Origin of the sequence: Streptomyces sp. NPDC006368, assembly GCF_040612535.1 — a bacterium.
Taxonomy (GTDB): domain Bacteria; phylum Actinomycetota; class Actinomycetes; order Streptomycetales; family Streptomycetaceae; genus Streptomyces.
Genome location: NZ_JBEXQK010000008.1, coordinates 1 through 115,343, shown reverse-complemented (window position 1 = coordinate 115,343; position 115,343 = coordinate 1). Strand labels below are relative to the sequence as shown.

At 72.3% G+C, this 115,343-nt stretch carries 88 protein-coding genes, 4 pseudogenes and 2 riboswitches (1 of these 94 running past the window's edge); of the genes and pseudogenes, 47 read left to right on the top strand and 45 right to left on the bottom strand.

All coding sequences use genetic code 11. The annotated features are described in order from the left end of the window. Both ABZZ38_RS09470 and ABZZ38_RS09465 read right to left on the bottom strand, forming a co-directional pair. On the bottom strand, positions 1-427 hold the 5' end (the start) of the coding sequence (locus ABZZ38_RS09470; RefSeq protein WP_356737456.1) for a polyprenyl synthetase family protein. It extends 641 nt beyond the left edge of the window; 427 of the gene's 1,068 nt are visible here — the first part of the coding sequence; the start codon lies at positions 425-427; its stop codon lies off the left edge, out of view. Further along, complete coding sequence (locus ABZZ38_RS09465) at positions 424-1,470, bottom strand: tetratricopeptide repeat protein (RefSeq protein WP_356737454.1); 1,047 nt, start codon at positions 1,468-1,470, stop codon at positions 424-426. Before ABZZ38_RS09465 ends, ABZZ38_RS09470 begins: the two co-directional genes overlap by 4 nt. A gap of 200 nt (positions 1,471-1,670) precedes the next feature. Between ABZZ38_RS09465 and ABZZ38_RS09460 the strand changes: the two genes are divergently transcribed. Together ABZZ38_RS09460 and ABZZ38_RS09455 are read left to right on the top strand one after the other, a co-directional pair. Further along, positions 1,671-2,993, top strand: a complete 1,323-nt coding sequence (locus ABZZ38_RS09460; protein WP_356737452.1) for an MFS transporter — start codon at positions 1,671-1,673, stop codon at positions 2,991-2,993. A gap of 16 nt (positions 2,994-3,009) precedes the next feature. Beyond that, a complete protein-coding gene (locus tag ABZZ38_RS09455; protein WP_356737450.1) occupies positions 3,010-4,185 on the top strand; it encodes an anhydro-N-acetylmuramic acid kinase in 1,176 nt (391 codons plus the stop codon). Positions 4,186-4,337: 152 nt separating this feature from the next. On the opposite strand, the gene ABZZ38_RS09450 is transcribed toward ABZZ38_RS09455, so the two are convergent. Continuing rightward, entirely contained in the window at positions 4,338-5,423 is a 1,086-nt protein-coding gene (locus tag ABZZ38_RS09450; RefSeq protein ID WP_356737448.1) for a S1 family peptidase, read from the bottom strand. Positions 5,424-5,663: 240 nt separating this feature from the next. Between ABZZ38_RS09450 and ABZZ38_RS09445 the strand changes: the two genes are divergently transcribed. From ABZZ38_RS09445 to ABZZ38_RS09400, 10 genes are all read left to right on the top strand, one after another. Further along, on the top strand, positions 5,664-6,368 hold the full coding sequence (locus ABZZ38_RS09445) for an ester cyclase (RefSeq protein ID WP_356737446.1): 705 nt from the start codon (positions 5,664-5,666) through the stop codon (positions 6,366-6,368). Positions 6,369-7,433: 1,065 nt separating this feature from the next. Then, positions 7,434-8,954 carry an ATP-binding protein gene (locus ABZZ38_RS09440; RefSeq protein ID WP_356737444.1) on the top strand — a complete coding sequence of 507 codons (1,521 nt, stop codon included), beginning with the start codon at positions 7,434-7,436 and terminating at the stop codon, positions 8,952-8,954. Beyond that, complete coding sequence (locus ABZZ38_RS09435) at positions 8,951-9,352, top strand: roadblock/LC7 domain-containing protein (protein WP_356737442.1); 402 nt, start codon at positions 8,951-8,953, stop codon at positions 9,350-9,352. Before ABZZ38_RS09440 ends, ABZZ38_RS09435 begins: the two co-directional genes overlap by 4 nt. Then, positions 9,349-9,729 carry a DUF742 domain-containing protein gene (locus ABZZ38_RS09430; protein WP_356737440.1) on the top strand — a complete coding sequence of 127 codons (381 nt, stop codon included), beginning with the start codon at positions 9,349-9,351 and terminating at the stop codon, positions 9,727-9,729. The genes ABZZ38_RS09435 and ABZZ38_RS09430 overlap by 4 nt, the downstream gene beginning before the upstream one ends. Next, on the top strand, positions 9,710-10,357 hold the full coding sequence (locus ABZZ38_RS09425; protein WP_356737438.1) for an ATP/GTP-binding protein: 648 nt from the start codon (positions 9,710-9,712) through the stop codon (positions 10,355-10,357). Before ABZZ38_RS09430 ends, ABZZ38_RS09425 begins: the two co-directional genes overlap by 20 nt. Continuing rightward, a complete protein-coding gene (locus ABZZ38_RS09420) occupies positions 10,354-11,775 on the top strand; it encodes a cytochrome P450 (protein WP_356737436.1) in 1,422 nt (473 codons plus the stop codon). Before ABZZ38_RS09425 ends, ABZZ38_RS09420 begins: the two co-directional genes overlap by 4 nt. Before the next feature lie 168 nt (positions 11,776-11,943). Further along, positions 11,944-13,044 carry a selina-4(15),7(11)-diene synthase gene (locus tag ABZZ38_RS09415; protein ID WP_356737434.1) on the top strand — a complete coding sequence of 367 codons (1,101 nt, stop codon included), beginning with the start codon at positions 11,944-11,946 and terminating at the stop codon, positions 13,042-13,044. Between the two features lie 16 nt (positions 13,045-13,060). Continuing rightward, positions 13,061-14,404 (top strand): cytochrome P450, encoded by a 1,344-nt coding sequence (locus ABZZ38_RS09410; RefSeq protein ID WP_356737433.1) that lies wholly within the window; start codon positions 13,061-13,063, stop codon positions 14,402-14,404. A gap of 130 nt (positions 14,405-14,534) precedes the next feature. After that, positions 14,535-15,764 carry a PHB depolymerase family esterase gene (locus ABZZ38_RS09405; RefSeq protein WP_356737431.1) on the top strand — a complete coding sequence of 410 codons (1,230 nt, stop codon included), beginning with the start codon at positions 14,535-14,537 and terminating at the stop codon, positions 15,762-15,764. A gap of 199 nt (positions 15,765-15,963) precedes the next feature. Beyond that, complete coding sequence (locus ABZZ38_RS09400; RefSeq protein WP_356737595.1) at positions 15,964-17,442, top strand: MFS transporter; 1,479 nt, start codon at positions 15,964-15,966, stop codon at positions 17,440-17,442. A 170-nt stretch (positions 17,443-17,612) separates the two neighbouring features. On the opposite strand, the gene ABZZ38_RS09395 is transcribed toward ABZZ38_RS09400, so the two are convergent. The 4 genes and pseudogenes from ABZZ38_RS09395 to ABZZ38_RS09380 form a co-directional block, all read right to left on the bottom strand. Next, positions 17,613-18,227 carry a Type-2Aa cytolytic delta-endotoxin gene (locus ABZZ38_RS09395; RefSeq protein ID WP_356737429.1) on the bottom strand — a complete coding sequence of 205 codons (615 nt, stop codon included), beginning with the start codon at positions 18,225-18,227 and terminating at the stop codon, positions 17,613-17,615. 101 nt (positions 18,228-18,328) lie between these two features. Further along, positions 18,329-18,739, bottom strand: a pseudogene (locus ABZZ38_RS09390) (potassium-transporting ATPase subunit C); the annotation flags it as partial. A 265-nt stretch (positions 18,740-19,004) separates the two neighbouring features. Then, on the bottom strand, positions 19,005-21,224 hold the full coding sequence (locus ABZZ38_RS09385; protein ID WP_356737427.1) for an NADP-dependent isocitrate dehydrogenase: 2,220 nt from the start codon (positions 21,222-21,224) through the stop codon (positions 19,005-19,007). Positions 21,225-21,313: 89 nt separating this feature from the next. Continuing rightward, on the bottom strand, positions 21,314-21,904 hold the full coding sequence (locus ABZZ38_RS09380; protein WP_356737425.1) for a dihydrofolate reductase family protein: 591 nt from the start codon (positions 21,902-21,904) through the stop codon (positions 21,314-21,316). Positions 21,905-22,313: 409 nt separating this feature from the next. Here ABZZ38_RS09380 and ABZZ38_RS09375 point away from each other — a divergent pair, with 409 nt between their 5' ends. The 4 genes from ABZZ38_RS09375 to ABZZ38_RS09360 are packed head-to-tail and all read left to right on the top strand — an operon-like array spanning position 22,314 to position 26,062. Further along, complete coding sequence (locus tag ABZZ38_RS09375) at positions 22,314-24,713, top strand: sensor histidine kinase (protein ID WP_356737423.1); 2,400 nt, start codon at positions 22,314-22,316, stop codon at positions 24,711-24,713. Further along, positions 24,710-25,114 carry a roadblock/LC7 domain-containing protein gene (locus tag ABZZ38_RS09370; protein ID WP_356737421.1) on the top strand — a complete coding sequence of 135 codons (405 nt, stop codon included), beginning with the start codon at positions 24,710-24,712 and terminating at the stop codon, positions 25,112-25,114. Before ABZZ38_RS09375 ends, ABZZ38_RS09370 begins: the two co-directional genes overlap by 4 nt. Further along, positions 25,114-25,479 (top strand): DUF742 domain-containing protein, encoded by a 366-nt coding sequence (locus ABZZ38_RS09365; RefSeq protein WP_356737419.1) that lies wholly within the window; start codon positions 25,114-25,116, stop codon positions 25,477-25,479. Before ABZZ38_RS09370 ends, ABZZ38_RS09365 begins: the two co-directional genes overlap by 1 nt. Further along, entirely contained in the window at positions 25,466-26,062 is a 597-nt protein-coding gene (locus tag ABZZ38_RS09360) for an ATP/GTP-binding protein (RefSeq protein ID WP_356737417.1), read from the top strand. The genes ABZZ38_RS09365 and ABZZ38_RS09360 overlap by 14 nt, the downstream gene beginning before the upstream one ends. A 98-nt stretch (positions 26,063-26,160) precedes the next feature. Here the strand turns inward: ABZZ38_RS09360 and ABZZ38_RS09355 are convergent, their stop codons facing one another. Further along, positions 26,161-27,423, bottom strand: a complete 1,263-nt coding sequence (locus ABZZ38_RS09355) for a Tm-1-like ATP-binding domain-containing protein (RefSeq protein WP_356737415.1) — start codon at positions 27,421-27,423, stop codon at positions 26,161-26,163. Positions 27,424-27,871: 448 nt separating this feature from the next. Next, a riboswitch (cyclic di-AMP (ydaO/yuaA leader) is annotated at positions 27,872-28,029 on the top strand. Positions 28,030-28,033: 4 nt separating this feature from the next. Here ABZZ38_RS09355 and ABZZ38_RS09350 point away from each other — a divergent pair. The 4 genes from ABZZ38_RS09350 to ABZZ38_RS09335 all read left to right on the top strand — a co-directional run bounded on the left by ABZZ38_RS09350 (position 28,034) and on the right by ABZZ38_RS09335 (position 34,299). Then, positions 28,034-28,726 carry a LysM peptidoglycan-binding domain-containing protein gene (locus tag ABZZ38_RS09350; protein WP_356737413.1) on the top strand — a complete coding sequence of 231 codons (693 nt, stop codon included), beginning with the start codon at positions 28,034-28,036 and terminating at the stop codon, positions 28,724-28,726. A 53-nt stretch (positions 28,727-28,779) separates the two neighbouring features. Further along, positions 28,780-29,211, top strand: coding sequence for a protein phosphatase (locus ABZZ38_RS09345; protein WP_356737411.1), 432 nt, complete (start codon positions 28,780-28,782; stop codon positions 29,209-29,211). A 465-nt stretch (positions 29,212-29,676) separates the two neighbouring features. Next, entirely contained in the window at positions 29,677-32,517 is a 2,841-nt protein-coding gene (locus ABZZ38_RS09340) for a PQQ-dependent sugar dehydrogenase (RefSeq protein WP_356737409.1), read from the top strand. A gap of 21 nt (positions 32,518-32,538) precedes the next feature. Then, complete coding sequence (locus ABZZ38_RS09335) at positions 32,539-34,299, top strand: ThuA domain-containing protein (RefSeq protein ID WP_356737407.1); 1,761 nt, start codon at positions 32,539-32,541, stop codon at positions 34,297-34,299. A gap of 66 nt (positions 34,300-34,365) precedes the next feature. Here the strand turns inward: ABZZ38_RS09335 and ABZZ38_RS09330 are convergent, their stop codons facing one another. After that, positions 34,366-35,664 carry a phytase gene (locus ABZZ38_RS09330; protein WP_356737405.1) on the bottom strand — a complete coding sequence of 433 codons (1,299 nt, stop codon included), beginning with the start codon at positions 35,662-35,664 and terminating at the stop codon, positions 34,366-34,368. A gap of 540 nt (positions 35,665-36,204) precedes the next feature. Here ABZZ38_RS09330 and ABZZ38_RS09325 point away from each other — a divergent pair. Then, positions 36,205-37,230, top strand: coding sequence for a LacI family DNA-binding transcriptional regulator (locus ABZZ38_RS09325; RefSeq protein ID WP_356737403.1), 1,026 nt, complete (start codon positions 36,205-36,207; stop codon positions 37,228-37,230). A 59-nt stretch (positions 37,231-37,289) separates the two neighbouring features. Here ABZZ38_RS09325 and ABZZ38_RS09320 read toward each other — a convergent pair whose 3' ends face one another. The 5 genes from ABZZ38_RS09320 to ABZZ38_RS09300 all read right to left on the bottom strand — a co-directional run bounded on the left by ABZZ38_RS09320 (position 37,290) and on the right by ABZZ38_RS09300 (position 45,557). Next, positions 37,290-39,302, bottom strand: a complete 2,013-nt coding sequence (locus ABZZ38_RS09320) for a beta-galactosidase (protein ID WP_356737401.1) — start codon at positions 39,300-39,302, stop codon at positions 37,290-37,292. A 39-nt stretch (positions 39,303-39,341) separates the two neighbouring features. Then, positions 39,342-41,555, bottom strand: a complete 2,214-nt coding sequence (locus ABZZ38_RS09315; protein ID WP_356737593.1) for a 1,4-beta-glucanase — start codon at positions 41,553-41,555, stop codon at positions 39,342-39,344. A gap of 167 nt (positions 41,556-41,722) precedes the next feature. Next, positions 41,723-42,652, bottom strand: coding sequence for a carbohydrate ABC transporter permease (locus ABZZ38_RS09310; protein ID WP_356737399.1), 930 nt, complete (start codon positions 42,650-42,652; stop codon positions 41,723-41,725). Further along, positions 42,649-43,617, bottom strand: a complete 969-nt coding sequence (locus tag ABZZ38_RS09305; RefSeq protein WP_356737591.1) for an ABC transporter permease subunit — start codon at positions 43,615-43,617, stop codon at positions 42,649-42,651. Before ABZZ38_RS09305 ends, ABZZ38_RS09310 begins: the two co-directional genes overlap by 4 nt. 275 nt (positions 43,618-43,892) lie before the next feature. Further along, positions 43,893-45,557, bottom strand: coding sequence for an extracellular solute-binding protein (locus tag ABZZ38_RS09300; protein ID WP_356737397.1), 1,665 nt, complete (start codon positions 45,555-45,557; stop codon positions 43,893-43,895). Between the two features lie 487 nt (positions 45,558-46,044). Between ABZZ38_RS09300 and ABZZ38_RS09295 the strand changes: the two genes are divergently transcribed. The 5 genes from ABZZ38_RS09295 (at position 46,045) to ABZZ38_RS09275 (ending at position 54,390) form a co-directional block, all read left to right on the top strand. Continuing rightward, a complete protein-coding gene (locus ABZZ38_RS09295; protein WP_356737395.1) occupies positions 46,045-48,903 on the top strand; it encodes a glycoside hydrolase family 3 C-terminal domain-containing protein in 2,859 nt (952 codons plus the stop codon). A 138-nt stretch (positions 48,904-49,041) separates the two neighbouring features. Next, positions 49,042-49,518: a MarR family transcriptional regulator gene (locus tag ABZZ38_RS09290; protein WP_356737393.1), complete on the top strand. Its 477-nt coding sequence runs from the start codon at positions 49,042-49,044 to the stop codon at positions 49,516-49,518. A 185-nt stretch (positions 49,519-49,703) separates the two neighbouring features. Next, positions 49,704-51,314, top strand: a complete 1,611-nt coding sequence (locus ABZZ38_RS09285) for an MFS transporter (protein WP_356737391.1) — start codon at positions 49,704-49,706, stop codon at positions 51,312-51,314. Between the two features lie 110 nt (positions 51,315-51,424). Further along, a complete protein-coding gene (locus tag ABZZ38_RS09280; protein ID WP_356737389.1) occupies positions 51,425-53,104 on the top strand; it encodes a RecQ family ATP-dependent DNA helicase in 1,680 nt (559 codons plus the stop codon). Positions 53,105-53,227: 123 nt separating this feature from the next. Beyond that, positions 53,228-53,361: riboswitch (TPP riboswitch) on the top strand. A gap of 147 nt (positions 53,362-53,508) precedes the next feature. Then, on the top strand, positions 53,509-54,390 hold the full coding sequence (locus ABZZ38_RS09275; RefSeq protein WP_356737387.1) for an oxygenase MpaB family protein: 882 nt from the start codon (positions 53,509-53,511) through the stop codon (positions 54,388-54,390). A 794-nt stretch (positions 54,391-55,184) separates the two neighbouring features. On the opposite strand, the gene ABZZ38_RS09270 is transcribed toward ABZZ38_RS09275, so the two are convergent. From ABZZ38_RS09270 to ABZZ38_RS09260, 3 genes are all read right to left on the bottom strand, one after another. Further along, the gene (locus tag ABZZ38_RS09270; protein ID WP_356737385.1) at positions 55,185-55,790 is read right to left on the bottom strand and encodes a hypothetical protein; all 606 of its coding nucleotides are present in this window, start codon (positions 55,788-55,790) and stop codon (positions 55,185-55,187) included. A gap of 418 nt (positions 55,791-56,208) precedes the next feature. Continuing rightward, a complete protein-coding gene (locus ABZZ38_RS09265) occupies positions 56,209-56,604 on the bottom strand; it encodes a hypothetical protein (RefSeq protein ID WP_356737383.1) in 396 nt (131 codons plus the stop codon). Continuing rightward, on the bottom strand, positions 56,591-58,381 hold the full coding sequence (locus tag ABZZ38_RS09260; RefSeq protein WP_356737381.1) for a hypothetical protein: 1,791 nt from the start codon (positions 58,379-58,381) through the stop codon (positions 56,591-56,593). Before ABZZ38_RS09260 ends, ABZZ38_RS09265 begins: the two co-directional genes overlap by 14 nt. 171 nt (positions 58,382-58,552) lie before the next feature. Here ABZZ38_RS09260 and ABZZ38_RS09255 point away from each other — a divergent pair, with 171 nt between their 5' ends. Further along, entirely contained in the window at positions 58,553-59,740 is a 1,188-nt protein-coding gene (locus ABZZ38_RS09255; protein WP_356737379.1) for a spore photoproduct lyase family protein, read from the top strand. On the opposite strand, the gene ABZZ38_RS09250 is transcribed toward ABZZ38_RS09255, so the two are convergent. Next, the gene (locus ABZZ38_RS09250) at positions 59,741-60,244 is read right to left on the bottom strand and encodes an MSMEG_6728 family protein (protein WP_356737589.1); all 504 of its coding nucleotides are present in this window, start codon (positions 60,242-60,244) and stop codon (positions 59,741-59,743) included. It abuts the gene before it with no gap. A 470-nt stretch (positions 60,245-60,714) separates the two neighbouring features. On the opposite strand from ABZZ38_RS09250, the gene ABZZ38_RS09245 reads away from it, so the two are divergent. Further along, positions 60,715-61,398 carry a HemK2/MTQ2 family protein methyltransferase gene (locus ABZZ38_RS09245; protein WP_356737377.1) on the top strand — a complete coding sequence of 228 codons (684 nt, stop codon included), beginning with the start codon at positions 60,715-60,717 and terminating at the stop codon, positions 61,396-61,398. Between the two features lie 78 nt (positions 61,399-61,476). On the opposite strand, the gene ABZZ38_RS09240 is transcribed toward ABZZ38_RS09245, so the two are convergent. Next, the gene (locus ABZZ38_RS09240; protein WP_356737375.1) at positions 61,477-61,929 is read right to left on the bottom strand and encodes a DUF4383 domain-containing protein; all 453 of its coding nucleotides are present in this window, start codon (positions 61,927-61,929) and stop codon (positions 61,477-61,479) included. A 703-nt stretch (positions 61,930-62,632) separates the two neighbouring features. Here ABZZ38_RS09240 and ABZZ38_RS09235 point away from each other — a divergent pair. Beyond that, on the top strand, positions 62,633-63,388 hold the full coding sequence (locus ABZZ38_RS09235) for a phosphodiesterase (protein ID WP_356737373.1): 756 nt from the start codon (positions 62,633-62,635) through the stop codon (positions 63,386-63,388). Here ABZZ38_RS09235 and ABZZ38_RS09230 read toward each other — a convergent pair. After that, positions 63,370-63,828, bottom strand: a complete 459-nt coding sequence (locus tag ABZZ38_RS09230; protein ID WP_356737371.1) for a hypothetical protein — start codon at positions 63,826-63,828, stop codon at positions 63,370-63,372. The two genes, ABZZ38_RS09235 and ABZZ38_RS09230, sit on opposite strands and share 19 nt — an antisense overlap. Before the next feature lie 152 nt (positions 63,829-63,980). On the opposite strand from ABZZ38_RS09230, the gene ABZZ38_RS09225 reads away from it, so the two are divergent. Further along, a complete protein-coding gene (locus ABZZ38_RS09225) occupies positions 63,981-64,202 on the top strand; it encodes a DUF5133 domain-containing protein (RefSeq protein ID WP_356737369.1) in 222 nt (73 codons plus the stop codon). A gap of 74 nt (positions 64,203-64,276) precedes the next feature. Here the strand turns inward: ABZZ38_RS09225 and ABZZ38_RS09220 are convergent, their stop codons facing one another. The 4 genes from ABZZ38_RS09220 to ABZZ38_RS09205 are packed head-to-tail and all read right to left on the bottom strand — an operon-like array spanning position 64,277 to position 69,828. After that, positions 64,277-66,685, bottom strand: a complete 2,409-nt coding sequence (locus ABZZ38_RS09220; RefSeq protein ID WP_356737367.1) for a glycoside hydrolase family 3 N-terminal domain-containing protein — start codon at positions 66,683-66,685, stop codon at positions 64,277-64,279. Continuing rightward, positions 66,682-67,500 (bottom strand): carbohydrate ABC transporter permease, encoded by an 819-nt coding sequence (locus ABZZ38_RS09215; protein ID WP_356737365.1) that lies wholly within the window; start codon positions 67,498-67,500, stop codon positions 66,682-66,684. Before ABZZ38_RS09215 ends, ABZZ38_RS09220 begins: the two co-directional genes overlap by 4 nt. Further along, positions 67,500-68,516, bottom strand: a complete 1,017-nt coding sequence (locus tag ABZZ38_RS09210; RefSeq protein WP_356737363.1) for a sugar ABC transporter permease — start codon at positions 68,514-68,516, stop codon at positions 67,500-67,502. Before ABZZ38_RS09210 ends, ABZZ38_RS09215 begins: the two co-directional genes overlap by 1 nt. Positions 68,517-68,523: 7 nt before the next feature. Further along, complete coding sequence (locus tag ABZZ38_RS09205; protein ID WP_356737587.1) at positions 68,524-69,828, bottom strand: extracellular solute-binding protein; 1,305 nt, start codon at positions 69,826-69,828, stop codon at positions 68,524-68,526. Positions 69,829-69,967: 139 nt separating this feature from the next. Between ABZZ38_RS09205 and ABZZ38_RS09200 the strand changes: the two genes are divergently transcribed. The 4 genes from ABZZ38_RS09200 (at position 69,968) to ABZZ38_RS09185 (ending at position 75,673) form a co-directional block, all read left to right on the top strand. Continuing rightward, complete coding sequence (locus tag ABZZ38_RS09200) at positions 69,968-70,993, top strand: LacI family DNA-binding transcriptional regulator (RefSeq protein ID WP_356737361.1); 1,026 nt, start codon at positions 69,968-69,970, stop codon at positions 70,991-70,993. A 518-nt stretch (positions 70,994-71,511) separates the two neighbouring features. Continuing rightward, on the top strand, positions 71,512-72,819 hold the full coding sequence (locus tag ABZZ38_RS09195) for an endo-1,4-beta-xylanase (RefSeq protein ID WP_356737585.1): 1,308 nt from the start codon (positions 71,512-71,514) through the stop codon (positions 72,817-72,819). A gap of 161 nt (positions 72,820-72,980) precedes the next feature. Further along, the gene (locus tag ABZZ38_RS09190; protein ID WP_356737359.1) at positions 72,981-73,541 is read left to right on the top strand and encodes a GNAT family protein; all 561 of its coding nucleotides are present in this window, start codon (positions 72,981-72,983) and stop codon (positions 73,539-73,541) included. A gap of 518 nt (positions 73,542-74,059) precedes the next feature. Continuing rightward, on the top strand, positions 74,060-75,673 hold the full coding sequence (locus tag ABZZ38_RS09185; RefSeq protein ID WP_356737357.1) for a hypothetical protein: 1,614 nt from the start codon (positions 74,060-74,062) through the stop codon (positions 75,671-75,673). Between the two features lie 55 nt (positions 75,674-75,728). Here the strand turns inward: ABZZ38_RS09185 and ABZZ38_RS09180 are convergent, their stop codons facing one another. Genes ABZZ38_RS09180 through ABZZ38_RS09160 form a run of 5 tightly spaced genes read right to left on the bottom strand, consistent with a single transcriptional unit; the run spans position 75,729 to position 82,804 of the window. Then, entirely contained in the window at positions 75,729-77,060 is a 1,332-nt protein-coding gene (locus ABZZ38_RS09180) for a SidA/IucD/PvdA family monooxygenase (RefSeq protein WP_356737355.1), read from the bottom strand. Then, positions 77,057-77,656 carry a GNAT family N-acetyltransferase gene (locus ABZZ38_RS09175; RefSeq protein WP_356737353.1) on the bottom strand — a complete coding sequence of 200 codons (600 nt, stop codon included), beginning with the start codon at positions 77,654-77,656 and terminating at the stop codon, positions 77,057-77,059. The genes ABZZ38_RS09180 and ABZZ38_RS09175 overlap by 4 nt, the downstream gene beginning before the upstream one ends. Continuing rightward, positions 77,653-79,446, bottom strand: coding sequence for an IucA/IucC family protein (locus ABZZ38_RS09170; protein ID WP_356737351.1), 1,794 nt, complete (start codon positions 79,444-79,446; stop codon positions 77,653-77,655). The genes ABZZ38_RS09175 and ABZZ38_RS09170 overlap by 4 nt, the downstream gene beginning before the upstream one ends. After that, positions 79,443-80,981 carry an aminotransferase class V-fold PLP-dependent enzyme gene (locus ABZZ38_RS09165; RefSeq protein WP_356737349.1) on the bottom strand — a complete coding sequence of 513 codons (1,539 nt, stop codon included), beginning with the start codon at positions 80,979-80,981 and terminating at the stop codon, positions 79,443-79,445. Before ABZZ38_RS09165 ends, ABZZ38_RS09170 begins: the two co-directional genes overlap by 4 nt. Continuing rightward, positions 80,978-82,804: an IucA/IucC family siderophore biosynthesis protein gene (locus ABZZ38_RS09160; protein ID WP_356737347.1), complete on the bottom strand. Its 1,827-nt coding sequence runs from the start codon at positions 82,802-82,804 to the stop codon at positions 80,978-80,980. The genes ABZZ38_RS09165 and ABZZ38_RS09160 overlap by 4 nt, the downstream gene beginning before the upstream one ends. Before the next feature lie 155 nt (positions 82,805-82,959). On the opposite strand from ABZZ38_RS09160, the gene ABZZ38_RS09155 reads away from it, so the two are divergent. Next, entirely contained in the window at positions 82,960-84,552 is a 1,593-nt protein-coding gene (locus ABZZ38_RS09155; protein ID WP_356737345.1) for an MFS transporter, read from the top strand. A 16-nt stretch (positions 84,553-84,568) separates the two neighbouring features. Here the strand turns inward: ABZZ38_RS09155 and ABZZ38_RS09150 are convergent, their stop codons facing one another. The 3 genes from ABZZ38_RS09150 to ABZZ38_RS09140 all read right to left on the bottom strand — a co-directional run bounded on the left by ABZZ38_RS09150 (position 84,569) and on the right by ABZZ38_RS09140 (position 88,524). Beyond that, positions 84,569-86,551, bottom strand: a complete 1,983-nt coding sequence (locus tag ABZZ38_RS09150) for an iron ABC transporter permease (protein ID WP_356737583.1) — start codon at positions 86,549-86,551, stop codon at positions 84,569-84,571. A 100-nt stretch (positions 86,552-86,651) separates the two neighbouring features. After that, positions 86,652-87,647, bottom strand: coding sequence for an iron-siderophore ABC transporter substrate-binding protein (locus ABZZ38_RS09145; RefSeq protein ID WP_356737343.1), 996 nt, complete (start codon positions 87,645-87,647; stop codon positions 86,652-86,654). Positions 87,648-87,708: 61 nt separating this feature from the next. Further along, positions 87,709-88,524 carry an ABC transporter ATP-binding protein gene (locus tag ABZZ38_RS09140; RefSeq protein WP_356737341.1) on the bottom strand — a complete coding sequence of 272 codons (816 nt, stop codon included), beginning with the start codon at positions 88,522-88,524 and terminating at the stop codon, positions 87,709-87,711. Between the two features lie 299 nt (positions 88,525-88,823). On the opposite strand from ABZZ38_RS09140, the gene ABZZ38_RS09135 reads away from it, so the two are divergent. Further along, positions 88,824-89,240, top strand: a complete 417-nt coding sequence (locus tag ABZZ38_RS09135) for a hypothetical protein (protein WP_356737339.1) — start codon at positions 88,824-88,826, stop codon at positions 89,238-89,240. Between the two features lie 63 nt (positions 89,241-89,303). Here ABZZ38_RS09135 and ABZZ38_RS09130 read toward each other — a convergent pair whose 3' ends face one another. From ABZZ38_RS09130 to ABZZ38_RS09115, 4 genes are all read right to left on the bottom strand, one after another. After that, complete coding sequence (locus ABZZ38_RS09130; protein WP_356737337.1) at positions 89,304-89,618, bottom strand: hypothetical protein; 315 nt, start codon at positions 89,616-89,618, stop codon at positions 89,304-89,306. Between the two features lie 142 nt (positions 89,619-89,760). After that, a complete protein-coding gene (locus ABZZ38_RS09125; protein WP_356737336.1) occupies positions 89,761-91,380 on the bottom strand; it encodes a cation acetate symporter in 1,620 nt (539 codons plus the stop codon). Further along, positions 91,377-91,892, bottom strand: a complete 516-nt coding sequence (locus tag ABZZ38_RS09120) for a DUF485 domain-containing protein (protein WP_356737334.1) — start codon at positions 91,890-91,892, stop codon at positions 91,377-91,379. Before ABZZ38_RS09120 ends, ABZZ38_RS09125 begins: the two co-directional genes overlap by 4 nt. Before the next feature lie 1,151 nt (positions 91,893-93,043). Continuing rightward, entirely contained in the window at positions 93,044-93,397 is a 354-nt protein-coding gene (locus ABZZ38_RS09115) for a VOC family protein (RefSeq protein ID WP_356737332.1), read from the bottom strand. Positions 93,398-93,761: 364 nt separating this feature from the next. Between ABZZ38_RS09115 and ABZZ38_RS09110 the strand changes: the two are divergent. Beyond that, positions 93,762-93,878 (top strand): annotated as a pseudogene (locus ABZZ38_RS09110) (family 1 glycosylhydrolase); the annotation flags it as partial. Positions 93,879-94,011: 133 nt separating this feature from the next. Here ABZZ38_RS09110 and ABZZ38_RS09105 read toward each other — a convergent pair. Further along, positions 94,012-95,430, bottom strand: a complete 1,419-nt coding sequence (locus tag ABZZ38_RS09105; protein ID WP_356737331.1) for a DEAD/DEAH box helicase — start codon at positions 95,428-95,430, stop codon at positions 94,012-94,014. Between the two features lie 731 nt (positions 95,431-96,161). Between ABZZ38_RS09105 and ABZZ38_RS09100 the strand changes: the two genes are divergently transcribed. Continuing rightward, positions 96,162-96,905: a VOC family protein gene (locus ABZZ38_RS09100; protein WP_356737330.1), complete on the top strand. Its 744-nt coding sequence runs from the start codon at positions 96,162-96,164 to the stop codon at positions 96,903-96,905. Positions 96,906-97,554: 649 nt separating this feature from the next. Next, on the top strand, positions 97,555-98,403 hold the full coding sequence (locus ABZZ38_RS09095; RefSeq protein WP_356737329.1) for a rhomboid family intramembrane serine protease: 849 nt from the start codon (positions 97,555-97,557) through the stop codon (positions 98,401-98,403). A gap of 118 nt (positions 98,404-98,521) precedes the next feature. Here ABZZ38_RS09095 and ABZZ38_RS09090 read toward each other — a convergent pair. The 3 genes and pseudogenes from ABZZ38_RS09090 to ABZZ38_RS09080 all read right to left on the bottom strand — a co-directional run. Continuing rightward, positions 98,522-98,783 (bottom strand): annotated as a pseudogene (locus ABZZ38_RS09090) (protein translocase subunit SecD); the annotation flags it as partial. 377 nt (positions 98,784-99,160) lie between these two features. Then, a pseudogene (locus tag ABZZ38_RS09085) lies at positions 99,161-99,571 on the bottom strand (serine/threonine protein kinase); the annotation flags it as partial. A 199-nt stretch (positions 99,572-99,770) separates the two neighbouring features. Continuing rightward, positions 99,771-100,310: a phosphatase PAP2 family protein gene (locus ABZZ38_RS09080; RefSeq protein WP_356737581.1), complete on the bottom strand. Its 540-nt coding sequence runs from the start codon at positions 100,308-100,310 to the stop codon at positions 99,771-99,773. Between the two features lie 887 nt (positions 100,311-101,197). Here ABZZ38_RS09080 and ABZZ38_RS09075 point away from each other — a divergent pair. Continuing rightward, a complete protein-coding gene (locus ABZZ38_RS09075) occupies positions 101,198-101,422 on the top strand; it encodes a hypothetical protein (RefSeq protein WP_356737328.1) in 225 nt (74 codons plus the stop codon). 314 nt (positions 101,423-101,736) lie between these two features. Here ABZZ38_RS09075 and ABZZ38_RS09070 read toward each other — a convergent pair whose 3' ends face one another. From ABZZ38_RS09070 to ABZZ38_RS09050, 5 genes are all read right to left on the bottom strand, one after another. Further along, a complete protein-coding gene (locus ABZZ38_RS09070) occupies positions 101,737-102,627 on the bottom strand; it encodes a YihY/virulence factor BrkB family protein (RefSeq protein ID WP_356737327.1) in 891 nt (296 codons plus the stop codon). A gap of 294 nt (positions 102,628-102,921) precedes the next feature. Continuing rightward, positions 102,922-103,356, bottom strand: a complete 435-nt coding sequence (locus tag ABZZ38_RS09065) for a hypothetical protein (RefSeq protein WP_356737325.1) — start codon at positions 103,354-103,356, stop codon at positions 102,922-102,924. Between the two features lie 400 nt (positions 103,357-103,756). Further along, complete coding sequence (locus tag ABZZ38_RS09060; RefSeq protein ID WP_356737323.1) at positions 103,757-104,626, bottom strand: hypothetical protein; 870 nt, start codon at positions 104,624-104,626, stop codon at positions 103,757-103,759. A 445-nt stretch (positions 104,627-105,071) separates the two neighbouring features. Continuing rightward, complete coding sequence (locus ABZZ38_RS09055) at positions 105,072-106,031, bottom strand: sensor histidine kinase (RefSeq protein WP_356737321.1); 960 nt, start codon at positions 106,029-106,031, stop codon at positions 105,072-105,074. Next, positions 106,028-106,837 (bottom strand): MEDS domain-containing protein, encoded by an 810-nt coding sequence (locus ABZZ38_RS09050; RefSeq protein WP_356737319.1) that lies wholly within the window; start codon positions 106,835-106,837, stop codon positions 106,028-106,030. Before ABZZ38_RS09050 ends, ABZZ38_RS09055 begins: the two co-directional genes overlap by 4 nt. Positions 106,838-107,375: 538 nt before the next feature. Between ABZZ38_RS09050 and ABZZ38_RS09045 the strand changes: the two genes are divergently transcribed. The 7 genes from ABZZ38_RS09045 to hypE all read left to right on the top strand — a co-directional run. After that, positions 107,376-109,154, top strand: a complete 1,779-nt coding sequence (locus tag ABZZ38_RS09045) for an enoyl-CoA hydratase-related protein (protein WP_356737317.1) — start codon at positions 107,376-107,378, stop codon at positions 109,152-109,154. Then, entirely contained in the window at positions 109,151-109,747 is a 597-nt protein-coding gene (locus ABZZ38_RS09040) for a hydrogenase maturation protease (RefSeq protein WP_356737315.1), read from the top strand. Before ABZZ38_RS09045 ends, ABZZ38_RS09040 begins: the two co-directional genes overlap by 4 nt. A gap of 50 nt (positions 109,748-109,797) precedes the next feature. Next, entirely contained in the window at positions 109,798-110,565 is a 768-nt protein-coding gene (gene hypB, locus ABZZ38_RS09035) for a hydrogenase nickel incorporation protein HypB (protein WP_356737313.1), read from the top strand. After that, positions 110,562-112,895 carry a carbamoyltransferase HypF gene (gene hypF / locus ABZZ38_RS09030; protein WP_356737311.1) on the top strand — a complete coding sequence of 778 codons (2,334 nt, stop codon included), beginning with the start codon at positions 110,562-110,564 and terminating at the stop codon, positions 112,893-112,895. Before hypB ends, hypF begins: the two co-directional genes overlap by 4 nt. A 3-nt stretch (positions 112,896-112,898) precedes the next feature. Then, a complete protein-coding gene (locus ABZZ38_RS09025; protein WP_356737309.1) occupies positions 112,899-113,219 on the top strand; it encodes a HypC/HybG/HupF family hydrogenase formation chaperone in 321 nt (106 codons plus the stop codon). Then, positions 113,216-114,358, top strand: coding sequence for a hydrogenase formation protein HypD (gene hypD, locus ABZZ38_RS09020; protein WP_356737307.1), 1,143 nt, complete (start codon positions 113,216-113,218; stop codon positions 114,356-114,358). The genes ABZZ38_RS09025 and hypD overlap by 4 nt, the downstream gene beginning before the upstream one ends. 85 nt (positions 114,359-114,443) lie before the next feature. Beyond that, on the top strand, positions 114,444-115,343 hold a 900-nt coding region (gene hypE / locus ABZZ38_RS09015), incomplete at its 3' end, for a hydrogenase expression/formation protein HypE (protein WP_356737579.1).

The window sequence follows — 115,343 nt, the reverse complement described above, 5'->3', positions numbered from 1 at the left end:
CGAGGACTTCGAAGGCGAGCGCGAACAGCGCGTCCCCGGCCAGCACGGCCGGGCCCGTGCCGTACGCCTTCCACACGGCGGGCCGCTCTCTGCGCGTCTCGTCGCCGTCCATGATGTCGTCGTGCAGGAGCGAGAAGGTGTGGACGAGCTCGACGGCGACCGCCCCGTCCACGGCGATCCCGCCGGGCGCCCCGGCCGCCTCCGCGCACAGGACGGCGAGCGCCTGCCGCAGTCCCTTGCCGGAGGTGCCGGTGCGGGGCGCGCCGCCGATGTCGCACCAGCCGAAGGCGTACCCGGCCATCTCGGCGGGCCACGGGTGGAGCCGGGTGATCCGTTCGCGCAGGGCGGGCTCGACCAGGGCGCGGCAGCGGGCGAGGGTGTCCGCCGGGGAGCGCGGCGACACGGTGGTGGACGCGGGGAGGGTCATCGCGCGGCCACCGGGGCGGCGTCCAGGCCGAGTTCGGCGTGTGCCCTGTCCACCATGTCGCGGGCGTGGTGGAGCCCCAGGCGGTCCAGCGTGAGGCGCAGTTCGGCGAGTTCGGCGGTCGTGTGCGCCGGGTCGGCGCCGAGGCGGGCGCGGGCCTTGACGGCGCCGAGACGGGAGAGGGCCTCACCGCGCGGTTCGGCCATCTCGCGGAAGGCGGTCAGACAGCGGTCGTACGTCTCCGCGGCCTCCGCGTACCGTCCGGCGCGGTAGAGCACGTTGGCGCGCATCTTCCGGTTGTAGGCGAGCGCGCTGGTGAGGTTCATCGTGCGGCAGGCCGTCTCGGCCCGGGAGAGGAGGGCGAGGGCGCGCTCGGGGTCGTTGTCGCGTACGGAGACGATGTCGGCGAGCCCGCGCAGGGCCCAGGCGTGGCCCCGCCGGTCGTCGGCCCGCTCGGCGATGTCCGCGGCTTCCTCGAACATGGCGTAGGCGGTGTCGTAGCGGCCGGTGTTGCGGTGGATCTGGGCGATGCCTTCGAGGGCCCAGACGGTGTGGCGGGCCTCGCCGCGGCGGCGGGCCTCGGCGAGCAGTTCGTCGTGGAGGGCTTCGACGGCCGCGTAGTCGCCCTGTATGCGGCCGGTTTCGGCCAGTCCGGCGAGCGAGTAGCCGTGGGCGACGACGTCGCCCGCGCGTTTGCCGGTGTCGGCCGCGTACCGCAGGAGCCGGAAGGCGAGGCGCAGCGCGCCGCGCTGCCGGGCGAGGGTGCCGCCGCTCCACAGGGCCCACGCCATGGCGGAGGAGTCCCCGGCGGAACGGGCCGTGCGGTAGGCGGCCTTCCAGGCCCGGTCGGCGGCTCCGACGTCGCCGAGCCTGCGGTGCGCCTCGGCGACCGCGAGGGCGGCGCGGGCGGTCTCGCCGGCGTCGCCGGCGCGCTGTGCTCTGGTCAGTTGCTCGGTGGCCGCCGCGAGGACGTCGGTGAGGGAGGAGTTGACGGACAGGGCGCTGAGGGCGCCCTGGTATTCGGGCGCGAGTGCCTTGCTGAACATGGCTGTGCTCTCTTCGTACGGGTGGTCTCTTCCAGCTGGCCGCGCGCGCTTCGCAGAACAAGAGGACCACCCGAGACCAGAGGTTCCACTTTCCGTGATCTTTTGACGGGGCGGGTCGTGGCCGGCCGGACCGGCCGGTCCGCCACGCCACGCGCGGACGTTGTTGACAGCGGTCCGCCGCGATGATGTAACGAACTCTCATGGAGAGCCGGCGCACGCCCGTCCCCGCCCCCGACCGGGCCGCTTCCGGTACGCCCGCGGCGCCACCGGGCTCGCGCGGAGCACTGGTGGCCGGCTCGGTGGGCAACTTCATCGAGTGGTACGAGTTCGGCGTCTACGGCTACTTCGCCACGATCATCGCCGCCCGCTTCTTCACCCCCGAGGGCGGCAGCGAGGTCGAGGCCCTGGTCAAGACGTACGCGTCCTTCGCCCTGGCCTTCTTCTTCCGGCCGGTGGGCGCGGTGCTCTTCGGCCGGATGGGTGACCGCGTCGGCCGGCGGCCCGCACTGATCCTCGTCGTCCTGCTGATGACCGGGGCCACCACGCTGATCGGTCTGCTGCCGACGTACGCGACGCTGGGCGCGGCGGCGCCCTGGCTGCTGACCGGGCTGCGTGTCGTCCAAGGGCTGTCGGCGGGCGGCGAGTTCGGGGGTGCCGTCTCGGTCATGACGGAGTTCGCCCCGCCGGGCAGGCGCGGCCTGTACGGGGCGTGGCAGTCGTTCACCGTGGCGCTGGGCCTGCTCGGCGGCGCGGGCATGGCCGCCCTGCCGGCGACCGTGCTGACCGGCGCGCAGCTGCACGCGTGGGGCTGGCGGCTGCCGTTCCTGCTGGCGCTGCCCATGGGGCTGGCCGCCCTCCGGCTGCGGCTGCGACTGGAGGAGACCCCGTCGTTCCGGCGCGAGCGGCCCGCGGTGGCGGCTCCCCCGGGCGAGGTGGCCAAGGCGATCACGCTGGGCGCCGGCCGCCTCATGGGCTGGTCGGCGGCGGGCTACACGTTCCTCGTCGTCCTGCCGTCGTATCTCCAGAGCGCGCTGAACGCCACCTTCCAGCAGGCGTTGGTGGCCACCGTCCTCGCCAACCTGGGCTTCGCCGCGGCCATCCTCCCGGCGGGCGCGCTCAGCGACCGGATCGGCAGGCGGGCGGTGATGACGGCCGGCGCGGTCCTGGCCGTCCTGCTCGCGTTCCCGCTGCTGAGGCTGTTGCGGGACCCCGGTGTCTCCACGACCGCCCAGGGCCTGGCGGTGTGCGCGGCGGGCGCGGTGGTCGGCCTGATGGCGGGCCCGGGGCCGGCGATGCTCGCGGAGATGTTCCCCACCCGGGTCCGCCACACCGGCCTCGGACTGGCGTACGCGCTGTCCAACGCCGTCTTCTCCGGCTGCGCGGGCCTCATCATCACCGAGACGGTCAAGCGGACGGGAAACCTCGACATCCCCGCGTACTACGTGGCCGTGACCTGCGCGGTGAGCGCGCTCGCCCTGGCCACCCTGCGCGGCGACGACCACCACCGCGCGCTGCGCGACTGAAGGGGCCGGGGTGCGCATGCGGGTCGTCGGCCTGATGTCGGGCACGTCGTACGACGCGGTGGACGCCGCCGCGGCCGACCTGAGCCTCGACGGGGACAGCCTCGTCCTGCGCCCCCTGGGCATGGTCAGCGCCGGGTACGACGACGAGCTGAAGTCCGCCCTGGCCGCCGCGCTGCCCCCGGCGACGACCACCCTCAAGGAGGTGTGTGCCCTGGACACCCGGATCGGGCGGGCGTTCGCCGCCCTCGCCGTACGGGCCGACCGCGAGGTGTGCGAGAACCGCACCGACCTGGTCGTCTCGCACGGGCAGACCGTCTACCACTGGGTCGAGGACGGCCGGGTGCACGGCACGCTCCAGCTCGGCGAACCGGCCTGGATCGCCGAGGCGACCGGGCGCCCGGTCGTGTCGAACCTGCGCACCCGGGACGTCGCCGCCGGCGGGCAGGGCGCGCCGCTGGTCGGCGTCGTGGACGTGCTGTGGCTGCGCGGGCGCCCCGGCGTGCCCGTCGCCCTGAACCTCGGCGGCATCGCCAACCTGACGGTGGCCGCGGGCGCTGCCGCGCCGGTGGCCTTCGACACCGGGCCCGCCAACGCCCTGATCGACGCCGCCGTGCACCACCTCACGGGTGGCGGCCTCGCCTACGACAAGGGCGGCGCCCTGGCGGCGCGGGGCACGGTCGACGCGGAGCTGCTGCGGCGGCTCCTGGCCGAGCCGTACTACGCGGCGCCGCCGCCCAAGACGACCGGCAAGGAGCTGTTCCACCTGCCGTATCTGCTGGCCGCCCTGGAGGGGCGTGGCGCGTCGCTCGCGGCGGAGGACGTGATCGCCACCGTCACGGAGCTCACCGCCCGTACCGTGGCCGGCGCCGTCCGGTCCGTGGGGGCGACGGAGGTCGTCGTGTCGGGCGGCGGCACGCGCAACCCGACGCTGATGGCCCGTCTGCGCACGGCGCTCGGGGGCGTCCCGCTGCGCGGCTCGGACGAGCTGGGGCTGCCGTCGGCGGCCAAGGAGGCGTACGCCTTCGCGGTTCTCGGTTTCCTGACCGTCCACGGGCTGGCCGGCACGGTGCCGGCGTGCACCGGCGCGCGGCATGCGAGCGTGCTGGGCTCGATCACGCCCGGTCGGCACGGTCTGCGGCTGCCGGAACCCGCGACGACCGCGCCCGTACGTCTGCGCCTCGCGCAGGCGTGACGCACGGGCACGCCCGCCGCGCGCCGTGCCGTGCGGGCCCCGGGCGAGCGGTGCCCGCCCGGGGCCCCGGCCGGGGTGCCGGCAACTGAACCCCGCAAGGGACGCCCGCAGGGCCGCCCGGCCGAAGCGCCCGCGCCCGGCCGGGATGCCCGTCAGGGGATGCGGGCTCCCACCGCGTCCAGCGCGGTCGTCACCGGCTGGAAGAACGTCTCCCCGCCCACGTCGCAGTTCCCGCTGCCGCCCGAGGTGAGACCGATCGCGGCCCCGTCCCGGGTGAACAACGCGCCGCCGCTGTCGCCCGGTTCGGCGCAGACGTTCGTCTGGATGAGCCCGGTGACCGTGCCCTCCGGGTAGTTCACCGTGGCGTTGAGGCCGGTGACCTGGCCGTCGTTCAGGCCGGTGGTGCTGCCCATGCGGAACACCTGCTGCCCGACCGCCGCGTCGGCCGCGCCCCGGATCGGCACCGTCTGTCCGCCCACGTCGACGACGTCCGGGGCGTCCGCGCCGGGGTCGTCGTACGTGACGAGCGCGAAGTCGCCCTCGCCGGGGAAGACGGCCTCCTGGACGGTGCCGAGGGGGGCACCGTCGGCGTCCGTCCACCGGTCCTCCGCGACACCGCAGTGCCCGGCGGTGAGGAAGCCCCGCTGCCCGTCCCGCGTCGTCACGTTGAAACCGAGCGAACAGCGGGCGCCACCGCCGAAGATGGCGTCGCCTCCCTCGGCGAACGTCTTGAACTCGCCCTTCGACTTCTGGATGCGGGCCACGCCGTCGCCGAGCGCCTTGACGGCCGTCTCCAGCCGGTCCCACCGCCCGCCCGTGACCGTGCGGTCCGCGGTGACGAGCACCTGGTTCGTACGGGGGTCGACGGCCCACGCCGTGCCGGGGATGGCCGCCTTGCCGGCCAGGGTGCGGGTGGCGGACGCCAGGTCGGCGGAGCTGTTGCGTACGGGGCGGGGGACCGCGCCGGCCTCGGAGACCTCGACGTTGACGTCGTTGTCGTCGCCCACCACGTTGATGATCAGCTGCTGCTTGTCCGCGTCGTAGTAGGCCCCGCCGTACGCGTCACCGAGCTTCTTGCCCAGCTTCTCGGCGAGTCGCGCGGCGGTGGCGGCGTTGATCTTCTCCGCGACGACCGCCTCGGAGGCGGAGCCCGAGCCGGATCCGGTCTGGGAGGCGTTGGCGTTGGGGAGCAGGATCGCCGCCGCGACGATGCCTGCCGCACCGGCTCCTGCCAGCACTGCTTTTCGCTTGGGTATGCGCCTGTGGGTCAACTCAGTGGCTCCTGCGGGTGGTTCGGACTCCGGATGCCGGCGGCTACCCGGGGGGACGCGTCCGACCCTTCGTACGGATGGCGCGGGGATTGTGTTCAGCCCCGCCGGAGGACCCGGATCCGGTCCCCGCCGCCCACCACCCGAACATATGGCCCATAACGGGCATATTCTGAAGGTGTCCACGCGATCCGAGCGGCAGGAGGGACCATGTCATTCGTCCAGGTCATCGACCTCAGAACGCGCAGGGTGGACGAGCTGCGCGGCTTGATGGACCAGTGGATCCAGGCGACCGAGGGTAAGCGGACGGCCACCCATTCGATCGTCGGGAAGGATCGCTCCGACGACACGCATGTGCTCGAAATCGTGGAATTCCCCTCGTACGAGGAGGCGATGAAGAACTCGAACCTGCCCGAGACCAACCGGATCTTCGAGCAGATGATGGCACTCTGCGACGGCGAGCCCTCATTCACCGACCTGGACGTCGTCCAGGACGAGCAGCTCAACAAGATCGCGGTCAGGCGGTTCGTCGATGAAGTGATCAACCAGGGGAACATCGACGCGGCCGACGCCCTCTGCACCGCCGGCTACCGGGAGCACGACCCCTCCCTGTCGTCGTACGACGTGGACCTGGAGCGCGCCAAGGCCGAGAACCGGGAGATCATCCAGGCCTTCGGCCCGACGTGCACCGTCGAGAGCCTCGTGGCCGAGGGCGACCTGGTCTGTCTGCGGATGTCGTTCAAGGGCCGCCACGTGGGCGAGTACCGGGGACTGGAGGCCACGGGCCGCGAGGTCTCGGGCACGGGTCACGGGACGTTCCGGTGCGAGGAGGGCAAGATCGCCGAGAGCTGGTGGAACTTCGACGACCTCGGCCTCATGCAACAGCTGGGCGTGTTCGAGCCCTACGAGACCTGACTCGGAGCGCACGCGGGAGGCTTCCGGAGGGTGAGTCGACCGCAGCAACCGGGCGGGGCGAAGAAGGTCGCTCCGCCCGGGATCACCTCGATGATCCCCGCGCGCCCCCCTCGGCCCTGACGAAGATCCCCCGGCAGGCCGGCGGCGGGCTGTACGGCTCCCCGGCGGGCACGCGGGCGGGCTGTACGGGTCCCCGGCAGGCATGCGGGCGGGCTGTACGGCTCCCCGGCGGGCCGGTGGCGGCCTGTACGGATGAGCGCGCGCGGCGCCGCGCAGGCCCGCCCGCACGTGAGGCGGGTGCCGTTCGCGGCGAGGGAGTGGCGACGCGCCGCCGCGCCGTCGGGCCCGGCCTGCCGCGGCCCTGGCCGTGATGCTCGCCGTCACCACCGGCGCCGTCCGGGCGTCGTCCGGCGACGACACGCCGGGCCCGGTACGCGGGCGCGCGGGACGGCTCGTACGACCCCGGGCACGGGTCCGGCCGCCGACGACACACCACAGGCCCCCTCGCCCCCACCGGTGAAGCACGCGTACGACAAGGTCTTCGCCGCCCGGCCCCTCCGCTTCACCCCCTCCGGGCATCGACGTCCTGATCACCGTCGACACGGACGCGCCCGAGGTGTCGCCGCGCGGAGAGATCGACGACGACGCCACCGAGGTCACGGACGCCGCGCGAGCACGCCGGGACGTGCCGGGCGGCCGTGGACAGCGCGCCCCTTCCCGCGAGGGAGCACCCACCAGCGACCCGGCAGGCGGCAGAGCCCTCGCCGGGGGTGACCCGCTGCGCACCGTCACCTCGCGAGGGGACCCGGCCGTGTTCACGGCGCCGGCTCCACCGGCCCGCCGGGTGGCGCCGCCCCGCGGGCACCGGCCCCGGCGGCGTGCACGGCGCCGAGCGCACGGGCCACGCCACCGACGAGCTGCGGCGGAGCCGCTTCCTCCGCTTCAGGAGGTGGGGTTCGAATCAAGCCACTCGCATGACCCGCCGTCAAACCCCTTGACTACAAAGGGCTATGCTCCCGCCGTTCGTCATATGATCTTTCTCGTTCGATGGGTTTGATGGTGCTGATGGTCCGTGAGGAATCGTCGCCCGGAAGTGGAAGCCCGCGGTCCGCGGCCTCTTTCGTGTGGCTTCTGCCCGCCGCTCTGACCGCCGTCGCCACCGGTGTCGCGGTCGCCCTGGTCTCCGCGACCGCGCGCGTCCCGGTCGGTGCCATCGGCGCCGTCGCGGCTCTCGCGCTCGCCGCCATCGGCGCCGAGGCCGGCCGGCGGGGCCGGGTGATGGAGGAGCTGCGGCGCACCGTCGCCGCCCGTGACACCGCCCTCGCCCGGCGCCACGCCGAGACCGCCCACCTGGCCGGAACGTTGCTGCCGAACGCCGTGGAACGGCTGCGGCAGGGCGAGTTCCCCGAGGACGTGCTCGCCTCGCTCACCGCGCCGGAGGAGCACCAGGCGGTCGTGCGGGTGGTCGTCGACGCGGTCGTCGCCGAGGAGGATCTGCGCGAGTCCGCGCAGCGCGCGTTCGTGAACATCGCCCGCCGCGTTCAGGCCATCGTGCACCAGCAGGCCCAGGAGCTGCGGCAGATGGAGGACCGCCACGGCAACAGCCCGGAGGTCTTCGGCGACCTGCTCCGCATCGACCACGGCACCGCGCTGATCGGCCGGCTCGCCGATTCCATCGCCGTACTCGGAGGTGCCCGTCCCGGACGCCAGTGGAGCAGGGCGGTCCCGCTGTACAGCGTGCTGCGCGGCGCCATGTCCCGGATCCTCGACTACCAGCGCGTCGAGCTGCACTCGGTGACCGAGGTCGCCGTCACCGGCCCCGCCGTCGAACCCCTGATCCACGCCATCGCCGAGCTCCTCGACAACGCCACCCGCTACTCGCCGCCGCAGACCAAGGTCCACCTGACCGCCGTGGACGTGCAGTCGGGCATCGCGGTCGAGATCGAGGACGGCGGCGTCAGCATGAGCGAGGAGGCCCGCGACCGCGCCGAACGCATGCTGCGCCAGGCCCAGGAGGGCATCGACCTCAACGACCTGGGCGAGACCCCGCGCCTCGGCCTGGCCGTGGTCGGCCGGCTGGCGCAGGCGTACGGCTTCCAGGTCTCGCTGCGTCCCTCCGCGTACGGCGGTGTGCGGGCCGTCGTGGTCGTCCCGCAGGAGCTGATCACGACCGTCGCGTCGGCGACCGGGCTCGCGCACGGCATCGGCGCCGCCTCCGTACCGCGTACGACCGTCCCCGAGGCGCCCGCCCTGCCGGCCCCGGCCGCCGGCCCCAGCGCTCCCGGCCCGTCCGCCTCCGTTTCCGCCCGGCGCCCGGCCACCGGCCCGGTGCCGGAGGATCACGCGCCGGTGGTGACCGAGCGGACCCCGAACGGGCTGCCGCAGCGGCGCCGCAAGAAGCCGGCCGCACCGCCGCAGGCCGCGGCCGGACAGGCCGCATCCGCCGGGCCGACGGCCCCGGCGCCCAACGCCGCTCCCGATCAGGAGCCCTCACCTCAGGTGCAGCCCGGGATGTGGCTGGCCGCGTTCCAGAGCGGCCTGACCGGGGAGCCCACCGACGCAAGCAAGGGGAACACTCAGCCATGATCAAGCAGCAGGCCAATATGGACTGGATGCTCAAGGACCTCGCGGAAGGCGTGCCGCAGACCAGGCATGTCGTCGTGCTCTCCGCCGACGGTCTGCGCATGGCCCAGTACGGCACGGACGACGACACCGCCGACCGGCTGGCCGCCGCCTGCGCCGGCCTTCAGTCGCTGGCCGGCGCGGTCGCCACCGAACTCCCCGGCAGCGACGGCCGGATGCGGCTGGTCGTCATAGAGATGAACGGCGGCTTCTTCTATCTGATGGCGGCGGGCAGCGGTGCGTACCTCGCCGTGCTCGCCGACGAGGGTGTCGACGCCGGGCTGATGGGCCAGCGCATGCGTGATCTCGTTCTACGGATCGGAGAGCACCTGAGCAGCCCGCCGCGCCGGGACGCCGAGTGAGCGACGCGGGCGGCTCAGGAGGTGGGAGCGGCGCGGACTGGGAGGAAGCCAGTCCCGAACGGCTCTACGTCATCACGGGTGGGCGCAGCGCCACGTCCGCGCCCGCCGTGCTCGACCTGGTCACCCTGATCGTGGCGAGGTCGGGGCCGAAGCCCGGGATGCAGCCGGAGCACGCGGCGATCACGCGGCTGTGCCAGTCACCGCTGTCGGTGGCCGAGATCTCCGCCTACCTCAGCCTTCCGGTCAGCGTCGTGACCGTCCTGCTCGGTGACCTCATCGCCGAGAACCGGGTCGTCGCCCGCGCGCCCGTTCCACCCGCCCGACTCCCCGACCGCGCTTTGATTGAGGCAGTGATCGATGGACTTCAGAAGCTCTGAGCCCGGTGGCCCCGGGCAGGCAGGCGCCGTCGTGCGCGGGCCGCGGAGCGAGGACGTGCTGCCCGCGACGGCCACCACCGCCGTCAAGGTGGTGATCGTGGGCGGCTTCGGCGTCGGCAAGACGACCCTGGTCGGCTCCGTGAGCGAGATCCGGCCCCTGACGACCGAGGAGACGATGACCCAGGCCGGGGTCGGTGTGGACGACACCTCCGGCATCGACGGGAAGACGTCGACCACGGTCGCCATGGACTTCGGCCGGATCAGCATCAACGACCAGTTGGTGCTGTACCTCTTCGGCACGCCGGGCCAGGAGCGCTTCTGGTTCCTGTGGCGCGGCCTGTTCGAGGGCGCGCTGGGCGCGGTGGTGCTGGTCGACACGCGCCGGCTGGAGGTCAGCTTCGACGTGCTCGGGCGCCTGGAGGAGCGCGGGGTGCCGTTCGTGGTGGCCGTCAACTCCTTCCCCAACGCGCCGGACTACCCGATCGAGGAGCTGCGCGGCGCGCTCGACCTGCCGCACTCGGTGCCGATCGTGCCGTGCGACGCGCGCGAGCGCGGCTCCGGCAAGGACGTCCTGATGACGCTGATGCGGTATCTCCAGACCCTCGCCACGACGCAGGAGGCGTCATGACCACGGCCGACACCGGCTCCTTTCCCGTCCCGCCCCCCGGCTGCCCGGCCCACGGCATGGGCCGGGAGGCCCCGCGCAGGCTGTACGGCCCGGTGGCGGAGTCCGATCCGCAGGCGCTGTACGAGGTGCTCCGGGGGGAACACGGCCCGGTGGCCCCGGTGTTGCTGCACGGCGACCTGCCGGCGTGGCTGGTGCTGGGGCACCGGGAGAACCTGGAGGTGATGCGGTCTCCGTCGCGGTTCTCCAACGACTCGCGGCTGTGGCGCATGTTCCGGGAGAACCGCGTGCCCGCCGACTCCCCGCTGCGGCCGATGGTGGAGTGGCAGCCCCTCTGCGTCTTCGCCGACGGCGCGGAGCACGAGCGGTTGCGCGGGGCCGTGCGGGACGGTCTGGAGCAGTTCGACCGCCGGGGTATCCGGCGCTATGTCATCCGGTACACGAACCAGTTGGTCGACTCGTTCGCGGCGACGGGACAGGCGGACCTGATCGGCGACTTCGCCGAGAAACTGCCGATGCTGGTGATGACGCAGCTCCTCGGTATGCCCGAGGAGTACGGGCCGCGCCTGGTGGATGCCGCGCTGGACCTGATGAAGGGCACCGAGACGGCGCTGGCCAGCAACGAGTTCGTGGTGCGGACACTGCGGACACTGACCGAGCGCAAGAAGGCCGATCCCGGACACGACTTCGCGAGCCGGCTGATCGGCCACTCCGCCGGGCTCTCCGACGACGAGGTCCTGGAGCACCTGCGGCTGGTGCTCGTGGCCGCCAACGAGACCACGGTCAACCTGATCGCGAACACGCTGCGGCTGGTGCTGACCGATCGCCGCTTCCGCGCGAACCTGGCCGGTGGCCACATGACGCTGCCGGACGCGCTGGAGCAGGTGCTGTGGGACGACCCGCCGCTGTCGGCGATCACGGGACGCTGGGCGACCGGCGACACCGTGCTGGGCGGCCGGCGGATCGAGGCCGGGGACATGCTGCTGCTGGGGCTCGCGGCCGGGAACGTCGACCCGGAGATCCGGCCGGACCCGACCGCCCCGTTGCAGGGCAACCGGGCCCATCTGGCGTTCAGCAGCGGTCCGCACGAGTGCCCGGGTCAGGACATCGGCCGGGCCATCGCGGACACCGGTGTGGACACGCTGCTCGCGCGGTTGCCGGACCTTCGGCTGGCGGTCCCGGAAGGCGCGTTGCAGACGCGAGCGGCGTGGTTGTCGAAGCGGCTGGACTCCCTGCCCGTACGGTTCACGCCACCGCGCTCGGCGGCTGGGGGTGACGCGAAATCGTCCACCGATTTCGCCGCCACCGGGGCCGGTCCGCTGCCCGAGATGGTTCCGGTTGTCGCCGATGAACCCGGCCCCACCCTTTCGAACGGGGGTCCCCGTCGCACACCCTGGTGGCGTCGCCTGTTCCGCTCCTGAGGCCGATGCGGTGAACCGCCCCCGACAGTGAGGCAATTGTCCTATTGGATCAGGAGTTTCAGGCGATTACTATGCGCCATAGTTGATCACTCTGGGGTGCGCGAGACGTGTGCGACGCCAGTGCCGACGGAGCCCACGTCGCACCCCGTGAATCCGAAGGAGGCCGCAGTGGGCCCCGGGCTCATCGTTCCGCCGATCTTCTCCCCCATTCCGCCGGCGATCCACCCGCGCCACGCCGAGATAGACGTACAGACGGCGGCCTGGGCGGAAACGTTTCGCATCGGGTCCGAGGAACTGCGCGGCCGTCTCGTGCGCCAGGAGATCGGGACCTTCGCCGCCCGGATCCTCCCCGAAGGACGAGAGGAGGTCGTCTCGCTCCTCGCGGACTTCGTGCTCTGGCTCTTCGGCGTGGACGACGGCCTCTGCGAGGAGGGCGATCTGAGCCGCAGACCGGGCGAGTTGGCCGGGGCGCTCCACCGCCTGCTGCGCGTGGCCCACAACCCCGAGGTGCCGGTCCTCCCGGACGACCCGCTCGCGGCGGGGCTGCGCGACCTGCGGCTGCGGGTGGACCGGTACGGCACGGCCGCGCAGGCGGCCCGGTGGGTGGACACGCTGCGCGAGTACTTCTTCGCGGTGGTCTGGGAGGCGGCGCACCGCGACGCGGCCACGGTGCCCGACCTCAACGACTACACCCTCATGCGGCTGTACGACGGCGCGACGACCGTCGTACTCCCCCTGCTGGAGATGGGGCACGGCTACGAACTCCAGCCGCACGAGCGGGACAGTACGGCCGTGCGCGCCGCGACCGAGATGATGTCCTTCCTCATCACCTGGGACAACGACATCCTCTCGTACCACAAGGAGAAGAGAGGGACGGGCTACTACCTCAACGCCCTGCGCGTGCTGGAGGAGCACCGCGACCTCACGCCCGAGCAGGCCCTGACCACGGCGATCGCCCAGCGCGACCGAGTCATGTGCCTGTTCATGCGACTGGCCGAGCACCTGTCCGACGAGGGCAGCCCGCAGCTGCGGCAGTACGTGGCCGGACTCGCCAGCTTCATTCGCGGAGCCGAGGACTGGGGCATCAGCTCGGTGCGGTACACCACGCCGGACGATCCGGCGCAGAACCCGTCCGTGTTCACCGACAGGCCCACCGACTCCAGCCCCGAGCCGCTGGACATTCCCGTGATCGCCTGGTGGTGGGACCTCCTTCCCACCCGGTGCGCGTCATCTCGTGCGGTGCGCCGCCCGGTACAGCGCACCGCCTAGAGCAAAGGATTCACCGGTGTCAGTCGGACTCCAGTCGGTTCCCCGTGCCCCGGGACGCGTGCCTCTCCTCGGGCACGCCCTGAAACTCTGGCGCGACCCGCTCGGCTTCCTCACGTCACTGCGCGAGACCGGCGAACTGGTCCAGGTGCACCTCGGGACCATGCCGGTCTACGTCGCCACCTCCGCCGAACTCATCCACGAGGTGACGGTCGGACAGGCGCGCAGTTTCGAGAAGGGCAGGCTGTTCGACCGGCTGCGCCCCCTCGCGGGCAACGGCCTGGCCACGGCCAACGGGGAGGTGCACCGCAAGCACCGCCGGCTGATCCAGCCGATGTTCCACCCGCAGCGCATCACCGCCTACGCGGAGATCATGAGCGGCAACGCCCGCGCCCTGGCGGAGTCCTGGACACCGGGCCAGGAGGTGGAGCTGGAACAGGCGATGGCCGAGTACGCCATCGAGACCCTCGCCTCGACGCTGTTCTCCCTGGACATCGGGCTGCCGGCCGTCGAGGCCGTGCGGAGGAACCTGCCCGTGGTCCTCAAGAACATGCTCATACGAGCCGCGTCCCCGAAGTTCCTGGACCGGCTGCCCATCCGAGCCAACCGTGACTTCGACACGGCGGCGGCGACACTGCGCGAGGTCATCGACGAAGTCGTCGCCGCCACCCGCGAGACCGGCCGCACCGACCGCGACGACCTGCTGACCGTGCTGCTCGCCGCACGGGACGCGGAGACGGGTGAGTCGCTGACCGACACGGAGGTCAGGGACGAGCTCAGCACCATCCTCTTCGCCGGCGCCGAGACCACGGCTTCCACGCTCGCCTGGGCCTTCCACGAGCTGGCCCGGCACCCGGAGGTCGAGAAGCAGCTGGTGACGGAGATCGAGGAGGTCGTGGGCGACCGGCCGGTGGCCATCGAGGACGTCCCCCGGCTGGTCACCGTCCGCCGGGTCCTGGACGAGGTGATCCGGCTGCACGGCGTAACCCTGCTGATGCGCCGCGCCACCGCGCCGGTGGAACTCGGCGGGCACACCCTCCCCGCCGGCACGGAAGTGGCTTTCAGCCTCTACGCCATGCACCGGGACCCGGACCTGTACCCCGAGCCCGAGCGGTTCGACCCCGACCGGTGGCTGCCGGAACGCCGGGCCGGAACCGCGCGACGGGCCTACATCCCGTTCGGCGCCGGGAACCGCAAGTGCATCGGCGACGCGTTCGTGTGGACGGAGGCGACGATCGCCCTGGCCACGATCCTCGCCCGCTGGCGACTGCGGCCCGTCCCCGGGCACACCCCCCGCGAGGTGGCCTCGGCGGTGGCCCACCCCGACCGCGTCCCCATGACGGTCCTCCCCCGCAACGCCTAGCAGGACCCGGGTGGTCGGCGCAATCCCCCCGTGGGTGCCTTCGGGCGTGGCCGCTGTGGGGCGCGCTGCCATACAACGGGTGGGCGGGGAGTCCTACGGTGCCGGGCATCCGTCTCATCGAGGAGCCGCCATGCCTTCCCCCCTCCCCCGCGCGCCCATGCGGGCGCCGCGCCGCGCCCGGGCCGCCGCGACCCTCCTGGTCCTGCTGGTCGCCGCGCTCCTGACCGGGCCGCCGCCCTCTGCCCACGCCGCCGTGTCCCTCACGCCGGTCACCGGCTTCGGGAGCAACCCGGGGCAGCTGTCCATGTACGTCCACCGTCCCGCGCCGCTGCCCGCCTCGCCGCCCGTCGTGGTGGCCCTGCACGGCTGCACCCAGAGCGCCCAGGTCTACGCCGACAACTCCGGGCTGCCCGAGCTGGCCGCCCGCGCCGGTTTCCTGCTGGTCCTCGCGGAGCAGCGGTCGTCGAACAACCTGAACAAGTGCTTCAACTGGTTCCAGGCCCCGGACAGCCGGCGCGACCAGGGCGAGGCCGCGTCGATCCGCCAGATGGTCGCGCACGCCGTCTCCTCGTACGGCGCCGACCCCCGGCGGGTGTACGTCACCGGGCTGTCCGCCGGGGGTGCCATGGCCTCCGTGATGCTCGCCGCCTACCCGGACGTCTTCGCCGCCGGTGCCGTCGTCGCGGGCCTCCCCTACGACTGCGCCCGGGACACCACGGCCGCATACGCGTGTATGAACCCGGGTGTCGACCTGACACCCGCCCAGTGGGCGCAGCGCGTGCGGGACGCGTATCCCGCCTGGCGGGGGCCGTGGCCGCGAGTGGCCGTCTGGCACGGTGACCGCGACACGACGGTCGTGCCGCGCAACGCCGATGAGCTGCGTGACCAGTGGACGGCCGTGCACGGCCTGTCGCAGACGCCGACCCGTACCTCCGTCATCGGTCCGAACTCGACGCGGCACGAGGAGTACGCGGCGGCGGACGGCTCGGTGGCCGTGGAGGTGAACCGGGTCCCAGGCATCGGCCACGGCACGCCCGTCGACCCGGGGTCCGGCCCCCGGCAGTGCGGGTCGACGTCGGCCGCGTACTTCATCGACTCGATCTGTTCCAGTCACTGGATCGCGGCGTTCTTCGGCCTGACCGACGCGGACGGGGACACCCCCGGCGATCCGGGCGGGGCCTCCTGCTGGACGAGCAGCAACTACGAGCACGTCCGGGCCGGCCGGGCCACGGCCACCGGCGGTTACGCCTACGCCAGGGGTTCGCAGCAGAACATGGGCCTGTACAACACGTTCGTCACCCACACCCTGAAGGAGTCGCCGGCCGGGTACTTCACCCTCGCCGACGGCGCCTGCCCCTGATCCGTACGGGTACGGGATCCAGCCCTTTGATCGACTGGTGACGCTCCGGGGGCGGGCTTACGGTCGAATGGTGGGCGGCGGGTCCGCTGACGTCCCGGGACCGTCCGCTGACCTCTGGTGAGGGCGCTGCGCCATGACCACTCCTCAGCCGACTCCCGTGCCCGGATCCACCGCTGGCGGTCGGGGCGGCGGCCAGGGGATCGCCCTCGTGGTCATCGCCTCGTGCCAGTTGATGGTGGTCCTCGACATCACCATCGTGAACATCGCGCTGCCGCACATCCAGAGCTCGTTGCGGTTCTCGACCACCAGCCTGTCCTGGGTGGTCAACGCCTACACGCTCACCTTCGGTGGTCTGCTGCTGCTCGGCGGCCGGGCGGGGGACATCCTCGGCCGCCGCCGGGTGTTCGTCTTCGGTGTGCTGCTGTTCGTGGTGGCCTCGCTGCTCGGCGGGCTGGCCCACAACTCCGGTCAACTGCTGGCCGCTCGCGCCCTGCAGGGTGTGGGCGGGGCCATCGCCTCCCCCACCTCCCTGGCCCTGATCAGCACGACGTTCGGGGAAGGCCCGGCGCGCAACCGCGCGTTCGGTGTCTTCGCCGCGGTGTCGGCGGGCGGCGGCGCGATCGGTCTGCTCGCGGGGGGCATGCTCGTCGAGTGGCTGGACTGGCGGTGGGTGTTCTTCGTCAACGTGCCGATCGGGCTGCTCATCGTCCTGGCCACCCCGCGCTGGATCAGGGAGTCGGAGCGCCATCCCGGGCACTTCGACATCACCGGGGCGCTGACCTCGACCGTCGGCATGGTCCTGCTGGTGTACGGCTTCATCCGGGCCGCCCAGGACGGCTGGCGGGACCCGCTCACCGTGGTGTCGTTCGCCGCGGCCGTGGCGATCCTCGCGCTGTTCATCCTCGTGGAGCGCCGCTCCCGGCAGCCGATCACGCCGCTGCACATGTTCGCCGACCGCAACCGGGCGGGCACGTACGGGATCATGCTGAGCCTCGCGGCCGCCATGTTCGGCATGTTCTTCTTCCTGACGCTCTTCGTGCAGAACGTCCTGGACTTCAGCCCGCTCGCGGCCGGTCTGGCGTTCCTGCCGATCAGCGCGATCATCGCGGTGGGCGCGGGTCTGGCCTCGCAGTTGCTGCCGAGGTACGGGCCGAAGCCCTTCATGGTGGCGGGTGCGCTGCTGAACGCGGTGGGGCTGGCCTGGCTGACGCTGACGGATGTGCACTCCACCTACCTGGGCAGCGTCCTCGGCCCGATGCTGGTCTTCGGCCTGGGTATGGGGTTGCAGTTCGTGTCGCTCACGCTGATGGCACTGTCGAACGTCCCCCCGCACGAGTCCGGTGCGGCGTCCGGGCTGCTCAACGCCACCCAGCAGGTCGGCGGCTCGCTCGGACTGTCCATCCTGGTCACGGTGTTCGGCACGGCCGGCAGGAACGCGGCGGATACGCAGGTCGCGTCGTTCCTGGCGCAGGCGACGCCGGTGGAGCGGCTGCGGTTCCGGCGGACGGGCGTGCTGCCGCCGCCGTGGGCGGACGAGGTGCTGACGTCCGGCGTTTCGGCGGCGTTCATCACGGCCGCGGTCTTCACGGTGGTCGGGGCGCTGATCGCGCTCCTGGTGATCCAGGTGCGCCCGTCGGACCTCGAACGTCTCAAGGGCGGGATCGGCCCGGGGCTCTGATGCGCTACGGGCCGACGCGTACGGTATCCGCCCACGCGGGCGCCGCCGGGGCCCCGGGCCGATGAGGGCGACGATGAGGCGGCGGCGGCAGTCGACGCGTACTCGACCTCCCTTTCCCATGCCCGTCGGCCTGCCCCGAGAAGGCCTCGCGGGCAGGCCGGCGGGGCGGATCAGGCCGGGGACGCCACGGAGCCGGAAGGCTCCAAACGCCGGCGTACGGCGATGGCGTTGACGCGCAGATGACACCGCGCGGTGTCCTGGACGCTCAGCGACCTGGCCTTCTCCGCGTCCACGGCGAGGGTCGCGTTGAGGCAGAGGGCCACGGCGTACAGGTGGTCCCCGGTCTCCTCGTCCTGGAGCGCGAAGAGCAGGTTGTAGTAGTAACCGGTGCGCTGCGGGGTCTCCTCGTAGAAGGAGAGGTGTGTCCCCTCCTGCTTCCCCAGGTCGACGAAGGCATCGGTGAACGCCTCCTCGACCTTCTCCCAGAACCGGGTGTTGGTGAACGGCTCGGACAGCGCCTGCCGCACCGCCTCCTTGAGCGACATCACCATGACGCTGACGGGCGCGGTCTCCTGGAGACCCCAGCCACGGATGATCCTCACGGTCGAGCTGTCCGGGATGGCGCTCGCCGCCCGGCTGATCTCACCGAAGTCGAAGTCGACGGTCGCCGGGGCGATGGCGTGCTGGAAGGCGCCCTCGACGCCCCGGGCCCGGTCCAGGCAGGACGGCCCCACCTCGAAGACCGGTCTGAAGGTCGTCTTCTCGGCAGCGGGCTGGTCGGCCATGGCTGCTCCTCATGTGTTCGAAAGGGGTCGCGCCGCAGCCGCCCAGTATGCACGGCGGGCCCGTACCGTACGCGCCCGCCGTGGCCGTTGGACCGCGGTCGTCACCGGCCCCGGAGGAGCTCGCTCAGCCCGGTGTTGAGCAGTAGTACGTTCACCCGGGGCTCACCGATGAAGCCCAGCACCCGGCCTTCGGTGTGCTCGTCGACCAGCCGCTCCACCGCATCGGCGCCGAGGTGGTTCCGTTCGGCGACACGGTGGACCTGAAGCCGGGCGTACCGCGGGGAGATGTGCGGGTCCAGTCCGGAGCCGGACGAGGTGACGGCGTCGGGCGGCACGTCCGAGGGCCGGACCGTGAAGTCGTGGGTGGAGTTGTCGCGGACGACGGCCGCCTTGGCCTCCTCGACCCAGCGGAGCAGCTCGGCGCTGTCACCGGAGCGGTTGGTCGCGCCGGAGACCAGGAGCCGGTGGTGGGTGTTGACGGTGTTGGTGCCGGGGCCGCGGGACGGGCGCGGCATGCGCGGGCGCGCCGCGCCGGGTACCGGCCATGTGCGGCGTGGCGGCCAAGCGCGGCATGCGGCGCCGCAGGCGCTGGGAGGGCTTCCTGGACGGCGCGGTGGCCGCGCGGGCGGCCCGGCGCCGTCCAGGGTCGGCAGGTTCGGCGCCGTGGCGGGTACGGGTGTGCGCCACCGATGCCGGGCGCCGGGGAAGACGGACCGCCCCGGCCGGGCGTGATGCCGGCCGGGGCGGGAGGACTGCTGTCCGTCAGTCCGCGAGGGTTCAGCCCAGGGTCGCGAGAGCCTGGTTGAAGGTCTTCGACGGACGCATGACGGCGGCGGCCTTCGCCGGGTCGGGCTGGTAGTAGCCGCCGATGTCGACCGGCTTGCCCTGCACGGCGATCAGCTCGTCGACGATGGTCCGCTCCTGCTCGGCGAGCGTCTTGGCGAGCGGCTCGAACGCCTTCGCGAGCTCCGCGTCCTCGGTCTGCCGCGCCAGCTCCTGCGCCCAGTAGAGAGCCAGGTAGAAGTGGCTGCCGCGGTTGTCGATCCCGCCGAGACGGCGGCTCGGGGACTTGTCCTCGTTGAGGAACGTGCCGGTCGCGCGGTCGAGCGTGTCCGCGAGCACCTGGGCGCGGGCGTTGCCGGTGGTCTGCGCGAGGTGCTCGAAGCTGACCGCGAGGGCGAGGAACTCGCCCAGGCTGTCCCAGCGCAGGTAGTTCTCCTTGACCAGCTGCTGGACGTGCTTGGGCGCGGAGCCGCCGGCGCCGGTCTCGAACAGGCCGCCGCCGTTCATGAGCGGGACGACCGAGAGCATCTTGGCGCTGGTGCCGAGCTCCAGGATCGGGAACAGGTCCGTGAGGTAGTCACGGAGCACGTTGCCGGTGACGGAGATGGTGTTCTCGCCGCGGCGGATCCGCTCCAGGGAGAACTTGATCGCGTCGACCGGGGCCATGATCCGGATGTCCAGGCCCTCCGTGTCGTGCTCGGGCAGGTACGCGTTGACCTTCTCGATGAGGTTGGCGTCGTGCGCGCGGCCCTCGTCGAGCCAGAACACGGCCGGGTCGCCGGTCGCGCGGGCGCGGGTGACGGCCAGCTTGACCCAGTCCTTGATCGGCGCGTCCTTGGTCTGGCACATGCGGAAGATGTCGCCGGCGCCCACGGGCTGCTCCAGCACGACGTCACCGTTGCCGTCGACGACGCGGACGGTGCCCGCGGCGGCGATCTCGAAGGTCTTGTCGTGGCTGCCGTACTCCTCGGCCTTCTGCGCCATCAGGCCGACGTTCGGCACCGAGCCCATGGTCGCCGGGTCGTACGCGCCGTTCCGGCGGCAGTCGTCGATGACGACCTGGTAGATGCCGGCGTAGCTGCTGTCCGGCAGGACGGCCAGGGTGTCGGCCTCCTGGCCGTCGGGGCCCCACATGTGGCCCGAGGTGCGGATCATGGCCGGCATGGAGGCGTCGACGATGACGTCGCTCGGTACGTGCAGGTTGGTGATGCCGCGGTCGGAGTCGACCATCGCGAGCTCCGGGCCCTCGGCGAGCTCGGCCTCGAAGGACGCCTTGATCTCGTCGCCCTCGGGGAGCGACTCCAGGCCCTTGTGGATGGCGCCGAGGCCGTCGTTCGGGGACAGGCCGGCCGCGGCGAGCGCCTCGCCGTACTTCGCGAAGGTCTTCGGGAAGAAGGCGCGGAGCACGTGACCGAAGATGATCGGGTCGGAGACCTTCATCATCGTGGCCTTCAGGTGCACGGAGAACAGCACGCCCTCGGCCTTGGCGCGGGCCACCTGGGCCGCCAGGAACTCGCGCAGCGCGGCGACGCGCATGACGGACGCGTCGACGACCTCGCCGGCGAGCACGGGCACCGACTCGCGCAGGACGGTGGTGGTGCCGTCCTCGGCCGTGAACTCGATGCGCAGGGCGCCGTCCTCGGCGAGGACCGCGGACTTCTCGGTGGAGCGGAAGTCGTCGGCCGTCATGTGGGCGACGTTGGTCTTGGACTCGGGGGTCCACGCGCCCATGCGGTGCGGGTGGGCCTTGGCGTAGTTCTTGACCGACGCGGGGGCGCGGCGGTCGGAGTTGCCCTCACGCAGGACCGGGTTGACGGCGCTGCCCTTGACCTTGTCGTACCGGGCGCGGATCTCCCGCTCCTCGTCGGTCTTCGGGTCGTCCGGGTAGTCCGGGAGCGCGTAGCCCTGCTGCTGCAGCTCGGCGATCGCGGCCTTCAGCTGCGGGATCGACGCCGAGATGTTCGGCAGCTTGATGATGTTCGCCTCGGACGTCTTGGCGAGCTCGCCGAGCTCGGCGAGGGCGTCCTCGATGCGCCGGTCCTCCCCGAGGTACTCCGGGAAGAGGGCGATGATGCGGCCCGCCAGGGAGATGTCACGAGTCTCCACAGTGACACCGGCCGTCGAGGCATACGCCTGGACCACGGGCAGGAACGAGTACGTCGCCAGGGCCGGGGCCTCGTCGGTGTGCGTATAGATGATGGTCGAGTCAGTCACCGGGTGCTCCGCTCCATCCACGTCTGTAACATTGCTCGACATCAAGATATCTCGTGATCGACCTGGCCTCGACAGGGCCCCGCGGGGCATCACACCGGCCGGGGCGAGGGTGCCGGGGCGGCCGGGCGGTCGTAACGGAGAAGAACCACGCCGTTGCCGAAGGTGCGGGCTTCGGCGAGCGTGAGGGCGGTCCGGTCGTCCGTCCGCGGGAACAGGGGTTTGCCCTGTCCGATGAGCACCGGATGGACGTAGAGGCGGTACTCGTCGATCAGGTCGTGGCGCATGAAGGCAGCGGCGAGGTCGGCGCCGCCGAGGGCCAGGTCGCCGCCGGGGCGGGCCTTGAGGGCCATGATCCCGTCGACGGTGACGTCCCGGGCGATGGTGGTGTTCCAGTCGGCGCGGCGCAGGGTCCGGGAGAACACGATCTTGGGCATGTCGCGCCAGATCCCCGCGAACTCCGCCATGGGGCCGGTACTGGACGGGGCGGCGTCGGCGGTGGGCCAGAAGCCCGCCATGAGCTCGTAGGTGACGCGCCCGTTCAGGAAGGCGCCCATCGTCCTGAGCTGCTCGTTGAAGTGGCTGTGCAGTTCGTCGTCGACCCTGTGCCAGTCGATCCGGCGGTCCGTCCCCTCGATGAACCCGTCGAGGGACACCGACATCATCAGGATGATCTTCCTCATCGCGGTCCTCGCAGACGCCGTCGGGGCCTGGCACGGACGATACGCGCCCGCCCCCGGTCCGGCACCCGCTCGGTACGGCGCCGTCCCCGGCGAGCGCAGTGACGGGGGGTCAGCGGCGCGGGGCGCACCCCGGACGGGGTTCGCCACGGCGCGTGGAACGGGGCGGCGTCCGGAGCCAATACCACGTAAGGATCATGGAGGCAACATCTCCCTTTCTCCGCGTGGCTGGTTATGATCGGCATCCTTCTCGTCCCAACCGAAGCCGGTCCGGCCGTCCCCGAGCCCCTCCCCAGGGCTGTGCCATGGCCCGGCCTCTGGTCGGTCCCCGCTCCCCCCGCTCCGAGGACTGATGTCTCCCATAGAACCCGAAGGTCCGCGCGTCCCGTCGAGACCGCGTCGGCGGCGTACCGTGCGCCTGCGTACGCTGCTCGTCGGGCTGGCGGTGGTCCCCACCGTGGCGATGGGCACGCAAGTGGCCGTGACCGCCGACCGTTTGCTGGCACAGTCGGCGCATCTGCGCGCGGACGTGGCGGCCGGTGAGCGGATCGGCGTCCCCCTGTACCGGCTCATGGTGGGGATGCAGGCCGAGCGGGCGCTGACGGCCGCGTGGTGGGCGGGTCCGTCCGTGTCCGAGGAGTCCCTGCGCACGCGGCGCGCGGCCACGGATCGCGCGGCGGCCGAGTTCCGGCGGGCCGCGGGCACGGCCGGGGCGCGTTCGGAGGAGGCGGACCGCCGCCTCCAGGAGGTCATGGACGCGCTGGACGAGCTGGGCGCCTACCGCGAACGCACCGACGTCCGCACCGGCAGCGCCGACAGCACGGTCGTCTACTACTCCGGCGTGATCAACCAGATCATCCGCTACTACCAGGACGAGTTCAGCCACACCGAGGACGCCGAGCTCACGCAGGAGAGCCGGGTCGTCGTCACCATGTTCTCGGGGACCGAGATGGTGGCGCGGGAGGACACGATCCTCGCGCTGGCCGGGCCGTCCCGGGAGTTGACCCCCACCCGGTTCGCCGACTTCGTCAACGCCGTCGGCGCCCACAGGTACATGTACGACGCGTGGGTCGTGCCGTATCTGCCGCCCGAGGCGAGCGAGCTCTACGGAGACCTCGCCGGTTCCGACGGCTGGCAGAGCAAGTCCCGCATCGAGACGGCCGTGCTGTCCGAGCACAAGGACACCGCCGTCGGCGTGAGACTTCCGCGCGAGATCGTCGAGTGGCGGGCGGCGCGGGAGGAATGGGCCCCGCGGCTGGACAGGCTCAACGCCGAACGGGCGCGCGGCCTGCTCGCCCACGCCGACGCCAAGGCCGACGAGCTGCAGACCGAGGTCACCTGGCTGATCGCCGGGAGCTCGGGCGCCCTGCTGCTCGTCGCGGTCGGCGTCGCGTTCACCACGCGCTCGGTGCTGCGCCGCCTGCGCCACCTGCACGAGCGGACCGTGACCGTGGCCGAAAAGACGCTGCCGGACGTCGTGTCCCGGCTCCAGCGCGGGCAGCCGGTCGACCGCGACGCGCTGCCGGTGCTCACCGGCGGCCGGGACGAGGTCAGCCGTATCAACGACGCGTTCGCGCGGGTGGTGTCCGTGTCCGTGGACGGCCACCGGCAGCTGGCGGCGGAGCGCCACGGCTTCGGCATGTTCGCCGCGGGCATCGCGTCCCGCACCGGAAACCTGGTCAGCCGTCAGCTCGGCCTGACCGAGGAGCTCCAGGACTCCTTCGGCCACGACGAGACCCTGCTGGCCCAGCTGATGCGCGCCGACCAGCTGACGGTGGGCATGCGGCGGCAGATCGAGAACCTGCTCATCCTGGCGGGCGGCGAGATCCCCGACCCCCACACCGACCCCATGCGCGTGGCCGACCTGCTGCGCGAGGCGGCCGCCGAGGTCGAGGACTTCCGGCGGATCGAACGGCAGGCGCTGGACGAGATCAGCGTGGAACCCCGCGTCATCAGCCAGATCAGCCATCTGCTGGCCGAACTGCTGGACAACGCCACCCGCTTCTCCCCGCCCAGGTCGAAGGTGGTCATCCGGGCCGAAACGGTCGCCGACGGGCTGTCCGTCGAGATCGAGGACCGTGGCCCCCGGGTGTCGCCCGCCGCGTACGAGGAGATGAACGGGCGGCTGCACTCCGCTCCCCCGTACGCCGTGCTGGCGGAGAACGCGCACCGGCTGGGCCTCTTCGTGGTCGGCCACCTCGCGGACCAGCTCGGCGCCCGGGTCACCCTGCGCAGGTCCGTGTACGGCGGGACGTCGGCGGTGGTGATCATCCCGGCCGAGCACCTCGTACCGACCGAACCGGTACCGCCGCGCGCCGCGGCGCCGGCCGTACCCGCGCAGGGCGGTCGTTCCGGACGGCCGGGCACGCGCGTGGAGCCGGGCGCACGCGTGGGGCCGGGCGGTCCGGCGGAGGGGGGCCCGCCCGTGGAGGAGTCCGCGGAGAGGTCCGTGGAGGAGTCCTCGGAGGAGCGCAAGCCGGAGCTGGTGCTGCACGTGGGCGCCGCGGCGGCCCTGCCGGTGCGGCGGACGCAGGCGCGGGCCCAGGAGAGGACCCGGCACGGGACACGGGAGCAGAGCCCGGATCCGGCCCCGGACCGCACCCCGGTGCGGTCGCTCGGCACCGGCTCACGGCCGCCTCTCCCCGAGCGCGTCCCGCAGACCCACATGGCCGAGCAGCTGCGCGAGCCCCGCGCGCCCGAGGCAACCGTCGCCCAGGACACGGCGACACCCGAGGAAGTGGCCGACGCCTGGTCGGACTACGAACACGGAACCCAGCAAGTCGAACAAGAGCTCCGACGGGATCAGCCATGACGACGACATCGAACGACATGATCTACAGCGTCCTGGACAACAACCTGAGCAGGATCGCCGGCATCCAGGGAGCCGTGCTCCTGTCCAACGACGGCATCAAGCTCAGCGCCTATCTGCTCGACCGGCCCCAGGCCGAGCGCGTGGCGGCGGCGTCCTCCGGTATCGCGGCCACGATGAAGGCGATATCCCGGGAGATCGACGGCGGGCGGGTGATCCGCCAGCTCGTCGAGATGGACGACCGCTACCTGTGCATCGTCGGATGCGGCGAAGGCAGCACCCTCATCGTCGTCACCTCCCGCAAGGCGCGGCTCGGCGAGCTGGGCGGTGAGGCCGTACGCACCGCGCAGGCGCTCGGCGAGTGGCTGGGCACCCCTGAGCGCACCCAGGCGCCCACGTCGTAATGCCCGACGATCCCCAGCCCGCGGGACGCCGCCGGACGCGGCTGTACGCCCTGACCGACGGCCGTACAGCCGCTCCGCACACGCAGCTGACCATGGACACCACCATCACGGCGGCGGTCGCCGCGGACGCGCGGGCGGGTCTGCCCTCGGAGTGGCAGACCATCCTGGCCATGTGCCCGGCGCCGAACGGGCTGGCCGTCGCGGAGCTCGCCGCCCGGATGCACATGCGGCTGACTCCGATGACGCTCCTGCTCGGCGAACTCGCGGACCGCGGGCTGATCCACCACCGTCCGCCGCTGGAGGAGTCCGAGACCACCAATGCCCGCCTGCTCATGAGAATCAGGGACAACCTTGCCCGCATTTGACCCTTCGTCGTCCCCGGAAGCGGCCCCCGTCAAGGTCCTCATCGCAGGAGGATTCGGCGTCGGCAAGACCACCCTGGTCGAGACGATCTCCGAGATCGAGCCGCTGCGTACGGAAGAGCGGCTGACGGCCGCGGGGATCGGCGTCGACGACCTCGACGGCATCGAGTCCAAGGCCGTCACCACCGTGGCGATGGACTTCGGCCGGATCACCCTCACCGACGCGGGGGTCGTCCTCTACCTCTTCGGCACCCCGGGCCAGGAGCGGTTCTGGTTCATGTGGGACGACCTGCTGAACGGGGCGCTCGGGGCGATCGTGCTCGTCGACACCCGGCGCCTGGACCGCAGTTTCCCGGCCGTCGACTTCTTCGAGAACCGCGGGCTGCCCTTCGTCGTCGGCGCGAACTGCTTCCACGGCGAACAGCACTACACGGCCGAGGAGATCGGAGCGGCGCTGCGGCTGCGGGACCCGGACACGCCGGTCCTGATGCTGGACGCCCGCTCCCGGGACGACGTCCGCGAGGCACTGCTCTCGCTCCTCGACCTGCTCATCGACAAGGCCCGGGCCGCGTCCCTCCCCGTGTGACGGTGTGTCCGGCATCCGGCGCCGGGGGCCGGTGCCGGATGCCGGAGCCGGGGCCGGTGCCGGGGCCGGTGCCGGGGGGCCGGTGCCGGGGTCGGGGGTCACGCGCCGCCGGCCTCCCGTACGCCGGCGGCGATCATCCGGTGCAGCAGATCCGAGGCCGCACGGCCGAACGACGGGTCGTTGATGTGCGTGTCGACCTCGACCACCTCCACGGCGCTGCCCCTCAGCCCGTCGCGCACCGCGCCGAACAGCGCCTCGTCCGCGACCGGATCGTGGTACGGCCCGCCCGGCTCGCCCAGCGTCGACAGGCCCCGCAGCGGCAGGCACACCGCGGTGGGGCCGGTCGCGGCACGCAGTTTCGCGGCCACCCGGCGACCGAGTTCGGCGCACTCCCCCTCCGTCGTACGGACGACGGTGATGGACGGGTTGTGCACGTGGACGTGACGGTCGCGCATCCGTGCGGGGACGGTGTCGAGCGGGCCGAACTTCACCATGTCCAGGGCGCCCGGGCTCACCACCTGGGGGATGCCATGGCGTCCCGCGGAGAGCAGCCGGTCGGGGCCGGCCGTGAGGATCCCCCCGCACAGGTCATCGGCGAGCTCACTGAGGGTGAGGTCCAGGACGCCCGCGAACAGCCGCTGCCCGGCAAGTGCCTCGAGGGTGCGCCCGCCGGTGCCGCTCGTGTGGAACACGAGGACCTCGTAACCGAGCCCCGTCATCCGTTCGCGGGCCGCGTCGACACCCGGGGTCGTCACACCCGCCATGCTGGCCGCGACCAGGGGCCGGCCGGCCGCCCCGAGATCGGCGGGCCGCACCGCGCGGGACGCGGTGGCGAAGCCCCGGGCCATCCCCGCGACGGCGTCCGCGGCGTTCGCCAGGATGGGTGCCAAGACGCTGTTGACGCCGGCGATGTCGACGACGCTGTACATCATGGTGATGTCGGTGGACCCGACGTACGGCGAGACGTCGCCCGAGGCCATCGACGAGACCATCACCTTCGGCACCCCGAGCGGCAGGGCGCGCATCGCGCGGGTGGCGATGGACGTACCGCCGCTGCCGCCGATGGCCAGGACGCCGTCCAGCCGCCCCTCCTCGCGCAGCCGCAGGACCGTCTCGGTCGCGCCCCTGGCCATCGCGGTCACGGCGGCGCCGCGGTCCCCCTCGGCCCGCAGCCGCTCCAGGTCGACGCCGGCGGCCCGGGCCACCTCGGCGCGGGGTATGTCGGCGGGTACACGCGGCTCGCCGGCCACGCCCGCGTCCACGACGAGCACGTCGACTCCGCGACGCAGCAGCCGCTCCCGCAGCCATCCGTACTCCAGCCCCTTGGTGTCCAGCGTGCCCACCAGTACGACGATCGCCATGCTCGTACTGTCCGGATGAAGGACCGGGGGTGACAAGACCGCGGCGGGGCTCGGTCTTCCCGCCGTTCCCGACCTTCCCGAGTTCCTCGGGGGCGGCCCTCACCGGCGGATGGCGAACGGGGGCGTTATGACCGTTTCGACGGTATCCCTATCATTTGGGCCATTCAGCCGGTTCGTCGAAGTTATTCGGTTCTCCGATGGTGTTCACGCTTTCGTGCATCGCGTGATTTCTCTCACCCCCGGGGAATGCGATGCCACCCGCGACCCGCCTGATTCTCGGCCGCAGAAGGGAAAGTTGGGGATTTCGGCCGCAGCGGATCATGGATTTTCCCCGAGGTGATTACTCCGCGCATCCGGCGGTGCGGAATTCCGGTCTTGTTCCGTCCGGCCCGTCTCGCTTACGGTCACCGTCAATCCGGGTGGACCGCCGAATCCTGCCGCCTCCCGGAATCCGCACCCACCCATTCACGTACGGCAGGAGCGGGGGACCCAGGTAAGCCGCCGATCCGCGACCACGGAACGGCTCGGGGTGAAGTCGCGCGCACCGCGACCGGGCATCTCCAGCCCGAACCCGACAGCTCACCTCGCAGGCGACGGAGAGGAATTCGCCATGCCCGCAAAGGGTAAGCACCGTCGATCCAAGAACAGTCCGCTCACGCGCCGTTTCGTCGCCGCCGGAGCGGGTGGCGCCGCGCTGGCCCTCCCGATCCTCGGGGCGACGACGGCCCAGGCCGCCCCGAACGCGGAAAAGGCGTCGCCCAGCACGTATTCCGTGGTGGCGGGCGACACCCTGAGTAAGATCGCCCGGGATCACCAGCTGAGCGGCGGCTGGAAGAAGCTCTACGAGGACAATCGGAAGGTCGTCGGCGACAACCCTTCGCTGATTCGCCCCGGCATGAAGCTGACGATCGTCAAGAAGGCCTCGCCGGAGCGAGCGGACCGATCCACGACGCGTACCGCTCTCGCGAAGCCCGCGGCGTACACCAACGACCTCGACGGATGGATCAAGGAATCGCTGGCCGTCATGGCCAAGCACGGAATCCCGGGTACGTACGACGGTATTCACCGCAACATCATGCGCGAGTCCTCCGGCAATCCGCTGGCCATCAACAACTGGGACTCCAACGCCGCGGCCGGAACGCCCTCCAAGGGCCTCCTCCAGGTCATCGACCCCACGTTCCGCGCCTACCACGTGCCCGGTACGTCGACGGACCCCTACGACCCGGTCGCCAACATCACCGCCGCGTGCAACTACGCGGCCGACCGGTACGGCTCCATCGACAACGTCTTCGGCGCCTACTGACAGCCTGTCATCCGTGGGGGCCGGGTCCCGGCTCCCACGGATACGCCGGCGTGATGACCGAGACCTGGAATGCCGGCACGAGCGGCGTCCTGCGGCTTCCGTCCGGGCGGCTGGTCTGCGGTCGCGCGCTGCGCCGTCCGGTTCCGGAGGGCCCCGCGCCGGACTTCGCGGTGTACCTGCTCGGCAAGCGGCCTCCCGAGGTCCCCTGGGAGGCACGCTGGCTGCGCTGGCCGGACTTCCGGCTTCCCGCCGACCGCGAGGAGGCGCGTGCCGTCCTCGGCGAGGCCTGGGCCCGTGCCGGTGACGAACGCGTCGAGGTGGCGTGTGGTGGTGGCCGGGGCCGGACCGGCACGGCCCTGGCCTGCCTGGCCGTCCTCGACGGCGTACCGGCCGATCGCGCGGTGGAGTTCGTGCGCCGGAACCACGACCGCCACGCCGTCGAGACCCCGTGGCAGCGGCGTTATGTGCGCCGCTTCGCCGGCTGACGTGAGGGCGGGGTTCGTGCGGCGCGGCGGGGAAGCGGCCCACGCGTCCAGCGCGAGAAACCTCACCGCCTCGGCCGCGTACCGCTGAACAGCCGCCCCGGACACGTACGGGCGGGACCCGTCGTGGCGCCCCATGGCGTACGCGGCGGGCGTCCCCGGCGAGGGTGTCGTGCGGGACGGGGCGACCGGACACCATGCCCGTCCCGCCCCGCCGGGCGGGGACGGTGGGAACCGGGGGCACACGGGCGTCCCGCCGCGGGCACGGCCTTTGTCCTGGCCGGGGAAGAAGTAGGGAAAGCCGTCGCGAAAGGGGTTACGCGCGGGGACCGGTCCCGCTAACTTCCTTGAAATGAACCGGTCATACGCGTGACCGGTCATCCCGGCGCGACGGCGCGCGCCTGTGCTCCCCCCAGCCGGCCCATGTTCCGGGCCGCTCGGGTACCCCCACCTGTCCGGGAGACCTCTGTGCGCACAAGACCGCATCGACCACGGCACGTACCGGCGTTACTCCTCACGGCGTTGCTCGCCGCCGGGTTCCTGGCCCCCGCCGGGCCCTCAGCCGCCTCCCCCGTCACGGAAGAAGCCGCCGTGGCCGAGGAGTTCCAGCAGGTGACCCTGGCCAAAGGGGTCGCGGAGACCGGAGAGCCGATGACCATGGCCCTCCTCCCCGACCGCTCGGTGCTGCACACCTCACGGGACGGCACCCTGCGACTCACCGACGCCGCCGGCACCACCAAGGTGGCGGGCAAGCTGGACGTCTACAGCCATGACGAGGAAGGCCTGCAAGGTGTGGGCGTGGACCCCGGGTTCACCTCCAACCGGCACGTCTATCTGTACTACGCGCCCAAGCTGTCCACCCCGGGCGGCGACGCCCCCGGTGACGGCACGGCCGCGGACTTCGCGCCCTTCGACGGGGTGAACCGGCTGTCGCGCTTCGTGCTGAAGGCCGACGGCACGCTGGACACCGCGAGCGAGAAGAAGGTCCTCGACGTACCGGCGTCACGCGGGATCTGCTGCCACGTGGGCGGCGACATCGACTTCGACGCGCAGGGCAATCTGTACCTGTCCACCGGGGACGACTCCAACCCCTTCGCGTCCGACGGCTACACGCCCATCGACGAGCGGGCCTCCCGCAACCCCGCCTATGACGCCCAGCGCTCCGCGGGCAACACCAACGACCTGCGCGGCAAGGTGCTGCGCATCAAGGTCAACGCGGACGGCTCCTACGCGATCCCCTCCGGGAACCTGTTCGCGCCCGGCACCGCGAGGACCCGCCCGGAGATCTACGCGATGGGCTTTCGCAACCCGTTCCGGATGAGCGTCGACAAGCCGACGGGGACCGTGTACGTCGGTGACTACGGGCCCGACGCGGGTATCGCCTCCGCCTCCCGGGGCCCGGCCGGACAGGTCGAGTTCAACCGGATCACCAAGGCGGGCAACTACGGCTGGCCGTACTGCACGGGCAGGAACGACGCGTACGTCGACTTCGACTTCGCCACCCGTACCTCCGGCGCGACGTTCGACTGCGCCGCCCCGAAGAACACCTCGCCGCGCAACACCGGCCTCACCGACCTGCCGCCCGCCCAACCGGCGTGGATCCCCTACGACGGTGGTTCGGTACCGGAGTTCGGCAGCGGGTCGGAGTCGCCCATGGGCGGTCCGGTCTACCGGTACGACGCCGCCTCCACGTCCTCCGTCAAGTTTCCGCAGAGCTACGACGGGAACTTCTTCGCCGGCGAGTTCGGCCGCAAGTGGATCAAGCGCATCGCCCAGGGCGCGGACGGGACCGTCCAGTCCATCAACGCCTTCCCCTGGAGCGGCACCCAGGTGATGGACATGGCCTTCGGCCCCGACGGCGCCCTCTACGTCCTGGACTACGGCACCGGTTACTTCAACGGCGACGCCAACTCCGCGCTCTACCGCATCGAGCACGTCACCAACGGCCGCGCCCCGATCGCCCAGGCCAAGGCCGACCGCACGTCCGGGCGGGCCCCGCTGACCGTGGCGTTCTCGTCCTCCGGGAGCTCCGACCCGGACGGCGACGCGCTGAGCCACGCGTGGCGGTTCGGCGACGGCTCCACGTCGACCGCCGCCAACCCCACGCACACGTACACCGCCAACGGCCAGTACACGGCCACGCTCACCGTCTCCGACACCACCGGCAAGAGCGCCACCGCCTCCGTCCTGGTGACCGTCGGCAACACGGCACCGACGGTGAGACTGGAGCTTCCGGTGGACGGGCGGATCATCGACCCGGGCGCGGCCGTGCCGTTCAGGGTGATCGTGACCGACCCGGAGGACGGCGCCGTCGACTGCGCCCGGGTGAAGGTCACCTTCATCGTCGGGCACGACAGCCACGGGCACCCGCAGACGTCCGCGACCGGCTGCTCGGGCACCGTACAGACCATCGCGGACGGCGAGCACGACCCCAACGCGAACATCTTCGGCGTCTGGGACGCCGAGTACACCGACAAGGGGGCGAACGGCCAGCCGGCGCTGACCACCCACGACCAGAACATCAGCCAGCCCAGCCACCGCCAGGCCGAGCACCACGGCGGCTCCTCGGGCGTGCAGGTCGTCAGCCACACCCCCGCCCACGGCGGCCGGACGGTCGGCCACATCGACAACGGCGACTGGATCTCGTTCACGCCGTACGCGCTGGACGACGCGACCCGGTTCACCGCCCGGGTCTCCTCGGGCGGGCTCGGCGGCACCATCGAGGTACGGGCGGGATCGTCCTCGGGCACGCTGCTGGGGACGGCGACGGTGCCGTCGACGGGCGGCTGGGAGACGTTCCGGGACGTCAGCGCCCCGCTGTCGAACCGGCCCGCCGGTACGACCACGCTGTACCTGGTGTTCAAGGGCGGCGCCGGCTCGCTCTTCGACGTGGACGACTTCGCCTTCGGCACCCCTTCCGCCGGTCCCCGGACGGGTGAGGTGAAGGGCGTGAACGGCAAGTGCCTGGACGTGGCGGGCGGCGCGAGCACCGACGGCACCCAGGTCCACCTGTGGACCTGCAACGGCACCACCGGCCAGAAGTGGACCGCCGGAACCGATGGCACCCTCCAGGCACTCGGCAAGTGCCTGGACGTCCAAGCCGGCTCCACCGCCGACGGCGCCAGGATCCAGCTGTGGACCTGCAACGCCACCGGCGCCCAGAAATGGACACCCCAGGCCGACGGCACCGTACGCAACCCACAGTCCGCCAAATGCCTCGACGCCGAAGGCTCCACCTGGAACGACGCCACCCGCGTCCACCTGTGGACCTGCCACACCGGCCCCAACCAGAAATGGACCCTGCCGTAACAGGAGAGGAGGCTGACCGATATGCGTAAGACCCTCAGAAAAGCCGGCCGCCGGCTCACGGGCGCGCTGCTGTGCGCGGCCGTCGCGCTCGCGGTGGCACAGGGCGCCGGGACCGCACCCGCCGACCGGGGCGCGCTCGTGGCGAGCGCCGCGGCGGACCCCGCGTACAGGATCCTCGTGTTCTCGAAGACGGCGGGCTTCCGCCACTCGTCCATCGACGACGGGGTGGCCGCGCTGCGCGAGCTGGGCGCGGGGCACAACTTCACCGTGGACGCGACGGAGGACGCCGCCGCCTTCACCACCGGAAACCTGGCGCGGTACAGGGCCGTCGTCTTCCTCTCCACCACCGGGGACGTGCTGGGCGGCGCTCAGCAGACGGCCTTCGAGCAGTACGTCCAGGACGGAGGCGGATACGTCGGCATCCACGCCGCCGCCGACACGGAGTACGACTGGCCGTTCTACGCGGGCCTCGCCGGGGCGCTGTTCCAGTCCCACCCGCACAACCAGACGGCGACGCTCAAGGTGGAGGACCGGGCCCACGACGCCACGGCGCACCTCGGCCGGAGCTGGCAGCGCTTCGACGAGTGGTACAACTACCGCACGAACCCGCGCGCGACGGCCCATGTGCTGGCCTCGCTGGACGAATCCGGCTACACGGGCGGCACCATGGCGGGTGACCATCCCATCGCCTGGTGCAAGGACTACCAGGGTGGACGCGCCTTCTACACCGGTGGTGGCCACACCGACGAGTCGTACACCGAACCGGCGTTCCGGCGGCACCTGCTCGGCGGCATCCGGTGGGCGGCGGGGATGACCGAGGCCGACTGCCGCCCGGAGACGGGCTACACGTCGCTGTTCGACGGATCGGGTACGGCCGGCTGGAAGCAGGCCGGTCCCGGTTCGTTCACGCTGGCCGACTCCACGCTCACCTCGCAGGGCGGGCTGGGGATGCTGTGGTACTCCGCCAGGGAGTACACCGGGGACTACTCGCTCAAGGTGGACTGGCGGATGGACGGGGACGACAACTCCGGGATCCTCGTCGGCTTTCCCGCCTCGGACGACCCGTGGTCGGCGGTGAACAACGGTTACGAGATCCAGATCGACGCCACGGACAGCGCCGACCGGACCACCGGGTCGGTGTACGGGTTCAAGTCCGCCGACATCGCCGCGCGGGACGCCGCGCTCAACCCGCCCGGCGAGTGGAACACGTACGAGATCCGCGTCACGGGCGAGCGTCTGGAGGTCTTCCTCAACGGGCGCAAGGTCAACGACTTCACCAACACCGATCCGGTCCGCAGCCTGCGGCAGGGCCACATCGGGATCCAGAACCACGGCGACGGCGACCAAGTGTCCTTCCGCAACGTGCGGATCAGGACGTCCGGCGCTACGCAGCCGGGTCCCCGGACGGGTGAGGTGAAGGGCGTGAACGGCAAGTGCCTGGACGTGGCGGGCGGCGCGAGCACCGACGGCACCCAGGTCCACCTGTGGACCTGCAACGGCACCACCGGCCAGAAGTGGACCGCCGGAACCGATGGCACCCTCCAGGCACTCGGCAAGTGCCTGGACGTCCAAGCCGGCTCCACCGCCGACGGCGCCAGGATCCAGCTGTGGACCTGCAACGCCACCGGCGCCCAGAAATGGACACCCCAGGCCGACGGCACCGTACGCAACCCACAGTCCGCCAAATGCCTCGACGCCGAAGGCTCCACCTGGAACGACGCCACCCGCGTCCACCTGTGGACCTGCCACACCGGCCCCAACCAGAAATGGACCCTCCCCTGAGGGATGACGTCCCCACCCGGTGGGCTCCGGTCGCCTCGAAGGAGCCGGAGCCCACCGCACCTCATGTCAGTCGTCGACGCCGTCCAGGACGTCGCCCAGGTCGACGAACTTGAAGCCGGTGCCCTCGCGGTCACCGTCCGCCGGCGTGGTGTGGCCGTCCTGCACGACGAGCAGGCCGTTCGGGTAGCGGGAGCCGAGGGGGGCGTTCAGGGCGGCGGCGCCGTCGCACTCCTCGGAGCCGTCGAGGGTGGAGCCGGCCGCGGTGACGCGGAAGCCGCCCTCGTACTCGTTGGCGTCCCCGATCTCCCGGTCGTACAGGGCGAAGGTGTCGTCGCCCTGGCTGGAGGCGAGCAGGTATCCGTCACCGTCGGGCTCGGTGATGAGGGTCAGTCCCTCGACGTCGGCCGCCAGGCGCGTGCCGCCGTAGCCGGGGTCGGTACCCGCGGCGCACTCCTCGGTCTCCTCGTCGTACACGCCCGGGACGCCGTACTCGCGGACCTTGTCGATCAGCTTCGGCGTGCCGGTGAGGTCGGCGCGCAGGCGCCAGATGCCGACGTCCTCCTGGCCGGCGTAGAGGGTGCCGTTGGCGGGATCGACGACCATGCCCTCGACCTGCGGGAGCTCGCCCGGCTCGCCGCACGGGGTCCACGAGGAGCCGTTGGGGAGCCGGAAGGAGGACGGCAGGTCCAGGGTGCGCGCCGTGCGGTAGGTGACCTTGCCGGTGGCGGTGGGGAGGAGCTCCAGCAGGGCGATCGAGGTGCGCTCGCGGCGACTGACCAGGGCGTAGGAGCGGCCGGATGCGGGGTCGGTCCAGGTGGCCAGGCCGTATGCGGTCCGCTGGTCGTTGATCTCCTCCTGGCCGGAGGAGAAGACCGGCGGGGCGGCCGGGTCGGTGACGTCGGTGAGCGGGCCGCCGGCGGTGCCGGGCGCGACGCGGTGGAAACGGAGCCGGTCGTGGCCCCGGTCGCTGGTGACGGTCACGTCGGCGCGGCCCTGGGCCAGGCGCAGTCCGCGCACGAGGTCGACGTTGTTGAAGCGGCCGGGCGCGTCGTCGGGGGCCGCGGCGGGCGGCGCGGGGACGGCCTGTATCAGGCGGGCGTCGAGGTCGTAGACCCGCAGGCCGCCCTCCTTGGCCGTGGCGATGACCAGGCTGCGGTCGGGGTCGGCGGCGTTGCGCCAGATGACGGGGTCGTCCGCGTCGGCGTTCCCGCCGGCCTCGTCGTCGTACAGCGCGACGGTCTCCGCGCGCGGCGTGACGGCGGGCAGCGCGGCCGGGTCCTGGGCCTCGGCGGGTACGGCCGCGGCCAGCGCCACGAGAACGGCACCCAGCGCGAGTGCGGCCGGGCGTGCGGGACGGTGCCTCATCGGGAAGTTCCTCACTGCCGGGATCATGGCAACTGCCGTGCGTGAGCGTGGTGGTGGGAGGTTGCCGTCGTACGTACGGCGCCCGACTCCCGTGTGTGCCGGTGATGAACGTCCGCACGCCGCCCGGTGTACGCCCATGGGCGCGCCGCCTCACGTGGCGGCCGTGGCGCGCAGCGGTACCGGGCGCCCGGGGAGTCGGTGCGGCGTCCGGAGGCCGACGCGCTCCAGGGCGGGAGGTGTCATGAGGGCCTTCGCGATCGACGGGGGCGTGGACGGGGGCTTTCACGAGCGTGGGTGGACACGGTGGGTTACGCGGTGTGTCCGTCGGTGGTTGACGGAGCGTCGGGAAAGCGGGGGCGGGCCGCCGGGCGACGTACCCGCGTGAGGGGTGGAACGGCCGTGGAAACCGGCCGCTCCCCCCTATTGAAGCGCTTCGACACAGTGTCTGGACACGGTTCAACGGAGCCGATTACTGTCTCCTCCACTGGAAGTCACGGACGCGGAGTGCGCTGTCGAAGCGCTTCATCACCTGGAGTCCCGATGGTCACCCTTGCCGACGTAGCGCAGCACGCCGGAGTCTCCGCCAGCACGGTGAGCTACGTCCTCAGCGGCAAGCGGGCCATCTCCGCGGTCACCCGGAAGCGGGTCGAGCGCAGCATCCTGGAGCTCGGCTACCACCCGAACGCCGGAGCCCGGGCGCTGGCGAGCAGCAGGTCCCACATCATCGCGCTGATGATGCCGCTGCGGATGGACATGTACGTACCCGTGATGATGGAGATCGCCGTGGCCATCGCCGCGCACGCCCGTTCGTACGGCTTCGACGTGCTGATGCTCACCGGTGAGGAGGGCCCCGCCTCCGTACGCCGGGTGGTGGGCAGCGGACTCGCCGACGCCATGATCCTCATGGACGTGGAACTGGATGACGCCCGGCTGCCGTTGCTGCGCGAGAGCGGCCGGCCGGCCGTGCTCGTCGGGTTGCCGGCGGAGACCTCCGGACTGACCTGTGTGGACCTCGACTTCACCGCGACGGGCGCGCTGTGCGCCGAGCACCTGGCCGGGCTCGGCCACCGTGAGATCGCCGTGATCGGCGAGGCGCCCGCCGTGTACGAGCGGCGGACCGGCTTCGCCGAGCGGACCATCGGCGGGCTGCGGACCCGTGCGCGGGAGCTGGGGCTGCGGGTGCTGCACCGCCCGTGCGAGGGCACCTACGCGGCGATGGCGGGTGCCCTCGCCCATATCTTCACCGAACGCCCCGGCGTGACGGGCTTCGTCGTGCAGAACGAGCAGGCCGTCGAACCGCTGCTGGGGTTGCTGCGCCAGGAGCGCAGGGCCGTCCCCGAGGACGTCTCCGTGGTCGCCGTCTGCCCCGAACAGGTCGCCGTCCAGGGGTCGGTACGGCTCACGTCCGTGACCATTCCGGCGCGGGAGATGGCCCGGCACGCCGTCGAGCGGGTGATCGCGAAGCTGGAGGGGCGGCCGGGTGGTGAGGTCGTCCTGCTGGAGCCGCGGCTCACCGTGCGCGCGAGCAGTGGGCCGGCCCCGGTCGCACCCGTCCCCGCCGCCTGAGCCACCGTCATGGGCGCACCGGCGCCGGGGCGGGCGCTGACCGGCGGCCCGCCTGCCGGTCAGCGGGCGACGAGGACGGCCACGCCGTGGCGGTCGAGCTGGACCGTGCCGTCCACCCGACGGCCGGAGAGCAGGTCGTGGTGGTGGCCGGGCACCGTGGCGGTGACCGGGCCGGGGGCGTGGTTGAGCAGGAACAGCAGGTCCCCGCGGCGTACGGCCTCCAGTCCGGCGGGGCGGTCCGCCAGCACGGGCCGGGCACCGGCCTCCGAGGCCGCGCCCGTCAGCAGGGCCCGCAGGGCGGGGGGTTCGGGGAGGGTGGAGAGGTACCAGGCGCGGTCGTTGCGCAGGACGGCGGGCATGCCGTCGAGCGGGCCGCCGCGGTACACGCCCACCGTCCGGGCCGTGGAGGCCTCCAGCTCCTCCGACCACACCGAGCCGCGAAAGGCACCGGGGCCGCCGGGCCCGTCGGGGCCGCCCGCTCCGTCGGGGCTCTCGCAGCCGACCGTCTCGCCCGCCTCCAGCGGCCACCACTCGTGGACGATCCCGATGCCGAACAGCTCCCGCAGGCGCGCGTCCATGCCGCCCTCCCTGACGCGGTCGTCACCGTCGACGGTGCCGGTGAGGAAACCGGAGACGAGGGTGCCCCCATCGCGTACGTACGCGACCAGGTTGTCGACGGCGGCGTCGGTCAGCAGGTACAGCTGAGGGACCGCGACCAGGCGGTAGCCGCTCAGGTCGTGCTCGGGGTGGGCGAAGTCGGTGAGGTGGCCCGCTTCCCAGAGCGCCCGGTGCCACGCGCGGACGACGGTGGGGTAGTCGAGCTCGCGGGAGAGGCGGCCCTCCTGTCCCCCGGCCCACCAGGAGTTCCAGTCGTGCAGGATCGCCACGTCGGCGGTGACGGAGGAGCCCGCGATCCGCTCGCCGAGCCGGGCGAGTTCGGCGCCGACGCGCTTGATCTCCTGGTAGGTGCGGCCCCGTTCACCGGCGTGGGTGACCATCGCGGAGTGGAACTTCTCCGCGCCCTGCCGGGACTGCCGCCACTGGAAGTAGCAGACGGCGTCCGCGCCGCGGGCGACGGCCTGCCAGGACCACAGGCGGCCGAGTCCGCGCGGCTTGGGGTGGTTCACCTCGCGGAAGTTGACCCGGCCGGCCGCCTGTTCCATCAGCATCCACGGTCCTCGCGCCTGGGAGCGGGTCATGTCCTGGATCATCGCGCCGTACTGCCCGCCGAGCGGGTCCCGGGGGTCCGGGTAGATGTCGACGGACACGACGTCCTCCTCCCCGGCCCACGTCCACGCGTCCTGGCCGGTCCAGAACGGCATGAAGTTGGTCGTGACCGGGATGTGCGGCGTGTGCGCCGCGACGATGTCCCGCTCGGCGGTGTAGCACTCCAGGAGGGCGTCCGACGTGAAGCGCCGGAAGTCCAGCGCGCAGGCGGGGTTGCGCAGGTACTGGGCCTTCCGCGGCGGGATGATCTCCTCCCAGGTGTCGTAGCGCTGGCTCCAGAAGGCGGTACCCCACGCCTCGTTGAGCGCGTCGATCGTCGCGTACCTGTCGCGCAGCCAGCGGCGGAAGTGCCGGGCGGTCCCGTCGCACCAGCAGAAGGTGCAGTACTCGTTGTTGATGTGCCACACGCGCAGCGCGGGGTGGCCGGCGTAGCGGGCGGCGAGGTCCTCGGTGAGGGCGGCGGCGTACGTCCGGTAGACGGGTGAGCTGGGGCAGAAGTGCTGGCGTGAGCCGTACCAGACGACCGATCCGTCCTCGCCGCGCGGGAGGGTGTCGGGATGACGGGCCCCCATCCAGGGGGGCGGTGAGGCGGTGGGGGTGGCGAGTACGACACCGATGCCGTGCTGGTGCGTCAGGTCCATCAGCCGGTCCAGCCAGCCGAAGTCGCGGGCTCCCGGGCGGGGTTCGATCCTCGCCCAGGAGAAGACGCCGAGGGTGACGGAGTTGACCCCGGCGTCCTTCATCAGCCGGATGTCCTCGGACCAGGTCTCCTCCGGCCACTGTTCGGGGTTGTAGTCGCCGCCGAACAGGATGCGGGTGCCGGTGGCGTCGTTGAGGGAGGGCATGCGGGGACTCGCTTCGTCGCAGGGGGACGCGGGGAGGCGTCAGACGGGGTCGGCGTACTGGATGCCGCGGCCGTTGGTGCCGAGGTAGACGCGGCCGTGGACGCGCGGGTCGCCGGTGATGGTCTCGCCGGTCCAGCCCCACTGGTGGTCGTCGTCGTTGATCCGTATCCAGGAGGCGCCCTCGTCGTCGGAGCGGTACACCGCGGTGATCCGGTCCGTCGCGCCGACCTGGAAGACCGCCGGGTAGCCGGCGCCGGTGGCGGCCCTGCCGAAGCCCAGGGCGTACGAGGCCCAACAGCTGGTCACCTTGGTGAAGGTGCGACCGCCGTCCATGGACCGGAAGAGGCCGTTCCACTTGGCCGAGAGCCAGAGATCACCCCGACGCCCGGGGGCGGCGGCGAGCCGGAACTGCGTATCGCCGGAGGGCAGGCCGGACGCGCCGGCGGTGAAGGTCCGCCCCGAGTCGGTGGAGCGGTACACGACGCCGTGGGCGGTGTCGTACGCGGAGAAGTGCCGGGGGTTCACGGGGTCGGCGACCGGGGTGGCCCCCCGGGGGAAGGTGGGTACCTCCACCCAGGTGGTCCCGTTGTCGGTGGAGCGGTGGGTGGCGTGGGTGGAGCCGTCCCAGTGGACGAACGACCACAGCAGGACCCCGCCGTCGGCACTGGTCGCGATCGGGCCAGGAGCCGTGGCCGCGACGTCCGGCTGGCTCGCGAAGGGCTGCCAGGTCCGGCCGCCGTCGCCCGACCAGGCGCCGTTGCGGCCCGACCCCCAGCCGGCCCGTACGACGTACGAGGGCTTTAGGGCCGCCAGCGCGAGGCCGGTGGACGATCCGAAGACCGGGTTGTCGGCCATGCCCCGGGGCGGGGAGGCGGTCAGTGAGTCGTGGTACATGACGCCGATGTCGCCCAGGCCGCTGATCAGATGGGCCTTGCCGGTGGGCGGGGAGATCAGCTGCCGTACGGAGCTCTCCTCCAGGCCCCGGATCTCGGGGGCCCAGTGGACCAGGTCGCGGGTGCCGTAGAGCGTGGCGCCGGTGCCGTACACGAGGTGACGGGAGTCGAAGGGGTCGATGGCGACCGTCTGGATCCACCACCCGAACTTGGGGCGGCGTTCGCCCCAGCGGAGATAGGGCGTCTCGGACACGTCGAGCACGGCGGTGTCCTTGAGGGACGTCCAGCTCCGCCCGCCGTCGGTGGAGCGGAAGACGGTGTCGACCTCCGCCCAGCGGTTGTTGGTCGTCACCACCAGCGTGCCGGGGCGGCGGGCGTCGACCGCCACCCCTCCGTACCCGAAGGTGTCGCGCGACCCGTCCGGTGCGGTGCCGCCGGGGGCGACGGGGGTGATGTCGGTCCAGGCGCCGGTGGCGGTGTCCAGCGTGTGCACGCTGCCGTCGCTCTGGCCGTTGGGTCCGGGCGCGTCCGCGAAGGTGAGGTGGAGCGAGCGGGTCGCGTCGTCGTACGCCGCCCGGATCGGCACCCGCGCCGCGGCCCCCTCCGGCCGGCCCGGCACGGCCTCCCAGGTGCCGCCGGAGCGGGAGCGGTACAGCGTGGGGCCGCCGTCGGCCCATCCCGCGTACAGCACCCGTCCGGCGGCGACGAGGAGGGTGATGCCCTGTCCGGTCGGCGAGGGCTCGGCCGGGAAGCCGGCCCGCGCCCAGGTGGCGCCGCGGTCGGTGGACTTCCACAGGCCGTCGTGGCGGCTGCCGAGCCACAGGGTGTCGCTGTCGCGCGGATCGACGAGGAGACGCTCACCCGAGCCGCGACCGTCCTCGTTGGCGCCCAGTTTGATCGGCAGGTCGGTGCGGGACCAGGTGGCGCCGCGGTCGTCCGAGCGCAGCACCGCGCCGTTGCCCGACCAGGCCTGGGAGTACGTGCCGAGGGCGAGGTAGAGGCGGCCGGGGTGGCGGGGGTCGACGGCCATGGCCTCGACGCCGAGGAGGTTCCAGTCGTCCCAGCCGAGGTGGTCGGTGAGGGGTGTCCACGCGCGCGTGCGGCTGTCCCAGCGGTATGCGCCGCCGATGTCGGTACGGGCGTAGGCGAGCCCCTCGGCTCGGGGGTGGAAGAGGACTCCGGTGATGAAGCCGGTGCCGCCGATGACGGCGTTGCGCCAGCGGTGCGGCTGGGCCTCGCCGCCCGCGGGCGCGGTACGGGGGGCGGCGCGGACGGCGGGGTGCAGGGCGGGCAGGGCGGTGAGTCCGGCGGCGGCGCCGGCGGCGAGAACGGTACGTCTGCCCGGGCGGCTCGGCGGCAGGGACACGACGGGGACCTCGATCCATCGGGGGCGGCGGGAAGGGAGGGGCGGAAGGGGTGGGAGGGGTGGAGACCGCCGTGTCCGTCCGTCGTCAGGAACGCACGGACACGGCGGCGGTCTGCGGCAGGCCCGCTGCTCGGGCACGCTCGGGAAGGCGGAGGAGGGGGTCAGCCCTTGACGGCGCCGGTCAGCATGCCCTTCTTGAAGTGGCGCTGGACGAACGGCGACAGCACGGCCACGGGCAGCAGCGCGAGCACCATGACGGCCATCTGGATCGACAGCGGGGAGAGCCGGCCCGTGTTGATGGCCTGCGCCAGCCCGGTGGGCCGCTCCTGTTTGATCACCAGCTGCATCATCACGTTCTGCAGCGGCATCATGTCCTGGTCGCTGAGGTAGATCGACGCGTTGAACCAGGCGCTCCAGTAGCCGACGGCGTAGAAGAGGGAGATCACGGCCAGCACGGCGCGCGACAGCGGCATGACGATCTGCCACAGGATGCGGACGTCGCCCGCGCCGTCGATCCGTGCGCTGTCGATGAGTTCGGGCGCGACCCCCATGAAGAAGGACCGCAGGACGAGGATGTTGAAGACGTTCACCGCGCTGGGGAGGATCAGCGCCAGGTAGGTGTCGGTCAGCCCGAGACCCTGCACCAGCAGGTAGGTGGGGATGAGACCGGCGCCGAAGAACATGGTGGCCAGCAGGAGCATCAACAGCGGCCGGTGCAGCATCGACCCGCTGCGGGAGAGTCCGTACGCGCACAGGACGGAGACCGTCATGCTGAGGATCGTCCCGGCGGTCGTGACGCCCAGGCTCACCAGCGCCGCCCGGGTGACCTGTCCGCCACCGAGCAGCTCCTCGTAGGCGACGAACGTGATCCCGCGGGGTACGACGACGAGTCCGCCGGCCTCCGTGACGGTCCGCACCGACGACAGGCTGGTGACGATCACGATCCACAGCGGGAAGAGGATCGCCGCGCAGGCCAGGGTGAGGACCACGCCCTTGGCGGCGAGTCCGGCGCGGCGCGGCTCCTCCTCCCACACCGGCCGCAGCCGACCGCGGGCGCCCTCGCGCCGCCGCGCTCCCAGAAGCGTGCTCATCGCTTGTACACCCCCTGCTCGCCCATCATGTGGGCGACCTTGTTGGCCGCCAGCACCAGGCAGAGGCCGACGATTCCCTTGACGATTCCGACGGCGGCGGCGTAGCTGAAGTCGCCGTACTGGATGCCGACGTTCCATACGTAGGTGTCGAGCACCTCGGCGGCGGTGGCCCCCACCGCGGTGCGCTGGAGGAGGATCTGCTCGAACCCGACGGTCAGGGCGTTGCCGACCTGGAGCACGAGCAGCAGGGCCACGACGGGGCGCAGCGCGGGCAGCGTCACGTGCCACATGCGCCGCCATCGGTTGGCTCCGTCCATGGCCGCCGCCTCGTACAGATCGGGGCTGACGGCGGCGAGCGCGGCGAGGAAGACGATGACGCCCCACCCCGCGTCCTTCCAGACCATCTCGAAGGTGACCAGGAACTTGAACAGACCCGGATCGGTCATCAGGTCGATGCCCTCATGGCCGTGTGCGCGCAGGGTCTGGGCGAGCATGCCGGCGCCGCCCAGCATCTGCTGGAAGATCGTGACGACCAGGACCCAGGAGAAGAAGTGCGGCAGGTAGAGGATCGCCTGGGCGACGGCGCGGACGCGGGGCCGGACGAAGCTGTTGATGAGCAGCGCCAGCAGGATCGGCACGGGGAAGAACAGGGTGAGCTGGACCAGGAAGATCGCCAGGGTGTTCCCCAGCGCCTGCCGGAACAGCCGGTCCTCCCACATGCGGGTGAAGTGCTCGGTTCCGACCCAGGGGCTCTGCGCGATGGCCTGGAAGGCGTTGTCGCCGAGGTACGGGTCGTAGTCCTGGAACGCGACGATGTTGCCGAGCAGCGGTATGTACTGGAAGACCAGCACCAGCAGTACGGCCGGCAGCGTCATCAGGATGAGCGTGCGGTCACGGCGCAGCCGTTGACGCCAGGTGATCCCTCCGGAAAGGGCCGCTCCGGAGGGGGTCGCTCGGGGTGGGATCCCCCCGGACGGGCGGGGGCGGGCGGTGGGTACGGCCGACGGCTCGTCCGCTGCGGCGGCTTTAGCAGGAGTGGGTGCCCCGGTCGGCGTGGCTGCTCCGTCCTGCGCGGGCGCCCCGGGCGACGCGGGCGCCCCGGTCGGCGTGGGTGCGACCGACTCCGTGGCCGCTTCGCTCCCCGGCGGTGGTGCGGTGCTGTCGTCGGCGGCGCGGCCGGCGCCGGGCGCCTTGCTCTGCGACACGTTCACTCTCCTCGGTCCCGTCCGCCCGGCGCCGCTCAGGACGCCTGGTCGCCGGTCTCGTCGAGCAGCTTCCGGTACCAGTCGCGCAGTTGGTCACCACCCCGGGAGCGCCAGTCCGACACGGCCTGCTGCATGTCGCTCACCTTCTTGCGGCCTCGCACGATGTCCTTCTCCAGGTCCTCGAACTGGCTGGTGAGCTCGGCCCAGCGGGTCGGCTCCTGCACCTGCATGCCGTGGAAGAGGGGCTTGGTGACGAAGGCGCCCATGCGCTGCTGCCAGCCCACCATGCCCTTCACCACGTCGGGATGGTTCGGGTGAGCGATGAAGGGCTGGGGGCCGGCGACGTACTCGTACGTGGCGAAGACCTGGTTGTTGCCGGTCTCCGTCTTGGTGATCGCGCCGCCCTTGACGGTGTGGTGGACGCCTTCGACGCCGTACGCCTTGAGCCGCTGCTCCTTGGTGCCGTAGGGGGCGGCGGTGAAATTGGCCACGGCGAGGATGTCGCGGATGGTCCGCTCGTCGGCCTTCTTGCTGATGAAGGCCCAGATGTTGGCGGGTGAGCCGGCGAAGAGGCGGGGGTCGCCTCCGTCGTGGTGGAAGTAGTCCATGGCGGCCATCGAGAACCCGGGGTCGTCGAGCCGCTGGACGACCGTCTTGCCGTACCAGTCGGAGAGGTCGGCGTTGTACATCCACACCTGGCCGGCCGCCAGCAGGTTGCCCATGTCCCCGCTCTCCGCCCTGGCGTCGGGGTGGACGACGCCCGCGGAGTAGAGGGAGCGGGACCACGCGAGGGCTTCGAGGTACTCGTCGGTCTCGATACGGTGGACCAGCTTGTCGTCGACCAGTTTCCAGCAGACGGGCTTCTCGTCGAGGACACCGAAGAACTTGTACGCGGCCCACGTCATGTCGCCGCAGCCCCACACCTTGTTCCTGGCCGAGGTGATCTCCTTGGCGAGGTCGAGGAACTCCTGGGCCGTGGTGGGCGGGCGGTAGCCCCTCTCTGTGAAGAGGTCGGCCCGGTAGAAGGGCGCGATGTTGGGGACCTCACTCGCCGGCATGGGCAGTCCGCGCAGCTTGCCCCCGAAGACCGACCGCTGCCACGCGCCGGTCGGGATCGCCGCGAGGTTCGGGTACTCCTTGACCTTGTCGCCCGACAGGTACGGGCCGAGGTCGGCGAACTTGTTGGTGATGGCGCTGGGTATCTTGCCGCCGAGTTCCCAGGCGGGGATGACGACGGCGTCGGGGAGGGAGCTGGAGGCGAGGACGGCGCCGAGCTTCTGCCCGTAGGTGACACCGTCCTGGTTCTGCCAGGTCACCCGGACCCCGATGGCCTCGTCCATCGCCTTCCAGTAGGGGTTGCCGGACGCGGGCGGGGTGCCCCATATCGGCGCCATGATGGTGACGGGGCCGCCCTTGCCGAGCTTCCGCGGGACGGAGACGGCGAGTTCGGCCGCGGGGAGGGTGGTGGTGAAGCCGAGCGCGGAGCCGTTCTTGCCCGGCAGGTCGGGCTCGACCACGTCGGAGGGCACGAACGCCGGCAGGACGCCGCGGAGCTTCTTCCCCGTGGTGGTGCCCTCGGTCTCGCTGTTCGCGGAGCCGCTGCACGCGTTCAGCAGAGGTGTTCCGCCGGCGACGGCCAGCGCGGCGACCGCGGTGGATGCGAGGACCGACCTCCGGCTGGGGGCCTGGGCAGTGGGCATGGCGTCAACCCTTTCCTCACGCGGGCAGCCGGCGGGCTCGGTGAATCGGCTTCGCGCATGTGTGTCGGCGTGTCTGTCGGCGGTTCTGGCGGCGGTGCTGTCGGCGTGGGTCTGTGCCGCGTGACGTGTGTCGCGTGATGTGGGTCGCGCGTGATGTGTGCCGTATCCGTGTCGCGGGTGTGGCCGCGTCGAAACGTGTCGCGGGTGTGGCCGCGTCGAAACGATCCTCTGCGCGGCGACAGCGCTCTGCCGCACATCCACAGTCGAAGCGCTTCGATGTTGCAGCGAGGTTAAGTGAGGACTCCGGGTCGTTCAAGGGTCGGTACGAAATTCCTCGCCGTATTTCGGACCGATCAGCACCCCTGGCCTTCCCCGGCGACAGAGGGCCGTACCATCCACACGTCTTGACACCTCCGGCCGCCGCCCTCAGCATCGAAGCGCTTCGAACGACGCGTCGCCCGTACCGCCGCCCCCGAGGGGATTCCCCGTGACCGACACTCATCCGCCCTTCCGCGACCCGCGGTTGCCCGTTGCCCGGCGCGTCGACGACCTGCTCGCGCGGCTCACCCTCGAGGAGCGGATCGCGATGCTGCACCAGTTCGCGCCGGCCGTCGAGCGCTTGGGCGTCGGCGCCTTCCGCACCGGCCAGGAGGCGCTGCACGGTGTCGCCTGGATGGGCCCGGCCACCGTGTTCCCGCAGGCCGTGGGGTTGGGCGCGACCTGGAACGAGGAGCTGGTGAGCCGGGTGGGCGAGGCGGTCGGGGCGGAGGCGCGCGCCATGCGCGCCCGCGACGCCCGGGTCGGGCTGAACGTGTGGGCCCCCACGGTGAATCTGCTGCGCCATCCGCTGTGGGGCCGTAACGAGGAGGGCTACTCCGAGGACCCGCGGCTGACGTCGGCCATCGCGGTCGCGTACACCCGGGGCCTGCGCGGGGACCACCCGGTCTACTGGCGTACGGCTCCGGTGCTCAAGCACTGGCTGGCCCACAACAACGAGACGGACCGGGACACCTGCTCCTCCTCGGTCCGCCCGCGTGTCCTGCGCGAGTACGACATGCGGGCCTTCCGCCCCGCCGTGGAGGCGGGCGCGGTCGCCGGAGTGATGCCCTCCTACAACCTCGTCAACGGTCGGCCCAACCACCTCTCCCCCCACCTGCGCGAGCAGCTGCGCACCTGGACGGCTCAGCCGCTGGTGGTGTGCTCGGACGCGGGCGCCCCGTCCAACCTGGTGGACTCCGAGCACTACTACGACACCCATGAGGAGGCCACGGCCGCCGCGTTGCGCGCGGGCGTGGACAGTTTCACCGACCACGGCCAGGACTCCTCGGTCGTCACCGGGCGGCTGCGCCGGGCCCTGGAGCAGGGCCTGATCGGCGAGGAGCACATCGACGCGGCCGTGCGCCGGCTGCTCGCGATGCGTTTCGCGCTCGGTGAGTTCGACCCCGGGCTCGACCCGTACGCGGACCCGGACGCCCAGCACTTCGACACCCCCACGCACCGGGACCTCGCGCGGGAGGCCGCGGAACAGGCCCTCGTCCTGCTCAAGAACGACCAGCTGCTGCCCCTGGCCGAGGGCGCGCGGATCGCCGTGGTGGGCCTGCTCGCCGACGAGTGCAAGCTGGACTGGTACAGCGGAACGCCGATCCACCGCTCCACGCCGCTGGACGGGCTGCGCGAACGGTTCGGACCCGGCAGCGTCCGGTTCGCCGAGGGCGTGGACCGGGTGCGGCTGCGGACCGCGCGCGGCTGGGTGCGGGTACCGGAGGCGCCGGCCGGGACCGGGGCACGGGGGGCCGAGGGCGCCCTGGACCCCGCGCTGCTCCCGGGCCGTACCGACCTTCCCCCGCTGACCTGTGGGGGCGAGCCGAGCGAGCTGGCACTGGCCGACTGGGGCAACGGGATACTCACCCTGCGGGCACCCGACGGGCGTTATCTGTCGGTCGCGGAGGACGGATTCCTGCGCGCGTCCGCCGACCGGCCCGGCGGCTGGGTCGTCCAGGAGACCTTCCGGCTGGATCCACACGGTGACGGCCACCTCCTCGCGCACGTCGGAACAGGCCGGTACGTGTCCGTCGCCGCCGACGGCCTGAAGGTTGCCGATGAGGGCGACGTCTTCGAGATCGTGGTGACCGAGCGCGGCGAGGACGCGGTGGCCGCCGCCGCGGCGGACGCCGACGTCGTGATCGTCGTGGCCGGGAACGACCCGCACATCAACGGCCGTGAGACCGAGGACCGCACCACGCTCGCCCTGCCCGGGCACCAGACCCGGCTGTGGCGGGCGGCCCGCGCGGCGAACCCGCGCACGGCGCTGGTGCTCGTCTCCTCGTATCCGTACGCCGTCGCGGACGCGCACGCCGCGCTGCCCGCCCTGCTGTGGACCGCGCACGGCGGCCAGGCCGCGGGCACGGCGCTGGCCCGTGTCCTCGCCGGTGACGTCTCCCCCGCCGGACGACTGCCGCAGACCTGGTACGCGGCCGACGCCGATCTGCCGGACCTGCTGGACTACGACGTCATCGGCAGCCGCCAGACGTATCTGTACTTCGAGGGCGCACCGCTCTACCCGTTCGGTCACGGTCTGTCGTACGCGTCCTTCGCCTACGGCGACCTCGCGGTCCACCGCGACGGCGACACCGTCGAGGCCTCCCTCACGGTCACCAACACCGGTGCCGTCACCGCCGACGAGGTCGTCCAGCTCTACACCCGCGCCCTCGACTGCGCGGTTCCCCGGCCGCTGCGCCAGTTGGCCGGACACCGGCGGGTGCGGCTGGCTCCGGGGGCCGCCCGGCGGCTCGTGTTCCGGGTTCCCGTGGCCGAACTCGGCTTCTGGGACGTCGCGCACGGACGCTGGACGGTCACCGCCGGCCGGTACGCGTTCCTGGCCGGCGCCTCCAGCGCGGACATCCGGCTGAGCGTGACGGTCACGGTCGACGGCGCGGCACCGGCCCCCCGCGCGGCGCTGGGGCGGGCGTGGGAGGCGGCGGACTACGACGAGCAGCGCGGCACGGTGATCGTGGACCGCGCCAGGACGTCGGGGGACGCGGTGACGCCCGCCGGGGACGAGCCGGGGGAGCTGGTCTTCCGCCGCTGCGACCTCGGCGGCGCCGGGTCGGTGTCCGTGGAGGTGGCCGCCACGGGCCCGGGGACGATCGAGCTGCGGCTGCCGGACGCGACGCCGGTGGCCGCGTTCCGGGTCCCCGCCACGGGCGGGCGGTACGCCTACACACGGCTGACCGCCCCGGTGGCGCTCCCCGGCAAGCACCACCCGCACGGCCCGCACGGGAGGCACGACGTGCACGTCCGGCTCCGGGGGGAGGTGCGGCTGGCGCGGCTCTCCTTCTCCGACTGACCGCCGGCGTGTGTCCCCGGCCCGCCGCCCGGCCCGGCTGGAGGGTCCGTGGCCGGGCCGGACCGATGCCGTTGTGCGGGACCCCACCCGGAGATACCTCTTTTGACATAGGTATCTCGCCATACGTAAGCTGGCCGCATGCCCGCCTCCAGCGCGTCCGGCCAGGACATCGACCGCGTGGCCGCCGTGCTCGCGGCGTGCCTGCCCGCGCTGCACCGGGCTCTCGACCGCCGGGTCGCGCGGGACTTCCCGCACCCCAAGCTCCCCGAGGGCCAGCTGGCGCTGCTGAGGCTCGTCGGCGACCGCGAGGGCGTCACCGTGCGTGAGGCGGCCGAGGCGCTGTCCATGAAGCCCAACAACGTCAGCGCCCTGGTGTCCCAGCTGACCGAGCAGGACCTGCTCGACCGCAGGCAGGACCCCACCGACCGGCGCATCGCGCACCTGCACCTGACGGCGACGGCCCGCAGCCGTATCGCCGAGGTCCAGGAGCTGCTCGACGGGCACGTCGCGGAGGCGCTGCACGCCCTCACCGACGGGGAGCTCGACGCCCTCGGCTCCGCCCTGGGCGCCCTGGACGCATTGACCCGGCACCTCCGGTCCTCCGCGTCCGGCTGATTCCGCGACCGGCCCCCTCTTTTCCGCGGAGCCGACCCCCCTTTTTCCACGAGGCCTCTTCGTCACGGACCGAACCGGCGGGAGCGGACTGCTTCCGTTCCCGACGCCATGCCGTCGCCCGCCCGTGACCGCGAGGCCCGTCGAGCAACCCTTCGCCCAACCCCCTTCGAAGACAAGGCACACCCATGCCCTCCCCCTCCACGTCCGTGGACCGCTCCCCCCTGCCCGCACCGATCCCGCCCCCGGCGCCGGCGCCCCGTGGCCGCCGCGCCAATCCGTGGCTGACGCTGATCGCCGTGGCCTTCGGCCTCTTCATGGTCGGACTCGACGGCAGCGTCGTCTCGATAGCCAACCCGGAGATCGGCCGGGCCCTGAAGGCGTCCACCGCCGACCTCCAGTGGGTCACCAACTCCTACCTCCTCGCCCTGGCCGCCGCGCTCATCCTCGGCGGCAAGCTGGGCGACCGCTTCGGGCGCCGGACGTTCTACCTGATCGGAGTCGCGGGCTTCACCGCCGCGTCCGTGGCCATCGGCCTGGCCGGATCGATCGAGGGCGTGATCGCCTTCCGCGCGCTGCAGGGGTTCTTCGGCGCCCTCCTGATGCCCAACACGCTCGGGCTGCTGCGGGCCGTCTTCCCCCCGGCGAAGTTCGGCATGGCCGTCGGCATCTGGGCCATGGTGTCCTCCGTGTCCACCGCCCTCGGCCCCATCGTCGGCGGCCTGCTGGTCGAGCACGTCACCTGGGAGTCCGTCTTCTACATCAACGCGCCCATCGGCATCATCGCCCTGGTCGTCAGCGCGCTCGTACTGCCGCAGAGCAAGAACTCCGCCGGTGACCGCCGCTTCGACGTCCTCGGAGTCGTCCTGCTGGCCGCCGGCCTCCTGGTCCTCGTCTTCGGCGTCGTCAAGGGCGAGACCTGGGGCTGGAGTTCGGGCCCGACCCTGGGCACACTCGCCGCCGGCCTGGTGGTCCTCCTGGTGTTCGGCTGGTACGAGACCCGGATCGGCCACGCCCTGCTGCCCATGCGCCTGTTCCGCAACCGGGCGCTCACCATCGGCACCGTCATCACCGCGGTCAACTTCTTCGCCCTGCTCGGCGTGATCTTCTTCGTCATGCTGTACCTCCAGAACGTCCGCGGCTTCACCCCCGTCGAGGCCGGCGTCCGCACCCTGCCGCTGAGCCTGGCGTCCGTGGTCGCCTCCCCGCTGGGGGCCAAGCTCACCGAGCGGTACGGCGCCCGGCTGACGATGCCGCTCGGCATGGTCCTCCAGGCCGGGGCGTCCTTCGCGATGCTCGGCTGGGGTGTGCACTCCTCGTACGCCCTGATGTGGCCGCCCTTCGTCGCGCTGGGTCTCGGCGTGGGCATGGTGATGGCCGCGTCCTCCGACGCGATCGTCGGCGGCGCCCCGGTCAGGGACGCCGGAGTGGCGGGCGGTCTGCAGGCCACGTCCCTGCAGGTCGGCGGCGCGCTCGGCACCTCGGTGCTGATCTCCCTGATCGGCAGCCGGGTCGGCACCACGCTGACCGGCGAACTGACCTCCGCCGGTGTGCCGGCGCCGCTCGCCCACGGGCTGTACGAGGCGAAGGACGCGGTCACCATGGGCGTGGCGCCGGTCTCCGGTGACCTGCCCGCGCAGGTGAGGACCGCGGTGGTGGAAGGCAGCGGCCAGGCCTTCATGAACGGCGTTCACACCGCCGCACTGGTCACCGGGGTGCTGTGCGTACTGGGCGCCCTCCTGGCGGCGGTCGGCGTACGGCGTACGGCGAGCGCGCCCGTCGGACTCACCGGGGTCTGACGGAGGCCCGGCGCCGGAAGCGCCGGGGGCCGGGCCGCCGGTGCGCGGCTCGGCCCCGCCGCGTGCCCCGGAGGAGTCGTCGGCGGGGTGTTGCGGGGTAGTCGGCCGTCATGAGCGATGCGAGCCCCCTGGAGCGGACCGCCACCGACGTGTTCGGGTGGGAGACCCTGCGGCCTGGACAGCTGACGGCGATGCGGGCGGTGCTGGACGGCCGCGACACCCTCGTGGTGATGCCGACCGGCGCCGGGAAGTCGGCGGTGTACCAGGTGGCCGGGCTCCGGCTGCCCGGTCCCACCGTCGTGGTCTCCCCCCTCATCGCCCTCCAGCGCGACCAGATCGCGGGGCTGCTCCGGCACCGGGTTCCGGAGGCCGTGGCGGTCAATTCCGCGCAGGGCGCCGGGGAGACCGAGGCGGCGTGGGAGGCGGTGCGGCGCGGGGACGCCGAGTACCTGTTCCTCTCGCCGGAGCAGCTCGCGAAGGACGAGGTGGTCGAGCGCCTGGCGGAGGCCGCGCCCTCCCTGTTCGTGGTGGACGAGGCCCAGTGCGTGGCCGCCTGGGGCCACGACTTCCGCCCCGACTACCTGCGTCTCGCCCCGGTCGTCGAGCGGCTGGGCCGGCCCACGCTGCTCGCGCTGACGGCCACCGCCGCTCCCCCGGTGCGTGAGGAGATCGTGCGGCGGCTGGGGATGAGGGAGGACGCCGTGTCGGTCGTGGCCGGTTTCGACCGGCCGAACATCACGCTGGAGGTGCGGCGGTTCCTGGAGGACCGGGACAAGCGCCGTGCGGTGGTGGAGCGCGCGGCGGCGGAGCCCAAGCCGGGCATCGTGTACACGGCGACGCGCCGGGACGCCGAGGAGTACGCGGCCGAACTCGCCGCGCTGGGCCTGTCCGCCGCCGCCTACCACGCCGGTCTGTCGGGCGACGAGCGCTCCCGGGTCCACGACGCCTTCCTGACCGGCGAGGCGGACGTGGTCGTGGCCACGTCGGCGTTCGGCATGGGCATCGACAAGGAGGACGTGCGGTTCGTGCTCCATGCCTCCGTGACGGGTTCGCTCGACGCGTACTACCAGGAGATCGGCCGGGCGGGCCGGGACGGTGGGCCCGCGGTCGCGGTGCTGCACTACCGGCCGCAGGACACCGGTCTGCAACGCCTCTTCGCCGCCCGTACGCCCGACGAGGAGACGGTCGGCGAGGTCGCCGAGCGGCTCCACGACCAGGACGGCCCGGTGCCGCTGGACGAGCTCGGCGCGGAGACGAACCTGTCACGCCGCCGGGTGACGGCCGCCGCGAACCTGCTGGAGCAGGCGGGGGCAGCCCGCACCGACGACGCCGGCGAGGTGCGCGCCCTCCCGGGCATGACGGCCGATGACGCCACCGCGCGGGCGGCGGAGGCGGCGGAGGCCCGCGGAAGGCTGGAGCGGTCGAGGCTGGAGATGGTGCGGGCGTACGCGGAGACGACGGGCTGCCGGCGTCGCTTCCTGCTCGGTTACTTCGGCGAGGCGTACGAACCCCCGTGCGGCCACTGCGATGTCTGCCTGTCCGACTCCCGCGACGGCTCGGCCGCCGAGGGGCTCCCGGTCCACGGTGACGCCGAACGGACACATCCCGCGGCCGGTTCGTATCCGCCGGGGACCCGGGTGCGGCACCGCGAGTGGGATGACGGCATGGTCATGAGCCAGGAGGGTGACCGGATCACCGTCCTGTTCGACTCCATGGGGTACCGGACGCTGTCCCTGGCGGCGATCACCGACCAGGCACTGCTCACCGTGCTCACGGATCCCTCCGGCTGAGCCACGCCCCTCACCATCCATATCCATGAAAAAAATCATGGTATAAGCCCTTTCATCCGGTCTGTGGAGGACTATGCTGATATCAGACCTGCGGGGCGAGCGAGGGAGTCCCACCGAAGTAGCCGACTCTGGCGGAGATGCCCGCTGGGGCCGACGTCGGCGGTCGGGCTGAGAGGCTGGAAGGTCCACGGACCGGAAGGCGACCCCCATCACCTGATCCGGACCATGCCGGCGAAGGGAGCCCGTCTCGTAGGTCGCCCGTACGACACGCGTGCACCACGAGCCCCGGGCCCGCGCCCCGGGGCTTTCGCATGTGCGAGGCCGGTCGGCACGCCGGACGAGGCCGCCCGCCGCCGCCTCCCGGACCTTGCGGCCGGGCCGGTCCCCGGGCGGATACTTGAAGCATGAACGTGGTGTCCGCGCCCGGCCTCGCCGAGCTGCGGGAGCGACTCGGCAGCACCCTGTTCACCCATGTCGCGGGTCCCGCCGGGCCGGTCAACCGCGCCCGTATCCACGGCACCCCGGGGCCCCGCTGGTTCGCACCGGACCGACCGATCCGTACGGTCCACGGCGACGCCGCGATGTTCATCGGCGGTGTGCGCGCCCTACTGCTCCAGTCCCTGCACCCGCTGGCCATGGCGGCCGTGGCGGCCCACTCCGGCTACCGTGGCGACCCCTGGGGGCGCCTCCAGCGCACCAGCACCTTCCTCGCCATGACGACCTACGGCGCCGCGGACGACGCACAGCGCGCGGTCGACCGCGTCCGGGCCGTGCACGACACGGTGAAAGGTGTCCTCGACACGGGCGAGCCCTACCATGCCGCCGACCCCCACCTGCTCGGCTGGGTGCACGCCGCGGAGGTCGACAGCTTCCTGTGCGCCCATCAACGCTACGGCGCGCACCCTCTCGACGCCGACGGCTGCGACGCCTACGTCGCCGACATGGCGCGCGTGGCGTCCGCGCTCGGCGTCCTCGACCCGCCGCGCGACCGGACGGACCTCGCCGACCGGCTGGCCTCCTACCGGCCGGAGCTGCGGGCCACCCCGGAGGCCCGCGAGGCCGCGCGTTTCATCCTGCTCCGCCCGCCCCTGCCGCCGATCGCCCGCGCCCCGTACACCGTCCTCGCCGCGAGCGCGGTGTCCACGCTCCCGCTGTGGGCGCGCGAGCCGCTCGGGCTGCCGCACGTGCCGGTCGTGGAGAAGACCTGTGTGCGGCTGGGCGGCCACGCCGTGACCAGGGCCATCCGGTGGGCCATGACCCCTCCCCCGCCCGCCGCCCCCGGCTGACCGGGCGATGAGGCGCGCGGAGCCCGGCGCGTCACACCGAGCCGCCCACCACCTCCAGAAGGTCCGACAGACGGCGCCGCCACTTGTGCGAGCGGCTGCAGTACAGCCGAAGGCCGCGCCTGCCCCGCGGCAGGAAGGGGCGACCGCACCACATGCACGGTCGCTGCCCGCCCGGATCCGTGTTCCCCGCTCTCCCCATGCTCATGATCGTAAGCCGGGTCACTCGTGCCGGTGGTCCCGGCCGGTAGCCCCCGGCGGACTCCGGCTCCGTGCGCGAAGCTGAGCGGATGCGCTCGCTCCTCCTGCCTCTCGCTCTCGCCCTCCTCCTCGGAACGGCGGGCTGCGTGTCCGTGCCCCCCGCCGCCACCCCCGGGCCCAACCGGCCGGCGCCGGCGGGCGATCCGGCTCCGGCCCCCGTGGTGCGCAGGCCACCGGCCGAACCCCCGGCGCGGGAAGAGCTGGCGACCACCGGTCCGCTCCCCACGCCCCGTACCGACCCGGTGCGTCGCGGCGGCGCGGCACGCGGCGAACGCCCCACGGCGGACAGGCGGGTCACCGTGGAGCCACCGCGCGGGCAGGCCGTGCGGCGCCCGGCCGCCGAGGGACGGACGGGTTCGAAGCGGCCCGTTCGGCCGCGCCCCGGCCCACCGGCGGCGCGGCCTCGGCCGACGTACGGCATGGCGGACCTGTGCAAAGCCTCACGGGGCGTGACCGACCCGTCGGTGACCGCGCTGTGCCGCGACAGCTTCGTCCGCTGACCGCGCGGTCCCCGGTGCCCGCCGGTGGCGGAGGCGTCACGGGGTCGGCGCGGCACCGGACGGGTAGAAGGTCGACAGCAACGTGTCCATGATCTCGCGCTGGCGGGGCCAGTCGGTGCTCGGTCCGGCCACCTGAGCCCCGTACACGGTGGTGTCCGGGGCCGTGAAGACGCGGTAGATGCCGCGCCGCCGGGTGCCGTCCGTGGCGTCGTGGGCGAACTCCACCTCGACCGCCGCGTCCGGGGCGTCGCCGACGGGTCCGAGTGCCGTCTCGACGTAGCCGGACCAGACCGACCTCACCGCCTGGGAGAACCCGCGCGCCGTCTCCAGCGGATCGGCGGGGCCGGGGACCGGGGTGATCTCCAGGAACGAGGCGTAGTCCGGCGCCTGGTAGGTGTGCGAGCTGCCGCTGAGCCGGTACGTCCAGTCCCGCGGGACCGCGACGCTGAGCCCGCCGGCATCGGTGGAGACGCGGTAGTCACCGGACGGCGCGGTCGGAGGGGCGGTGGGGAAGGCGGTCGAGGACGCGGCCGGGGAGGACGGGCCCGCCGTACCCGGCGAGCTGTCACCGGCCGCCGCCCACCGGACTCCTGCGGCGACGAGGACCGCTGCCACGGCGAGCCCCGCGGCGAGCGACGGCAACCGGTGTGCCCACCCCTCCGCGCCGTCGCCGCGGCCGGAGCCGGAGCCGCGGCCGGAGCCGAGGCCAGGGTGGGGGTCCTGGTCCTGGTCGTGGTCGGAAAGGGATCGCCCGGGGGGCCGCCAGGGAATCGGCGGCGGCGTCAACGGGCGCCTGAGGCCGGTGTGCCGCGGCCGGGCACCGGGCGACTCCGGACCCAGCCCGGGCGACTCCGGACCCAGCCCGGGCGACTCCGGACCGAGCCCGGGCGACTCCGGACCGAGCCCGGGCAGGCGCTCGGGCGCCCCGGCCGTCCCGGACGGGCCCCTCTCCTCCCCCACCACCCCGTGGTCATCCGCTTCGGCGGGCAAGGCCTCGTCCGGGTACTCCCAGCTCTGGGTGCCCACGTTCCATCGCACGGGCCACGCCGCCGGGTCCACCTCAACTGCCCAGCAGGGCCGCGACAGCGGTGGCGACCGCGCCGCCCGAGGCGAGGAGCTCCACCACGGGCGCCGCCGAGACGAGCGCGTCGCGCAGCCGGACGAGCCGGCCGGGCGTGATGGTGTCGCCGGACGCGATTCCCTCCTCCACCGACACCAGTTCCGCGTCGAGCACGGCCACCGGCTCACGCTCGGTCACCGCCGCCGTGAGCCGCGCCAGATCGGCGCGCAATTCGCGTACGGACGCCAGAAGTTCGGCCAGGTCCGCCTCGCGCGCGGCGCCGGACGCGCCGTTGACCGCACTGACCTGGTTGTGGTCGCCGACCGCGAAGGCGCTGCCGGTGACGGACCCTATGCGCACGGCCCTGTCGGGGCGCTCCGCCTCAGGACGTGTCACGTTTGGCCTCCCTCTCTCCCCCGGCCGTGCCGGTCGACGCGCTGACGGTGTTCCTGTCGCCGATGCCGACGGCGCTGTTGTGCACCGACTGGATGTAGACCGCCCCCTCGCCGAGGTGCACGGCCTTGCGTTCGAACTCCGTCGTCTGCCAGCCGGCCTCGTACAGCGCGAGCTGCACCCCGCGTGCCACCCGGTCCTGGACCGTCTTCAGGTATCGGTCGACGTCCATCGCCTGGAAGAGGGAGCTGTCGGGGTCCGAGCCCAGTTCGCGTACCGCGATCCCGGGCCCCTTGGGCGGCGCGCCGGAGTTCCCCGCGGTCTGTGCCTGCCAGACGTTCCGCACCCCCCGGGCGAGGGCGGCCAGCGACGTGCCGAGGCTCTGAGGCCCGTCCGCCAGGGCGCGCAGCCCGAGGCCGACGGCGTTGTCCCCGCAAAACCGCCTGAGGGCGCCGTCGGCCTCCCGGAACCGGCGCCGCACGGGGAGCAGCACATGCGGCGCGACCTCCAGCATGAGCATCCCGCCCTGTGTGTGCACCCGGACGAAGACGGTGACGACGATGTCCTCGTCCCAGCCGCCCACCCGGATCCGCAGGAAGTGGCGGCGCTTCTCGCCGCCCTCCTCGACGGCCGCGGCGCGGTGCTCCTCGAAGTCCTCCGGGTCGAGCGGCACGTCCTCCCGGTGGCGCAGTCCTTCGGCGGGCAGGAAGACGCACTCGTCGACGACGAGCTCGCGCAGCCGGTCCAGTACCTCGGCGGCGGTCCGCGGGGAGCGGCGCGGGGAGGGTACGCGCAGCGCCTCGACCAGGGGCACGATCCGGTGCAGGATCTCCTCGTTGTCGACCGCCTGGGGTTTGCGCTGTCCGAGGTCGGTGCGGGGCCGCAGCTCGACCGAGAGGTGCCATGGCCTGAACGGCACCCCGGCGCCGCAGAACGGGTTGGCCGTCGCGTACATCACGAGCGGCCAGTGCTGCTCGCCGCGGATCAGTTCCTGAACGAGCCGCAGCCGGGCGTCGCGGGTCCGCTCGGCCGGGTCGCGGGTGAGGTCGTGATGGTGTTCCCGGGACAGTGGTCCGGCCATCGTGCGGGCCAGGTGCTCGTGCCGCAGGCCGGCGAGCACCGCGAGGAGCAGGAGGAAGCCGAGGACGAGGTAGGGCAGGTGCGTCCAGTCGTCCTCCGGCTTGAAATAGAGCCTGGACCGCCGCTCCTCCGACAGCAGCCGGTACTGGAGATCGAGCAGGTCGGTCGCTTGGTGGACGAAGCTCACGAGCCGGTTGCGGATCAGGTCCCGGTCCGCCCGCACCAGTGGTGCCAGGGCCGTCGTCAGCAGGAGGAGTCCCAGCAGGACACGGGCGTACAGCTGGAGGAGGCGGGACACCAGGCGCAGGACCGGCGCCCTGTGGACGGTCCTCACCAGGCGGGCGGTCGCACTCAGCAGGAGGCACGGCAGCGCCAGGAGGACGGCGAAGAAGCCGTCGGTGACGAGTGTGGCCACCACCCACAGCCCCGCCGTGGCGGTGGACCAGCACAGTTCGTCGCGCCGGGCGCGTACGGCGTGGGCGAGGACGCGGGCGGCGTCGATGCCGTAGCTGGGGGCGACGACGCGTTCGTCGTGGACGTACAGCTCGTCGATGACCCGGTCCCGGAAGCGCGGATCGAGGTACGCGCCCACGCACAGGAGTCGGCCCGCCTCGCTGGCGGAGGGGTCGACCGGCGCGTCGCCGAAGAGGCGCGGGTCCCGGACACCCGTCGACGGGTGGGGAAGCGCCGTCTGGCTCACCCGGGTGACGATAGGGCTGGGCGAGGGGTACGGACAGGCGAAAACGCGCCACGCCACGCCCACGCCCTGGGGGCGGGGCGCCTCCGCACCCCACCGAGGCCAAAACCGGGTCCGGTTTCGTACAGTGGAAGTGGTTGTGCCCGTCTTACGCCCGTGGTCATCGGAGTGGTCATGCGACATCGTGCCGGTGCTTCGGACGACTCCGCCGAAGGCCTGTTCAGCCTGGAGGAGCTCGCGGCGGCCACGGCGTCGGCGCGGGAGGAGGAGCCCGGGGGGCGTTCGTTCCGGGATTCGCCCGAGGCGCGGAGGCTGCTCGACGTCCGCGAGATCCACGCCGAACCCGCCGCGGCGGCGTCGTACCGCGGCAGAGAGGTCATCGCCCGCTTCCCCGGCGCCCGCGTGGTCGAGACGGATTCGCACTGGCGCATTCCGCGGCTCCACGGCAATGAGGGCAACGTGGAGCGCTGGGTGCGGGTGAAGGGCGAGACGCTGGTGCTCGGCGAGCGCGCGTCGCTCACCACCCGGCCGAACGGGCGCTCGGCCGACTGGATCGCGCCCGGCCTCTCCAACGGGTGCGCGATGGCGTGCGCGTACTGCTACGTGCCGCGCCGCAAGGGGTACGCCAACCCGATCACCGTCTTCACCAACGTCGACCGGGTCATCGGGCACCTGGCCCGGCACGTGGCCGCTCAGGGCCCGAAGCGGGAGCCGAACCAGTGCGACGCGTACGCCTGGGTCTACGACATCGGCGAGAACGGCGACTGTTCGGTCGACGACCTGATCTGCGACAACACGGCCGACCTGGTGCGCGCGTTCCGGCGCTGGCCCACGGCGAAGGCCTCCTTCGCGACCAAGTTCGTCAACCCCGACCTGCTGCGGCTCGACCCGCGGGGGCGTACCCGCATCCGCTTCTCGCTGATGCCGCCGGACGACTCCAAGGTGCTCGACCTCCGCACCAGCCCCGTCGAGCGGCGCGTCGCGGCGGCGGCGGACTTCCTGGACGCGGGGTACGAGGTGCACTTCAACCTCTCGCCGGTCGTGATCCGGCCGGGCTGGGAACGGGACTGGGCCGAGCTGCTCCGGCGTCTCGACGACGTCCTGCCCCGGCGGGTGAAGGAGCAGGCGGCGGCCGAGGTCATCATGCTGACCCACAACCGGGACCTCCACGAGGTCAATCTCGGATGGCACCCGCGCGCCGAGGACCTGCTGTGGCGCCCGGACCTCCAGCAGGCCAAGCGCTCCGAGAACGGCAGCTGGAACGTCCGCTACCGCAACGCCCCCAAGGCGTCCTCCCTCGCGGCGCTGCGCGGGCTGATCGAGACCCACACCCCCTGGCTGCGCGTCCGCTACGCCTTCTGATCACACGGCCTTCCGGCCGCGGGGGAGCGCCGGCGGCTCCGGGTCGCGGTCGGACGGCGGCCAGACGTACGGCAGGTCGTCGGGGACTCCGGGGAAGCGGTCGCGGTAGAAGACCGGATCCTTGCGCACCAGCGCCGACTGGTGGCTGCGGTGGAACTCCGGGGCGCCGAGCCAGGGCGGCAGCTCGCCCGCCGCGGCGAGCCGGTCCTGCGGCCGGACGGCTGCCCCCGGGCGGTGGGCGCGGTAGTCGTCGACCAGGGTGACGGCGCAGGTGTCGGAGCGCCCCTCGGCCGTCCACACCTCGCAGACGTCCAGGCCGTAGCGGACGAGGGCCTCCTCGTAGCCGGCCCACATGCGCACCGCCGGGTGCCTGCGCCATCCGTATCCGGGGACGGTCAGACCGCGCAGCACCTGGAGCGCCTCCACCCGCTGCTTGCCGAGCCGCCGCGCGTCCAGCGCGGCGGCCGATTCCTTGAAGGAGGGAAAGGGGAGGAAGGTCTGCATGCCGGGTGCCCAGGGGTCGTGCGCCACCGCCGGGGGGGTGACGGAGTTCCGGGTTCTCGCCGGTGCGCGGCGGGTGGCCCGGCGGAGGAGTGCTGCCCGGTCCCTTACGGCGCCCGGTGCCCGGTCGCATCCCTCACGCTAGGCCCCCGCCGGAGGTGGCGCAATCGCTGCCGAGCGGGGTCCGGGACGGGCCGCGCTCCCCGCAGGGGCAGCCTCCGCCCGCGTCAACCGCCCGCCGGGTCTGCCGGGTTCGGCAGGACGGTGCCGTTGCACAGGGGCACCTGGTTACTCTCCCGCACCGACTGACACGTATGAATCGTGCGTCCCCGGGCACGTGGGTCCCGTCGGGACGGCGTGCGTGCCGGACCCCTCCGTGGCGGGGCCCCGGTGCGGGGCCCTGAGCGCCCGGTGCCCGGCTGTTGACGTATCGACGGCGACGCTGAGCGACGCCTGCATATCGGAGGTGCCGTATGTCCACCACTGTTGCCACCACACCCCGCGGTGGACGCGTGCTGACGCTGCCCGGTGTCTACGCGCCCCAGCACGACACCTTCCTGCTGGCGGACGCGCTGCGCCGCGAAGGCCTGTGCCCCGGCCGGGACCTCCTGGACATCGGCACCGGAAGCGGCGCGCTCGCTCTGCACGCCGCGCGGATGGGGGCCAGGGTGACCGCGGTCGACATCACCCGCAGGGCGGTGCTGACGGCACGCCTCAACGCGCTGCTGGCCGGCCGGCGCATCACCGTGCACCGCGGTGACCTGGCCGGCCCGGTCGGCGGCCGGCGGTACGACGTCGTGGTGAGCAACCCTCCGTACGTCCCCGCCCCCTCCGCGGCCCTTCCCCGTACGGGCGCCGCCCGTGCCTGGGACGCGGGCCGGGACGGGCGGGCCGTGGTCGACCGCATCTGTGCGGCGGCGCCCTCCTTGCTGCGGCCGGACGGCGTGCTGCTGATGGTCCACTCGGGGCTCTGCGACGCCGACCGCACCCTGGAACGGCTGAGCGATGCCGGCATGCGAGCGGCCGTCACCGACCGGGCGCTCGTGCCGTTCGGGCCGGTCCTGCGCTCCCGGCTGGAGTGGCTGCGCTCCCGCGGGCTGATCGCGCAGGACACGGACACGGAGGAACTCGTGGTCATCCGGGCGGAACGCGCCTGACCCGGCCGCGCCGCCGTACGGACGCCGAACGGACGCCGAACGGATGTGACGCGGCCGGGGTGCGGCGCCCGGCCGCTGTCAGCGCGCGGCACCCGGCCGCGTACCGCGGCCGAGGAGGACACCGAGGGCGATCATGCCGAGGCCGAGGATGAGGTGGAGCCAGTTGTCGGCCGAGTTGACCGGGATGAAGTTGGCGGCGCTGTCGTGGTCGATGATCAGCCCGTACAGCCAGAGCACCAGGTAGATGACGCCGCCGCCGATGAGGAACGAGCGCGCCGTGGACGGGGCACGGGCCATCATGACGCCCGCGACACCGAAGAGCAGGTGAACGATGTTGTGCAGGATCGACACCTGGAACACGCCCAGCAGCTTGGCCTCGGAATGGTGCTCGGCGAACTTCATCGTGTCGTAGTCGGTCGTGATCCCCGGGATGAAGCCGAGGATGCCCACCAGCAGGAAGACCGCTCCCACCAGGAGCGCGGCCTGCTGCAGAGGGGTCCGGGCGGACGCCGTACGGTGTGAGCTGCTCATGGCCGGAGCCTTTCTCGCGGGGCGGCCACGAACGGCCGCCTGTGCCAACTGCTCCGGCGCCGAGTACCCCCCTGCGTCCCCCGCACTCACCCCATGTGTCCCTCCCGCCGCGGGACTCCCACCGTTTAGCCCGGTCCGGCACGGGCAGCCGGTGGGAACCGGACGTCGGTGACAGGTCGGGAGGCATGCTCATGAAGAGGATGGTGTGGGCTCTCCCGGCCCTGGGTGCCGGCGTCTCGCCGGCGCGGAAGACCCGGGCATCGCACGAGTCGGACGACCGGCCGGGCGACCGGTGGTTCACGGTGGCGGTCAACCGCCCCCCGGCGGACGTGCGGCCGGGTGACGGGCCGCCGCCGCTGGACCGGTACGCGGACCGGATCGACGTCCGGGTCACCCTGGCGCCGGGGGACCGCGGAACGGAGCTCGCGGCCCGGCTGAAGGACACCCCCGGCCCTGCCGCGTCCTCGCTGCCGGGCGTCTCGCGGGCCGTGACCCGCGTCAGGAGATCCGCGTCGCGCTCAGGGAGGCGAAGTCCCTCCCGGAGACCGGGGAGGTCATACGGACCGACACACCGCCCACGACGCGTCCGGCGACGCCCGGCGGCAGGCTGGTCGGCCTGCCGGCCCGCCGGTCCGCAGGGGAGGGCGCGCCCGCCCCTGCTCCGATCCCCTGATCTGGCATCCGGCTACGGGAAGGTCCGCGCATGGCACTCCACACGGCGGCGTACCACGTCGCGCACCGGCTGGCACGGCGGCGCTCGGCACCGGCCCTCCATCCCCAGGGCCTGACCTGCGGCGGCACGCTGGAGGTGCCGGGCAGCCCCGACCGCCGCTGGGGCGCGGGGTGGCTCGACCGGCCCGGGTCCTACGAGGTGACCGTACGGTGGTCGCGCGCGCTCGGCCTGCCCGGACGGCTGCCGGACGGGCTAGGCCTGGCCCTGCGCGTCCCGGACGCCGGCGGCCCCGGCGCCGCGCTGGACCTGCTGCTCACCTCCAGCCGCCCCGGGCGCCTCGGCCGCCACCTGCCGCTCCTGCGGCGGGACGCGCTGGCGGGCCCGTACTCCTCGCTCCTGTCGTACCGGGCGGGCGACCGGGAACGGGTGGTGGCCGCCTTCCCGGTGCGCGGTGCCCACGGACGGGTCCCCGGCGGTCTGCCGGCCCTCCGGCAGGCGCTGGAGCGCGAACCCGTCCGCTTCCACCTGTGCACGGCCGCGGCGGACGAGCCGTGGCGAGCCGTGGCGACCCTGACGATCGGGCCGCCAGGACCGGCGCCGGAGCACAGCACGGTCTCCTACGACCCGTACGTCCACCGCCTGCCGGACTTCCACCCGACCGCCCGGCTGAGCCGCCTGCGGGCCGCGGCCTACAGCGGATCACGCCGGGGGCGGGCGGCCCCGGACCCTGACGGTGACGGCGGGGTCACCGGTGAGCCGGGCCGTGATCAGCAGGCGACACCCTGAGAGCGGAGCCAGTCGCACTGCGTTTCGCCGGACGTCCTGCCGCCGTCGTACGCGCGCGGGTCCTTGTGACCGGGGCCGACGGGTTCGTGCCGCTCGAACACGCCATCGCCGTCCACGTCCCCGCCGTGCGGATCGATCTTTCCGCTCGGATTGCGGCACGCCTCCCGGTCGGCCGGGTCCGTGGTGCACACCTTCCGCCCGTCCGCCTCGGCCTTCCGCGCCGCCGCACCCTGCGCCGTCACCTGGGCGTTCAGGGCGTCGGCGAGCGAAGGAGCCGCGAATGCCAGACGCACGGCGGCGGCGGCGGCGTCCCCGGCCTGTCGCCCGGTCGGGGCCGCGCCGGAGCCGCACGCCGAGAGGGTGAAGGGCAGGCCGCCCACCAGGACCACCGCACCGGCGAGGACGGCGGCCCGGCGACGAACACGTGACAGACGTTCCATGGTGCACCCGGTCAGCGAGAGTGCCGATAGTGCCGTCAACGCTACGGTGACGCCCCGGACGGGGTCAACGTGTCGCATGTATGAGCGAGCCGGGGGTATCGGGGCGGCGAGCGAGGCATACGGCGCCCGCCGGTGTGGAAGGAGACCCTGTCGTGCTGATGGCTCACCCCGCGATGCTGAGCAGACTGGTCGAGGAGTACGAGTCGCTGAAGGCGCTTCAGGAGGAGGCCGACAGCCCGCGGGTGCGGCAGCGTCTGCAGGATGTCGCCTGCGCACTGTGCGTGTCGACGGGCGCCCGTGACGCGGACGCGGCTCTCGCCGCCGCACGTCACCAGCTGTCGCGCGCCGACGCCGACGCGCTGCTGCCCGCCTGACCCCCGGGGTGAGGGCGCGACCGGCGAACCGGTCGCGCCGGGCCGCGCCCGCCTGCTCGGACGCCCCGTCCCCACTACCTGCCTTGTCCGGGGCCGGACGGCTCGGGGGTCACCGTGAAGGCCGCGTGGAGACGCCGCGTGTGGTCCACGTGGCGCGGCGCGCCGGTCAGCACGACCGTCGCGGTGAGGCGGGGATCGGTGCTGGACGCCGCGAGCCGCAGTTCCAGCTCCCCCGGTTCGACGACGCGCCGTCCGTCGCGGCCCGTGAAGGAGGCGAGGTCGGCCGGGACGGTCACCGTCACCCTGCTCGACTCCCCCGGCCCGAGTGGCACCCGCGCGTAGCCGATGAGCCGTTGCACGGGCTGCACGACGGATGCCACGGGGTCGTGCAGGTACAGCTGGACGACCTCGGCGCCCGGCCGCTCCCCCGTGTTCCGCACGGAGAAACCGAGACGGAACTCCCCGTCGGTGGCGCTCTCCCGGTGGGCGACGGTGAGGTCCCCCCAGGTGAAGTCGGTGTACGACAGTCCGTGGCCGAAGGCGAAAGCGGCGGTCGGGTCGACGCTGGACACGTCGGTGGCCTGCGCCAGCCGGGGTGAAAGGTAGGTCGAGGGCTGGGCGCCGGGGCCGCGTGGCACGCTGACGGGCAGTCGGCCCGAGGGGTTGATCCGCCCGCGGAGCACGCCTGCCAGGGCCCCGGTGCCTTCCTGTCCGGGGAAGAAGCACTGCACGATGGCGGCGGCCTCGTCGGCGGCGCGGCCGAGTGCGTACGGCCGTCCGGCCAGCAGCGTGGCCACGACGGGGGTGGCGGTGTCGAGGAGCGCGTCGAGGAGCTCCTGCTGTACACCGGGCAGGGCGAGGGAGTCGGCGTCGCAGCCCTCGCCGCTGGTGCCGCGGCCGAAGAGCCCTGCCCGGTCCCCCAGCGCCGCGATGACGATGTCCGCCTCCTCGGCGGCCCGGACCGCCTCGGCGAAGCCCGACCTGTCGCGCCCGTCGACCCGCGCGCCGCGCACGGTGACGATCTCCGTGCCGGGGAACTCCCGCCGCAGGGCCTCGCGCAGGGTCGGCAGGCCGATGCCGGCGGGGACCTCGGGGTGGCGGACACCGACGTGGACGGGGAAGGAGTAGCAGCCGAGCACGGCGGTCGGCTCGTCGGCGTTGGGGCCGACCAGGGCGATCCTGCGCGGCGGCCGGGACAGGGGCAGGGTGGAGTCGTTGGCGAGCAGCACGATCGCCTGCTCGGCCACCTCCCGCGCGAGCCGCCGGTTGGCGTCGCCGTCCAGGTCGACGGTGCCGCGCAGTGCGGTCGGGTCGTCGAGGTCGGCTCCTGCCAGGGCCGGCGGCAGGGGGCTCCAGCCGGCGTCGAGCAGGCCGAGTCGGGCCTTCTGGGTCAGGACCCGGCGCAGTGCCCGGTCGATGAGGGTCTCGGGGACGCGCCCCGCGGACACGGCCTCCAGGAGCGGTGCGCCGAACGTCTTCACGGTGGGGAGTTCGACGTCGACGCCGGCGCGCAGCGCGGTGCCCGCTGCCTCGGCCCAGTCGCCCGCGACGGCGTGCAGGGTTTTGAGGAAGGCGATGCCGAAGTAGTCCGCGACGACCGTGCCGTCGAAGCCCCAGGTGTCGCGGAGCAGTCCGGTGAGCAGCTCTTCGTCGGCGGCGGAGGGCACGCCGTCGGTGTCGGTGTAGGCGTGCATGACCGACCGGGCGCCGCTTTCGCGTACGGCCATCTCGAAAGGGGGCAGCAGGACGTCGGCGCGTTCACGCGGTCCCATGGCGACGGGTGCGAGGTTGCGTCCGGCGCGGGAGGCGGAGTAGCCGGCGAAGTGCTTGAGGGTGGCGACGACTCCGGCGGATTCCAGGCCCTGGACGTAGGCGGTGGCGACGGTGCCGACGAGGTAGGGGTCCTCGCCGATCGTCTCCTCGACGCGGCCCCACCGGGCGTCCCGTACGACGTCGAGGACGGGGGCGAGGCCCTGGTGGATGCCGACGGAGCGCATGTCCTCACCGATGGCGGTGGCCATACGCCGTACCAGGGCCGGGTTGAAGGTGGCGCCCCAGGACAGCGGCACCGGGTAGGCGGTGGCCTTCCAGGTGGCGAAGCCGGCGAGGCACTCCTCGTGGGCCACCGCGGGGAGGGCGAAGCGGTTCGCGGCGGCGATCCGCGCCTGGGTGCGCATGAGGGACAGCGCGCCGAGTGCCGGGTCGACGGGGGCGGTGCCGAAGGGGCGGGTGAGCTGGCCGAGTCCGTGCGGCAGGAGGGTGTCGAGGTCGACGGGTTCCTCCATCTCGTGCTGGTGCGGGGCGACTTCGCCGCCCTCGTCCGAGGCGCCGACCCAGACGCCGACGAGCTGGGCGACCTTCTCCTCGACGGTCATGGCGGCGATCAGGGCCCCGACACGGGTGTCGGTGTCGTGGGCGGGGTCGTTCCAGACGGGGATGACGGGGGTGACGGGGGTTGTCTCAACTGCCACGTTGGCGGTCACTTTCCTCCGACGCCCATGAGGCCCTGGACCAGGGCGCGACGGGCGAACAGGTAGACGAGCAGGACGGGTGTCATCGAGAGCACGACGGCGGCGAGCAGCCCGGGGATGTTGATGCCGTACGCGGTCCGGAAGTCGTACAGACCCAGCGTGATCAGCTTGGTGGAGTCGGACTGGGTGAGGACGAGGGGGAAGAGGAAGCCGTTCCACGCCTGGAGGGCGGAGAACACCACGATGGTGGAGAGTCCGCCCCTGGACAGCGGGAGCACCAGCCGGAGGAAGATCTGCCGGGGTGGGGCTCCGTCGATGGCCATGGCTTCGTGGAGTTCGGGCGGGATGTCGCGCATGGTGCCGCTGAGGATGAGTGCGCAGACCGGCAGGCAGAACGCGGCGGTGGGCAGGATGACGCCGAGCAGGTTGTCGTACAGTCCGGCCTTGCTGATCAGGTAGAACATCGGGACGATCACGGCCTGGGCCGGGATGGCGAGGCCGAGGAGGAAGAGCCGGAAGACCGCGGAGGTGAGCCGGGAACGGCTGCGTACGATCGCGAAGGCGAGCGGGGGTACGAGCAGCAGGACGATCCCGACCACGCACGCGGTGACGATCACCGTGTTGAGGAAGTACCGGCCGAAGCCGCTGTCGAAGGCCCCGGTGTAGTTGTCGAACGTGAAGCGTTCGGGGAACGACAGAGGGCCGTTCCGGGCGTAGTCGGAGCGGGACCGCACGGTCGCGGCGAACAGGACGTACAGCGGCAGGCCGACGAGGAGGAGCCAGACGAGCGAGCCGGCGCCGGCGAGGTAGTGGGGGCGTCGCTTCATCACAGGCCTTCCGTGGAGCCGCGCATCGTGTCGTAGCCGGACAGCTTCACCATGACCAGCGAGACGATCGTCGCGGCGAGGACCAGGACGAGGGCGATGGCCGAGCCGGCTCCGAAGTCGAAGCCCTTGAACGCCTTCTGGTACATGTGGAAGGCGGTGATGGTGGTGTCGGTGCCCGGTCCTCCCTGGGTGAGGATGAGGACCGTCTCGAAGGTGGTCAGGCCGCCGACCACCATCAGGATCGTCGAGGTGACGATCGGGGTGCGCAGCTGCGGCAGTGTGATGTGAAAGAACTGCCGGTAGCGCCCGGCGCCGTCCATCTCGGCCGCCTGGTACAGCACGTGGGGGATGGCGCGTGCGGCGCCCTGGTAGATCAGGGTGTGGAACGGCGTGAACTGCCAGGTGCTGACGAAGGCGAGTACGCCGATGGCGGTGGCCCGGCCGCCGAAGAGGTCGCCGTCGCCGAAGAGCCAGGCGGCCTGGGAGGGCACCCCGAAGTTCGGGTCGAGCAGGGCCCGCCAGAGGACGGACACGGCGGTGGAGGAGAGCAGCAGCGGGATGAAGTAGATGGCCGACAGGACCGCGCGGTTGCGCTGCTGTCCGGCGGCCCAGACGCCGAGGAGGATGCTCAGCGGGGTCTGGACGGCCACGCCGAGCGTGGTGAGCAGGAGACTCAGCCAGATACTTTTGATCATCACGGGGTCGGCGAAGACCCCGGACCAGTTGTCCAGGCCGGCGAACTCGGGCGATCCGAGCCCGTTCCAGCTGGTGAAGGACAGGACCGCGACCATGACGAGCGGGGCCATCGCGAAGAGCGCGAAGAACACCGTGGCGGGAACCGCCCAGGCCGGACCCGGGCGGCCCACCTCATGGGCGGGTGCGTGCCGTGGCCGGCCGCCGCGCCGCCCGCCGGTCGGGGCGGAGCTGCCGTCGGTCACGGCGGAGGTGCCGTCGGTCACGGCGGAGGTGCCGTCGGTCACGGCGGAGGTGCGGACGGGCGTCATCCGTGTGGTCACCCCGGCTTCAGACGGTGGGCAGGGCCTGCATGGCCCGGATGAAGCCGGCCTCGTCGGTCTCCCCGCCGACGAACTGCTGGACGGCCTGGTGGATGGGGGTGATCGCGGCCGGCGGGTAGGCCTGGTCCCAGGACAGCTGGAAGGACGGGGCCTTCTTGACGAGGTCGAACTGGTACGTCGAGTAGGCCGGGTTGGCCGCGGTGGCGAGGAACTTCTCGGTGGTGGTCGTGGTGGGCAGGTTCCCGACGGCCAACTGCTCCTGGACGAACCGGTCGGAGTACATGAGCGTGAGGAACTCGGCGACGGCCTCGGGGTGCTTCGTCTTCTTCAGCACCGAGTAGAAGTTGTTGGTGTTGCCGACGAGGTTGGCCCGGTCGCCCTTGCCGCCCTCGACGGAGGGGAAGGCGGTGTAGCCGAGGTCCTTCTCGGCGAACTCCTTGTCCGCGTCCTGGTGGGTGGCGTACGCCCATGAGCCCATCAGCTCGAAGGCGGCCTTGCCACCGGCGAGGAGGGCGGGCGAACCGCCGTCGGTGAACTTCACCGAGTCGAAGTTGGTGCCGAAGGCGCCGGCGTCGACCAGCTCCTTGATCATGCTCAGGGCCTTCCTGCTGTCCGCGCTCTCCCAGGCGCTCCTGTCGCCTTCGAGCGCCTTCCGGAACAGCTCCGGCCCGGCGACGCGGTCGTAGAGGTACTCGAACCACATCAGCGTCGGCCACTTGTCGCCGCCGCCGAGGGCGATCGGGGTGATGCCCCGGGACTTGAGGGCGGTGACGGCGTCGAGGAGTTCGTCCCAGGTGCGGGGCGGGGTGAGGCCGGCGTCCTTGAGGACCTTTTTGTTGTGGAACAGCAGGACCGGCTGGGTGCCGCGCATCGGGACACCGTAGGACGCGCCGTCGATGACGGCGCTGTTGAAGACGGAGGGCAGGAAGTTGTCCTTCAGGCCCGGCTCCTCCTTGATGAAGCCGTCCAGCGGCAACAGCAGGTCCGCCTCCACGTACGGCTGGATGCTGCCGCCGCCCCAGTTGAAGAACACGTCCGGGGCCTGCGGGGTGTTGATGATCGTCTGGAGCTTCTGCTGGTAGTCGGCGCCGGGGATGGTGTCCAGGACGGCCTTGACGTCGGAGGTCTTGTTGAAGGTCTCGACGATCTTCTTCTCGACCTTGTTGGTGGCGTCTCCGTAGACGAGAACGTGGATCCTCCCGTCACCGGACGAGGCGCTCCCGCCGCCACCGCCGCAGGCCGACAGGCTCAGAGCCAGGGCCAGGGTCACGCCGCCTGCCAGGAGCCGGGCGCGCCGCGCACGTATCTCCATCATCCACCCTTCGAAAGTTTCGAGCCGAATATCGAAAGTAAATGCCGCTCCGGACGGTAGGGGAGCACCCGGCGACGGTCAACGGGCGTGCGGCGACGCGACCGAACCGTTACCGCGAGGTGTGTCCTATCCTTCGCCCATGCGTGAAGACGACGAGGTGGCCGGCCGGGTGACGCTGGCCGAGGTGGCCGCCCAGGCCGGGGTATCGCTTTCGACAGTTTCGAAAGTCCTCAACGGCCGCGCGGACGTCTCCCGCCCGACGCGCAGCAAGGTCGAGCAGCTCCTGGAGACACACGGCTACCGCCGCCGCGCGCACGGGGCAGCCCAGGCACCCCTGATCGAGCTCGTCTTCCACGAGCTGGAGAGCGTGTGGGCGATGGAGCTCATCCGCGGTGTCGAGAACGTCGCCAAGGAGAACGACGCGAGCGTCGTCCTCACCGAGAGCGGCACCCGCCACGCACCCGGCGCCGACTGGGTCGAAGGGGTCCTCCGGCGCCGGCCGCTGGGTGTGGTCCTCGTCTTCTCCACGCTCCCCGACCACGTGAAGCAGCAGCTCAGGTCCAGGGCCATCCCCTTCGTGATCATCGACCCGGCGGGCGACCCGGAGCCCGACGTGCCGTCCGTCGGCTCCGCCAACTGGTCCGGCGGCATGGCGGCCACCCGCCACCTCATCGACTTCGGCCACCGGCGCATCGCCATCATCACCGGGCCCGAGGACATGATGTGCTCGCTGGCCCGGCTCGACGGCTACCGCTCGGCCATGGCGATGGCCGGCCTCGAAGCCGACCCCCGCTTCGTACGGTTCGGCGACTTCCACGTCCAGGGCGGGTTCTCGCACGCCATGGAGCTCCTCGAAGGCTCCGACCGGCCCACCGCCGTCTTCGCCGGGAGCGACCTCCAGGCACTCGGCGTCCTGGAGGCGGCCCGCCTCCAGGGGCTCAGCGTGCCGGGCGACCTGTCGGTCGTGGGATATGACGACGTACCGCTCGCCCAGTGGTCCAGCCCGGCGCTGACCACGGTCCACCAGCCCCTGCGGCAGATGGCGGAGGAGGCGGCACGGATGCTGCTGCGCCCCCGCGATCCGGGCAGGGCGGCGCTGCGCATCGAGCTCGCGACGAACCTGGTGGTACGGAAGAGCACGGCACCGCCCCCGGCCGGCGCCTGAGCGGGACGTCGCCGCGTCGCGCCGTCTCGGCGTCGTGCCGTCCCGGCGTCCCGGCGTCTCGGCGTCGCGCCGTCCCGACCGACCGGGGGCCGGGCCGGGCCCGGCTCACCCGGTTCCGCGAAGGTGGTTGACCCGCCCCAGCCCGCGCCGTAAGGTCTCCGCAGCAATCGGGAAGCTATCCGAAACTTTCGAATTCGGAGACCGAGGGCCGTCCGGTCCTCGCGGTCGAGCCGCACCACGGCCGCACCGTCCCGGGCGACAGAGCCGCATCCCACCACCGGTCGCGTTCATGCGCCCGGTCGTTCCGCCCCGCTCGAACATCCAGCACCTCACGCACCCCAGCGCGCAGAACGGTCCGCACTCCGATCCGTCCGGACGAGGCGCGGGCCTGTCGGCCGGCCCCGTCCGGCATCCGCAGAGGAGGATGAACAGTGACGAGCACTTCCATGACTTCCCCCGAACGCGGCCCCACGCGTCCGGGCCGGCGTTCCCACGCCCGTAACGCGCTGATCCTGACCATGGCGGCCCTGCTCGCGGGGGCGGGCGTGACCGCCCTCTCCGGCACGGCCGAGGGAGCCGCCTCGACTCTCGCCTCGGCGGCGGCCGGCAAGGGCCGTTACTTCGGCGCCGCCGTCGCCGCCCAGCACCTGGGCGAAGCGCCGTACGTCGCCACGCTCGACACCGAGTTCAACTCGGTGACGCCCGAGAACGAGATGAAGTGGGACGCCCTCGAAAGCACCCGGGGCTCCTTCACCTTCGGCGCCGCCGACCGGATCGTCGACCACGCCCGGAGCCGGGGAATGCAGGTCCGCGGCCACACCCTCGTGTGGCACTCCCAGCTGCCCGGCTGGGTCGGCGGCCTCGGCGCCTCCGACCTGCGGTCGGCGATGAACCACCACATCACCCAGGTCATGCAGCACTACAAGGGCAAGGCAGCCGCCTGGGACGTGGTCAACGAGGCTTTCCAGGACGGCGGCAGCGGCGCCCGGCGCAGCTCGCCCTTCCAGGACAAGCTCGGCAACGGCTTCATCGAGGAGGCGTTCCGCACGGCCCGCGCCGCCGACCCGGCCGCCAAGCTCTGTTACAACGACTACAACACGGACGGCGTCAACGCGAAGAGCAATGCCGTCTACGCCATGGTGCGGGACTTCAAGGCGCGCGGCGTTCCCATCGACTGCGTCGGCTTCCAGTCCCACTTCAACAGCGCGTCGCCGGTCCCCGCCGACTACCGCGCCAACCTGCAGCGCTTCGCCGACCTCGGCGTGGACGTGCAGATCACCGAACTCGACATCGAGGGCTCCGGCAGCGCCCAGGCCACCGCTTACGCCACCGTCGTCAACGCCTGCCTGGCCGTCTCCCGCTGCACCGGGATCACCGTCTGGGGCGTCACCGACAAGTACTCCTGGCGCAGCAGCGGCACTCCCCTGCTGTTCGACGCGAACTACGCCAAGAAGCCCGCGTACACCGCCGTGTTGTCCGCCCTGGGTGGCTCGGACGGCGGAGGCGGCGGAGGCGGCAGCGCCGGCTGCACGGTGTCCTACCGCACGACGGCCGAGTGGAACGAGGGCTACAACGGCCAGGTGACCGTGACCGCGGGCTCCACGGCGATCACCGGCTGGTCCGTCCCGGTCACCGTCACGCCGCCCCAGAGGGTCTCCGCCACCTGGAACGGCACACCCAGCTGGGACACCGGCGGAAACGTCATGACGATGCGGTCGAGCCACAACGGCAGCCTCCCGGCCGGCGGATCGACCAGCTTCGGCTTCACCGTCATGAAGAACGGCACCGGCGGGGCCCCGTCCCTCGGAGCGTGCACCGCCTCCTGACCACCCCGCCCAGCGGCCCTGAAAGGGGTGTGGTGTCCGGTCCCCCGGGTGCCACACCCCGCGACGGTCGGTCCACCGGCACGGGCGGAGCCCGGTCCCGGGACGCCGCCCGTGCGAAGATCCGTTCAGGTGAGCGCTGACGCCGGCCCTGGAAGGTGACGATGTACGCGAAATCCCTCGGTGACGACGGCGCGGAGCTGCGCCCCCTCGAGCCGTGGCAGGCCGGGGAGTTCCTTGCGCACATGGACCGGGGACGGGAGTTCATCGGACAGCACAACGGGCTGCCCGACGTCGTCACGGACCTGGAGTCGAGCAGGGCGTTCCTCCGGGCGTACGCGGAGAGGGCCGCCGCCGACACCGGCCGGATCCACGGCATTTGGGCGGACGGCAGGCTGGTCGGCGCGGTCATCCTCCGGACGATGGACGTCGGCCAGGGCGTCGCCGAGGCGGGCTGCTGGCTGGAGCCGTCGGCGGTGGGCAGGGGCCTGGTGACCCGGGCCGCACGGGCGATCGTCGACTGGGCGATCGAGGAGCGCGGGATCCACCGGGTGGAGTGGGTGGTGTCCTCGGACAACGGGCCCAGCATCGCGGTGGCGCGGCGGCTCGGGATGACGAGGGACGGCGTCCTGCGGGAGAGCCACCCGTTCCGGGGGAGGCGGCACGACGAGGAGGTCTGGTCGGTGCTCGCGCCGGAGTGGCGGGCGGGCGAAGAGGCGTCCTGAGGCCGCATTCCGGGCGGCCGTTGGGTCGCGGGCGTCACCGTCGGATCCCGAACGGGCGCCGGGCGCCCCCTACGGCACCGGCGGATGCCTCGGCGCGGAGGGCCGTGGTGTCCGCACGCCGGAAAGGGCTGACGGGCGTGAACGGTCCCCGTGCCGCATGGGTTTCATGGTGTCCACCCACCGGCTACCGGCCTTCGCGCCAGGTCCTTCCGGCTGATCGTCGTTTCGGGCCCAGCGTGCTGTTCGTGAGCGGGCGGGCGCCGGCGATGGGGCGCCGTGCCGCGCCGACCACGGCCGTGGGAAACACGCTCGGGTGGGCGGGGCCGGGGGCCTCACGATGATCGGTCCCGGGGCCACCGTCGCCGCGACAGGCCACCAGGATCAGCCGGGCGACCGGTCGGTCCGACGGTTGTCCTCCTTCCGTCGGCGCATCTCGTTCCCCCGCGAACCGGCGCCGCGCGCCGGTGACGTCACCCATACTCGCACCAGGAGTCGAAGCCGAGGGGTGGGCGGGTGGCATGCGCTTGTACGTCGATGTGCGTGAGGGTGACTGGTCCGAGGTCGACCACGGTCCGTACGGGGCACGTGTCTCCTGGGCCCTGGACAAGCTGATCGGTGCGGCGGACTTCGACGCCGCCGCCGGTACCGGGCGGTGGCTCGACCTCCACCGGCGATCGAGCGAGAAGGCCTTCGAGATCTCCGTCCCCGACACGGACGCGGCCGTCATGACCGTCGGCGAGCTCAAGGCCCACTGCCTGGCCGAGGCCCGCCGCAGCGGCGCCGCCGGGCCCGAGCAGGTCCCCACGTCCGAGGCGTCCCGCCCCGAGGTCCACGGGTTGTTCCAGGACCGCATCACGGACATCTGGCTCTCCGACCCCGCCACGGACGAGCGGTTGTCCGAGCACCTCACGCTGGCGCGGACCGACCTGACCGACGGCGACCTGCTGGTTCTCTCCATCAAGCACACGGACGCCGGCAGTTACCTGATGGCCGGCCCGCCGAACCCGGCCGAGCTGCTCCGGTGGCTCCAGGTGGCCGAGAACGCGACGGCCCCCGCGGGCGGCCCGCGCCTGTGGGGTGTCCTCCTGTACACCGACGCCGACGTGGAGCTCGCGACCTATGTCCGCACCCACTTCGACGACCTGAACGTCCTGTCCGGGCCCGCCACCCGGGTCTTCGTCGTGGAGCGGCGCGCCACCTGGGCCACGGCCAAGCAGTACTGGCGCCGCCACCTGGAGCCCGAGCTGTACCGGGTCATGTCCGCCATGCACTGGCTCCGGTGGACCCCGTACGACCCCCAGGGCGCCTACGAGATCGCCTCGCTGCTCGGTCTCGGCCCCGAACTACTCCCCTGCCTCGTGTTCTTCCACTCCCCCGAGGGTCCGCTCCACGAAGGCGAGAAGATCGTCTTTCCCATCGAGCACACCTCGACGGCCTACCTCCGCTCCCTCTTCGGGGCCATCGACAGGGGCCTGGGCCCGGTCGCCGCCTCCGTCCGGTCCCCCCAGGCCGACAGGGCGCGCCGATGGCTCGAGCGGTACGGGCCCACCTCCGACTACTACGGCGCCTTCGCCGCAGAGGAGGAAACCCGGCAGTACGCCCCGGCTCCGGACGCCATCCGCAACCTCCTTGCCCCCGGTCGCGCGGCCGACGCCGCCGCCTTCGCCGCCGTACGCGCGGCCGAAGCGGCGATCAAGGCCGCGCTGCGGCCGCTCGTCCCCTCACCGCCGGGCCTCACCGTCCACAACAGCCACGTCGTCGTCTCAGGGACCACAGGAGCAGAAGTGTCGGAGAACTTCTATTTCCAGGGCGAGAACACCACGTTCATCAACCGCCCCCAGGACACCGTCATCCGCGACTTCCAGAACACGTACGCCGCGGCGCCCGGCGCCGATGACCTCGCCCGCCTCCTTCAACTCGTCCTGTCCAGCAGGGACGTGGCCGCCCCCGACCGGGAAGCGGCGGCGGCGGCCATCCACGAGGTGGCCCGCATCGGCGCGGCCCCCGAGCCGGACCTCCCCGCCGTCAGGACCCGCGTCGAACGTCTCCGGGAGCTGCTGGCCGCGAGCGCCGACATCGCTCAGCCCGCGCTGGCGATCCTCGCGTCACTCACCGCGTACTTCTCGGCCTAGGGGGGGTCGCGGCGGACGCCCGCCCGGCGGTCCCTCCGCCGGGCGGGCGGCTGTGCTACGAAGTCCGGCCCGGCGCGTCGAAGCTGGTGAACGCGGATCGCTTCGGCAGCCGGTAGGTCTCGCGGCCGGTGATCGCGTTGAGGATCGTGGCGTTGCGTACGGCGCCGATGTCGAGGTTCGGTGACGAGACGCCGTGGCTGTGGATCTCCGCGTTGGCCACGAAGACGCGTCCGCCGACGCCTTCGGTGAGCTCCAGTGAGTGGTCGAGCCGCACCCGGGGACGGCCACGCGCGTCGCGCACCGGAAGGCCGTCGATGGGGCGCATGAACGCGGGTGTTCTGTTGCGGTAGCCCGTCGCCGCCACCACGAGGTCGGTGGTGTGCTCGAAGCCCTGACCCGTGTCCCGGTGCCGGCAGGTCAGGACGGTCCGCCCCGCCGCGTCGACGCCGGCCGACTCGACGGTGATGCCGAAGCGCAGTTCCACGTCGGCGAGGCCGTGCTCCAGCTGGCGTCGGTAGAGCAGTTCGTGGATCTCCTCCAGGGTGTCGGTGGAGACGCCCTTGTAGAACTGCCACTGCTCCCCGACGAGCCGGTCGCGTACGTCCTCCGGCAGGGTGTGGAAGTACTGCATGTACGCCGGGGTGGTCATCTCCAGGACCAGTTTGGTGTAGTCGAGCGGCGCGAACGACCGGGTGCGGGTCAGCCAGCTCACCGCCGGGCCGCCCTCGATGTTGCGGCCGAGCAGGTCCACCGTGACCTCCGCGCCCGACTGGCCGGAGCCGATGACCGTGACCTTGCCGGCGGCGGCCACGTCGGAGGTCCGGTACAGGTAGTCGGAGGTGTGCAGCAGCCTCTCGGGCGGCAGCCCGGCCAGGGCCTCCGGGACGTGCGGCGCGGTACCGATGCCCACGACCAGGTCGCGGGCGTGCAGGCGCAGCCGGGTTCCGTCGCCGCGTACGGCGTGCACGGTGAACCGTTCCGCCGCGGCGTCCCAGTGGATCTCCTCGGCCCGGTGCGAGAAGCGCACCGAGGGCAGTTTCGCCGCCGCCCACCGCAGGTAGTCCTCGTACTCGCGGCGCGACGGGAAGAAGTTCTCCCGGACGGTGAACGTGTAGAGCCGGTCCATGTCGTGCAGATAGGCGAGGAACGACAGGGGGTGGCTGGGTGCGACGAGGGTGACGAGGTCGGCGAGGAAGTTCACCTGCATCGATGCGTCGCCGAACATCATGCCGCGGTGCCAGGTCAGCTCGGGCTGTTGTTCCAGGACCACCAGGTCGAGGTCGTCCACGGTCGAGGCGAGGGCGGCCAGGCCCAGGTTGAAGGGGCCGCAGCCGATGGCCACCACATCGTGTTCGCTGACGTTGTGTTCACTGACGGTGCCGGTCATCGGGGCATGTCCTCCTCGTGGCGCGGGTGGACCATCAGGGCGGCGGTCTTGTCGGGGAAGGTCACCTCGCCGACGTGGCGGAACCCGGCGGCGGCGAACGCCTTCAGTGAGGGGCCGTTGGTGACGTCCGGCTCGGCGACCACCCGGGTGCACGCCGGGTCCGCGGCCAGCAGACCCTCGGCGAGGGCGCGCAGCAGGGACCGGCCCAGGCCCTTGCCGGTGCGGCCCGCCTCGCCGATGGCGATGTGGACACCCAGATCGTGGGGCAGCTCGGCGTACTGTCCGGCGAGCCGGTCCCGTACCACCCGGTACACCTCGATGTACGCCAGCGGCCGGCCGTCCAGGTCGATCAGGACGGGCAGGATCGCGTCGCCCGCGAGATGCCCGGCGATCTCCTCGTACCAGCGCTCGCGCGGCCATGCCTGGTGCCAGAAGGCGTCGATGTGGGGGGACCGCATCCAGCCGTGGACCAGGTCGAGGTCGGCGCCCTCCGCCCGCGCGACCCGCGCCGACCAGGGGGCGGCGAGGAGCGGGAGCGGTGGGCCGGGAACGGTGGCGGCCGGGTCGTGGTCCACCGACCGGGGTGCCGACGTCATGCCGCTGCCTCCTTGAGCGGGTTGGGGGCGTCCAGGTAGACGGACTGGGCGTCGAGCGGGGCGAGGACCTCGTCGATGCCGTGCAGCCGGGTGAGCAGGTTGCCCTTGCACGGAAGGGTGTCGGCCTCCAGCCAGCGGCGCGCCAGCCGGTCGCCGTCCGGCCCGGCCTCGGCGAGCGCCGGCAGTGCGGTCCGCAGTCGGCCGGCGAGTACGGCGAGCAGGTCGCGCTCGTCCGCCAGGCCGTCGACCGCGAGGCAGCCGATGACCGACAGGGCCTGGTTGCGCAGCAGGTAGTAGGAGAGGCGGTCGTCGACGAGCGCGTCGTCGACGACGGCGAGGGTGGAGGAGTCGGCGCCGAGCCGCTTCAGCAGACCGGGCAGGTACGAGGTCGCCAGGTAGTAGCCCTGGTTGTCGCGGAAGGTGGAGCCGGTGACCCGGCCCCGGGCGTCCAGGCGGACGAGGGTGTTCTGCTGGTGGGCCTCCAGGCCGATGCCGGTGGCGGCGTACAGGTGCAGCATGGGCACCAGCACCTTGTCGGTGTAGTCGGCGGTCCACTGCTCGGCCGCGCCGGAGCCGAGCGAGGCGACCAGGTCACCGAGCGCGCTGCGGCCGAGGCCGGGGCGGGGTGCCACCAGGCCCACCAGGCAGCGCAGGCCGTCGATGCCGTCGGGGACTTCGCGCACGGCGACGTCGAGGCCGGTCACGTCCGGCCCTTCCGGGCGCCCGGGTTCGTCAACGGCGAGCCAGGCGGGGTCGCGGGTGATGGCGAACCCGGGATGGGAGAGGAGCGTGGAGTCGGCGTACCCGGCGTCGAGGAGCCGGTTGATCTCCAGGCCGCGGCGCAGCTCCGTACGGGTGGACTCACGGCGGGAGTTGGTCAGCCGCAGACCGAGGGAGAGTTTCAGCATCACGTCGGCGTCCGGCCGGTACACCGTGCGCACGCTGGACGTCGGCCACCACTCGGGGCCGAGCTCGCCCAGCGGCTTCAGCGCGCCGGAGGCGATCAGGGCCTTGACGCGGGGGCGGTGCAGCAGGTCCCGGGCCTGCCAGGGATGGGCGGGCACCAGTACCCGCCCGTCGTCCAGGCGCCGTTCGGCCAGGTCGGCGAGGAGGGCGATGGTGTCGCGGCCCTGCAGGGAGGGGGCTCCGGCCACCGCGTCGTGGGAGACGACGGACTCGTCGGCGGCGAACCAGTGCAGCCGGAAGGAGCCGCGCAGTTCGGGCGAGAAGGCGGCGGCGTCGTTGTCCGAGATGCCGTCGCGGCTCTTGGGCGCGGGGTGGTTGAGGTGTCCGAGGAGCAGGGCCTGTTCCGCGTCGAGGAAGCCGTCCACGCCGGGCGGCGGCTGCGGGTGCGCACGCCGGTCGGAGATGAACGCGGCGACCCGGCGTACGGATTCGGCGGTGCGCTCGACGAGGTCGGCGACCTCTCCGGCCGGGACTCCGCCGGGTCGGCCGCCGCCGCGTACCGCCGCCTCGGTCGACAGCAGCGCGACCGCCGTCACGGGGTCGGCGACCGGGCCGAGGGGGCCTCCGGGGCCCTCCAGGCGGGCGGGGGCGAACCGGTGCCAGCCGGTGGGCGAGCAGTGCGTGACCTCGGTGACGAGGGCCAGTCCGGCGGTCGGCAGTTCGACCCGGAGCGGGCCGGGGGCGACGGGTGTGCCGGTCTCGCGCAGCCAGCACCGCAGCAGGGCCTCGATGTGGGCGTGTTCGGCGGCGCCACGGGCGTCCAGCTCGTGCAGGGGGTCCCCCTGGGCGGCCCGGGTGGTTGCCGCCGTGGTGGTGATGCTCATGCGGCGCCCTCCTCGATGAGTCGTTCACAGGTGCGGCCGGCGTCGAGGACCGAGTCCACGAGCCCGTCGATGTCGTCGGTGGTGGCGGTGGGGTTGAGCAGGGTGAACTTCAGGCACACGCGCTTGCGGGAGCCGGGGCCGCCGGTCACGGCCTCGGTGCGTCCGATGAGGGCGGTGCCGGACTCCAGCAGCCGTCGGCGCAGTGCGCCGTTGAGGTCGTCGGCGAGGGACTCGTCCCGGCCGCGGTAGCGGAACACCACCGTGGTCAGCTCGGCCGGGGCGACGAGCTCCAGTTCCGGTTCGGCGAGGATGCGCCGTTCGGCGTGGCGGGCCAGGTCGTGGCAGGCGTCGACCATGCGTCCGATTCCGGTGCGGCCGTACGCCAGCAGCGTGGCGGCGGCCTTCACCGCGTCGGGGCGGCGGGTGGTCTGCAGGCTGCGGCCGAGCAGGCCGTCGTAACCGGCCTCGGAGTCGTCGACCGGGTTGAGGTAGGCGACCTCGCGGTCGAGGGAGGTGAACGCGGTGGGGTCGGAGACGAGCAGCACGCTGGTGGCGGCGGGCTGCCAGCCGATCTTGTGCAGGTCGAGGGTGAGGGAGTCGGCGAGCTCCAGGCCCGCCAGGCGGGTGGCGAGCCGTCGCGAGAAGAGCGCGCCGAAGCCGTAGGCGGCGTCGACGTGCATCCAGACGCCGTGTCCGGCGGCGATCTCGGCGATCTGCGGGAGTGGATCGATGGAGCCGAAGTCGGTGGTGCCGGCGGTGGCGACCACCGCGACCGGGGTCCGGTCCGGGCCGAGCGCGTCCAGGGCGGCGGCCAGGGCGTCCGGCCGCATGCGGCGGTGTTCGTCGACCGGCACCGGGTGCACGGCGGCTTCGCCGAGTCCGAGTGCGGCGCAGGCCCGGTGGGTGGAGAAGTGGGCGAGTTCGGAGCAGAACACCACCGGGCCCGGCAGGGCGCCCACTCCGTGGGCGCGGGCGTCGACACCGCGCCGGTGGGCGGCGGCGTCCCGGGCGAGCAGCAGCCCCATCAGGTTGGACAGGGACCCACCGGGGGTGAGCACGCCGTCGGCGCGCTCCCCGAGTCCGGCCAGCGAGGTCAGTACGCCGATGAGCCAGCGTTCGACGGCGATGGCGGAGGGGCCGGAGTCGTAGGTGTCCAGCGAGGCGTTGCCCGCGCTCGCCAGGGCGTCGGCGGCGACCGCGACCGCCAGTGACGGCGGCTGGAGGTGGGCGGCGGCCCGGGGGTGGGACAGGTCGATGCCGTGCTCGATCAGCACGGTCGCCAGCAGCTGGAGGGCGCCCTTGGTGCCGAGGCCCTCGGCGGGGAGCTCGGTCGGTCCGAGGGCCGCCGCCGCGGCGGCGAGCACGTCGGCCGGGGTGCCGGCCGGTATCGGGCCGTCGGGGCGGCGGACGGTCGTCGCGGTGTCGATCGCCTCGGTGAGCGTGGCGAGGACCTCGGCGAGCCCGTCGTGGGATCCGGCGAGCGCGGACGGCGGGAAGGGGGCCGGCAGGGGCCGGGTCTCGGTCAACGGTGTCACGCCCTGTCTCCTCGGTCCTCGGCCAGCGGGTTGGGGTGCGTGCCGTTCGGGTACAGCGCGTGGCGCAGGGCGCGGTCGGTGTACCGGGTGACCACGATCCGGTCGCGGTTCAGGCCGTACCGGGGGATCTCGGGGGTGAGCAGGTCGTATGCGGCGAACCGCTCGGACAGCTCGGGGAACCGCTTCTGGAAGTCCAGGATCGTCTGCCGCACCAGCCGCCAGAACACCTTCTCCGGTACGCCGAGCCGGTCGGCGCACAGCGGCGCGAGGTAGCGGAAGTGCCCGACGAAGACCTGGTCCATGACGTGCTGTTTGATGATGGAGGGGTGCTTGCGGGGCAGCACGTGGTCGTGCCCGTCCGGCTCCGGGCCGCGCTCGGGTACGTCGGTGAACGACACGCACACGTCGTCCACGAAGTCCTTCAGGTACAGCCGGGTGGGTACGTCGTGCTCGTCGTACCCGATCAGGGTGTTCTGGCCGTGCGGGTTGAAGGTGACCCCGTACCGGTACAGCACGTGCAGGATCGGCACGAGCAGCGTGTCGAAGAGGCGGCGCAGCCACTCCTGCGGGTCAAGTCCTGAGGCGCGGACGAGTTCGGCGACGAACGCGTCCCCGGCGTTGTCGACGTGCAGCAGGGAGGCGAAGGTACGGACCCGCTCGCCGGGGTCCTTGCGCGCCGAGACCGACTCGCGCCAGATGCAGCCCAGGGTCTCCAGGTGCTGGTAGGGCGCGTCGTCCAGCTTGGACAGGTAGGGGTGGCGCACGGTCACCGAGGCCACCTCGCCGAGGAACACGGTCCGGCACTCGTCGGTGAGGAAGGCGTCCCGCTCCACGAGGCCGTGCAGCCACTGGGTGACGACGGGCGCGCCCATGGTGCAGTGGGGTGGTATGCCGCGCCAGACAAGGGTGTTGAGGATTTTCAGCGGCAGTTTGACGTCGTACCGCTCGGGGGTGGTGACGTTGGCCATCGTACGGATGGACTGGCCCGGCAGGTAGGCGTCCGCGCTCTGTCCCAGCGGGATGATGCGGCGCTGTGCCACGTCGGCGGCGTGCAGGATCTGGACGGCGTGGTCCCACTGCCAGGGGTGCACCGGCATCCACACGTAGCCCTGGGGGTCGACGCCGGCCTCCTCCAGGACGGAGGTGAACCGGGCCCGGGTGTCCGGGTCCAACTCCCGGGCCAGGATGTCGTTTTCGGACAGCTCGGAGGTGCCGCGGAACTCGGCCAGGCCGCGGTGGACGGCGATCCACTGGAGTGTCAGCGATTGCGCCGACTCGGGCGCGTACCGGCGTACGTCGGTGGCGGAGAAGCCGATCCGGCCCTTGTTGGCGACGAGGAGGTTGTGCCCGGTCATGCGGCACTCCAGCTCCGTGTGGCCCAGTGCGCGCAGCTCGGCCACGGTCTCGCCGCCGTGTGTGATGCGGGCGGCGTCGACGGCCAGGGTGGCGGAGAGTTCGGTGAAGTAGGTGGCGACGGTCGACGGGTCGCTGTCGATCGTCGAGGCCGCCTCCATCAGGAACTGCTGGGCGTCCCAGGCCGGTTGTGCGATGGTGTTGCCGAGCATGCTCGTGGCGGTACGGGTGATCGACCCGGGGTCGACCCGCAGCCAGCCGAACGCTCCGGGAGTGGCGGTGAACGCGTAGGTGGTCCCGCTGTCGAGGTCGACGCGGTACACGCCGTCACCGGTCTCGACCGCCTTGAGCATGTCCTCGAAACACCACTCCCCTATCGCTTTGGCGAGAAGTCTCCGGTTGGCCTCCCGCCAGGCCTCGGGGGCCACATCGGGCAGGGCGGGCACGGGGTGGTCGGCGGGGATGGGCATCAGGCAGCTCCGATGTCTGTCCGGATCATTGCGCTCGAACGCCTGGACGTCCAAACGGGGTTGAGATTAGGTTAGGCTTACCTTAAAGGGCAAGGTCAACTTTCGGCCAGAGGGCCGTAGTTGACGCTCCGACATGTCGTGGAGAGCGGTGATCAGTGGTGCGGTACAACCGCCGTACGCCCCGATGGACGTTCGCCCTGGTCAGTGCGGGCGGCGTGATGATGACGCTGGACGTGACCGTCGTGAACGTCGCGCTCTCCGGCATCGCCCGGGATCTTCAGACCGGGCTCGGACCCGTCCAGTGGACCGTGTCCGCGTACTCGCTGGCCTTCGGCGCACTGCTGCTCACGGCAGGGGCGCTCTCCGACCGCATAGGGCGCCGGACCGTCTTCACCGCCGGGATGGGGCTGTTCACCCTGGCTTCGGCGGCGTGCGGCCTCGCACCGGACATCGGCACGCTCATCGCCGCGCGGGCCGCCCAGGGACTGGGCGGCGCCATGGTGTTCGCGCCCACTCTCGCGCTGCTCGCCGCCGCGTACGAAGGCGCCCGCCGTCAGGCCGCGATCGCCGCGTTCGCGGCGATCGCCTCCGCCGCCGGCGCGCTCGGGCCCGTCGTCGGTGGTGCGTTCGTCCAGGGACTCGGCTGGCGTTGGATCTTCCTGGTCAATGTGCCCATCGGCGTCCTGGTCGTGGCCGGCGCGCTCGCCCGCATGCCCGAATCGGCGCCCCCGCGCGCCTTGGGGCGCCGACTGGACCCGCTGGGCGCCGTGCTCGGCGTCGGGGCGCTCCTGGCGCTCCACTATCCCCTCGTCACGGGCGCGGAGGTGGGGTGGACGGCACCGGAGGTGCTGCTCTCGGCCGCCGTCGGGGGCGTCCTGGCCGTGGCCCTCGTGGTCAGTCAGCGCCGCGGCGACGGGCTGATCGACATGACGCTGCTGCGGATCCGGATGTTCTCCGGCGCCGCGGTACTGGGCTTCCTCGCCCGGCTGTCCAGCCTCGGGGTCCTCGCCTTCCTCACGCTGTGGCTGCAGAGCACCCACGCGTACTCCCCGCTCGAAGTCGGACTCAGCCTCCTGCCGTTGACGGGCAGCCTGCTGGTGGCCGGCCTGTTCGTCGCCCGGCTGCAGAAGACGTTCTCCGCCGGCGCCCTCGTCTCCGCCGGCTTCGCGGCACAGGGACTCGGGCTGCTCGGCCTGGCCGCCGCCGGCGCCGTGGACTCGGGCGGAACGGGCGCCGGCCGGACCGCGACGGTCGCCGGGCTGGTCCTGCTCGGCGTCGGCGGCGCCGTCATCTTCCCTCCCCTGATGGGCGTGGCCGTGAGCGCGGTGCCCACGGACCGGGCGGGGATGGCCTCCGGGCTGACCAACGCCTGCTATCCGCTCGGCACGGCGACGGGAGTGGCCGTCTTCGGGGCCCTGTTCTCCGCCCGCCTGGGAGCCGGCCTGGGCGCGGAGGCGGAGGCGGGCGCGGGGGCGGCCGGCCTGGGTGCCGGGGTGGGTGGGGCGGGCGGCGAGGGCGGCGTCACATCGCTGCGGGAGGCTGTCGGGACCGGGCGGTTCGAGCTCGTCGACCCCGTGCTGCTGCCGCTCGCCCGGTCCGCGTTCTCCGGCGCGTTCACCGCCGTGTGCCTGGCCTCCGCGCTCGTCTGCCTGCTCGGCGTGGTGGCCGCACGCGCGCTCGGCCCCGGGGCGCAGGCCGTCGGCGGGACCACGAAGCGCCCCCGGTCCCGTATCGCCCAGCCCTCCTGAACCGCCGTGCCCCGGCTCACAGCTCCCGGGTCCGGCGCAGCAGCCACACCAGGTACGGGGCCCCGACCAGGGCGGTGACGATGCCCACGGGGATCTCGGTCGGGGCGAGCAGCCAGCGGCCCAGGGCGTCCGACGACACCACCAGGACCGCTCCCAGCACCGCGGCCATCGGCACCATGCGCGCGATGCTGTTGCCGACGACGCGCCGGGCCAGGTGCGGGGCGACCAGCCCGACGAAGCCGACCGCGCCGACCGCCGCCGCCGTACCCGCCGCCAGCACGGCGCCCGCGCCGAGGACGAGCAGCCGGGCGCGGCCCAGCTCCAGCCCGAGGGCGCGCGGCAGTTCGTCGCCGAGGGAGAGCAGGTTCACCGGCCGCGCGGCCAGTACGAGCACCACCCCGACCAGCGCGGGCAGGGCCAGCCAGGCCAGCGCGGTGAAGTCACGGGCGTAGGTGCTGCCGGCGAGCCAGCCCAGCGCGGAGGAGACGTTCATCTGCACGCTGACCACCATGATGTTGACCAGCGCCATCGAGGTGGCGGCGGCACCGAGGCCGACCAGGACCACCCGGGTCGGATCCAGTCCGGTCCGGCCCCCCTTGCGGCTTCCTCGCGCGACGAGGACCACAAGGGCGAGCATCAGCAGACCGCCGATTCCCGCCGCGGCCGGCAGCGCCACCAGCGGCGCCGACGGGACGACGACGATGACCGCGATCGCGCCCAGGGACGCCCCGCCGGTGACGCCGACGAGCCCCGGTTCCGCCAGTGGGTTGCGTACGACCGCCTGCACGGCGGCCCCGGCCACCGCCAGGCAGGCACCGGCCAGGGCGGCCACCAGGATGCGCGGCAGCCGGTAGTCCACCACCGCCTCGGTGATCTGCTCCGCGGAGCCGAACAGCGCGGCACCCAACTGGCTCCAGGTGATCTCCACGTCCCCGACGCGCAGCGAGAGGACCATCGCGACGGCCAGGGCGGTCAGCCCGCCGCCGAGCGCCACGGCGTAGGCGGGAGCGCGGCGCCGGTCGGAGACGACGACCGCCGCGCCCGTGTCGGCGTCGCCGGTGCTGACCCGCCGGGCCAGCGCCATGAAGACCGGTCCGCCGATCAGCGCGGTGACCACACCGACCGGGATCTCCGCGGGCTGTGTGGCGGACGGCGCCACGATGAGCTGGGCCGCCGCGTCCGCGCCGAGCACGAGCGCGGAGGCCAGCAGCGCCGCCGTCGGGATGAGCAGCGCGTGCGTACGGATGCCCAGCTGCCGCACGATGACCGGGGCGATCAGGCCGACGAAGCCGATCGGTCCGGCGAGCGCGACGGCCGCGGCGGACAGCAGCACCGCGACGAGGAAGGCGGCGGGGCGGACGCGTTCGACGCGTACGCCCATGGCCTCGGCGGTCTCGTCGCCGAGCGCCAGGAGGTCCAGCGGGCGCGCCAGGAACGGCGCGATCAGCGCGCCGACGGCGACGACCGCGCCGAGGACGAGCGGCCGTTCCAGACCGGACTGCATCAGGGTGCCGTTGCCCCAGAAGAACAGCCCCCGGGTCGCCTGCACGTCGAGCATCTGGAGGAACTCGGCACCCGCGGTGCAGGCCAGGGCGACGCTCGCACCCGCGAGCAGCACCCGCCCGGGTGTCATCACACCGCCGCTGCTGAGCAGATACACCACGGTGACGGCCACGAGCCCGCCGAGGAACGCCGCTCCACCGGCGGGGATCGGGCCGAGGCTGATCCCGGTGAAGGCCACGAGCACCACGGCGAAGTACGCCCCGGCGTTCACGCCGAGCGTGTCGGGGGCCGCCAGGGGGTTGCGGGTCGCGCCCTGGACGAGCACGCCGGACACACCGAGCGCGACGCCGACGACGAGTCCGGTCAGGGTGCGCGGCAGGCGGCTGCCGACCAGGACGTCCCCGGTGCGCGGATCGCCGTGGCCGAGGAGCAGGTCCACCATGTCGCCGATGCCCACGCCGGACGCCCCGAGCCCGAGGTGGACCACGGCGACCAGGCACAGGACGAGGGACAGGGCGCACCCACGAGCACGGCTCGTGGGCGGCGGCCGAGCAGACGGGCGGCGGGTGCGGCCGTCGTCAGTCCTTCCGGGGCCATCAGACCTTCAGAGCCTTGCCGGTCTCGTCGAGGATGTGCATCGCCGACAGTGGACCGCCGAACAGCCAGGTGCCCGGGTCGAGCGGCAGGGCCTTGTCGTTCTTGACGAAGTCAAGGCCCTTCCACACCGCGTTGTCCGCGAAGTCACCGGTGAACGGGTTGTCGTTGTCGGCGGCGACGTACAGGAAGGTCGCGTCCTTCTCGACCTTGGTCAGTCCCTCGACGCCGACCGTGGTCATGCCCCAGGCGTCGGCCTGGCCCTTCCAGCCGTTCTTCAGCCCGGCGAGGTTCAGCACCTGGGGCGCGATCGCGTCGTCGGTGAGCATGCGGATGGAGGCGGTGCCGTTGGCGGTGAAGCCCTGCGCGAGCGCGTACTTCAGGCCGCCCTTGCCCGCCTTGTCCAGCCGTCCCTTGAGGTCGGCGGCCTTGGTGTCGATCTGCTGGGTGACCTCGGCGGCCTTGTCCTCCTTGCCGACCGCCTTCGCCAGCTCGCCGAAGTTCTTCTTCATCGTCTCGAGCTGCGGCTTGGTGGTGTACGTGAACGACAGCACGGGCGCGATGGCCTGGAGCTGCTTGAGGTTGGCCTTCGACCGGTCGTTGTCGATGACGATGAGGTCCGGCTGCAGAGCCCTGATCTTCTCCAGGCTCGGCTCGTTGCGGTCACCCACGTCGGTCACCTTGTCCGGCAGGCCCGCGCCCTTGGCGGTGATCCAGGTGCCGTAGCCCTTGTTGTCGGCGTTGCCCGCCGGGGTGACCCCGAGGGCGACCAGTTCCTCGGCGTACGTCCACTCCAGCGTCACCACCTTCGTGGCGGGCTTGTCGAGGGTGACCTTGCCCTGCGCGGTGTCGACGGTGATCGAACCCTCGGCGGCCTTGTCCCCACCCGTCTTGTTGTCCGTGGTCTCCCCCACGGTCCCGGACCCGCAGCCGACGGCGGTGAGGACGAGTGCCACAGCGGTACCGCCCGTCGCGAGGGCGCGCAGCATTCTCTGCATGGTCGGATCTCTCCTTGTGTAGGGGTGGTGCGGGCGGAACCGTCCTGGGGGAGACGGGCGTTCAGGAGGTGGGGAAAGGCTCGGCCGAGGGCTCGGAGCGCTGGGGGAAGCAGGCCAGGTAACCGGTCGACGGATCACGGACGACGCTGACGCGCAGGCCGAAGGCGCGCTCGATCACGTCCGGGGTGAGCACGTCCTGGGCCGCTCCCGCGGCGGCGATGCCACCGTCGGCGACGACCACGACATCGTCCGCGTAGGCCGCCGCCTGCATCAGGTCGTGCAGCACGACGCCGCAGGCGATGCCGTGCTCACGGGCCAGCCGCCGCACGACGTCGAGCACCTCGAACTGGTGGCGCATGTCGAGGTACGTGGTGGGCTCGTCCAGCAGGAGGACCCCGGCGCGCTGGGCCAGCACCATGGCCAGCCAGGCCCGTTGGCGTTCACCGCCCGACAGCTCGTCGAGCCTGCGGTCGACGAGGGGCGCCGCGTCCGTGACGTCGAGCGCCCAGTCGATCGCCTCCGTGTCCTCGCTCGTGTGCCGGGCGAGGGCACCGCGATGGGCGTACCGGCCGTGCCGTACGAGCTCTCGCACCGTCACCCCGGCCGGCGCCTGTGACGTCTGCGGAAGGAACGCCAGCCGTTGGGACAGGGTGCGGCGGGCGAGTGAACCGAGCGGTACGCCGTCGATGCGCACGTCACCGCCGATCGGTGGCAGAAGACCGGCCACCGTGCGCAGGAGGGTCGACTTGCCGCAGCCGTTGGGACCGACGAGGACGGTGATCGCGCCGGCTCGAAGCGACAGGTCCACCTGCTTCAGCACCGGACGGCCGCCATGCCCGACGTCGAGGTCCTTCGCCACCAGGCGGACGTCGCCCATGGACACCACATTCCTTCCCCGAGTCGACCTGACGGCGCCACGATACAACTTAGGTTAGGCAGTCCTAATGGTTGGGGTCTGATCTTCCAACTTGTGACCGTGTCGATACCTCGCGCACCACCACGCGCCCCGGTCACGCCCTCAATGCCGCTTGTTACGCACGGCACTTGCGTGTAGGGGTGCACTGGTTCGGCCAGGTACCGCCGGGGTCGGGGAACCGGGGGCCTGGCCGCGCGGCGACGTGGGGAAGCGCGCACCGGCTTTCCGCGCATGCGCGTCGAGCGGGTTTTCACGTACACGTGGCACACGAGCCCGGAGAGAAGGGCGCACCGGTCCTCTCCGTCGCCTACGAGTCGGCGGAGGACGGGCGGCGCCGGCCGCTGCTCGCGGGGCTGCCCGTCTTCAGCGTGCTACCGGCCTTCGACGACCTCGCGCACCTGCGGGAGGTCGCCCGGCGGTGCTCGAACTGCCGCGAACCCCGGCGCTGCGAGCGGGAGTTCCAGCTCTGCGAGGAGGATCGCTTCGCCATCCTGCGGGTCGGCCGTGAACCGGAGGACGAGCCGCGCGCCTCCTGCGTGTCCCGGTCGTGCCTCTTCGTCCCCGGCAGGCCGGGGACGAGCTCCCTCGGCCTGGAGGTGATCTGCGAGGACGTCGACGTGGCCCGCGCCCACGCCGAGGCACGGGCCCTCCTGGCAGTGCTGGACGAGGCGGCCTAGCCATGCCCGTCGCGGGCACGCGGACGCCTGACGCGCGAGGCGGCAGGCGTCGCACGTCAGGCGTCAGGCGTCCTTCAGTTCGTCCGCCACGTGTCGCACCACGTCCAGCGAGGAGTGCAGCGCCTCACGGGACGCGGCGCGCGCCACGCGCAGCCTCTTGGAGCCGTAGTGGACGAGGACCGAGGCCCCGGAGGCGTAGGCGAGCGTGAGTGCGCCGGCGGCCCGCCGGGGGTCGCAGACGCGCTCCAAGGCGCGCAGCAGCGCCGTGTGCGCCGACACCACGGCGAGAAGGCCGCACGCGCCGCCGGCCGCCAGCGTCAGGATGCCTTGCCGCGCCTCCTCCACGCCGAGGGCCGCCTCCTCCCACACGTCGTCCATCACCTCACGAACCTCCGTGCGAACGTCTTGGGCCACCGGCTGCATGGGGCGCGCGTACCCGCTGCCCGGCCGGGCACACCCGGGGCGGCGCGAGCACGACCGAGCCGGCCGGGGAAGGCGGTCATCCCCGGCCGGACAGTAATCAGGGGGCGTTGTCGCCCGCCCTGACCGGAGTGCCGGCCAGGATGGTGGGTTCCACCTCCTCGTAACGCCGGCGCTCGTCGCCCGCCTTCCGGTCATGGAGGACCGTGGCGAGCCAGCCGGCCAGGAAACCGAGCGGGATGGAGACGATGCCGCTCGTCGTGAACGGGAACCAGTTGACGTCGTGGTCGGGGAAGACCGACTGCGGTGAGCCGGACATGAGGTTGCTGCCGCTCATCAGGATCAGGGCGGCGAGGGTGCCCACGATGAGGGTGGCGAGCAGGCCCGTGCGGGTGTAGCGGCGCCAGAAGAGGCTGAACACGAGCGCCGGGGCGATCGCGGAGGAGCCGACGCAGAAGGACAGGGTCAGCAGTGCCTGAAGGTTCAGGTGCCGGGCGCCGGCCGCGATCGCGATGGCGACGAGCCCGATGCCCGCCGCGGCGGTCCGGGCGAGGGCCATCTCCGTGGACTGTCGCAGGGTGGCCTTGCGCCGCAGCCCGTGCGCGATGAGGTCGTGCGCCAGCGTGTTGGCGCAGGCGAGGGTGATCCCCGCGACCGAGGCGAGGAGGGTGAGGAAGATCGCCGTGGCCACCGCCGTGAACAGCAGGGTCTCGAAGGGGTCCGGCTCAGCACCCATCACTGCCTGACTGACCATCAGAAAGGCTGTCTGTCCCTGTGGGTCCCCGGCGACGAGGCCCTTGTGGCCGACGATCGCCGCCGCTCCGAAGCCGATGACCGCGAGCAACAGGCAGGTGACGACGACCGTCGAGACGGCCCAGGACATCGAGCGCCGCACGGCTGTCGCACTGCGCGAGCTGAACACGCGCATCGTGATCTGCGGCAGCACGGCCGCGCCCAGCACGATCGTCAGCTGCGTGGAGATCATGTCGATGTCGTCACCCCCGAACTGCATGCCTGAGGCGAGATACGCCTCCCCCGCCCCGCTCCCCTCCTTGGCGGCGTCCAGCAGGACCGGCAGGCTGAAGTCGAAGCGGTCGAGGACGAGCACCGCGATGGCGGTGGCGGCGCCCAGCAGGACGACGGTCTTGACGATCTGGATGAAGGCGGTGCCCTTCATGCCGCCGATCGCCGCGTAGGCGATCATCAGCAGGCCGAGAAACACGATGGCCCCGGTCTTGAAGCCGTCGGCGTGGAAACCGAGCACGACGGCGAGCAGGTCACCCGCGCCCGCCAGCTGGAAGATCACCAGCGGCAGCAGCGCGGCCAGGGTGACCACGGCCGCGGTGATGCGCACCACCGGGCCGGGGGCACGGCGGGTGAGGACGTCGCCCATCGTGAACCGGCCGGCGTTGCGCAGGGGTTCGGCGAGCAGGAACATCATGAGGACCAGCGACAGCACGGTGCTCAGGGTGAGCGTGACGCCGTCGAAGCCGAGCAGCGCGATGATGCCGATGGTGCCCAGCACCGTGCCGGCCGAGATGTAGTCACCGGCGAGGGCGAGGCCGCTCTGCATGGGCGACAGCGAGCGGTAGCCGGTGTAGAACTCGCCCAGGTCACCGTGGTCGGGCCCGGTCATCACACACACCAGCAGGGTGACGGTGATGACGGCGATGAACGCGACCAGCGACATGGTCTGCGCGTCGGAACCGAACTCGGTCATGACCGGGCACCTCCCACGGGGCCGCCGGGCCACGGCCACTGCTCCCGGCCACCGGGGTGTCCGGGACCATCCGCCCGCGGGCCGGCGCCGATCCCGCGGTCGCGGGGCTCCCGTGCCTCCCGAGCGGTGCGCTCCCGGATGGCCGCCGCGAGCGGGTCGACGCGGTGGCGTGCGATGCGTTCGTACAGGGCGATCGCCGCGAGCGCCACCGGCAGCTGGCAGAGGCCGAGCATCAGGCCGACGTTGAGGCCACCGGTGATCTCGCCGGTCATCAGCGTGGGCGCGAAGGCCGCCAGGAGGAGGAAGAGGGTGAAGTACCCGAGGGCGGCGAGCGTGGAGACACGGCGCAGCTTGCGGTAGCCGGAGCGCAGCGCGTCGAGGTCGCCATGGGGGCGGCGGGGCTCGTGGTGGTCCTCGTGCCGGGGCGGGGGCGTGGCCCAGGAGTACGCGGCCGCGTCGCGGGAGTGGGGCGGGGAGGGTGGTGGCTCCGGGAAGGGGCGGTGGTAGGACATCGACGTGCTCCTTGCCGCCGTGGGGGAGGGCGGACGGGTGGGTGCCGGTTGGTGCGCGCATGTTACTCAGCGGTAGGTTCATGGCGTAAGAGGGATCCCACGGACTGGATGGCAGGTTCGGTGAAGACCCCGGCCCGCGTGAGCGCGCGAGGTCCGGCACATCGGGGTGGAGCGCGCGCTGCGGCGTCCGGGACCGGGCCGTCGTCCGGCCTCCTCGCGGGCCGCGTCGACCGGCGCCCGCGAGATGGGCGCGCCTTCACGCTCCGCGCGGTGTCCGGCCGGCAGGGCTTTGCCCCCGCCACGGCGGGCCGCGCCGGGGCCCGCCCGTCCGCCCGGCCCCGGGTGCAGGCGCCGCCGGACACCACCGCCCGGCCGGCCGGGGCGGCGGTCACCGGATCGGAGCACCGGGGGAGGCGAGACGGGTTGCCTCCGGCTCGGCGCCTCGGGCGGTCGGCGAGCTCTACCGTGCTGGGCCGGTGACCCGCCTGATTCCCCATCCGCTACGCACGCGCGGGCCGCCCATCTCGACGAGAGCGGCATGGCGCCATGGGACGTCCGGAAGGTCCTTGGCCATACCCGGACCGGCACCACGGCCGGCCACCTGACGCCCGTCCAGGCGAACCCGGAGCCGGCCGGCCCGCAGTCCGCACGCCGGGCGGTCCGCCGGTTGAGCAGGGACGCGTGAGCGATGAGGTGGAACCTGCGGATGGTCGCCGCACAGCGCGACATCCGGCGGCCGACGCAGTCGCGGACGGTCCTCGCGGAGGTGGGGTTCACCCCGTCGCCGAGCAAGGCCGCAGCGCTCCCGGAACGGCAAGCCCGGTCACGGTTCGGCCGGAGGAGCCGGACAAGATCTGCGCGGCACTGGATCACACCGCCGCTGACCTCATGCAGGCCGGGCCGGAGTCGTAACCCGTTTCCCCGGGCACGACGAACGCCGGGCGGCCGGGGCTCGTCGCGAGCACGGAGCCGCGGTCCGCCCCGTCCCGGGCAACGGTCGCGGCCCGCGCGGGCTGCCGTTGAGGCACGAGAGACCGCTGCCCCGGTCGGGCTGATGCGCCTGTTCGGCGTCACCTGGCACCCCGCGCTCCACTACGTCCGCGCCGCCCACCCCGAATGCTTCACCATCGGCCCCACCCAGGCCTGAGCCCTTACTGACGTCGCCGGCCAAGGACGCAGAACTCATTGCCTTCGGGGTCTGCCAGAACAACCCACGATTGATCACCCTGGCCGATATCAACACGCCGTGCGCCATGAGCCACCAGACGAGCCACCTCGGCGTCCTGGTCATCAGGCCTGAAGTCGAGGTGCAGTCGGCTCTTGGCCTTCTTGCTCTCATCAAGCCGGACAAAGTCCAACCCCGGCAGGCGATCCGGCTCCGGGCGGATCTCGAACTCCTCATCGGAGGCGTGGACCACGACCCAGCCAAGAGCCGTAGCCCACCACTGCCCCAAGGCCACCGGATCCACCGAGTGAACGATTACCTGCTCCCATTCCAAGGTCATCCGCCGAGCTTAGGCCCGCCAGGGCTTCGAAGAACAGGCGCTCGGGCCCCCCTCATCGGGCTGAACCCGAGCGCCTTTCCCCTCGCGGAGCCACCGCCAGGCGCAGGTTCGGCACACACCAGCGTCCGGAATCCGTGAACCCGCTGATTTCGTCTCCTGGACGCGGTCGAGCGCCGCCCGGACACAGGACGCGCTCACGGCTGTCCGGCGCCGATCCCCGAGCCCCGGGATTCATGCGTTCGGTCTCGGCAACGGCCCGCAGAGAGGTCCCCTGGCGGCGGCCGTCTTCGGGTCGGCCCGATCGCCACCGCCGCCGGACCGGGCGCGCCCCGCCCACCGTCGCGACGGCGGCGTCCGCGCGGGGGCGTACGGCTACGACAAGCGCTTCGGCCTCGTCCACGTCGACTACGCCACGCAGCGGCGCACCAGCAAGGGCAGCGGCCACCGGTACGCGGACATCATCCGCGCCCACCGCGACGGCCGTGCGTACGGCCCGGCTTCCGACCGGCGACCCGGCTCATGGGCCCGCGGGCGTTCCCGGTACCGCCGTGGAAGGGGCGCCCCCGCCCGCCGGCGGCGGACCCGCCGGGGTCACCGCGGCGGGTCGCCCGGCCTCAGCGGCCCTTGCGCACCCGGGCAGCCGCGCGGGCTTCCGCGGTCCTGCGGGTCTCGGCGGCTTTGCGGGACTCCTTCGCGGGGCGGCCCGGGCGGGTGCCGAGGCCGCGGAAGGGGGCGTTGCCGCCGCTGGTCTTCGCCGCGACCGGCGGGCGCTGCGCCCCGGTGATGGCGGTCAGCCTCTCCTCGCCGGAGCGCACCTGGGTGATAGTCGGCCGGATCCCGGCCTCGGTCATCATCCGGTTCACCTCGCGCCGCTGGTTGGGGGTGACGAGGGTGACCACGTTCCCGGACTCCCCGGCGCGCGCGGTGCGCCCGCCACGGTGCAGGTAGTCCTTGGCGTCGGCGGGCGGGTCGACGTTGACGACCAGGTCGAGCGCGTCGATGTGGATGCCCCGCGCCGCGACGTTGGTGGCCACCAGCACGGTGATCTCACCTTCCTTGAACCGGGCGAGCGTGTGGGTGCGCTGCGGCTGCGATTTCCCGCTGTGCAGGGCGGCGGCCCGTACGCCGCTGGCCCGCAGGTGACGGGTGAAGCGGTCCACCGCGACCTTGGTGTCCAGGAACATCAGCACCCGGCCGTCCCGCGCGGCGATTTCCGTCGCGGTGGCGTACTTGTCGGCGGCGTGGATGTTCAGTACGTGGTGTTCCATCGTGGTGACCGAGCCCGCCGCCCGGTCGACCGAGGCGAGCACCGGGTCGTGCAGGTGGCTCCGCACCAACTGGTCGACATCGCGGTCGAGCGTGGCGGAGAACAGCAGCCGCTGCCCGTCGGGGCGGACTTGGTCCAGGATTTCCGAGACTTGGGGCAGGAACCCCAGGTCGCACATCTGGTCCGCCTCGTCCAGCACGGTGATCCGCACCTGGTTCAGGTGGCAGTCCCGGCGCGAGACCAGGTCGGCCAGGCGTCCCGGCGTCGCGACGACCACCTCGGCGCCGGTCCGCAACAGCGCGGACTGCCGGTTGATCGACAGCCCGCCGACCACCGTCGCCAGGCGCACGTTCAGCGCCTGCGCGTACGGCGCCAGCGCGTCGCTCACCTGCTGCGCGAGTTCCCGGGTCGGCACCAGGACCAGGGCGAGCGGCCGCTTCGCCTCCGCTCGCCGTCCTGCCGTCCGGACGAGGAGCGCGAGCCCGAAAGCGAGCGTCTTGCCGGAGCCGGTCCGGGCGCGGCCGAGGACGTCGCGGCCGGCCAGCGCGTGGGGCAGGGTCGCCGCCTGGATCGGGAAGGGTTCCTTCACCCCCAGGCCGATCATTGTCTTCATCAGCTCCGTCGGCAGCCCGAGTGCCTCGAAGGACTCGGCCGGCGGCAGCTGCGGGTCCACCGTCCGGGTCGTCGGGGGTTCGCCCTGCGGTGCTGTCGCCCGCTGGGGCTTGTCGGCGCGGGAGTGCCCGGGGGCCGGCGGCTTCGCGTTCATGGGGAACCTTCCTCGGTCTGGCGCCCGGAACGCGCCGGGGCCCGTACCCCTTGGTACGGGCCCCGGCGGTGTCGAAGCGTGCCCCCATTTTACCAGCGTGCGCCGGGTCGCCCGCCGGTCCGGCCGGGCCCCCGTGGCCGCGACGGCCACCCGTGGTGAACGTTCCTCCACCCCCTGTCCTCCCTCCACGGGTGGATGCGGTGCCAGGTCGTTCATGCCGGGGTACGCGGGCGGAGGCTCACTCGCCGTCCCGCGCCTGCTCCGCGTGCACGCCGCGGGTAAGGCCGGTGCCGGGACAACTGGCTACGGCCACCGGCGAGGGCATCGAGGGTTGGGTGGACGGCTCGGCCGGTGCCCGGCCCATGCGGAAGTCCGGGTTCGGCCGCTCGGTGTCGGCCGGTCCGCTGCGCGCGTACCGCCCGGCATGAGGGCGCCACCCCATGGCACAGGCTCCGGAGGAAGCCCCCTCACCGGGCGGGGCGGGGCCGAGCGGCGGCGCTCACCGGGTGACCGCGCCGGGTGGCCGTGCCCGGGTCGGTGCCCTGGACGGGGTGCGCGGCGTCGCTGTGGCGGCGTACCACGGTGGAGTGAGCCCGCTGTCGGGCGATCACGCGACGTGCGGCCGTGGCCTCCGCCCCGGCCCGGTGGGAAGTCATGATCGACTACCGGCCACCCGTCCCAACTCGCCGGTCCCGACCGTCAGTTCATCCCTGGGGTATAGGGTCGGCGGCATGGCGCTGCAGCTCTTTCAGGTGAATGTCAAAGCCCGGGACGACTCGGCGCTGGGCCGGTTCTGGGCGGAGGCGCTCGACTGGGATCTTTCCAGCGAGGAACCCGGTGCGACCAGCGTCAAGCCCGTGGGTTCCGCCTGGCCGGACCCCGCCGCCGTCCGCGTCGATGTCATCGCCGTCCCGGACCCCGAAACAGTGAAGGACCGCGCACACATCGAACTCGCCACCACCTCTGCGGCCCATCACGCGGAGTTGGTCGCGCGCCTGAAGGCGCTCGGCGCGACGCCCGCCGATGCGGGCCGAGGCGACCTCCCGTGGACTGTTCTGGCCGACCCGGAAGGCAACGAGTTCTGCGTCCTGGAGCCTCGGGAGATCCACCGGGACACCGGGCCGATCGCCGCGGTGGTCGTCGACTGCGCGGACCCGCGCGCCATGGCCCGGTTCTGGGGCGAGGCGATGGACTGGACCCCGCACGAGGTGACCGACGATCACGCGCTGCTGCGCTCCGCCAAGGGTGTCGGCCCGTATCTGCAGTTCCTCCGCACGCCCCACCTGAAGAACATGCGGCACCGTCTCCATCTCGACCTGGCGCCCCACCCCTTCGACGGTCAAGCGGCGGTGGCGGAGGTGGCCCGGCTCGAATCCCTCGGCGCGACGCCCGCCACCGTAGGCCAGGGCGACTTCCCGTGGAAGGTCCTGGCCGACCCGGAAGGCAACGAGTTCTGCGTCCTCGGCCCGGCCTGACGCGGAGCCTCCCCACCCGCTCCATCGAGCGGGCCACCACCGTGCCCGTCGACTTCGTCGGCGGGCGTCCGCAGCCGCTCCCGCTCCGAGGCCCGCTTGCCCTCGGCACCTGGAGCAGGCCCTGCGGGCCCCCGCCACCTGCCGGGCCGGCACCGAGACACCCGGCAGCAGCACCCGGTGCCGGCGCAGCCACGTCACCGCGTGGTCCAACAGCGCCACCGGCCCCTCGGCGTGCGTCCACGCCCGCCCGCTAGGGGAACGTCCTGAACTCCCGCGACCCCTTCCGGTCGCCGTACCGCCGGTACCCCGAAGCGTTCCCGGATCTTCTGCGCGTGGCGGTACGGCGTCATCCGCCGCTCCCGGAAATTCCACCGGCACAGCCGGACCGCAGCCGACCCCCGCACCCGCTCAACGATCTTTCCCCGAGGGCCGCACCGGGACCGTCCGCTGTGATACCGGGCATGATCGTTCTCAGCGCTACATCCTGTACCGCACCTACGCACACCCGGACCCGCGCCGCCGACCGGGCCCCGCCCGGCCTCACCTGCCGACACCTCCTATGCTCGCCGGCGAACGAGGAGAACGGCATGGCACGTGCCGCCGCACATACGACCTGATTCGGGCAGCGGGTACCGGGAAGTCATCGGTTGTGGTCATACCCGTTCATGATGTGAATCCGGCGCGGCGGATCCCCTGGGTGACGTACGCACTCATCGTCGCCAACTTCGTGGTCTTCCTCCGCACCCCCGGTGTGGCCGGTTCGGTGACCGGTGAGAGCGGCCTGGCGCAGTTGTGCCGCATGGAAGCGTTCCTGGACCAGTGGGCGGCCGTACCGCGCGAGCTGATCCACGACCGCCTGCCGCACCTGGTCCCCACCGGCCGGGTGGGCGTGGGCCCGTCCGGGCCGGGTTGCCTGGTCGGCCCGCCCGGCTACGACAAGTCACCGGCGCTGTCCGCCCTGACGGCGATGTTCCTGCACGGCAGCTGGCTGCATCTGCTGGGCAACATGCTGTTCCTGTGGATCTTCGGGGACAACGTCGAGGACCGCCTCGGCCATCTGCGCTACCTGCTGTTCTACGGAGTCTGCGGTTACGCCGCCGCGTACGGGTTCGCGCTGCTCAACGCCGACTCGGGGACCCCGCTGATCGGCGCGTCCGGCGCGGTCGCCGGCGCCCTGGGCGCGTACCTGGTGCTGTTTCCGAAGGCCAGGGTGTGGGCTCTGGTGCCATTCTTGATCTTCCTGCCCCTGCGCCTGCCCGCCTGGTCGGTGCTCGGGCTGTGGTTCGCTCTCCAGGCGGTGTACTCGTACGGCGCGGGCGTCTCGGAGGCCGGCACCGTGGCCTATGTGGCGCATGTGATCGGTTTCGTGGCGGGAATGCTGATCGCCTGGCCGCTGCGCCGGGGCACCCCGCCGCCGCCCGAGCCACGGGGCCTCCGCTGGGGCCGACGGGCGCGGCCGGGCGCCCCCTGGCAGGGACGGTCGCGCCCGGGCTGGTGAGCTCGGCGGCTGAGGCCCGGACGGTGACCCGCCGCACGCGCGGCTCGCGGGGGCCGGCTTGGTCCGCCGACACGCGGGGCTCAGACCACGGCTCCGCTGCGGTCGCGTGACCGCGCCGCGCGCCCATGCCCGTGTTCACCGTGCGCGGCAGCGTCTGCGCCACTGCCCGGTCCGCGAGCTCCGCCCAGCTCGCCGACGTGCCGGTACGGCGCAGTTCGCGCAGCCGGTCCAGGACCACCACCCCGTGTCGTTGACCGAGTACCCGACAACCGTGAGCAGTGGGGCGAGGAAGACGCTGTCCACGGGCTGCCCAGCGAGGCGAAGAGACCCAACACGAGCAGCACGTCGTGCACCATCGCTGTCACCGCCGCCGGTGAGATACACGCTTCGAGGACGCTGACGCAACATCTCATCGGGCAACTCAAGGTTGTCCCGTCATGATCGGAGTCGACGCAGGCGCGGACGGGTGTGGCTCTCCGTTGCGCCTGTCCAGCGAGAGTGAGGCCGCGCAGGCAGGCGTCTGCCGTCGGCTTGGAGAGGCCGAACGGCGGGTCGGCCGGCGCAATGTCACGTCGCGATCCGGGTCCGTGGCCGCGTTCACAGGGTGGTCACGTTGCGCCACACCGTGAGGTCCACACTGACGAATTGGCTCGGGTCGTCCTTTGACGCGAATCCGCGCAGCGTGACCAGGCCGTAGTGGCCCGAGCCGGTCTTCACGCCCCTCCGGCTGCGGTGGCTCGTCGGCGAACATCACCGCGGCGATCCCGGCCACGAGCAGCAGGACGGACGCCACCGGCATCGGACCGTGTGCGGCAACAGCCGAGTGCAGGAACGGCCCCTGTACGTAAGCGGTGGCCAGCCACGGTTGTGGGCCCTCGGTGTCGCTGTCGATCACCGGCGCGGTGTAGAGGCCCTGCACCCGCCGAGCGGCCCGTACCTCTTGCTGGAACCGGCGGCGGAATTCCCGGTCCTCGGCGAACTCGGGGCGGATCACCTTGATCGCCACGGGTCGCCCACCGGGCGTGTACGAGAGGTAGACCTTGCCCATGCCACCGGCTCCGAGCCGGGCGCGGAGCACGTATCCGGCCACGGTACGCGGGTCGTCGTCGGTCAACGGCTGGAAGATCTCCGGATCGGTGCCCGAAGTGCCCGTTCCGCCGGCCGGCACCGGTTCCTGCTGACCATCCGTCACGGTCGTCCCCCCGAGTCTTCCTCACCCACCGCTTACGGCGCCGTGCCTACCGAAGCCCAAAGACCGGGCGCGGGCCCGCAGCGGACCACGCACACGAGCTATCCGCTCCGGCGGTCGGCGAGACGCCGGGTCAGCCACCGGCCGTGCCATCGCCCCCTCATACGCGACCGAGGGCCTACTTCCGCTTCGTAGGCCCTCGGTCGCGTATGAGCGGCCCATGCCGTGTCGGGCGCCCCATCCCCGCCAACTCGGGGTGGCGGGCCGCGCCCCGTACGGTGTGGTTGTCGCCAACGTCGCCCCTTGTGGCACTTACGCAGGTGCGCAGCGCTCCACTGGGACGACCTGGAGGCGATGAGGAACGCCCTGGCAGCAGTGCGTGCGCCATCACGAGGAGCACGCCGGCACCGTTGAGGAGGCCGGCGGTGACGTCGCTGGGGTAATGCATGCCCGCGTACAGCCGCGATGCCGCCACGGCGAACGGGACAAGGGCGAGCACCACGGCCACGGGGTACCGCCACGGGCTGCGCAGGCGGACGGCCGCTAGCGTGGCCAGCCCTCCGAACAGCGCGGTGGCGGCTCCGACATGCCCTGAGGGGAAGCTGGAGGTGGGCGGTGAGGGCTCCAAGTGGGGCACGTCGGGGCGCGGGCGCTCCACCCAGAGGGTGACCAGTAGGAAGAGTCCTGACTGGGCGAGAACCGCCCCGCTCAGGAACATGGCTTCCGGCCACCGCGGCACACGTGGCAGCGCCAGCAGGGCGGTCACGGAGACGACCGTCAGTACGATCACGCCTTCTGTGCCGGCCGCCACGGACAGCCACTCCGAGACCGTCGTCACGGGGGCGCTCCGGTGAGCAGCCAATGCGCGGTTGAGGCCCCCTTCTGCGGAGAGCGGCCACAGGGCTGCCACCGGACCGGTGACCAGGCCTCCCAGTCCCGCCATCAGCATGACCTGGACCGGCAAGAGCAGCAGCCATCGCGGGCGGTAGCCTCTCGCGGCTGCGCCGCATCCCGTCGTCATTCGGCCCTTGTTACCCGTTCAGGGGGCTGCGATGCGGGCATGAAGGGCTCCATGGGTGCCGGGGGTGGCGGGGAGGCGGGATTCCTCTCCGACGGCCACGTGGATGCGGGGCAGATGCGAGTGGGCAGCGGCACGCCAGGGATGTGACTTTCAGAGGACGACATCCATCCACCGGGGGTTTGACCGGACTCGAAGCGGGGCTCTCCCTCCCTGGACGGCGACGCGACCATGTGGCTGACCGGCATTGCCGACCGGGCGTGCCGGTGCTGCCATGACGATGGCGACAGGGACGATGCTGCGGTGTCGAGTCGTGGCGTGTGGTGAGGTGACAGATGTGAGACCCGCTCTACGGTTCCCGGACGCGGGCTCCATGACCTTCGACGTCCAGTCACCTCCCGGCATGTCGGCGCGCGTGGACGGACCGACGCCGCTGATCCGCCTCCGGTCAATCGGGAGGGGCAACCCAGCCACGCCGCGACCCCGGGCGTTTGCGGCGGGACGGGTTCCGCCCCGGGGCGTCAGTCGGAGGACGTCGGGAGTGCTGACTACTTCAGGAGCAACGCAGGTGGCAGAGGAGCAGAGCAATGGCTGAAGCAGCAGAGTTCCGTGTTGTGGAAATCGGCGACGCGATCAACCTTGAGCTGAACGGGGTGGCAGTGGATGGGAGATTCCACGGCACTGACGAGGATCAGATCCTGATCGACGTGGACGGAAGGGGTATCCAGCGCCTGGAGCTGGCGTCGGTAGTCGCTTGGAGGTACGCCGGTGCAACCGGAGCGACAGTGGACAGTACGGCTTCGACCAACTAGACCCTGGTGTCGGACTCGTCTGCACGGAGCCGTACCAGGTGGCGGGAACGAGCACGCCCGGCCGGCCTGACGCCGGGCTGCGGATGCGGCTGCGGCTGCGGCTGAGAGGCGTGACGCGTGCGGATGAACCGGTTGCCACGCAGCCGCAGCGCTCGGTCCCCGCGCACGGTCATCAAAGCGCGGGGCCACCGCAGGTGACGCGGCGGGCTCCTCCGTCCCTGTCGTCCCCGATTCCGTTCCGGCACGGGGCGGCGGCCGGCCGGCCGGGGTCGCGGGCCGGCGGAGGGTTACCCTGGTGCGAGCCCGTGGTGATGTCAGCAGGGATCAGGGCTTTCGGGCCGCCCATTCCGGGTGAGTTCTGCGTTGAACTGCGCGCCGGCCAGCAGCACGGCGTGGGAGACCCAGAGCCAGACGAGAAACGCCACTACACCCGCCAGGGAACCGTAGAGGCGGTTGTAGGTCGCGATGTGCGAGGCGTAGAACGCGAATCCCACGGACGCCAGGAACCAGAGGACCACCGCCAGTGCCCCGCCCGGCAGCGTCTGCCGCGGCCCGCGAGCCCCGGGTGGCCCGGACCGGAACAGCAGCAGGACCAGGGCGACGATCACCAGGAACAGCAGCGGCCATTTCAGGCCCGCCCACACAAGGGCCGCCTGATGGTCCGTCCCCGTCCCCCGGCCTATGGCCCGGGCGATCCGTTCCGTGGCAGTCAGCGTCAGCACACCGCTGACCAGTAGTGCCAGGACGGTCAGTGCCCTGAGCAGGATGGCGGGAAACGTCCGCCATGCCGGGCGGCAGTCCGCAACGCCGTACATCGCGTGCAGCGCGCGGCGGAACACGGCCAGGTAGCTGGAAGCCGACCAGAGCGCGGCGCCGGCGGTGAGCGCGACCAACAGCCAGGGGGTCGAAGATCCCTCCTGTCTGCTGCCCAGGGCCTGTTCCAGTACCGGGCGGGCCGTCTTCGGCAGGAAGGCGCCGAACTGATCGACGATCTCGTAGGGGGAGCCCGTGCCGAGCAGCGTGATGGCGAAGATGATCACCATCAGTGCGGGGAATAGCGCCAGGACCGCGTAATACGTCAATGCGGCCGCCCAGTCGGTGAGGTCGTCCTCCCAGACGGCAACCGGCGTTCGTGCCAGTGCTCTTGCGTACGCCTTACGCTCCCGTTGGGGCGCCGGCCCGCTCGCGGGGACACCGATCACCATGAAAGCACCGCTCCGTTCCCGCCTCCCGCACTCCCCGCCGCCTCCTCACCGCTCGGTGGCCGACGGGCTCTCTTCCCTGCTGCCCCCCACCGGCGCTGTCAGGCCACGGGTGGCCGATCCGACTGGCGGCGGTGCTCGGAGAACAGTGCCCCCGCGGCGGGGCGCGGGAACGACTCATCGGTAAGAGCGGGGATCTTACCCGAGGGTCCGGAGTCCTGGGCCGGGCAGCCTGGCCGGCAAGGCACGCGCACTCGCCCACTGCGGTGAGGAGGGCATACGCCGGCGCGAGGATGTCTACAGCGCGGGCTTGCCGAGCGACCAGCCCGAGACGTCAGCCAGCCGTCCTCGCCACAACGACGCGGACACCAGCTTCGGTCCGGTGATGCTGGTTGCCTCCCGCAGATGGATCCACCGCGGGAGATGGGACCCGTCGCCGGACAACTCGTCCATCGTCTGGTCGACCGTCTCCGGAAGCGTCGCGAGCAATTGGGCGCCGTGCCCCTCGATGTGGCGCAGGCTCTGCGACCACTCGGCCTTCCACGCCTCGTGCGTGATCAGATCACCGTAGATGATGCCGCTCGGCAGGTGGAGCGTGATCGGCAAGCTGGACCGTGGGCTTTGGGCCAGCAGCCGGCACAAAATCTGCAGCTGCACATCAGCAACCGGTTCGGTGACCGCCGGGCCGACAGCCCTCTGACTGCGCGCCTCGTACTGCTCCGCACCGCTCACTCGCGCCTCTCCTCGTCGCTTGCCTCGTATGTGGGCAGCCGGTCTGTCGCCCACCTTGGCCCAAGCCCTCGGCCTGTGAGGCCAGAGCCAACCCGGGTCTGCCCCGCCCTGGTACCGGTTTCTTCTCTTACCCTGCCCAATTCCTTCCGCGTAAACGGATCAGCGCTCGGGCCGAGCAGAGCCATAATCGGCAAAGTGCTCAGCGCGTCGCGGCGCTCCCTTGGCAGCGGTCGGATCGTCAACCTCAACGCTTGGTGCTGCCTCGCCACCAGGGTGCGCCGTGGTGTCCTCGCAGGGGGGCCGTGCTGTCGGCGGGCGCGGCGCCGCAGCGGGGCCGGGGCCTGTGCCTGAGATCCGGCTCCGGCGACACAGCCCCGGCCCCCCTGTCCGGGCCTTGGGGTCAGCTCTGCCGCCGGCTGTCCCGCACAGCCTTGCCGGTCATGTCGGCTACCTGCTGAGCGGGCGGAGCCGCAGCGTCAACCTTCGTACCGAAGTCGGAGAACTCGATCGAGGTGCTGATCTTCGCCTGCTGGGGCGAGGAGCCGTTGCCGGGCCGGCCGGTGGGGGCCTGGGCCTTGAACGTCATGTCGAACTGCTGGCGGCGGATACGGCCCTGGTCATCGAGCCATACCTGCATCGGCAGCGTGGGACCGAGCTGCTTGCTCAGGGCGGCGCCTCCGGGGAGCCTGGCGATGTCGACGGTGACCTCGTACTGGGTGGTGTTGACGCCGCCCACCGTGGTCGTGCCCACCTTGGTGACGTTTTTGTCGGTGATCGCCTTGGCGAAGGCAGCGGACTGAGCCGGGTCGCCGATCTGCTTGCTGTTCACGCCCTGCTGCGCGGCGGCCTTCTTCAGGTCGATCCTGATCCACGGCTTGCCGCCCGGGGCCTTCCCGCCCGGCACCTTCTGGTAGAGGATCTGGTCGACCACCCGCTGCTCGATGCTCTTGCCGTTCGCGGTGAGGGTCATCACGCTGTCGCCCTTGACCAGGTCGACAGCGCCGTCACCGTTGGCGGCGATCGCCTCGTCCTGCGCGGTGACCTTCGTCCGGATCGTCATACGGGCCGTCCTGGCCTCGGCTGTCCTGTCGTAGGCGGCACGCACCGCCATCGTGCCCTGCTCCCGGGCGCCGGCACCGGGCTTGGCACTCGGTGGGACCTCATCCGCCTTCGCGGTCGGCCGACTGTCACTGCCGCACCCGGTCAGGACCACGCTCGCCATGACCCCGGCTATGCCGATCGCGACGGCCCTCATCCCCCTGCTCCCCATGATCCCCTCACTCCTTCGCGACTGCCGGCCGCTTCTGATCAGCCGCCGGCCTGACGTCCCGCATGTCCCCGACCGCCGCCAACACACCGGTGTTTTCCGGACGTTGGCACCGATGGGGATACGTGGGACGTGCTGTCCGGTGGGGCCCCGTCTCTTCGGTGCGTGGAGTGGGGCGGCTTGAGGGGTGGTTGTGGACCGACACGTACCGCCTGGGGTCAGCCTCTGACGGCACCCAGTCGGCGCCGGGCCCGGATGAGAAACCGCCGCAAGGTGGAGTACGGCCCGGCAGGCGAGGGCGCGTTTGTCCGTGCGCTCGCAGGACAGGCCGGTTGCCGGCGCCGTTCCGGTTCCACGGGACGGCGCCGGGCTGCGGGGTCACACAGGCACCCGCGCTCACAGCCTTACGGCCGGTTTCACCTTGCGCCCCTGTCGCCTGCTTCCGGTTTCAGATCAGCCTCATGTGCAGACGCAGGACGAGTCCCTGCGCCGCCGCTCGGATCTCGACCAGATCGCAGAGCTGGTGCATGATCCACACGCCCCGTCCGCCGGTCGGTGCGTAAGGGTCGGGACGGCGGCGGCCCGTCAGGGGATCGGCCAGCCGGCCGCGGTCGCTGATCTCCGCGACGATTTCGCCGTTGGCTCGCCACATGCGCAGGCGGCCGTGGCCTCCTCCGTGGCGCACCGAGTTGCCGGTCGCCTCACCGATGGCGAGGAGCCAGTCCGTGCGGCGTTCCGGTGGCAGGCCGGCGGTCGCTGCCCAGTGGTCGGCCTCGTCGCGCGTCCGCGCCAGGTCCTCCTCGCCGAATGCGACGTCGGTCGCGTCCCGCGGCTCGGGCAGCGGGGTGTCGCAGTCGCGGCAGACCTCATGGGGATCGGTGTAACGGGAACTGGCGCGGTAGGCCGCCGGGTCGCCGACGACCGGATGGGTGCGGTACGCCTGTGCCAGTACGTCCTCGGGCAGCGCGGTGTCGTAGGGGCACAGTATGCTGACGTCGCGTCCCTCGAAGGCCAGGTTGATCAGCGCCTCGTGACGCGTCGCCTCCCAGCTCTCCGCCGGTGTACGCCCGACCCAGATCGGCTCACCCACGATCGACACCGGCTTGTGTGCGTTCTCGGGGCGATCGGCGAACTCCTGAAGCATCGACAGGATGCGTCCCGGGTTGCGTCCCGCTTGGGTCATGTCCACCCACGTGATGTGCTTGTCGTTGTCGTCGAGGCCGCCCTTCAGCAACTGGAGGCGCTGGCCGGGCACGGCCACCAGCACGGGCTGTTCGCCGTCCAGGGCGCCTCGGACGAAGGTTCCGACGCCGTCGAGGTACTCGTTCTCGGTGGCGTAGAACAGGGCCGGGTGGAAGAAGGGTGTCCGCCCGTCGGAACGGTCCGCCGCGCGCGAGTTCGTCGTCATCGGTCGACGACCTCCACCACGGAGCCGAGCTCGGGGAACAGCTCCAGTAGCCGCGCCAGGGACGGCGGTGCCTGCCGGACCCGCAGCGGCGTACCGGCCGGCCGGCCGGCAGCCGCGTCGGCCAGGGTGACCAGCGAAGCGGCGTCCAGGTGACGCAGCTCCGCAAGGTCCAGTTCCACCCGCTCTGTCGACGCGCCTCTGACGGCGGCAGCCGCGGCGGCGACGATGCCCCGCGTGTCGTACCCGGCCGATCCGGACATCAGCAGTCCGGGGCGGTCGGTCAGCGGCGCCACCCGCAGCGCGGACCCGCCGACAGGATTGCCCCGGCGTGTCAGATGGGCACCCACCAGAACGTTCACGTAGTCCTCGGGCAGCAGGCGGCGGTCGTAGAAGCACCACCCCGTCAGAGGCAGCAGCTCGAAGACCTCCTGATGGATGCGCAGTTCGTACTCCAGCAGCCGGTCGGCCCCTTCGATGTCCCGCGCGCCCCAGGACATCTCACCGATCACCCGCAGCCCTCGGTATCCGAGGGCGGAAGACGACTGTGCCGCGGTGTGCCACCCGTCGATCACCGCATCGAGGTCGAAGCGGTCGCCCGCGAGGTACGTCCGAGCGGCGGTCGACACGGACAGCTGTCCCCGGCTCACGGCGGCCACCGCGTCGATTCCCGCGTCGGTGAGCGTGCGCAGCACCCGCTCGGGGTCCGTGGCGTCCGCGAAGTACTGCACCTGCTCGCCCCGCTCCAGTCCGCCGCGGACGAGCGCGCGGAGGTGACCTGCCCACTCCCGGTCGTCGGAGAAGACCACACTGGAGTGGCGTCCCGCCGCCGGCTCACGCTCAGGGGGTACAGCCGCCCCCGGCCTTGTCGCCACGCTGCTCTGTCCCCTGCCCGTCGGATTCGGCTTCCTTCTTCATGGAAACACATGGGACAGCGCCGCTGCCCGCCTCCCCGTGCGGGGATGTCCGCTGCAAGCCGCGGACAGGGGCGAGGTCGGCGAGTCCCGAGATCGTCAGCACGGGGGCGAGGAGAGGAGCGGCCACGAGTCGACGCGGTTGTCCCCCGTTGTGCACGCGCGTCCCAGCCACCCAACCCGGCTGAGGGAACGCGTGGCCCTGCTCAACCGCCGTGGATCTTGCTGGTCAGCCCGCCGCGGGGCCGACCGAGTCCGTGGTCGGCCGGCTCGACGCGATCGCCGCCGCCCTGCTGGAAGTGCACAGGGGGTACAGAGGCGCTCGAAAGCCCTGAGGAATGCGATCCGGATGGAGGAAGAGACCTGACGGAGGCTGACGAAACGCCGCCGTGGTCCTTCTCCCCCCTTCCTCGACCGGCGAACATGCCGCGTCATGGACATCTTGCTCGTCGCCAGCGCGTTCAACAGCCTGTCCCAGCGTGTGTTCGCGGAACTGTCGGACCAAGGGCACCGGGTGGACGTCGTTCTCGCCTCGCACGGCGCCGAAGCGGTCCGGGCGGCCGTACGCGAAGCCCGCCCGGAACTGATCATCGCTCCGATGCTGAAGACGGCGCTGCCGGAGGACGTGTGGCGGGAGCACACCTGCCTCATCGTCCACCCGGGACCACCCGGTGACCGCGGCCCGTCCTCCTTGGACTGGGCGATCGCCGAGGCGGCATCGCACTGGGGAGCGACGGTGCTCCAGGCCGGGGCGGCGATGGACGCGGGTGACGTGTGGGCCGCCGAGTCCTTCCCGGTGCCGCCGGTCGGCAAGAGCGACCTGTACCGCAACGAGGTCTCCGACGCCGCCGCGGCCGCCGTCCTGGTGGCCGTACGGCGGTACGCCGACGGATCGTTCAAACCGCGGCCGCAGAGCGATCCCGCGGTCCGCGTGGTGTGGCGCGACTTCTTCCGCCAGGAGCAGCGAAGGATCGACTGGGAGAACGACAGCACCGAGACGGTGCTGCGCAAGCTCCGCGGGGCCGACTCGCAGCCGGGGGTCCTGGACGTTCTCCTCGGCCGGGAGGTGTTCCTGCACGGCGGCTATCCCGAGGACCGACTGCGCGGACGTCCCGGAGACCTGCTCGCGACGCGGTCCGGGGCGGTCTGCCGGGCCACCCGGGACGGCGCGGTGTGGATTGTGGAACTGCGCCCCCGCAAGAGCTCCGGCGACCCGGCGCCGTTCCGCCGCCCGGCGGCCTCCGTGCTCGCCTCCTTCCCGGCTCCGCCCGGCGCGGCGGCCGGGGCGGAGGGCGGGCATCCCCCACGGTCCGGTGACCGTCCGGTGTGGCTGCCGGAGGCCGCCGCCCCGCTCGAACTGCCTCCGGGCCGGAACACCTGGACCGACATCCGGTACCGCCGGCGCGGCGACATCGGGTTCCTGAGCTTCTCCTTCCCCGGCGGGGCGATGAGCACCGACCACTGCCACAGGCTGCTCGCCGCCTATCGGTACGCCCTCACCCGCCCCACCTCGGTACTGGTACTCGGCGGATCCCGCGACTTCTTCTCCAACGGCATCCACCTGAACGTCATCGAGGCGTCGGCCGACCCCGCGGGCGAGTCCTGGGCCAATCTCAACGCCATGGACGACCTGGTCGAGGCGGTGCTGCGCACCACCGACCGCCTGGTGGTCGCGGCGCTCGGCGGCAACGCGGCGGCCGGCGGCGTCATGCTCGCCCTGGCCGCCGACCAGGTCTGGTGCCGCACGGGCACCGTCCTCAACCCGCACTACCGGCGCATGGGTCTGTACGGGTCGGAGTACTGGACGTACACGCTGCCGCGCCGCGTCGGATACGAGACGGCGCAGCGGCTGACGACCGAGGCGTTGCCGGTGAGCGCCGCGACCGCCGCGAGGATCGGGCTGGTGGACCGTCTGGTGCCGGCCCCGGTGCGGGAGTTCCCCGCAGAGGTGGAGCGCATGGCAGCCGCACTGGCGGACGACCCGGACCTCGGGCGACGGATCGCCGCGAAGGACGCGGCACGTCAGACGGACGAGGAGCGGCGACCGCTCGCCGAGTACCGGCGGGCCGAACTCGCCCGCATGCGCGCCATCTTCTTCGATCCGCACGCCCCGTACCACGCCCTGCGTTCGGCCTTCGTCCGGAAGCTGCCGAACGGCTCCGCGCGGCCCTTGTCCACGGCCGGCGAGCAGGTCGCCGGGGGCGTCCGGTGACGCGGACCGGTACGCGGCTGCTGGTGGCGGGCGTCGGCAACATCTTCCTCGCGGACGACGCCTTCGGCCCCGAAGTGATCCGCGCCCTGGACCGGCGCCCGCTGCCTCCCGAGGTGCGGGTACGGGACTTCGGCATCCGCGGTATGGATCTCGCGTACGAACTGCTCGACGGCTACGACACGGTCGTCCTGGTCGACGCAGCCGCGCGGGGTCACCGGCCGGGCACCCTGTCGCTGATCGAGCCGGACCTCCCCGACGGCGGCACGGGCGCGGCTCCGCCCGAGACGCACGGCATGGACCCGGCGAAGGTCCTGGCCCTGGCCGCCCACCTGGGCGACCAGCCGCTCCCGCGCGTCCTCGTCCTCGCCTGCGAGCCCGAGGTGCGGCCACGTGGCGACGAGGACATCGCCCCGGGCATCAGCGCTCCGGTGCGCGATGCGGTCGAGCGGGCCGTCGCTGCCCTGCACACCATGGTCCACGTGCTGCTCGCCGACCCCGCTGCCACGCCCCCGTTGAGCCGCCCGGAGGAATCCGCCGACCCGTCCGCGGCCGGGCTCCCGCACCCGGTGGGCGGCGGCGTCGAGGATCGGTAGCGGACCGGCACCCCGGCCCCTCCCCCTACCGACCGCGAGGAGCAGCGCCCATGTGCGAGTCCGTGGACGAGGTCACTCAAGCCGTCCTGGCGAAGAACGACGGCCTGGCCGCGAGCCTGCGCGACGAACTGGCCGGGCGCGGAGTGAGCCTGGTCAACCTTCTGTCCAGCCCGGGCAGCGGCAAGACGGAACTGCTCGGACGGGTTCTGGCCCTGGCGGTGGAGCGGCGCATCCCGGTGGCCGCTCTCACCGCCGACCTGGCGACCGAGAACGACGCCCTCCGGCTCGCCCGATCGGGAGCACCGGTGAAACAGCTGCTGACCGACGGGCTCTGCCATCTGGAGGCCCGGCAGCTCCGCGACCACGTGGACAGCTGGCTGCCGGACGCCACCGCGCTGCTGTTCATCGAGAACGTCGGCAACCTCGTCTGCCCCGCGGCCTACGACCTCGGCGAGAGCCTGCGGATCGTGCTCATGGCGGTGACGGAGGGGGAGGACAAACCGCTGAAGTACCCCACCGCCTTCGGCTCCGCCCATCTGGTGGTGCTCACCAAGACCGATCTGGCCGAGCCCGCCGGTTTCGACGCGGCCGCCTTCGACGCCCACGTGCAGCGGGTCAACCCCGGAGTGGAGGTGGTACGGTCCTGCGCCCGCGACGGCGACGGCGTCGACACCCTCCTGGAGCGGGTGCTCGCCGCGCGGGACGGAGCCCCCGTCCACCGGCCTCCCCTGGCGCCCCACCCTCACGGCCACATCCATGAGCCCACGGGAGAGGAGGCCAGAGGCGCATCCGGCCTCGCGGCCGGCCGCGTCTCGTGACAGCGCCCACCACGCAGGCGGTGCGCCGCCGCGTCACCGTGCGCGGCACCGTGCAGGGCGTGGGATTCCGCCCGTACGTGCACCGCCTGGCCACCGACCTCGCGTTGGCGGGGTTCGTGAGCAACACGGCGAGCGGCGTTCTCATCGAGGTGGAGGGCCCGCCGGACGGTGTCACTCGCTTCTGCGACCGGCTGTCCACGGAGCTTCCGCCGCTGGCCGCCGTCACCGGCGTCGGAGTCGAGGACCTGCCCGCCACGGGTGCCGACGACGCCTTCCGGATCCGTTCCACCGAGCGGTCCCCGGGCCGAACCCTGCTCCCACCCGACACGGCGACCTGCGCCGACTGCCTGCGGGAGCTGACCGATCCGGCCGACCGCCGCCACCGGCACCCGTTCGTCACCTGCACCCACTGCGGGCCCCGCTTCACCATCGCCACGGGGATGCCGTACGACCGGGCGGTCACGACCATGACCGGCTTCCCGATGTGTCCCGCCTGCGCCCGGGAGTACGGCGATCCCGGCGACCGCCGCTTCCACGCCCAGCCCGTGGCCTGCCCCGACTGCGGTCCCCGGCTGTACCTGGTGCCGGCTTCCGGTAGCGGGATCCACCCTGCGCGGGGCGCCGACGCCCTGGCGGCGGCACGGGCTCTGCTGGCCGCCGGACGAATCGTCGCCGTCAAGGGCCTCGGCGGCTACCACCTGGCGTGCGACGCCACCGACGCTCGGGCCGTCGATGCGCTGCGCACCCGCAAGGCGCGCGGCGGCAAACCGCTCGCGGTCATGTGCGCGGATCTCGACGCCGTGCGGCGGGTCGCCGCGCTCTCCGCGGCCGAGCAGGCCGCTCTCACCAGTCCCCGGCGTCCCATCGTCCTGCTGCGCCGACGCGCGCAGCAGGAGGTCCTCACGCCCGGTGTCTGCCCCGGCAGCCCACACATCGGGGTCATGCTGCCCTACACCCCCGTGCACACCCTGCTGTTCGGGCTGCCCGGCGATCCGCCGGGTCCGCGTGTGCTGGTCATGACGAGTGGCAACCGCTCGGGGGAACCGATCGTCACGGACGACGACGAGGCGCTGACCCGGCTGGCGGGGCTGGCCGACGCCTGGCTCGCCCACGACCGGGCCATCGCCTCGCCGTGCGACGACTCCCTGCTGCGCGTGCGCCGCGACGGCACCGAGCAGGTGCTGCGCCGGTCCCGAGGGTACGTACCCCGTCCGCTGCGCCTGCCGGTCGCGGTACGGCCCGCGCTCGCCGTGGGAGGCGACCTGAAGAACGCGCTGTGTATCGGCGAGAGCGACCAGGCCTGGTTCGGCCCGCACATCGGTGACATGGGTAACCTGACCACCCTGGAGGCCGCCCGGCGGGCGGAGTCGCAGATGCGGTGTCTGACCGGTGTCAGCCCTGAGCTCGTCGCCGCCGACCGGCACCCGGGATACCACTCGGTCCAATGGGCCCGCCGGCGGGCGGCCCACCTGCTCCGCCGCACACCCGAATTGGTCCAGCACCACCACGCGCACATCGCCTCGGCGATGGCCGAGCACGGACTCGACGGCACCACACCCGTGATCGGCGTCGCGTTCGACGGCACCGGTTACGGCGACGACGGCACCGTGTGGGGCGGCGAGGTCCTGCTCGCCGATTACGCGGGCTACCGGCACTTCGCCCATCTGACCCCGGCCCCACTGCCCGGTGGAGACGCGGGAGTGGCCAACCCGTGCCGCCTGGCGCTGGCCCGGCTGTGGGCCGCGGGCCTGCCGTGGGATGCGGACCTGCCCAGTGTCCGCGCGTGCGCACCGGGTGAGACTGCCGTCTTGGAACGGCAGTTGACGCGCGGGGTGGCCTGCGTGGCGACCTCCAGCATGGGTCGGCTCTTCGACGCCGTGTCGTCCCTCGCCGGCCTGTGCCACCGCGCGGGATACGAGGCCCAGGCGGCCCTGGAGCTGGAGGCCGCGGCCACGTCGGCCTGGGACGCCGACAGCTCGGCATACACCTTCGGCCTCGCCTCCCATGCGTGCGACCCGGCACCCGTGCTGAGCGCGCTGGTCGCCGATCTGCGGCGTGGCACCCCGGCTCCCGTGCTCGCCGCGCGCTTCCACCGTGGCGTGGCGCGAGCCGTCGTGGAGATCTGCCGGCGTGCGCGCCAGGCCACCGGCCTGACCACCGTCGCCCTCAGCGGCGGGGTCTTCGCCAACGCGCTGCTGGAGGAGGAGTGCACACGGCTGCTGGCCGGAGACGGCTTCAGGGTGCTCCGTCACGGCGAAGTCCCGCCCAATGACGGCGGGTTGGCCCTCGGCCAGCTGGTGGTCGCGGCGCACGAAAGAACAGAGGAGTGACCCATGTGTTTGGCAGTGCCCGGCAAGGTCGTGGCCATCGACGGCAGCGCGGACCCGCTCACCGGGCTGATCGATTTCGGCGGAGTGCAGAAACAGGCGTGTCTGGAGTACGTGCCCGACGTGCGGGTGGGTGAGTACGTCATCGTGCACGTCGGCTTCGCGCTCCAGCGTCTGGACGAGGAGTCGGCCCTGGCCTCCCTGAAACTCTTCGAGGAACTGGGGCTCCTGGAGGAGGAGTTCGGGGACGCCTGGGAGCAGGCGGCCAAGGAGGCGGGCGCCGCCGCGATGACGGAGCACCAGGACAGCCGGAGTGAGGCCCGATGAAGTACATCGACGAGTTCAACGACCCTGATCTGGCCCGGCGGCTGCTGGACGAGATCCATGCCACCGCCACCCGGCCGTGGGCCCTGATGGAGGTGTGCGGCGGGCAGACCCACTCGATCATCCGGCACGGCATCGACCAACTGCTGCCTGAGCGAGTCGAGTTGATTCACGGCCCCGGCTGCCCCGTGTGTGTCACACCGCTGGAGGTCATCGACAAGGCGCTGGAGATCGCCTCGCGCCCCGGGGTGATCTTCTGCTCCTTCGGGGACATGCTCCGCGTGCCGGGCACCGACCGCGACCTGTTCCGGGTCAAGGGCGAGGGTGGCGACGTACGCGTGGTCTACTCCCCCCTCGACGCCCTGGAGCTGGCCCGCCGCAATCCGGACCGGGAGGTGGTCTTCTTCGCCATCGGCTTCGAGACCACCGCCCCCGCCAACGCGATGGCCGTGCACCAGGCGCGCCGCCTGGGTCTGGCCAACTTCAGCCTCCTGGTGTCGCACGTGCGGGTGCCCCCGGCCATCGAGGCCATCATGTCGGCTCCCGCCTGCCGGGTGCAGGGCTTCCTGGCCGCCGGGCACGTGTGCAGCGTGATGGGCACGGCGGAGTACCCGGAGCTCGCCGAGCGGTACGGCGTTCCGCTCGTGGTGACCGGCTTCGAACCACTGGACATCCTGGAGGGCATCCGCCGTGCGGTCCGCCAGCTGGAGCGCGGCGAGCACCGGGTGGAGAACGCCTATGCACGCGCCGTGCGCGAGGACGGCAACCCGGCCGCCGTGCGCATGATCGAGGAGGTGTTCGAGGTCACTGACCGGTCCTGGCGCGGTATCGGGCGTATCCCGTTGAGCGGCTGGCGGCTGACCGATGCCTTCCGCGCGTACGACGCCGAACACCGCTTCGACGTCACAGGAATCCGTACCGAGGAGCCCGCCGAGTGCCGCAGCGGCGACGTGCTTCAGGGGCTGATCAAGCCGACCGAGTGCTCCGCGTTCGGCACCACCTGCACCCCGCGCACCCCGCTCGGCGCCACCATGGTCTCCAGCGAGGGCGCCTGCGCGGCCTACTACCTGTACCGCCGGATGAACGCCCCCACGCCGCAGGCCACCCGGGCCGCGCGGGAGGAGATGAACCCCGTTGCCTGAACTCGCCGAACCCGTCGTCACCAACCCCGTCGACCCCGCGAACTGGACCTGTCCGGCCCCCCTGCGCGACCAGCCGGTCGTGGTGATGGGGCACGGCGGAGGAGGAGCGCTGTCGGCGGAGCTGATGGAGCAGGTCTTCGCCCCCGCATACGGCAACGCCACCCTCGCCGCTCTCGCCGACTCCGCCGTCCTCGAACTGGGCGGCGCGCGGTTGGCCTTCTCCACCGACTCCTACGTGGTCAGACCGCTGTTCTTCCCCGGCGGCAGCCTCGGCGACCTCGCGGTCAACGGCACCGTCAACGACCTGGCGATGAGCGGTGCCAGGCCCGCGTACCTCTCCGCCGCCTTCGTACTGGAAGAGGGCGTGGAACTGACCGTGGTCGAACGGATCGCGCGCTCCATGGGCGCGGCGGCCGAGGCCGCCGGGGTCACGATCGCCACGGGTGACACCAAGGTGGTGGAGTCCGGGCACGGCGACGGTGTGTACGTCACCACCGCCGGTGTGGGGCTCGTCCCCGACGGGGTGGACATCCGCCCCCAGCGGGCGCGGCCCGGTGACGCCGTCATCGTCAGCGGTCCGATCGGCCTCCACGGGGTGGCGATCATGAGCGTGCGGGAGGGCCTGGAGTTCGGCGTCGAGGTCGCCAGCGACTCCGCGCCGCTGGCGGACCTGGTGGCGGCGATGCTGGCGGTCACTCCGGACATCCACGTGCTGCGTGATCCCACTCGGGGCGGCCTGGCCGCGTCCCTCAACGAGATCGCCCGCGCTTCCGGAACCGGTGTCCGGCTGCGGGAGCGGGCCATCCCGGTGCCTGACGCGGTGGCGAACGCCTGCGGCTTCCTGGGGCTCGACCCGCTCTACGTCGCCAATGAGGGCCGGCTGGTCGCCTGCCTCCTCACGGCCGTGCGAGTCGAGCAGCTGCCCGTACGAGGTGAAGCGCATCGTGCGGACGATCTCGTACAGCTCGCTGCGGCTGTAGGAGAA

Excerpts from the sequence above, each read along its gene's own strand:
- ABZZ38_RS09380 (WP_356737425.1), bottom strand. The coding sequence starts at position 21,904 with ATGAGGAAGATCATCCTGATGATGTCGGTGTCCCTCGACGGGTTCATC.
- ABZZ38_RS09140 (WP_356737341.1), bottom strand. The coding sequence starts at position 88,524 with ATGGGCGACGTCCGCCTGGTGGCGAAGGACCTCGACGTCGGGCATGGC.
- ABZZ38_RS09230 (WP_356737371.1), bottom strand. The coding sequence starts at position 63,828 with ATGGAACGTCTGTCACGTGTTCGTCGCCGGGCCGCCGTCCTCGCCGGT.
- ABZZ38_RS09425 (WP_356737438.1), top strand. The coding sequence starts at position 9,710 with ATGGACTTCAGAAGCTCTGAGCCCGGTGGCCCCGGGCAGGCAGGCGCC.
- ABZZ38_RS09025 (WP_356737309.1), top strand. The coding sequence starts at position 112,899 with ATGTGTTTGGCAGTGCCCGGCAAGGTCGTGGCCATCGACGGCAGCGCG.
- ABZZ38_RS09370 (WP_356737421.1), top strand. The coding sequence starts at position 24,710 with ATGACGACGACATCGAACGACATGATCTACAGCGTCCTGGACAACAAC.
- ABZZ38_RS09325 (WP_356737403.1), top strand. The coding sequence starts at position 36,205 with ATGGTCACCCTTGCCGACGTAGCGCAGCACGCCGGAGTCTCCGCCAGC.
- ABZZ38_RS09345 (WP_356737411.1), top strand. The coding sequence starts at position 28,780 with ATGACCGAGACCTGGAATGCCGGCACGAGCGGCGTCCTGCGGCTTCCG.
- ABZZ38_RS09200 (WP_356737361.1), top strand. The coding sequence starts at position 69,968 with ATGCGTGAAGACGACGAGGTGGCCGGCCGGGTGACGCTGGCCGAGGTG.
- ABZZ38_RS09060 (WP_356737323.1), bottom strand. The coding sequence starts at position 104,626 with ATGGGGAGCAGGGGGATGAGGGCCGTCGCGATCGGCATAGCCGGGGTC.
- ABZZ38_RS09440 (WP_356737444.1), top strand. The coding sequence starts at position 7,434 with ATGGTCCGTGAGGAATCGTCGCCCGGAAGTGGAAGCCCGCGGTCCGCG.
- ABZZ38_RS09205 (WP_356737587.1), bottom strand. The coding sequence starts at position 69,828 with ATGGAGATACGTGCGCGGCGCGCCCGGCTCCTGGCAGGCGGCGTGACC.
- ABZZ38_RS09235 (WP_356737373.1), top strand. The coding sequence starts at position 62,633 with ATGGCACTCCACACGGCGGCGTACCACGTCGCGCACCGGCTGGCACGG.
- ABZZ38_RS09105 (WP_356737331.1), bottom strand. The coding sequence starts at position 95,430 with ATGAACGCGAAGCCGCCGGCCCCCGGGCACTCCCGCGCCGACAAGCCC.
- ABZZ38_RS09335 (WP_356737407.1), top strand. The coding sequence starts at position 32,539 with ATGCGTAAGACCCTCAGAAAAGCCGGCCGCCGGCTCACGGGCGCGCTG.
- ABZZ38_RS09460 (WP_356737452.1), top strand. The coding sequence starts at position 1,671 with ATGGAGAGCCGGCGCACGCCCGTCCCCGCCCCCGACCGGGCCGCTTCC.
- ABZZ38_RS09240 (WP_356737375.1), bottom strand. The coding sequence starts at position 61,929 with ATGAGCAGCTCACACCGTACGGCGTCCGCCCGGACCCCTCTGCAGCAG.
- ABZZ38_RS09245 (WP_356737377.1), top strand. The coding sequence starts at position 60,715 with ATGTCCACCACTGTTGCCACCACACCCCGCGGTGGACGCGTGCTGACG.
- ABZZ38_RS09120 (WP_356737334.1), bottom strand. The coding sequence starts at position 91,892 with ATGTCCTACCACCGCCCCTTCCCGGAGCCACCACCCTCCCCGCCCCAC.
- ABZZ38_RS09080 (WP_356737581.1), bottom strand. The coding sequence starts at position 100,310 with ATGTTCCTGAGCGGGGCGGTTCTCGCCCAGTCAGGACTCTTCCTACTG.
- ABZZ38_RS09395 (WP_356737429.1), bottom strand. The coding sequence starts at position 18,227 with ATGGCCGACCAGCCCGCTGCCGAGAAGACGACCTTCAGACCGGTCTTC.
- ABZZ38_RS09330 (WP_356737405.1), bottom strand. The coding sequence starts at position 35,664 with ATGAGGCACCGTCCCGCACGCCCGGCCGCACTCGCGCTGGGTGCCGTT.
- ABZZ38_RS09435 (WP_356737442.1), top strand. The coding sequence starts at position 8,951 with ATGATCAAGCAGCAGGCCAATATGGACTGGATGCTCAAGGACCTCGCG.
- ABZZ38_RS09365 (WP_356737419.1), top strand. The coding sequence starts at position 25,114 with ATGCCCGACGATCCCCAGCCCGCGGGACGCCGCCGGACGCGGCTGTAC.
- ABZZ38_RS09420 (WP_356737436.1), top strand. The coding sequence starts at position 10,354 with ATGACCACGGCCGACACCGGCTCCTTTCCCGTCCCGCCCCCCGGCTGC.
- ABZZ38_RS09255 (WP_356737379.1), top strand. The coding sequence starts at position 58,553 with ATGCGACATCGTGCCGGTGCTTCGGACGACTCCGCCGAAGGCCTGTTC.
- ABZZ38_RS09280 (WP_356737389.1), top strand. The coding sequence starts at position 51,425 with ATGAGCGATGCGAGCCCCCTGGAGCGGACCGCCACCGACGTGTTCGGG.
- ABZZ38_RS09310 (WP_356737399.1), bottom strand. The coding sequence starts at position 42,652 with ATGAGCACGCTTCTGGGAGCGCGGCGGCGCGAGGGCGCCCGCGGTCGG.
- ABZZ38_RS09445 (WP_356737446.1), top strand. The coding sequence starts at position 5,664 with ATGTCATTCGTCCAGGTCATCGACCTCAGAACGCGCAGGGTGGACGAG.
- ABZZ38_RS09215 (WP_356737365.1), bottom strand. The coding sequence starts at position 67,500 with ATGAAGCGACGCCCCCACTACCTCGCCGGCGCCGGCTCGCTCGTCTGG.
- ABZZ38_RS09100 (WP_356737330.1), top strand. The coding sequence starts at position 96,162 with ATGGCGCTGCAGCTCTTTCAGGTGAATGTCAAAGCCCGGGACGACTCG.
- ABZZ38_RS09250 (WP_356737589.1), bottom strand. The coding sequence starts at position 60,244 with ATGCAGACCTTCCTCCCCTTTCCCTCCTTCAAGGAATCGGCCGCCGCG.
- ABZZ38_RS09405 (WP_356737431.1), top strand. The coding sequence starts at position 14,535 with ATGCCTTCCCCCCTCCCCCGCGCGCCCATGCGGGCGCCGCGCCGCGCC.
- ABZZ38_RS09320 (WP_356737401.1), bottom strand. The coding sequence starts at position 39,302 with ATGCCCTCCCTCAACGACGCCACCGGCACCCGCATCCTGTTCGGCGGC.
- hypD (WP_356737307.1), top strand. The coding sequence starts at position 113,216 with ATGAAGTACATCGACGAGTTCAACGACCCTGATCTGGCCCGGCGGCTG.
- ABZZ38_RS09290 (WP_356737393.1), top strand. The coding sequence starts at position 49,042 with ATGCCCGCCTCCAGCGCGTCCGGCCAGGACATCGACCGCGTGGCCGCC.
- ABZZ38_RS09055 (WP_356737321.1), bottom strand. The coding sequence starts at position 106,031 with ATGACGACGAACTCGCGCGCGGCGGACCGTTCCGACGGGCGGACACCC.
- ABZZ38_RS09045 (WP_356737317.1), top strand. The coding sequence starts at position 107,376 with ATGGACATCTTGCTCGTCGCCAGCGCGTTCAACAGCCTGTCCCAGCGT.
- ABZZ38_RS09075 (WP_356737328.1), top strand. The coding sequence starts at position 101,198 with ATGGCTGAAGCAGCAGAGTTCCGTGTTGTGGAAATCGGCGACGCGATC.
- ABZZ38_RS09115 (WP_356737332.1), bottom strand. The coding sequence starts at position 93,397 with ATGACCTTGGAATGGGAGCAGGTAATCGTTCACTCGGTGGATCCGGTG.
- ABZZ38_RS09170 (WP_356737351.1), bottom strand. The coding sequence starts at position 79,446 with ATGAGCATCACCACCACGGCGGCAACCACCCGGGCCGCCCAGGGGGAC.
- ABZZ38_RS09180 (WP_356737355.1), bottom strand. The coding sequence starts at position 77,060 with ATGACCGGCACCGTCAGTGAACACAACGTCAGCGAACACGATGTGGTG.
- ABZZ38_RS09145 (WP_356737343.1), bottom strand. The coding sequence starts at position 87,647 with ATGCAGAGAATGCTGCGCGCCCTCGCGACGGGCGGTACCGCTGTGGCA.
- ABZZ38_RS09070 (WP_356737327.1), bottom strand. The coding sequence starts at position 102,627 with ATGGTGATCGGTGTCCCCGCGAGCGGGCCGGCGCCCCAACGGGAGCGT.
- ABZZ38_RS09455 (WP_356737450.1), top strand. The coding sequence starts at position 3,010 with ATGCGGGTCGTCGGCCTGATGTCGGGCACGTCGTACGACGCGGTGGAC.
- ABZZ38_RS09185 (WP_356737357.1), top strand. The coding sequence starts at position 74,060 with ATGCGCTTGTACGTCGATGTGCGTGAGGGTGACTGGTCCGAGGTCGAC.
- ABZZ38_RS09465 (WP_356737454.1), bottom strand. The coding sequence starts at position 1,470 with ATGTTCAGCAAGGCACTCGCGCCCGAATACCAGGGCGCCCTCAGCGCC.
- ABZZ38_RS09355 (WP_356737415.1), bottom strand. The coding sequence starts at position 27,423 with ATGGCGATCGTCGTACTGGTGGGCACGCTGGACACCAAGGGGCTGGAG.
- ABZZ38_RS09275 (WP_356737387.1), top strand. The coding sequence starts at position 53,509 with ATGAACGTGGTGTCCGCGCCCGGCCTCGCCGAGCTGCGGGAGCGACTC.
- hypB (WP_356737313.1), top strand. The coding sequence starts at position 109,798 with ATGTGCGAGTCCGTGGACGAGGTCACTCAAGCCGTCCTGGCGAAGAAC.
- ABZZ38_RS09190 (WP_356737359.1), top strand. The coding sequence starts at position 72,981 with ATGTACGCGAAATCCCTCGGTGACGACGGCGCGGAGCTGCGCCCCCTC.
- ABZZ38_RS09160 (WP_356737347.1), bottom strand. The coding sequence starts at position 82,804 with ATGCCCATCCCCGCCGACCACCCCGTGCCCGCCCTGCCCGATGTGGCC.
- ABZZ38_RS09285 (WP_356737391.1), top strand. The coding sequence starts at position 49,704 with ATGCCCTCCCCCTCCACGTCCGTGGACCGCTCCCCCCTGCCCGCACCG.
- ABZZ38_RS09195 (WP_356737585.1), top strand. The coding sequence starts at position 71,512 with ATGGCGGCCCTGCTCGCGGGGGCGGGCGTGACCGCCCTCTCCGGCACG.
- ABZZ38_RS09300 (WP_356737397.1), bottom strand. The coding sequence starts at position 45,557 with ATGCCCACTGCCCAGGCCCCCAGCCGGAGGTCGGTCCTCGCATCCACC.
- ABZZ38_RS09350 (WP_356737413.1), top strand. The coding sequence starts at position 28,034 with ATGCCCGCAAAGGGTAAGCACCGTCGATCCAAGAACAGTCCGCTCACG.
- ABZZ38_RS09130 (WP_356737337.1), bottom strand. The coding sequence starts at position 89,618 with ATGGACGACGTGTGGGAGGAGGCGGCCCTCGGCGTGGAGGAGGCGCGG.
- ABZZ38_RS09125 (WP_356737336.1), bottom strand. The coding sequence starts at position 91,380 with ATGACCGAGTTCGGTTCCGACGCGCAGACCATGTCGCTGGTCGCGTTC.
- ABZZ38_RS09175 (WP_356737353.1), bottom strand. The coding sequence starts at position 77,656 with ATGACGTCGGCACCCCGGTCGGTGGACCACGACCCGGCCGCCACCGTT.